106 protein-coding genes and 3 tRNA genes (2 of these 109 only partly in view) are annotated in these 114546 nt (G+C 71.0%); 33 read left to right on the forward strand and 76 right to left on the reverse strand.

Features of this window, described 5'->3' with window-relative positions; all coding sequences use genetic code 11:
* A protein-coding gene (locus tag D0T12_RS11855; protein WP_158581472.1) for an HAD family hydrolase crosses the window boundary here: on the reverse strand, positions 1-200 show its beginning. It extends 385 nt beyond the left edge of the window; only the first 200 of its 585 coding nucleotides appear in the window; it begins with the start codon at positions 198-200; the stop codon falls past the left edge of the window.
* Between the two features lie 94 nt (positions 201-294).
* On the reverse strand, positions 295-2430 hold the full coding sequence (locus D0T12_RS11860) for an MMPL family transporter (RefSeq protein WP_117399547.1): 2136 nt from the start codon (positions 2428-2430) through the stop codon (positions 295-297).
* A 419-nt stretch (positions 2431-2849) separates the two neighbouring features.
* Between D0T12_RS11860 and D0T12_RS11865 the strand changes: the two genes are divergently transcribed.
* Positions 2850-3080 carry a hypothetical protein gene (locus D0T12_RS11865; RefSeq protein WP_117399548.1) on the forward strand — a complete coding sequence of 77 codons (231 nt, stop codon included), beginning with the start codon at positions 2850-2852 and terminating at the stop codon, positions 3078-3080.
* On the opposite strand, the gene D0T12_RS11870 is transcribed toward D0T12_RS11865, so the two are convergent.
* The 3 genes from D0T12_RS11870 to D0T12_RS11880 are packed head-to-tail and all read right to left on the reverse strand — an operon-like array spanning position 3055 to position 4522.
* Positions 3055-3726: a response regulator gene (locus D0T12_RS11870; RefSeq protein WP_158581484.1), complete on the reverse strand. Its 672-nt coding sequence runs from the start codon at positions 3724-3726 to the stop codon at positions 3055-3057. The genes D0T12_RS11865 and D0T12_RS11870 overlap by 26 nt on opposite strands.
* A gap of 24 nt (positions 3727-3750) precedes the next feature.
* Entirely contained in the window at positions 3751-4050 is a 300-nt protein-coding gene (locus D0T12_RS11875; protein ID WP_117399550.1) for a Dabb family protein, read from the reverse strand.
* 16 nt (positions 4051-4066) lie between these two features.
* Positions 4067-4522 (reverse strand): flavodoxin family protein, encoded by a 456-nt coding sequence (locus tag D0T12_RS11880; RefSeq protein ID WP_117399776.1) that lies wholly within the window; start codon positions 4520-4522, stop codon positions 4067-4069.
* 199 nt (positions 4523-4721) lie between these two features.
* On the opposite strand from D0T12_RS11880, the gene nfi reads away from it, so the two are divergent.
* The gene (gene nfi / locus D0T12_RS11885; protein ID WP_117399551.1) at positions 4722-5402 is read left to right on the forward strand and encodes a deoxyribonuclease V; all 681 of its coding nucleotides are present in this window, start codon (positions 4722-4724) and stop codon (positions 5400-5402) included.
* An 82-nt stretch (positions 5403-5484) separates the two neighbouring features.
* Positions 5485-6081 (forward strand): TetR/AcrR family transcriptional regulator, encoded by a 597-nt coding sequence (locus tag D0T12_RS11890; protein WP_199487407.1) that lies wholly within the window; start codon positions 5485-5487, stop codon positions 6079-6081.
* Positions 6082-6748: 667 nt separating this feature from the next.
* On the opposite strand, the gene D0T12_RS34840 is transcribed toward D0T12_RS11890, so the two are convergent.
* Positions 6749-7315: a hypothetical protein gene (locus D0T12_RS34840; RefSeq protein ID WP_147339481.1), complete on the reverse strand. Its 567-nt coding sequence runs from the start codon at positions 7313-7315 to the stop codon at positions 6749-6751.
* A gap of 1085 nt (positions 7316-8400) precedes the next feature.
* On the opposite strand from D0T12_RS34840, the gene D0T12_RS35315 reads away from it, so the two are divergent.
* Positions 8401-8568, forward strand: a complete 168-nt coding sequence (locus tag D0T12_RS35315; RefSeq protein WP_158581473.1) for a hypothetical protein — start codon at positions 8401-8403, stop codon at positions 8566-8568.
* A gap of 89 nt (positions 8569-8657) precedes the next feature.
* Here D0T12_RS35315 and D0T12_RS36480 read toward each other — a convergent pair whose 3' ends face one another.
* Complete coding sequence (locus tag D0T12_RS36480) at positions 8658-8849, reverse strand: hypothetical protein (protein ID WP_233525984.1); 192 nt, start codon at positions 8847-8849, stop codon at positions 8658-8660.
* An 83-nt stretch (positions 8850-8932) separates the two neighbouring features.
* Here D0T12_RS36480 and D0T12_RS11895 point away from each other — a divergent pair, with 83 nt between their 5' ends.
* On the forward strand, positions 8933-9979 hold the full coding sequence (locus D0T12_RS11895) for an MFS transporter (RefSeq protein ID WP_233525985.1): 1047 nt from the start codon (positions 8933-8935) through the stop codon (positions 9977-9979).
* A 24-nt stretch (positions 9980-10003) separates the two neighbouring features.
* Here the strand turns inward: D0T12_RS11895 and D0T12_RS11900 are convergent, their stop codons facing one another.
* The gene (locus tag D0T12_RS11900) at positions 10004-11347 is read right to left on the reverse strand and encodes a sensor histidine kinase (RefSeq protein WP_117399552.1); all 1344 of its coding nucleotides are present in this window, start codon (positions 11345-11347) and stop codon (positions 10004-10006) included.
* A complete protein-coding gene (locus D0T12_RS11905) occupies positions 11344-12030 on the reverse strand; it encodes a response regulator transcription factor (protein WP_117399553.1) in 687 nt (228 codons plus the stop codon). Before D0T12_RS11905 ends, D0T12_RS11900 begins: the two co-directional genes overlap by 4 nt.
* A 39-nt stretch (positions 12031-12069) precedes the next feature.
* On the opposite strand from D0T12_RS11905, the gene D0T12_RS11910 reads away from it, so the two are divergent.
* Entirely contained in the window at positions 12070-12564 is a 495-nt protein-coding gene (locus tag D0T12_RS11910) for a hypothetical protein (RefSeq protein ID WP_147339482.1), read from the forward strand.
* Here the strand turns inward: D0T12_RS11910 and D0T12_RS11915 are convergent.
* Both D0T12_RS11915 and D0T12_RS11920 read right to left on the reverse strand, forming a co-directional pair.
* Complete coding sequence (locus tag D0T12_RS11915) at positions 12552-13226, reverse strand: PaaI family thioesterase (RefSeq protein ID WP_158581474.1); 675 nt, start codon at positions 13224-13226, stop codon at positions 12552-12554. The genes D0T12_RS11910 and D0T12_RS11915 overlap by 13 nt on opposite strands.
* A 108-nt stretch (positions 13227-13334) precedes the next feature.
* Positions 13335-14324, reverse strand: coding sequence for a hypothetical protein (locus D0T12_RS11920; protein ID WP_147339483.1), 990 nt, complete (start codon positions 14322-14324; stop codon positions 13335-13337).
* A 155-nt stretch (positions 14325-14479) separates the two neighbouring features.
* Between D0T12_RS11920 and D0T12_RS11925 the strand changes: the two genes are divergently transcribed.
* Entirely contained in the window at positions 14480-15124 is a 645-nt protein-coding gene (locus tag D0T12_RS11925) for a DUF4870 domain-containing protein (RefSeq protein ID WP_117399557.1), read from the forward strand.
* A gap of 3 nt (positions 15125-15127) precedes the next feature.
* Here the strand turns inward: D0T12_RS11925 and D0T12_RS11930 are convergent, their stop codons facing one another.
* Both D0T12_RS11930 and D0T12_RS11935 read right to left on the reverse strand, forming a co-directional pair.
* Positions 15128-15892 carry a protein phosphatase 2C domain-containing protein gene (locus tag D0T12_RS11930; protein ID WP_117399558.1) on the reverse strand — a complete coding sequence of 255 codons (765 nt, stop codon included), beginning with the start codon at positions 15890-15892 and terminating at the stop codon, positions 15128-15130.
* 138 nt (positions 15893-16030) lie between these two features.
* The gene (locus D0T12_RS11935) at positions 16031-16729 is read right to left on the reverse strand and encodes a cyclase family protein (RefSeq protein ID WP_117399559.1); all 699 of its coding nucleotides are present in this window, start codon (positions 16727-16729) and stop codon (positions 16031-16033) included.
* 43 nt (positions 16730-16772) lie between these two features.
* On the opposite strand from D0T12_RS11935, the gene D0T12_RS11940 reads away from it, so the two are divergent.
* Together D0T12_RS11940 and D0T12_RS11945 are read left to right on the forward strand one after the other, a co-directional pair.
* On the forward strand, positions 16773-17600 hold the full coding sequence (locus D0T12_RS11940) for a HipA family kinase (protein ID WP_117399560.1): 828 nt from the start codon (positions 16773-16775) through the stop codon (positions 17598-17600).
* The gene (locus D0T12_RS11945) at positions 17597-17998 is read left to right on the forward strand and encodes a DUF3037 domain-containing protein (protein ID WP_117399561.1); all 402 of its coding nucleotides are present in this window, start codon (positions 17597-17599) and stop codon (positions 17996-17998) included. Before D0T12_RS11940 ends, D0T12_RS11945 begins: the two co-directional genes overlap by 4 nt.
* Positions 17999-18043: 45 nt before the next feature.
* Here the strand turns inward: D0T12_RS11945 and D0T12_RS11950 are convergent, their stop codons facing one another.
* The 14 genes from D0T12_RS11950 to D0T12_RS12020 all read right to left on the reverse strand — a co-directional run bounded on the left by D0T12_RS11950 (position 18044) and on the right by D0T12_RS12020 (position 37862).
* Positions 18044-18916 carry a hypothetical protein gene (locus tag D0T12_RS11950; protein ID WP_121435317.1) on the reverse strand — a complete coding sequence of 291 codons (873 nt, stop codon included), beginning with the start codon at positions 18914-18916 and terminating at the stop codon, positions 18044-18046.
* A gap of 284 nt (positions 18917-19200) precedes the next feature.
* Positions 19201-20346, reverse strand: a complete 1146-nt coding sequence (locus tag D0T12_RS11955) for a helix-turn-helix domain-containing protein (RefSeq protein ID WP_117399563.1) — start codon at positions 20344-20346, stop codon at positions 19201-19203.
* A gap of 91 nt (positions 20347-20437) precedes the next feature.
* A complete protein-coding gene (locus tag D0T12_RS11960; protein WP_117399564.1) occupies positions 20438-21280 on the reverse strand; it encodes a GNAT family N-acetyltransferase in 843 nt (280 codons plus the stop codon).
* Between the two features lie 191 nt (positions 21281-21471).
* Positions 21472-23064, reverse strand: a complete 1593-nt coding sequence (locus D0T12_RS11965; protein ID WP_117399565.1) for an alpha/beta hydrolase — start codon at positions 23062-23064, stop codon at positions 21472-21474.
* 173 nt (positions 23065-23237) lie between these two features.
* Positions 23238-24839, reverse strand: a complete 1602-nt coding sequence (locus D0T12_RS11970; RefSeq protein WP_233525986.1) for an alpha/beta hydrolase — start codon at positions 24837-24839, stop codon at positions 23238-23240.
* Between the two features lie 258 nt (positions 24840-25097).
* Positions 25098-26759, reverse strand: a complete 1662-nt coding sequence (locus tag D0T12_RS11975; protein WP_158581475.1) for an alpha/beta hydrolase — start codon at positions 26757-26759, stop codon at positions 25098-25100.
* A 240-nt stretch (positions 26760-26999) separates the two neighbouring features.
* Positions 27000-28193 carry a flavodoxin-dependent (E)-4-hydroxy-3-methylbut-2-enyl-diphosphate synthase gene (gene ispG / locus D0T12_RS11980; RefSeq protein WP_407642066.1) on the reverse strand — a complete coding sequence of 398 codons (1194 nt, stop codon included), beginning with the start codon at positions 28191-28193 and terminating at the stop codon, positions 27000-27002.
* A gap of 115 nt (positions 28194-28308) precedes the next feature.
* A complete protein-coding gene (locus tag D0T12_RS11985) occupies positions 28309-29511 on the reverse strand; it encodes a M50 family metallopeptidase (RefSeq protein WP_117399568.1) in 1203 nt (400 codons plus the stop codon).
* Positions 29512-29569: 58 nt separating this feature from the next.
* Positions 29570-30808 (reverse strand): 1-deoxy-D-xylulose-5-phosphate reductoisomerase, encoded by a 1239-nt coding sequence (gene dxr, locus D0T12_RS11990; protein WP_233525987.1) that lies wholly within the window; start codon positions 30806-30808, stop codon positions 29570-29572.
* A 207-nt stretch (positions 30809-31015) separates the two neighbouring features.
* Positions 31016-32059, reverse strand: coding sequence for a sensor histidine kinase (locus D0T12_RS11995; RefSeq protein WP_117399569.1), 1044 nt, complete (start codon positions 32057-32059; stop codon positions 31016-31018).
* 681 nt (positions 32060-32740) lie between these two features.
* The gene (locus D0T12_RS12005; RefSeq protein WP_117399571.1) at positions 32741-33961 is read right to left on the reverse strand and encodes an ABC transporter substrate-binding protein; all 1221 of its coding nucleotides are present in this window, start codon (positions 33959-33961) and stop codon (positions 32741-32743) included.
* A gap of 513 nt (positions 33962-34474) precedes the next feature.
* Positions 34475-34840: a hypothetical protein gene (locus tag D0T12_RS12010; RefSeq protein ID WP_117399572.1), complete on the reverse strand. Its 366-nt coding sequence runs from the start codon at positions 34838-34840 to the stop codon at positions 34475-34477.
* A gap of 218 nt (positions 34841-35058) precedes the next feature.
* A complete protein-coding gene (locus tag D0T12_RS12015) occupies positions 35059-36558 on the reverse strand; it encodes a CoA-acylating methylmalonate-semialdehyde dehydrogenase (protein ID WP_117399573.1) in 1500 nt (499 codons plus the stop codon).
* Entirely contained in the window at positions 36555-37862 is a 1308-nt protein-coding gene (locus D0T12_RS12020) for an aspartate aminotransferase family protein (RefSeq protein ID WP_117399574.1), read from the reverse strand. The genes D0T12_RS12015 and D0T12_RS12020 overlap by 4 nt, the downstream gene beginning before the upstream one ends.
* Before the next feature lie 146 nt (positions 37863-38008).
* On the opposite strand from D0T12_RS12020, the gene D0T12_RS12025 reads away from it, so the two are divergent.
* The 3 genes from D0T12_RS12025 (at position 38009) to D0T12_RS12035 (ending at position 41730) form a co-directional block, all read left to right on the forward strand.
* On the forward strand, positions 38009-39625 hold the full coding sequence (locus tag D0T12_RS12025; RefSeq protein WP_117399780.1) for a PucR family transcriptional regulator: 1617 nt from the start codon (positions 38009-38011) through the stop codon (positions 39623-39625).
* A gap of 103 nt (positions 39626-39728) precedes the next feature.
* Entirely contained in the window at positions 39729-40397 is a 669-nt protein-coding gene (locus D0T12_RS12030; protein WP_233525988.1) for a Uma2 family endonuclease, read from the forward strand.
* A 202-nt stretch (positions 40398-40599) separates the two neighbouring features.
* Positions 40600-41730 carry a carboxylate-amine ligase gene (locus D0T12_RS12035; RefSeq protein WP_233525989.1) on the forward strand — a complete coding sequence of 377 codons (1131 nt, stop codon included), beginning with the start codon at positions 40600-40602 and terminating at the stop codon, positions 41728-41730.
* 70 nt (positions 41731-41800) lie between these two features.
* Here D0T12_RS12035 and D0T12_RS12040 read toward each other — a convergent pair whose 3' ends face one another.
* On the reverse strand, positions 41801-42298 hold the full coding sequence (locus tag D0T12_RS12040) for a helix-turn-helix transcriptional regulator (RefSeq protein ID WP_117399576.1): 498 nt from the start codon (positions 42296-42298) through the stop codon (positions 41801-41803).
* A gap of 220 nt (positions 42299-42518) precedes the next feature.
* Here D0T12_RS12040 and D0T12_RS12045 point away from each other — a divergent pair, with 220 nt between their 5' ends.
* From D0T12_RS12045 to D0T12_RS12080, 8 genes are all read left to right on the forward strand, one after another.
* A complete protein-coding gene (locus D0T12_RS12045) occupies positions 42519-43724 on the forward strand; it encodes a hypothetical protein (protein WP_117399577.1) in 1206 nt (401 codons plus the stop codon).
* A 416-nt stretch (positions 43725-44140) separates the two neighbouring features.
* Positions 44141-46156, forward strand: a complete 2016-nt coding sequence (locus D0T12_RS12050; RefSeq protein ID WP_456318664.1) for a tetratricopeptide repeat protein — start codon at positions 44141-44143, stop codon at positions 46154-46156.
* Positions 46153-47388 (forward strand): protein phosphatase 2C domain-containing protein, encoded by a 1236-nt coding sequence (locus D0T12_RS12055; RefSeq protein WP_117399579.1) that lies wholly within the window; start codon positions 46153-46155, stop codon positions 47386-47388. Before D0T12_RS12050 ends, D0T12_RS12055 begins: the two co-directional genes overlap by 4 nt.
* On the forward strand, positions 47385-48722 hold the full coding sequence (locus D0T12_RS12060; RefSeq protein ID WP_117399580.1) for a vWA domain-containing protein: 1338 nt from the start codon (positions 47385-47387) through the stop codon (positions 48720-48722). Before D0T12_RS12055 ends, D0T12_RS12060 begins: the two co-directional genes overlap by 4 nt.
* Positions 48723-48724: 2 nt before the next feature.
* Positions 48725-49540, forward strand: a complete 816-nt coding sequence (locus tag D0T12_RS12065) for an FHA domain-containing protein (protein ID WP_117399581.1) — start codon at positions 48725-48727, stop codon at positions 49538-49540.
* Complete coding sequence (locus D0T12_RS12070; RefSeq protein WP_233525990.1) at positions 49537-51057, forward strand: hypothetical protein; 1521 nt, start codon at positions 49537-49539, stop codon at positions 51055-51057. Before D0T12_RS12065 ends, D0T12_RS12070 begins: the two co-directional genes overlap by 4 nt.
* Positions 51054-51878, forward strand: a complete 825-nt coding sequence (locus D0T12_RS12075; protein ID WP_117399582.1) for a glutamate ABC transporter substrate-binding protein — start codon at positions 51054-51056, stop codon at positions 51876-51878. The genes D0T12_RS12070 and D0T12_RS12075 overlap by 4 nt, the downstream gene beginning before the upstream one ends.
* A gap of 173 nt (positions 51879-52051) precedes the next feature.
* Positions 52052-53212, forward strand: a complete 1161-nt coding sequence (locus D0T12_RS12080) for a hypothetical protein (RefSeq protein ID WP_117399583.1) — start codon at positions 52052-52054, stop codon at positions 53210-53212.
* Positions 53213-53721: 509 nt separating this feature from the next.
* Here the strand turns inward: D0T12_RS12080 and D0T12_RS12085 are convergent.
* Entirely contained in the window at positions 53722-54315 is a 594-nt protein-coding gene (locus tag D0T12_RS12085) for a hypothetical protein (RefSeq protein ID WP_233525991.1), read from the reverse strand.
* Positions 54316-54432: 117 nt separating this feature from the next.
* Between D0T12_RS12085 and D0T12_RS12090 the strand changes: the two genes are divergently transcribed.
* Positions 54433-54951 (forward strand): PH domain-containing protein, encoded by a 519-nt coding sequence (locus D0T12_RS12090; RefSeq protein ID WP_407642067.1) that lies wholly within the window; start codon positions 54433-54435, stop codon positions 54949-54951.
* Positions 54952-55526: 575 nt separating this feature from the next.
* Positions 55527-55784 (forward strand): type II toxin -antitoxin system TacA 1-like antitoxin, encoded by a 258-nt coding sequence (locus tag D0T12_RS12095; RefSeq protein ID WP_158581476.1) that lies wholly within the window; start codon positions 55527-55529, stop codon positions 55782-55784.
* Here the strand turns inward: D0T12_RS12095 and D0T12_RS12100 are convergent, their stop codons facing one another.
* From D0T12_RS12100 to rlmN, 4 genes are all read right to left on the reverse strand, one after another.
* Positions 55785-56186 carry an HIT family protein gene (locus tag D0T12_RS12100; protein ID WP_325050764.1) on the reverse strand — a complete coding sequence of 134 codons (402 nt, stop codon included), beginning with the start codon at positions 56184-56186 and terminating at the stop codon, positions 55785-55787.
* Positions 56187-56299: 113 nt separating this feature from the next.
* Complete coding sequence (locus D0T12_RS12105) at positions 56300-57127, reverse strand: YwqG family protein (protein ID WP_117399587.1); 828 nt, start codon at positions 57125-57127, stop codon at positions 56300-56302.
* A gap of 63 nt (positions 57128-57190) precedes the next feature.
* Positions 57191-57697, reverse strand: a complete 507-nt coding sequence (locus D0T12_RS12110; protein ID WP_147339484.1) for a DivIVA domain-containing protein — start codon at positions 57695-57697, stop codon at positions 57191-57193.
* 63 nt (positions 57698-57760) lie between these two features.
* The gene (rlmN, locus tag D0T12_RS12115; RefSeq protein ID WP_117399589.1) at positions 57761-58906 is read right to left on the reverse strand and encodes a 23S rRNA (adenine(2503)-C(2))-methyltransferase RlmN; all 1146 of its coding nucleotides are present in this window, start codon (positions 58904-58906) and stop codon (positions 57761-57763) included.
* Positions 58907-59113: 207 nt separating this feature from the next.
* Between rlmN and D0T12_RS12120 the strand changes: the two genes are divergently transcribed.
* Positions 59114-60166, forward strand: a complete 1053-nt coding sequence (locus D0T12_RS12120) for a suppressor of fused domain protein (protein WP_233525992.1) — start codon at positions 59114-59116, stop codon at positions 60164-60166.
* An 80-nt stretch (positions 60167-60246) separates the two neighbouring features.
* On the opposite strand, the gene D0T12_RS12125 is transcribed toward D0T12_RS12120, so the two are convergent.
* From D0T12_RS12125 to rpsB, 5 genes are all read right to left on the reverse strand, one after another.
* A complete protein-coding gene (locus D0T12_RS12125) occupies positions 60247-61392 on the reverse strand; it encodes a phosphatidate cytidylyltransferase (protein WP_233525993.1) in 1146 nt (381 codons plus the stop codon).
* Positions 61392-61949: a ribosome recycling factor gene (frr, locus tag D0T12_RS12130; RefSeq protein ID WP_117399591.1), complete on the reverse strand. Its 558-nt coding sequence runs from the start codon at positions 61947-61949 to the stop codon at positions 61392-61394. Before frr ends, D0T12_RS12125 begins: the two co-directional genes overlap by 1 nt.
* A 91-nt stretch (positions 61950-62040) precedes the next feature.
* Entirely contained in the window at positions 62041-62787 is a 747-nt protein-coding gene (gene pyrH, locus D0T12_RS12135; RefSeq protein WP_117399785.1) for a UMP kinase, read from the reverse strand.
* 207 nt (positions 62788-62994) lie between these two features.
* Positions 62995-63831 carry a translation elongation factor Ts gene (tsf, locus tag D0T12_RS12140; RefSeq protein ID WP_117399592.1) on the reverse strand — a complete coding sequence of 279 codons (837 nt, stop codon included), beginning with the start codon at positions 63829-63831 and terminating at the stop codon, positions 62995-62997.
* 84 nt (positions 63832-63915) lie between these two features.
* A complete protein-coding gene (rpsB, locus tag D0T12_RS12145) occupies positions 63916-64911 on the reverse strand; it encodes a 30S ribosomal protein S2 (protein WP_117399593.1) in 996 nt (331 codons plus the stop codon).
* Between the two features lie 387 nt (positions 64912-65298).
* On the opposite strand from rpsB, the gene D0T12_RS12150 reads away from it, so the two are divergent.
* Together D0T12_RS12150 and D0T12_RS36490 are read left to right on the forward strand one after the other, a co-directional pair.
* Positions 65299-66009, forward strand: coding sequence for a M23 family metallopeptidase (locus tag D0T12_RS12150; RefSeq protein ID WP_117399786.1), 711 nt, complete (start codon positions 65299-65301; stop codon positions 66007-66009).
* Between the two features lie 213 nt (positions 66010-66222).
* Complete coding sequence (locus D0T12_RS36490; RefSeq protein WP_233526013.1) at positions 66223-66369, forward strand: hypothetical protein; 147 nt, start codon at positions 66223-66225, stop codon at positions 66367-66369.
* 248 nt (positions 66370-66617) lie between these two features.
* Here the strand turns inward: D0T12_RS36490 and D0T12_RS12160 are convergent, their stop codons facing one another.
* Positions 66618-67532 (reverse strand): tyrosine recombinase XerC, encoded by a 915-nt coding sequence (locus tag D0T12_RS12160; protein ID WP_325050766.1) that lies wholly within the window; start codon positions 67530-67532, stop codon positions 66618-66620.
* A 155-nt stretch (positions 67533-67687) separates the two neighbouring features.
* Between D0T12_RS12160 and D0T12_RS12165 the strand changes: the two genes are divergently transcribed.
* Genes D0T12_RS12165 through dprA form a run of 3 tightly spaced genes read left to right on the forward strand, consistent with a single transcriptional unit; the run spans position 67688 to position 70751 of the window.
* Entirely contained in the window at positions 67688-68041 is a 354-nt protein-coding gene (locus D0T12_RS12165; protein WP_117399594.1) for a YraN family protein, read from the forward strand.
* On the forward strand, positions 68041-69594 hold the full coding sequence (locus D0T12_RS12170; protein WP_117399788.1) for a YifB family Mg chelatase-like AAA ATPase: 1554 nt from the start codon (positions 68041-68043) through the stop codon (positions 69592-69594). Before D0T12_RS12165 ends, D0T12_RS12170 begins: the two co-directional genes overlap by 1 nt.
* Complete coding sequence (dprA, locus tag D0T12_RS12175; protein ID WP_117399789.1) at positions 69591-70751, forward strand: DNA-processing protein DprA; 1161 nt, start codon at positions 69591-69593, stop codon at positions 70749-70751. The genes D0T12_RS12170 and dprA overlap by 4 nt, the downstream gene beginning before the upstream one ends.
* Before the next feature lie 177 nt (positions 70752-70928).
* Here the strand turns inward: dprA and D0T12_RS12180 are convergent, their stop codons facing one another.
* The 26 genes from D0T12_RS12180 to rsmD all read right to left on the reverse strand — a co-directional run bounded on the left by D0T12_RS12180 (position 70929) and on the right by rsmD (position 99601).
* Entirely contained in the window at positions 70929-71243 is a 315-nt protein-coding gene (locus D0T12_RS12180) for a DUF2469 domain-containing protein (protein ID WP_117399595.1), read from the reverse strand.
* Complete coding sequence (locus tag D0T12_RS12185; RefSeq protein ID WP_117399596.1) at positions 71240-71965, reverse strand: ribonuclease HII; 726 nt, start codon at positions 71963-71965, stop codon at positions 71240-71242. Before D0T12_RS12185 ends, D0T12_RS12180 begins: the two co-directional genes overlap by 4 nt.
* An 893-nt stretch (positions 71966-72858) precedes the next feature.
* Entirely contained in the window at positions 72859-73767 is a 909-nt protein-coding gene (gene lepB, locus D0T12_RS12190) for a signal peptidase I (RefSeq protein WP_117399597.1), read from the reverse strand.
* 174 nt (positions 73768-73941) lie between these two features.
* Positions 73942-74292: a 50S ribosomal protein L19 gene (gene rplS, locus D0T12_RS12195; protein WP_089312872.1), complete on the reverse strand. Its 351-nt coding sequence runs from the start codon at positions 74290-74292 to the stop codon at positions 73942-73944.
* Positions 74293-74410: 118 nt separating this feature from the next.
* Positions 74411-75199, reverse strand: a complete 789-nt coding sequence (gene trmD, locus D0T12_RS12200; protein WP_117399598.1) for a tRNA (guanosine(37)-N1)-methyltransferase TrmD — start codon at positions 75197-75199, stop codon at positions 74411-74413.
* Complete coding sequence (gene rimM, locus D0T12_RS12205) at positions 75196-75708, reverse strand: ribosome maturation factor RimM (protein WP_117399599.1); 513 nt, start codon at positions 75706-75708, stop codon at positions 75196-75198. The genes trmD and rimM overlap by 4 nt, the downstream gene beginning before the upstream one ends.
* 11 nt (positions 75709-75719) lie before the next feature.
* Complete coding sequence (locus D0T12_RS12210) at positions 75720-75962, reverse strand: RNA-binding protein (protein ID WP_117399600.1); 243 nt, start codon at positions 75960-75962, stop codon at positions 75720-75722.
* A gap of 1 nt (position 75963) precedes the next feature.
* On the reverse strand, positions 75964-76413 hold the full coding sequence (gene rpsP / locus D0T12_RS12215; RefSeq protein WP_117399601.1) for a 30S ribosomal protein S16: 450 nt from the start codon (positions 76411-76413) through the stop codon (positions 75964-75966).
* Between the two features lie 813 nt (positions 76414-77226).
* On the reverse strand, positions 77227-78804 hold the full coding sequence (ffh, locus tag D0T12_RS12220; RefSeq protein ID WP_117399602.1) for a signal recognition particle protein: 1578 nt from the start codon (positions 78802-78804) through the stop codon (positions 77227-77229).
* Positions 78805-78957: 153 nt separating this feature from the next.
* Positions 78958-81219, reverse strand: coding sequence for a [protein-PII] uridylyltransferase (locus D0T12_RS12225; protein WP_117399603.1), 2262 nt, complete (start codon positions 81217-81219; stop codon positions 78958-78960).
* A 9-nt stretch (positions 81220-81228) separates the two neighbouring features.
* Entirely contained in the window at positions 81229-81567 is a 339-nt protein-coding gene (locus D0T12_RS12230; RefSeq protein ID WP_117399604.1) for a P-II family nitrogen regulator, read from the reverse strand.
* A complete protein-coding gene (locus D0T12_RS12235) occupies positions 81564-82889 on the reverse strand; it encodes an ammonium transporter (RefSeq protein WP_117399605.1) in 1326 nt (441 codons plus the stop codon). The genes D0T12_RS12230 and D0T12_RS12235 overlap by 4 nt, the downstream gene beginning before the upstream one ends.
* A 149-nt stretch (positions 82890-83038) precedes the next feature.
* The gene (ftsY, locus tag D0T12_RS12240) at positions 83039-84187 is read right to left on the reverse strand and encodes a signal recognition particle-docking protein FtsY (protein ID WP_117399606.1); all 1149 of its coding nucleotides are present in this window, start codon (positions 84185-84187) and stop codon (positions 83039-83041) included.
* A 1073-nt stretch (positions 84188-85260) separates the two neighbouring features.
* Positions 85261-85926, reverse strand: coding sequence for a DivIVA domain-containing protein (locus tag D0T12_RS12245; protein WP_158581477.1), 666 nt, complete (start codon positions 85924-85926; stop codon positions 85261-85263).
* Between the two features lie 5 nt (positions 85927-85931).
* Positions 85932-87134, reverse strand: coding sequence for a globin domain-containing protein (locus D0T12_RS12250; RefSeq protein WP_117399608.1), 1203 nt, complete (start codon positions 87132-87134; stop codon positions 85932-85934).
* 6 nt (positions 87135-87140) lie between these two features.
* Complete coding sequence (locus D0T12_RS12255; RefSeq protein ID WP_158581478.1) at positions 87141-87548, reverse strand: globin domain-containing protein; 408 nt, start codon at positions 87546-87548, stop codon at positions 87141-87143.
* A gap of 836 nt (positions 87549-88384) precedes the next feature.
* Positions 88385-92041 carry a chromosome segregation protein SMC gene (gene smc, locus D0T12_RS12260; RefSeq protein ID WP_117399790.1) on the reverse strand — a complete coding sequence of 1219 codons (3657 nt, stop codon included), beginning with the start codon at positions 92039-92041 and terminating at the stop codon, positions 88385-88387.
* 1184 nt (positions 92042-93225) lie between these two features.
* Positions 93226-93423: a hypothetical protein gene (locus D0T12_RS12265; protein WP_067883924.1), complete on the reverse strand. Its 198-nt coding sequence runs from the start codon at positions 93421-93423 to the stop codon at positions 93226-93228.
* 179 nt (positions 93424-93602) lie between these two features.
* Positions 93603-93890 carry an acylphosphatase gene (locus D0T12_RS12270; RefSeq protein ID WP_117399610.1) on the reverse strand — a complete coding sequence of 96 codons (288 nt, stop codon included), beginning with the start codon at positions 93888-93890 and terminating at the stop codon, positions 93603-93605.
* 204 nt (positions 93891-94094) lie between these two features.
* Entirely contained in the window at positions 94095-94985 is an 891-nt protein-coding gene (gene mutM / locus D0T12_RS12275) for a bifunctional DNA-formamidopyrimidine glycosylase/DNA-(apurinic or apyrimidinic site) lyase (RefSeq protein ID WP_117399611.1), read from the reverse strand.
* The gene (gene rnc / locus D0T12_RS12280) at positions 94978-95724 is read right to left on the reverse strand and encodes a ribonuclease III (RefSeq protein WP_117399612.1); all 747 of its coding nucleotides are present in this window, start codon (positions 95722-95724) and stop codon (positions 94978-94980) included. The genes mutM and rnc overlap by 8 nt, the downstream gene beginning before the upstream one ends.
* A gap of 294 nt (positions 95725-96018) precedes the next feature.
* Positions 96019-96198 carry a 50S ribosomal protein L32 gene (gene rpmF / locus D0T12_RS12285; protein ID WP_117399613.1) on the reverse strand — a complete coding sequence of 60 codons (180 nt, stop codon included), beginning with the start codon at positions 96196-96198 and terminating at the stop codon, positions 96019-96021.
* Between the two features lies 1 nt (position 96199).
* A complete protein-coding gene (locus D0T12_RS12290; RefSeq protein ID WP_117399791.1) occupies positions 96200-96853 on the reverse strand; it encodes a YceD family protein in 654 nt (217 codons plus the stop codon).
* 120 nt (positions 96854-96973) lie between these two features.
* Entirely contained in the window at positions 96974-97453 is a 480-nt protein-coding gene (gene coaD, locus D0T12_RS12295) for a pantetheine-phosphate adenylyltransferase (RefSeq protein WP_117399614.1), read from the reverse strand.
* Between the two features lie 90 nt (positions 97454-97543).
* A complete protein-coding gene (locus D0T12_RS12300) occupies positions 97544-99001 on the reverse strand; it encodes a penicillin-binding transpeptidase domain-containing protein (protein ID WP_117399615.1) in 1458 nt (485 codons plus the stop codon).
* A gap of 30 nt (positions 99002-99031) precedes the next feature.
* Complete coding sequence (gene rsmD, locus D0T12_RS12305) at positions 99032-99601, reverse strand: 16S rRNA (guanine(966)-N(2))-methyltransferase RsmD (RefSeq protein WP_117399616.1); 570 nt, start codon at positions 99599-99601, stop codon at positions 99032-99034.
* A 205-nt stretch (positions 99602-99806) separates the two neighbouring features.
* On the opposite strand from rsmD, the gene D0T12_RS35895 reads away from it, so the two are divergent.
* Complete coding sequence (locus tag D0T12_RS35895; protein ID WP_117399617.1) at positions 99807-100490, forward strand: hypothetical protein; 684 nt, start codon at positions 99807-99809, stop codon at positions 100488-100490.
* Between the two features lie 230 nt (positions 100491-100720).
* On the opposite strand, the gene D0T12_RS12315 is transcribed toward D0T12_RS35895, so the two are convergent.
* Together D0T12_RS12315 and recG are read right to left on the reverse strand one after the other, a co-directional pair.
* Complete coding sequence (locus tag D0T12_RS12315; protein WP_117399618.1) at positions 100721-102511, reverse strand: serine/threonine-protein kinase; 1791 nt, start codon at positions 102509-102511, stop codon at positions 100721-100723.
* Positions 102512-102622: 111 nt separating this feature from the next.
* Complete coding sequence (recG, locus tag D0T12_RS12320) at positions 102623-104827, reverse strand: ATP-dependent DNA helicase RecG (RefSeq protein ID WP_117399619.1); 2205 nt, start codon at positions 104825-104827, stop codon at positions 102623-102625.
* Positions 104828-105053: 226 nt separating this feature from the next.
* On the opposite strand from recG, the gene rpmB reads away from it, so the two are divergent.
* Positions 105054-105248: a 50S ribosomal protein L28 gene (gene rpmB / locus D0T12_RS12325; RefSeq protein ID WP_117399620.1), complete on the forward strand. Its 195-nt coding sequence runs from the start codon at positions 105054-105056 to the stop codon at positions 105246-105248.
* 73 nt (positions 105249-105321) lie between these two features.
* Here rpmB and thiD read toward each other — a convergent pair whose 3' ends face one another.
* From thiD to D0T12_RS12340, 3 genes are all read right to left on the reverse strand, one after another.
* Positions 105322-106134 (reverse strand): bifunctional hydroxymethylpyrimidine kinase/phosphomethylpyrimidine kinase, encoded by an 813-nt coding sequence (thiD, locus tag D0T12_RS12330; protein WP_117399792.1) that lies wholly within the window; start codon positions 106132-106134, stop codon positions 105322-105324.
* Between the two features lie 37 nt (positions 106135-106171).
* Positions 106172-107086 (reverse strand): cellulose binding domain-containing protein, encoded by a 915-nt coding sequence (locus tag D0T12_RS12335; RefSeq protein ID WP_117399621.1) that lies wholly within the window; start codon positions 107084-107086, stop codon positions 106172-106174.
* Between the two features lie 100 nt (positions 107087-107186).
* The gene (locus D0T12_RS12340; protein ID WP_117399622.1) at positions 107187-108107 is read right to left on the reverse strand and encodes a thiamine-phosphate kinase; all 921 of its coding nucleotides are present in this window, start codon (positions 108105-108107) and stop codon (positions 107187-107189) included.
* Between the two features lie 130 nt (positions 108108-108237).
* Between D0T12_RS12340 and D0T12_RS12345 the strand changes: the two genes are divergently transcribed.
* Positions 108238-108471, forward strand: a complete 234-nt coding sequence (locus D0T12_RS12345; RefSeq protein WP_117399623.1) for an Lrp/AsnC family transcriptional regulator — start codon at positions 108238-108240, stop codon at positions 108469-108471.
* The gene (locus tag D0T12_RS12350) at positions 108458-108922 is read left to right on the forward strand and encodes a DUF3515 domain-containing protein (protein WP_233525994.1); all 465 of its coding nucleotides are present in this window, start codon (positions 108458-108460) and stop codon (positions 108920-108922) included. Before D0T12_RS12345 ends, D0T12_RS12350 begins: the two co-directional genes overlap by 14 nt.
* Before the next feature lie 52 nt (positions 108923-108974).
* On the opposite strand, the gene D0T12_RS12355 is transcribed toward D0T12_RS12350, so the two are convergent.
* From D0T12_RS12355 to D0T12_RS12370, 4 genes are all read right to left on the reverse strand, one after another.
* Positions 108975-109058, reverse strand: a tRNA-Tyr gene (locus D0T12_RS12355).
* A gap of 27 nt (positions 109059-109085) precedes the next feature.
* Positions 109086-109158: transfer RNA gene (locus tag D0T12_RS12360), tRNA-Leu, on the reverse strand.
* Between the two features lie 5 nt (positions 109159-109163).
* Positions 109164-109236: transfer RNA gene (locus D0T12_RS12365), tRNA-Leu, on the reverse strand.
* Between the two features lie 220 nt (positions 109237-109456).
* Complete coding sequence (locus D0T12_RS12370) at positions 109457-110821, reverse strand: protein kinase domain-containing protein (protein WP_117399625.1); 1365 nt, start codon at positions 110819-110821, stop codon at positions 109457-109459.
* Between the two features lie 244 nt (positions 110822-111065).
* On the opposite strand from D0T12_RS12370, the gene D0T12_RS12375 reads away from it, so the two are divergent.
* Positions 111066-112823: a beta-propeller domain-containing protein gene (locus D0T12_RS12375; RefSeq protein WP_199487409.1), complete on the forward strand. Its 1758-nt coding sequence runs from the start codon at positions 111066-111068 to the stop codon at positions 112821-112823.
* On the opposite strand, the gene D0T12_RS12380 is transcribed toward D0T12_RS12375, so the two are convergent.
* On the reverse strand, positions 112820-113941 hold the full coding sequence (locus tag D0T12_RS12380) for a D-alanine--D-alanine ligase family protein (RefSeq protein WP_117399627.1): 1122 nt from the start codon (positions 113939-113941) through the stop codon (positions 112820-112822). The two genes, D0T12_RS12375 and D0T12_RS12380, sit on opposite strands and share 4 nt — an antisense overlap.
* A gap of 64 nt (positions 113942-114005) precedes the next feature.
* A protein-coding gene (locus D0T12_RS12385) for an NAD(P)H-dependent glycerol-3-phosphate dehydrogenase (RefSeq protein ID WP_117399793.1) crosses the window boundary here: on the reverse strand, positions 114006-114546 show its 3' portion. Its footprint extends 449 nt past the window's final position; only the last 541 of its 990 coding nucleotides appear in the window; the start codon falls outside the window, past its right edge; the stop codon is at positions 114006-114008.

Genomic DNA, 114546 nt, shown 5'->3' on the forward strand with positions numbered 1-114546 from the left:
GCGGTGCCGAGGCGATCGGCCACGTTGGCCCAGTACTCGGGGCTTTCCTGGCCGGAGTCGTAGGCGGGGCGGCAGGACCAGTACGCGTCCCAGAACCGGGTGCCGGAGACACCGGCGGTCTCCTCGATTCTCCGTACGGCTTCGGGGGTCTGGCGGCGGGCGATGACTCCGAACAGGTCGAAAACGATCACATCGGACATGTCCCCGACCCTATGCGGGCGCGGAGCAACCTGACAGGAACGAACGGTCCCGTCGAACATCACCTCGGGTGACGTCCGACGGGATTGACGTTCGTCAAGCGCGCAGGCTTTCGCGGGTCGCCTCGGCGGTGGGAGTCCGGCGGGACGGCAGAATGCGTGCCAGGGGGCGCGGAAGCCACCAGTTCGCCTCGCCGAACAGTTCCATCAGCGCCGGGACGAGCACCAGCCGCACGATCGTCGCGTCGATCAGGATCGCGACGCCCATGCCGAGTCCCATCTGCTTCACGGCGACGTCCGCGCCGAGCAGCACCGACAGGAACACCATCACCATGATGGCCGCGGCGGCGGTGATGACACGGGCGGTGCGGGACAGGCCGAGCGCGACGGCCTCCCGCGTGGGCACCCCCGTCTCGTAGTTCTCCCGGATGCGGGACACGAGGAACACCTCGTAGTCCATCGAGAGCCCGAACAGGATCGGGAACATCATCAACGGCACCCAGGTCGTCACCGGCATGTCGGTGGGGAACCCGAGCAGGTTGCCCGCCCAGCCCCACTGGACCACCGCGGTCAGCACCCCGTACGCGGCGGCGATCGACAGCAGGTTCATCACCGCGGCCTGCAGCGCCACCGTCACCGACCGGACGAGCGCGACCAGCAACAGCAGCGACAGGCCGACGACGACGGCGATCAGCCATGGCAGGCGGGTGCTCACCTCGTCGGCGAAGTCGATCGAGGCCGCGTTCTGCCCGCCGACATAGGTCTGCGCGCCGGTGCCGTCCATGACGCGGGGAATGACGTCGTCCCGCAGTGTGTGGACGAGCTCCGGCGTCGCCTCGTCCTGCGCGCCGGTCGTCGGGAACGCGACGAGGATGGACGCGGCGCCGTCCCCGCTGGTGCGCGGAGGCTGGACGGCGGCGACCCCGGGTGTGTCGCGGACGGACGCGGCGAGTCGCCCCTGGTCCGCGCCGGTCCCGCCCTCGGTGACGAGGATCAGCGGCGCGGCCGTGCCGGGGCCGAACCCCTCCGCCATGATCTGGCTCGCGCGGTATCCGCTGTGGTCGTGCGGCTGGGTGCTGGAGTCGGGCAGGCTCAGCCGCATCGACAGCGCGGGCACGGCCAGTACCAGCAGGACGACGACCGCCGCCAGCCCCGCGACGATCGGGTGCGCCTGGACGACCCGCGCCCACCGTTCGGCGAGGGGACGACCGCGTGTCCGGCCGAACCCGGGAACGCGGAGCCGGTCGATGGAGCGTCCGGCGAAGCCGAGGAGCGCGGGCAGCAGCGTCACCGCGCCGAGCATGGTCATCAACACGGTGACGGCGGCCGCGACCGCGACGGCGTTGAGGAGGCTCTGCTGCATGACGAACAGGCCCATCAACGCGATGACCACGGTCGTACCGGCGAACAGCACGGCGCGTCCGGCGGTGGCGACGGCCGTGACGGTCGCCTCCTCTGGATCGTTCCCGTCGTGCAGTTCCTCACGGAAGCGGGTCACGATGAACAGCGCGTAGTCGATGCCGACGCCGAGCCCGATGAGCGCGGCGACGATCGGGCTGAACGACGGCGCGGGCAGCGGATGCCCGAGCAGCATGATCAGCGCGAGCCCGGATCCGATGCCGAACAGCGCGGTTAGGATGGGCAGCCCCATCGCCAGCACCGACCCGAACGCGACCAGGAGGATGACGATGGCGGCGAGCACGCCGATGGCCTCGGACGGCCCTCCCCCGGGTGTCTCGGCGGCGTCCACGGCCGTGCCGCCGAGTTGGATCTCCACGGGTCCGGTGTCGGAGCGGACGTCGTCCAACAGGGCGTTCACGTCCTCCTTGGACATGTCCTCGGACGGAACATCCAGGTTGCCGGTGGCGAACGCCGTCTTCCCGTCCGGTGAGATCTGCCCCGGTATCTCGTAGGGCGAGGACACCGACGCCACATGCGGCGTATCGGCGAACCGTTCGATCGTCCGCTCCACCCGGGGCCTGACCTCCGCGCTCCGGACGCCGGCGTCGGCCTGGACCGCCAGTGTGATCGAGTCACCGCTCTGGTCCGCGAAGTGCTCTTCCAGCAGGTCGGTGGCCTTCGCCGACCCCGAGTCCCCGCCGGAGAAGTCGTTCAGCGGCTCGGCGGCGAAACCGAAGCCGAGCACCATCACCGCGACCGTCCCGGCGATCCACGCCGCGACCGTCAGGCGCCGCCTCCGGTAACAAAACCGAGCAAGCAGGGGCAACCTCATGGGAACCACCTTCGTTGTATAAGTTGCCCCTGACGAGATGACGTCCGGGCACGGGAACGCGTCGGCGGTTCCAGCGTGGTCGGTGTACGGGGCTCGCACATCGAACGCACGGTGTCATCCGGCGAACCGGATACATCCGTTGGAGTACATCCGGCGCGGTATCCCACTGTGCGAGTCCCGTACCCCCCATAGTGTGCTTAGTCACTAATGCCGAGTAGGGGTGACGCCTTGGTCCGTGGGGACGCTGTTACTGGAACCGTCGATGAGCCGCGTGTGGTTCGTCGACAGAGTGGTGTTGGGCGGGGGCTGGAGGACGCTAGGCCGCGCGAAGCTCGTCCAGTGAACGGTGGCGGGTCAGGGCTGGAGCACGCCGCGCCGAGCGAAGCTCGACCGATCGGCGGCGGGCGGGGGATCAGGACATGACCACCCAGCGGGGCGCCGCCGGTCGTGACGAGCCCACACCCGCCGCCCTGCGGGCCGCCACCGCACGGGGCCTGCAGGAGCAGTTCCCCGGGGTGCGCGTCTGGTTCGGCGAGGCGACCGGGTCCTGGTGGGCCATGGTGCCGATGCGCACCGGCCCCCGACTGGTGGAGGCGCCGACGCCGCAGGAGCTCCGCGAGGAGCTCATGAGCCTGCGGAGCCGGGGATGACGAGCCCCGACTCGTAGGCGAGCATCACGACCTGCGCCCGGTCCCGCGCGCCGAGCTTGCCCATGGCGCGGCTGACGTGCGTCTTCACCGTGAGCGGGCTGAGCAGCAGCCGGTCCGCGATCTCATCGTTGGACAGGCCCCGTCCGACCAGCCGAACGACCTCACGTTCCCGCTCGGTCAGCGCGCCGAGCGTCACCGACGACCGGGCGGGTTCGGGCCGCCGTGAGACGAACCCCTCGATGACGGCCCGGGTGACGGCGGGCGCGAGCAGCGACTCGCCGCCCGCGACGACCCGCACGGCGCGCAGCAGATCGTCCGGCTCGATGTCCTTGACCAGGAACCCGGACGCACCGGCCCGCAACGCCAGGTAGACGTAGTCGTCGTCGGCGTAGGTCGTGAGCATCACGACCCGCACGTCCTTCAGATCAGGGTCGGACACGATCCGGCGGGTGGCGGCGAGCCCGTCGAGCTCGGGCATCCGCATGTCCATGAGGACGACGTCCGGACGCAGCACGCGGGCCAGTTCGATCGCCGTACCGCCGTGCGCGGCCTCCCCGACCACCTCGATGTCGTCGCCGTGGGCCAGCAGCGACCGGAAGCCGGCGCGGACCAACGACTGGTCGTCGGCGAGCAGGACGCGAATCACGCTCATTCCGCAAAGGTCACGACGTCACGTCTCGTACTGGATGGACGCGCGCTCGGCCGTGATCGGCGTGATGTACTTCTCGACCACCGCCCGGTGGGCGGGGTGGTCGCGATAGGCCAGGTAGGCTTCCCGGTCGGCGAAGTCCGCGACCACCGCGAAGTCGTAGGCGGCGGGGTTCACCCCGGCGTCGGAGCCGAGACTGTACTCCCGGATCTCCGGGATCACGGCGGGCAGCTCCCCCAGCCGCGCCGCGACCTCGTCCTGCTGGCCGGTCGTCGTCCCCTCGGCCCACTTGAACATCACCACGTGCCGGAAACCGTTCATGGCGGCACGCTACAGCTCAAACGACCCCGAGTTCCGCCGCCGTGACCGCGCCGAGTTCCCAACACGCCTCCAGATCGGATTTCGACGGCTCGCCCATGACGGTCACGGGCGGCTGGACGGCCTTCCACCTCAACCCCGTGGTGATGGACTCCAGGGCCCGCAGCGCGCCCGTCGCGTCGTTGTTGCCGTGCAGAAACGCCCCGAACGGGCGGCGGACGGTCGCGTCCAGGCACGGATAGTAGACCTGGTCGAAGAAATGCTTGAGCGCTCCGGAGAGGTAGCCGAGGTTGACGGGCGAGCCGAGAAGGTAGCCGTCGGCCTCCAGAACGTCCACGGCGGTGGCCGCCAGCGCCGGACGGGCCACCACCTCCACACCTTCGATCTCGTCGGTGGACGCACCCGCGCGCACCGCCTCAAGCATCGCCTGGACGGACGGCGACGGCGTGTGGTGAACGATCAGCAACCGCTTCATCACCCCGACCCTAACCCGCACACCTCTGACCGCGGCTCAAGACCCTGTTCACGCGACTCCGTAGCGGTCACCCCGCTCCCCACTCTCAGACTCGGCGAATTCGAATGCCGGCGTTCAATCCCTCAATGACCAAAGCCACCATCTGAGAATCGCCAATAAGAACCGACCTCAAATAAAGCGCACAGGTAGGGTGCGGCTCATGAAGGTGCGTGATCTGCACGAGTGGCCGTCCACCCCCGAGGAGGCCGAGGCGATTCAGGACCGGCTGCGACCACTTCTGCACCTGGACGTCCCCGGCCCGACGACACCACGAACCGTCGCGGGCCTGGACGTCTCCTACGCCGGCGACGGCACCGGCGCGCGCCTGGCCGCGGCAGTGGTCGTCCTGGACGCGACGACCCTTGAAGTGATCGAGGAATCAGTGGCCACAGGCACGGCGACATTCCCCTATCTCCCGGGCCTGTTCGCTTTCCGGGAGTTGCCCACCCTCCTAGCCGCACTCAACGACCTCACGACCACACCCGACCTACTCGTCTGCGACGGCTTCGGCGTGGCACACCCCCGCCGGTTCGGGCTGGCGTGCCACCTGGGCGTCCTCACCGACCTGCCGACCATCGGCGTGGGCAAGACGGCGTTCATCGGCACCCACACCGACCCCGGCCCCCGCCGCGGCGACACAAGCCCCCTCCTCGACGAGGACGAGACCATCGGCCGGGTACTCAGAACCCAGCACAATGTGAGACCAGTCTTCGTGTCCGTCGGCCATCGCACCGACCTCGACACCGCGTGCCGGAACGTCCTCGACCTGACGCCCCGCTACCGTCTCCCGGAAACGACGCGCAGGGCCGACCGCCTGTCCCGTGATGCGCTCGCCGGGTAGCGCGTCCTTCCCGAAGATGGCACCCTCGTCCAGAAGCAGACGGAGACACCCAGGTCATCCGCGACGCCGCTGGACGGTGCCCATGGACACCCGGCCGATGCGGGCCGACGCCCGCCGCAACTATGAACGCCTGATCACGACGGCCCGCACCGCCTTCATGGAGCACGGCACGGGCGCGTCCCTCGACGACATCGCCAAACGCGCGGGCGTCGGCTCGGGGACGCTGTACCGCCATTTCCCCACCCGGGACGCGCTGCTCCACGCCGTCCTCCGCGACCGGATCGAAGGCCTCCTCGCCCACGCGGACGAACTGCTGTCCGAGCCCGCACCGGACCCCGACACCGAGGCGCTCAACGCGCAGGCGGCGCTGGACCGCTGGCTGCGCACCTACCTGACCGGCGCCGACACCCCCCGCGGCACCTCCACAGTGATCATCGAGGCGATGTCGGCGGAGTGGGCCGACACCGGCCTCGGCGCGGCCACCGCCGCGATCTGCGACGCCCTCGGACGCCTTCTGAACCGCGCCCAGCGCGCGGGCGCCGTCCACACCGAGATAGACCCTTGCGACCTGCTCCGCCTGACCAACGCGATCGGCGCCGCCGCCGAACGCACCACCGACCCAGGCGCGTACGCCGACCGCATGCTCGCCCTACTCTTCGACGGCCTCCGCACCCGCTGAAAGGCTTCTGGCCCGCACGGCCCCAGAGCGGGGTGACGGGGCCGTGCGGGCCAGAAACATGTCTCAATCAGGAACCTCAGTCGGAACCTCTACCGACTTCGCTCTGCTCTCCGCCTGTGCACCTCCGGCGTGTCTCCGATGTGACACCCGTAACGCTAAGCCCCCACCACCCCCACCAGAACCCCCTTAACCCTCACTTAGGGAACCCCTGAGCCACCCTTATTCAGCGCCCGTCCGGAGCCATCCAAGGACGTCATGCGGAGGGCCGTTCACCTGGGAAAACAATGCAGGGTGCCCAGGGAACGTTCCGGCATAGTCGACCTGAGTGGGCTAACCGGACGTATGTTTGCTCCCGGCGCTGGCTCTCTCTATCCCAGCAGGGAGAAGGCTTACCCATGGCCACAGCTACCCGCACAGGCAACGCCTGGCACGTCGCACCCCTTGACCGGGGCGTCGCCATCACGGCTCATTAATCCCGAGCTTGTCACCCTTCGGATCGCGACCGCGCTCGTCATAGGACGGTAGCCGCTGGCTCATAACGTCCCGCATACGACGTCGTCCAACACAGCACTCTCGGCCCGATGGAGCCCCGCCAAAGGCATCGCGGCGCCCGTAGCCGCCGACGTAGCGCACGGCCGTGCCCCACGACCCCATGATCAGCGCATCGTTACTGCCGAGTTCTCTCAAGAACATCGTTCACTACAGCATCGGGCACTTTCGCAGTAACGGGCTTCACCTCAACTTGCCACACGAACGCACCCTTGACTCCTGAAGCGTAAAGACGATCCTCATATGTAATGTTTTTCAGAGTGGGAACCTCACGTGAGAGTTCTACTATATTGCCGACGTCGACAACGACTAATCTCCCGTACTCCTCACCCGAAGCGACACTGGACATCTCCACCCACGAGATCGCCACAAGTATCAGATTTCGACGAGCGTCACCGATCTGAATGTAGGCCCGGGCCAAGCCTTCACATGGATTGGACAGAAAGTATTCACGCAGTTCCCCCTCGGACTTTCCTGCACAGTCGGCGTTGAATTTGATCGATGACTTCACTTCGAACTTCCCCGCCTTCAAGGCCGTCTCCGCCTCTCTGAAGCCAGCCTGCGACATTTTCGAGAGCGCGCCCCCGACGGACTGGGCACTTGAACCTTTCCCGGCCCGTGCCCGGAAAGTCACCAGGCCTGCGAAGCCGACCACTACGGCGGCGATGGCAATGATGACAATCATCGCCACACCACCACTAGGACCTGGGGCGCCAGGCCGGCCATCTGGATTTCTTCTGCGATATCCCCTTACATAACGTCCATCGCGGATATGCGGTCGCACCCAGTGTGACATTCATGACCTTCCGAGGATCCACCGTCCAAGTGGAGACTGCGAATGACTCTCCGTCTCGTCTAACATGGCGTTGGAAGATCTGCCATGCCTTGAAACGTGCGAACGTCCTGACCTGTCCACAAGTGGCTACCTGCGATTGAGGCTCAGGAGCCGGAGCCCAGGGGGCCCGGGCAAAGGTGAAGGGTCCGCGCTGATCGGCGACACTTGCTGTCATTGCTCGCGCCGCTCTGACAAGGTACGCAAGATCTATAAAGCTCTAAGCGAGAGAACGGAGACACGGCTCGGTTCTTCCGGAGAGGCCCCGGCGGACCACATCCGCTCGAAGCTCTCCAGTTACGTGCTCGCCATTTCGCCGTCCTCGGACGTCCGCAGGTGCGGCACTGGCCGTGGGACACGGGCGACGCCGCAGGCGGGTGGAATGATCTTTTGATCTCGATCAGCCCGTGTGGATCGGGTTCTAGAGGACGACGTCACGCAATCAAACGTCGCCCTCAGCGACACACGTCTCGTACGGATCTTCGAGTAGGACGCTTACGCGCAAGCCGTCACGTGCCATGTCCGCGTAGGCCAGAATGCCGATCTCATTTCGCTCGACCTGGAAAGCCGGTGCCTTCATATGACTTCACTATGTACCTGCGTAATTACTTAGGGTAGTGTTGTGGTGTCGATCGGGACTCCTGGAGGTGGGTATGGGTGTGGGGCGGAAGGTTGGGGTCGGGGTTGTCGGTGCCCTGGTGGTCGGGGGTCTGGTGAGTGTGGGGGGTGCTGCTGGGGCGGTGGAGGCGGGGTCGGGGGTCGTGGTGCCGCGGGGTGAGGAGGGGGCTGGGCCCGGGGCCATTCTTGTGGGGGCCGTTGGGGCCGCGCGGGCGGAAGGGCGGGTGCACCGCAGCGTTCAGCGGGCTCGGTGGTGCGATGGGACGGTCGCGGTCTCGCTTCTGTCGGTTCGGGAAGGGCCGGGGCTGGGGTATCGGAAGGTGGGGAGCGGGCTTCAGCGGGGGAAGCGCGTCAGCACCGACTGGGGTGGCATCGTCCGCAACGACGGGTACCTGTGGGTGCCGCTTCGGGGCGGGAACTGGATCGCCGACTACAAGCTCGGTGACGGCAACGGGAAGTGGTACGTGAAGTACGCCGACTGCCGGTGATCCTGGGGGCCGCTGGTAGCTTCGGGCGGTGTGGGGATCTTCGCCGGTCGGCGTTCGCTGGGGCGGCGTTTTCGGTGGCTGTGGGCGGCCTATACCGTCAGTGCGTTCGGGACGTGGCTCGCGCTCGACGCGTTCTCGCTGATCGCGGTTCTGGTGTTGGACGCCGGGCCGGCGCAGGTGTCGGCCCTGGCGGCCGCGGGGTTGGCGGTGGGGGCGGTGGTCGCCGTGCCGCTGGGGCCCTGGGTGGAGTTCCGCCGCAAGCGGTCGGTGATGGTGGCCATGGACCTGGTCCGGTTCGTGGCGTTGATGAGCGTGCCCGTCGCGTTCGTCCTGGGGCGGCTCGGGTTCGTGCAGTTTGGTCGTCGTGTCGGTCGTGGTCGCGGCGGCCGGGATCGCGTTCAGGGCGGCGAGCGGGGCATATCTGAAGGCGCTCGTGCGGCCCGAGGACCTCGTGGTCGCGAATGGGCGGTTCGAGGCCTCGACGTGGACGACGACCATGCTCGGGCCGCCCCTCGGCGGGGCCGCCATCGGATTGTTCGGGCCGGTCACGACCGTGGTCGCGGACGCGGTCAGCCATCTGCTCTCGGCGGCGGGCGTCCGTGCCATTGGGGGGACGGAGCCGCGGCCCGAGCGTGGCGGTGCGCCGAGGTTTCGGGCCGGTGACCTGCTTGAGGGGTGGCGTTACGTGCTCGGCGAGCCGGTGCTGCGCTCGCTGTTCTGTAACACGGTCCTGGTCAAGGGTCTGATCATGGCGACGTCCCCGCTGCTCGTCGTGTTGATGATCGGGGAGCTCGGGGTCGCGCCGTGGCAGTACGGGCTGGTGTTCACGCTGCCGTGTCTCGGGGGGCTCGTCGGGTCGCGTCTGGCCGGGCCGCTTGTCGCGCGGTTCGGGAGGCACGGGGTCTTGCTCGTCGCCGGGACGTTGCGGGCGGGTTGGCTGGTCGGGCTCGCGTTCGTAGGGCCGGGCGTCGTCGGGCTACTGGTCGTGGTCGTCGTCGAGTTCGGCATGGTCACCTGTATGGGCGTGTTCACCCCGGTGTTCGCCACCTACCGGCTGACGCGGACCAGGGCGGACCGGGTCGCCCGGGTGCTGTCCGCGTGGTCGATCACCGACAACGCGGCCGTCGCGGTCATGACCGCTGTGTGGGGTCTGCTCGGCAGTGTCGTCGGCGCGCGTTCCGCGATCGCGGTGGCCGGTGTCCTCATGCTGGCCACCCCGCTTCTGCTCCCCCGCGGCGCCGATGCTGTACGAGCCGGGCACGGTGGGGACGTAGCCGCTCGCGAGGAGGCCGAGGACGGCGATCAGGACGGCGACGGCGAGGCCGACGACGCCGACGAGACCGGCGGCCAGGTATCGGCGCTTCATGGCGGTCACGGTAGGGCGGAGGCGGAGGGCGAGCGGGGTCGTTAAGGCGGAGTTGAGCGGGGGTTAGGGCTACGTGCGGGAGTGGCGGCGGCGGACGAGGCGGCGGGAGCGGCGGGCGGGCGGCAGCCACTTGGTGCGGAACCACATCTGGACCTGGGCGCCGCCGAGGACGCTGCGGTGGATGCGCAGGTAGCCGCCGGTGGACTCGGCGGCGCGGCGGGCGATGTCCAGGCCGAGGCCGGTGGACCCGCCGCTGCTGCTGCCCCGTTTCAGCGCGGCGTCCGGGTCGGCGATGCCCGGGCCGCCGTCGGCGACGAGGATGCCGGTGACGCCCTGCCCCTGATGGAGGGTGACGACGAAGCCGGTGCCCTCGGACGTGTGCCGGAAGATGTTGCCCAGCAGGGCGTCCACGGCCGCGGCGAGTTCGGTGCCGGGCAGCGGCAGCGGCGCCGGGCGTTCCGCGCCGATCAGTTCGCAGGAACGGCCCTCGTCCTCGGCGAGGACGGACCAGAACGCGACCCGGTCCCGCAGCACCTTGGACGCGTCGCAGCTGCCGCGCCCGGTGGGCCGCCGCACCGTCCGGATGATCTGGTCGACCTCGCGTTCGAGGCGGTCGACGGCCTCGCGGGTCTGCTCGACGACCGGGCCGTCGCCGAGCGCCTCGACGTTGAGGCGGAGCGCGGCGAGCGGGGTGCGCAGCCGGTGCGACAGGTCCGCGGCCATCTCCCGTTCCGCCGACAGGAGTTGGACGACATGGTCGGCCATCGCGTTGAACGCCAGCCCCGCCTCGACCAGCTCGGGCGGCCCGTCCGGTTCGATGCGGACCGACATCTCCCCGTCCCCGAACGCGGCGGCGGCCTCGGCGAGACGGCGGGTGGAGCGGATCATGCGGTTGCCGAGTCGGTCGGCTACGGCGACGGACCCGGCGACGAGGGCGGCGGCGACGGTCGTCATGACGAGCCACGCCTTCCACACGCCGCGGGACAGGTCCTCGTCGGGGAGGTACACCTCGACGACGGCGGTGCGGCCCGCGTCCAGCGACACCGGCTGGAGCAGCGCGTAGCCGCCGCCGACGCGGGCGGTGTGGGAGCGTCCGCGCCGTCCCGCCTCGGCGAGCTGCCCGGAACTGGCGCCGGTGTCGCTCCGGGGGTTCCGCGGGACGACCCCGCCGTCCGGCATGTGCACGGTCATCCGCCCGGCCGCGCCCGCCTGGGTGCTGGCGACGGCGCGTTCGAGGGCGGCGGGGTCCTCGGTCACGACGAGGACGGGCCCGAGCGCGCTGGCCTGGCGTTCGGCGGTGGTGAGGGCACGGTCCCTGGCGATCTCCCGGACGGTCAGTGCGAGCGGGATGAGGAACGCCAGCGCCACCATCGAGGTGACCGCCAGCGACACCAGGACCAGGGTCCGCCTCATGGTCGCGGGTCGGGTTCGGCCAGCCGGACGCCCACGCCCCGTACGGTGTGCAGGTAGCGGGGCGCGGCGGCGGTCTCGCCGAGCTTGCGGCGCAGCCACGACAGGTGCACGTCGATGGTCTGGTCGTCGCCGTAGGCTTGCCGCCACACCTCGGCGAGCAGCTCCCGGCGGGCGACGACCCGTCCCGGGCGGGCGGCGAGGTAGGCCAGCAGGTCGAACTCGCGGCGGGTCAGTTCGAGCGGTTCGCCGTCCAGGGTCGCCTGCCGCCTGTCGAGGTCGATGTGCAGGCCGCCGACGCTGAGCTCGGCGGTCGGGCCGGACCGCGCCGACCTGCGCAGCACGGCGGCGAGCCGGGCGCTGAGATGCTCGATGGAGAACGGTTTGATGAGGTAGTCGTCGGCCCCGGCGTTCAGTAACCGGACGATCTCGGGTTCGTCGTCGCGGGCGGTCGCGATGATGACGGGCACGTCGGACACGCCGCGCAGCATCTTCAGCACCTCCGCGCCGTCGAGGTCGGGCAGCCCGAGGTCGAGGACGACGACGTCGGGCGGCGCCTGGGTGACCTCGCGGAGCGCGTCCATAGCGGTGCCGACACTGCGCACGACATGCGACCGCGCGCTCAGCTCCCTGATCAGAGCGGTGCGGACGTTCGCGTCGTCCTCCACCACCAGAACACTCGCCATGGCGGAACCGTATGCCACCATGTGCCCATGCGTCGCGCGATGTCGTATGTTGCCCCGTGGGCGGCAGTGACGGCGCTCGCGGTCACGCTCTCGTGGCTGGGGGTGCGCGGCGTCGTGCGCGGCGCGGTCTCGGAGAGGTCGGCGCCGCCGCCGATCGCCGGTCCCATCATTCACTCCAGCCCGTCCGAGCCGCCGGGGCCGTCGTCGATCGGCTCGCCGACGTCCCGGCCGAGTTCGTCGGACGGCGCGGACGAGAAGCGGCGGTCGTCACCGGAACCGTCGGACCGGGACGACCCGACCCCGAAACCGCCCGACAACGTGCGCAGTTACGCCACCCGTGGCGGCCGCGCCGCCATGTCGGTCGAGAAGGACCGGGTGCGGCTGGTGTCGGCGACGCCCAACCCCGGTTACGAGACGCGTGTGACCCAGGCCGAGGGATGGCTCCGCGTCGACTTCCTGACAGGCGACCGGACGTCGTCGGTCGTCGCGTCGTGGTACGGGCGCGATCCGACGGTCAAGGTCTACGAGTACTGACCGGGGTCCTTCGCGTCGGCGGTGGGACGGTACGGCGAGGTGACGAACCGCTGCGGCGTCACGAAGATCGCGGTGGCCTCGACGGTCACCAGTCCGTCCGGTGCCGCGATCGTCCCCGACGCGTACACCTTGCGTCCCTCCACGCGGCACGCCTTGGCCTCGGCGAGCAGCGGCACGCCGAGCGGGGTGGGACGCGGATACCGCAGCTCCAGGGTCGCGGTCATGCCGGACGTCCCGGTCGCGGCCGCGGCCACGCCGAGCACCTGGTCGATAATCGCCGCGGTGACGCCGCCGTGCGCGTACGACGGCGGGCCCTCGTGGACGGCGCCGAGCGTGAACTCGCCGCGGACCAGGCCGTCCGGGGTGGTCTCCAGGTCGACGGGCGGCGCGAGCGGGTTGAGGTGCCCGGTCACCGGGTTGCCGAGCTGCCGGTCGATCGGGCGGCCCTCGCCGGACACGGTGTACGCGGCAAAGGGTGGATCGTTCCGACGCCGCGTCGCGAGCCGCGCCGTCAACGCCCGGACCTCGTCCGCCACGGCGGCGGCCTCGGCGGTGCCGACGCCGGTGAGGACGGCCGCGTCCGCCAGCTCACGGACACGGGCGGCGAGCCCCGCCAACGCCGCCGCCTCGTCCTCCTCCAGCAGATCCCGTTCCACCGTCACGCTCGCCAGCCTCCTTGCGGGACGTCCCCGCGTCTCCCCGATCAGCCGAACGTGACTCTAAGCCGGGAGCCGCAACGTCCCGGACACCGGGGTCGATTTCCGGCGCTCTCAGGAGCCGGTGATGTGCGAGGTCGGGTTGGGCCGGAGGCTGCCGATCACCTTCCTGATCACCTTGTCGGGCAGCGCCTCCGGAAAGCCCTGGGCGGCCACCACCACGAAGGTCGTCGTCAGGCCGGACGCCACCCCCGGCGCGGCCACCACGTGCACGACACCGGTCGGGGTCACGCACTTCCCCTTGGCCTTCACGACGATGTCGGCACGGACGTGCACCGCCCTGGCGCGCCCGACCCGCACGGTCCGCGGAGCGCTCACGGTGATCGCCGGGGCCGGTTGGCCCTTCTCGGTGTAGGCGTGCGTCGCCCACTTGTTCGCCGCGTGCTTCGCGACCTTCATGACATCGTCGTCGATGTACTGGTTGAACCCGGTGAGACCGCGGCTGAACTCGTCGTCGCCGTCCTTGCACACGTCGTCGAGGTACACGGTCCCGGCGCTCATCGCGGCCGGTTTCCCGCCGTCGATGCCCTCGTAGCCGTGCAGGACGCCCGACTGAAGGATGCGCCACGCCTTCGGGACGTCGTAGGTCAGCCCGTACTTGGCGCTGGAGACGGCGTCCCAGCCCTTCACCTTCGGCCGAACCGTGCTGGTCGGTTCCGGATCCGGCGCCTCCGGCGGGGGCACCGCCGACGTGCCGACCTCGTCGCCGTGGTCGTTCCGGCCGAGGTCCTCGGCCCGGTAGCCGTTCCAGGCGAGGAGGAGCAGCAGAGCGACGGCGACCAGGGCGAGGAACGCCCGGCGGGGCCGTCGCCGAACGACCAGCGGGGAACGGCCGCCGCGCGGAGCGGCGGTGGGGGCGCCTTCCCGGGTCGGGAGGTCCACGGGTGGGGGCGGCGGATCGCCGTCGGACGCGTCCCGATCCTGCCCTGGCAGCGGGTAAGGGTGCGGGTCGTTCTTGGGCGCGTCCCAGTCCTGCCCCGGCAGCGGATAGGGGTTCCGCCGTTCCTCGCCGTCCATGCCCCCTGAAGCGTCGTCGCCCTTCATGATCGTGACCGTAGCGCACGGCGGACGACGCCAAGATCGGTACCGCGTTCCGGTGGACGCGGAATCCTTCGCGGTTGGGAAGGCGCCTGATCCGGGTTCCGATAGATTCCTGCCGTACCTCCCAAGGACCCCCGTCTGTACCGAAGGAACGAGCCGTGACGGACCAGCCCCCGCCACCCGACGAGCCGCCCTCAGCCGGCCCGCCGCCACCGGTCGACACGCCACCGGTCGACACGCCGCCCGCCGAGTCAGCGCCGGGCTTTCTGCCTCCCGGCGACCCGGCGTACGACCGGCCGCCGCCGTACTCGAATCCCTACGGCGACATCCCGGGCACGCCCCCTCCCGGGGACGTGCCTCCCGGCCACGCGCCGCCCGGAAGCGGGCCCTACGACCCTCGCTGGGGATACGGGCCGCCGGGCGTCCCGTACGGCATGCCGCAGTCCCCACCGCAGGAGACGACCTGGGCGATCTTCTCCTATGTCGGGATCATCCTGATCGGCTTTCTGGCACCGCTGATCATCTACTTCGTGAAGCGGCACACCGAGCCGTTCACCCGCTACCACGCGGCGCAGGCGCTGAACTTCCAGCTCACCCTGCTGATCCACGCCCTCGTGGTGGCGGCCATCTGCGTGCCTCCGGCCATCGCGCTGGACACGCCCGCCTTCCTGGCGCTGTTCGCCCTCCCGTACCTGGAGCTGCTGATCGGCCAGTGGGTGTTCATCATCCTGGGGGCGGTGAAGGCGGGGAAGGGGCAGTACATCCGGTTCCCGACCTTCTTCTGCCTTCGGATGATCAAGTAGAGGTCAGGAGGGCGGGAAGGCGCAGACCGCCACGGTCGCGTCGTCATGCGCCTTCCCGCGCGGCCACCGGACGGCCCGGGGGTCGGTGCGCTCGACGTCCCGGGTCCGCTCGATCAGCGCGGCGGGCCCGGAGTCCACGGCGAGCGCGGTCAGCCCGGCCCAGTCGGTGGCGCCGAACAGGTCCACGAGCCGCGTCGCGCCGTCCGTCAGCAGCAGGACGTGCCGCAGCTCGTCCACCGGCACCGTGCCCGTGACCGCGGCGTCCGCCACCGCCGGGTCGGCCGCGGCGTAGTGGTGGCCTCCCGTGATCTCCTGAACCCCGGACCGGCCGTCGAGCAGCACGGTCGAGTCCGCCAGCACGAGATAGTCGACCAGCCCGCCCCGCAGCCGTAGGGCCAGGACGGTCGCGGCGGGCGTGGTCGGCACCCGCAGGTCGCAGGTCGCGCGATGCGCCGCGGCGACGTCGGCGATCGCGCCCGCGAGCCGCGCCACCAGCGGCCGCTCCCCCGGCGTGTGGACGCCCCCGGGCGGACCGACCGGCGGGCCGGCGGGGGGAACACCGGGCGGGTAGGTCCCGTCCAGCATCCGCGCCAGCAGCCGGGTGCCGAGCGACCGCGCGTACCAGGCCGTACCGTGCGCGCAGCCGAGGTCGGTGCCGAGCGGCAGCCCGCACCCGTCGAGCACCACCACGGCCCCGGCGGCCGCGGCGACGAAGTCTTCGTTCCCGCGCTCGGCGCTGCCCTGTTCCGTCGCCCACGAGACCCGCACCGCACCCGTCCCTCCGTCGCCCGACCACCAGTATGAGGGTGGACCGGCCGCGGCACTCCTGAACCGAACCCGACCTGCGACCCGCGGGTGCCGACCTACGCCGACCGACACGGCGGTTTCGCTCGGGCCGCGTCGCCGTCAGACCAGGACGGCCCGGTCGTCGACCCGGGCCACGGCGCGGACGGGCGCGCCGTCCGCGCCCGCGAGGGCGATCGGGAAGAGAGACACGTCGATCGCGCGGCCCGCGTTCTGCGCGTCGAGGACCCGGTCGAGGCCGGTGAGGTTCTCCCCGATCACCGCGCCCGCCTCGCAGAACACGCGATGCGCGTCCAGGGAGAACTCCTCGGAACCGGGTGGCGGGGTGCGGTCGACGCTCAGCGCGTCGACGGCGACCGTCCGGACACCGGCCGCGACGATCGCCTCGGCCGTCTCGGGCGCGGGATACGGGTGGGCGAGGTAGGCGTCGGTGCCCCAGTGCCGCGACCAGCCCGTCGCGATGAGCAGGACGACGCCCGGCGCGAGCCCGCGCGGCAGCAGCTCCGGGCCGATGGACGAGCGTGGCGGCAGCCCGCGGGCGTCCATCACCACGGCCGGTCCGGCGAAACGGGTCAGGGGCAGCTCGTCCAGGCGCGGCAGCGAGTCGTCGATGTGGAACGGGGCGTCCACGTGTGTGCCGGACTGGGAGCCCATGTGCAGGCGCAGGACGTTCACGCCGGAATCCGCCACCGTCAGCGCGGGGACGGCCTCCACCCGCGGGTCGCCCGGGTAGACGGGCATGCCCGTGACGATCGGGACCGACAGGTCGAGCAGCTCCGCTTCGGTGGTCTCGATGCCCATGAATTCGATTATCCCGGGGCGTCGTACCCGATAGCGTTGCGTTGTGTTGCCACACGTGACAGCCATCCGCTACGTGACGCCGCTGCGCGAGGGCGGGTCGTTGCCGGGCGTCGTCGAGGCCGACGACCTCGGTACCTATGTCATGAAATTTCACGGCGCGGGGCAGGGCCGCAAGGCGCTGATCGCCGAGGTGATCAGCGGTGAGCTGGCCCGCAGGCTCGGTTTCCGGGTGCCCGACCAGGTGCTCATCGACCTGGACCCGGCCATCGGACGCCACGAGCCCGACCCCGACGTGCAGGATCTGTTGAAGGCGAGCCCGGGGTGGAACCTCGGCATCGACTTCCTGCCCGGATCCCTCGGATTCGATCCGCTCGGCTGGCGGCCCGACCCCGGTTTCGCGTCCCGCGTGCTGTGGTTCGACGCGTTCACCGGCAATGTGGATCGCAGCTGGCGAAACCCGAACATGCTGGTGTGGCACGGCGACGTGTGGCTGATCGACCATGGCGCGAGCCTCATCTTCCACCACGCCTGGTCGAACGCGACCCGGCTGTTCTCCGGGCCGTACGACGTGGCCGACCATGTCCTCACCCCCTACGCGACCCGGCTGGAGGAGGCCGAGGCCGAACTCGCACCCAAGATCACGGAAGGGTTGTTGCGCGAGGTGACCGCCCTGGTGCCCGACCTCTGGCTGGAAGGCGAACCGGGGTTCGCCGGCCCCCAGGCCCTGCGGGACGCCTACGTCGACATCCTGCTGCCCCGCGCCGGGAAGCCGCGCGACTGGCTGCCCGACCCGAACGTCGGCGGCCGCGCGCCGGACACGACGGCACGGCGCGGCGGGAACCGTCCCGGCTGGCTCGGTGGCGCCTCATGAGCAACATCAGGACGGCCGCGGAGCCCACGGTCTTCGAGTACGCGGCGCTGCGGGTCGTCCCGCGCGTCGAACGCGGCGAGACCATGAACGTGGGGGTGGTGGTGTACTGCCGGGCGCGCGACTACCTGGGCTGCCGCACGCACCTGGACGAACAGCGCCTCATGGCCCTGGACCCGCTGCTGAACGTCGAGGGCGTCCGTAACGCGCTCAAGGGCGTGGAGGCCGTCTGCCGCGGTGGGGAACGCGCGGGCCAGGCCGCGCACGAGGCGCCGGGAACGCGGTTCCGCTGGTTGACGGCGCCGCGCAGCACGATCGTCCAGCCCGGCCCCGTGCACGCCGGTCTGACCGACGACCCGGAGGCCGAGCTGGACCGTCTCCTCGATCTGCTCGTCAAATGATGCCGACCTGAAAACGCATCCGGCTGACTGGAAAACGAAGAGAGGTCAATCCCATTCCCAGCGGATGCCGTGATATCCGGCGGCCATGCCGAACTCGATGAAATGAACGCTGTGGTAACTGGAGAGCCGCAGGTCCGCGGAGTCCTTCAGGGCGGTGTGGCCGTCCGGGCGCCACGTCCGATAGCAGCGGGCGGGCAGCGCGGACGGATGGAATCTGACCTCGATGAGGTATTCGTGTTGGGGGGCGCGGAATCCGCGTCCCTCCTCGTTGGCGGGTGGGCTGGCCTCGTCGAATCCGAAGCCGTATTCCAGCAGGTACGTCTCGCCGCGGCCGAGGGCCCGGTCGAACAGGAGCTCGGCGGCGATGAGACCGCTCGCCTCGTCCATCCGGACGCGCCCGAAGCGGCAGCCGCGGACGGTGCGGGAGGACGGCAGAACGCCCTGCGGATGGTGGTAGACCGCGATCCAGCGGTCGACGCCGCGCTGCTGAGCCTGGAACACGGCCCGGACCCGGACCTCGCTCAGCTCCCGCCGGCGCCCGATGATGTACTGGTCGTGCATGCTGAGCCCGGTGAGCTGGCGCTCGCCGCGATCGCCGATCTCGTCCAGCAGGTCGCGGACACCGGGCTCGGGACACAGCTCCTCCACCGGCAACCACGGTCCCGTGGCGCGCTCGGCGGTCGGCTTGAGAAGGGTCAGCAGCGAATGGCGCGGCAGTTCGAGGATGACCTCGAGACCGCGAACGGCGCGCATCGAGTCGGCGCGTTCGGGCCGAGTCCGACCGCGCTGCCAGTAACTCAGCGTGGACAGGCTGACGGCGATGCCCTGCTCGTCGAGGCGGCGCCGCAGGGAGTCGAGGCTGAGGCCCCGCGCCTGGATCGCCGCGTGCAAGGCGACATTGAATGGTCCGTACTGCAAGACCTGTAGAAGATCGTCTTCTGCGACACTCTGCACTTTTCGGCCTCCGGATCAGCTCCGGCCGGCCCCCGCACAACGGCCTTGACAACTGCAATTCCACTTTCAATGCTCACTGTAAGCCCCGTGTGGCACTATGCCAACAGGCAACTTTTGACGTCTCTCCCTTCCGTCTCGTCACTCCGGCTCCACCCGGCGGCTACTCCGGGTTCATGGAGTGTAGCCGCGGTCGACCCGCCGGTCTTGCGTTTCGCGGACGAGTTCAATGTGATTTCGATGCCAACAGATCAGTGCCACTCCCATTCGATGCCGACGATGCCGCGCCGGACGGCGCCGACCGCGAGGTTCGCGCTGCCGGACGTCCCGATCCACAGCTCGCCGAGCCGCTGCCGCGGCGACTGGGAGCTCTCGGCGGTGAAGCCGTAGCAGCGCGCGGGCAGCCGCTCGCCGTCGAACTGGATGATCGCGACGTAGTCGTGGACGGGATGGGAGAAGCGCCGGTCGTAGCTGTCGTGGGCGAGTTCGTCGATGGGACCGATCTCGTACTCGACGACGGCGGTGTCGCCCGCGGACAGGACCCGGTCGAAGACCAGCTCGAACGCCATCAGCCCGCCTTCGGCGCGGATGCGGCCGGGGCGGCAGTACCGCACGTCCGCGAGACCGGCCGTCCCGCCGCCGGACGCGGAGGCATGGTCGACCCCGGCCACGGCGCCGGTCACGGAGGCGAGGCCGGTCGCCACACCGGTCGCCGAACTGGTCGCCGAACTGGTCGCCGCGGCTGCACCGGTGACGGTCGCGCCGGACGCGTTGCCCACACCGGCGGTGGCGCCCGCCTCGGCGGCGCCGTCCGGCTCGTGGTCGCCGGGGACCAGGAGGTCGCCGGAGCCGCCCGGGTTCGCCGGGCCGCCGGTGTTGCCGGGCCGCTGGATCCCGCCCGTCTGGTGGACGCACACGACCCGGTCGATGTCGTCGCCCGCGGCGCGCAGGACGCTGCGCACCGACAGCGTCCACGAGCGGCGGGCCTCGTCGAGCCGGAACACGTCGTGGATGCTGAGCCGTTCGAGCCGGTGGTCGCCGGACCGGTCGAGCTGCCCGACGAGGTTCGTGTACCGCTCCGGGTCGGGCCACAGGTCCCGCACGGGACGACCGCGCTCCCCCGGCCCCGGCGCGCCGGCGGTCAGACCGCCGCGGACGGGTGTCGCGGTGGGCGCGGGATCGTCGAGCAGGTCGGTCAGCGTGCCCGGCGGAACCTGGAGGATCTCCTCCAGCGCGACGACGACCGTGCGGGAGCGCGGGCGGCTCCGACCCCGCTGCCAGTAGCTCAGCGTGGCCACGCTGACGGTGAGGCCGCGGCGCCCGAGCCGGTGCCGGATCCGTTCCAAGGTCAGCCCGCTGGCCTGGATGGCCTGCCGTAACGCCCCGGCGAATTCCACGGCCGGATGGTACCTGTCCTGGGAGCCGGATTCCTAGGTCGCGTCAGACCAGGCAGGCAATGACAAGGCTCGTTGGCCGAGCCGGACGATCTCAGAACAATATGGACATAAAGGAACCGGTTTCGAGGAATCCGACTCGCCGGTACACCGCCCGCGCACGCGTGTTGTAGTCGTTCACGTAGAGTGACACGGTCGGCGCGATGCCGCGCAGCGCCTCCCGCACCACGGCGGACATTCCGGCCACGGCCCGTCCCTGCCCGCGCAGATCGGGCGGCACCCAGACGCCCTGCACCTGGCAGGCCCCCGGCGTGACGGCGCCGACCTCCGCCTTGAACACGACCCGGCCGTCCTCGATGCGGGCGAACGCCCGGCCGTCGCGGATCAGTTCGGCGACGCGGGCGCGGTACAGCACCCCGCCGTCTCCGGCGTCCGGGGAGACGCCGACCTCCTCGGTGAACATGGCCACGCAGGCGGGGTAGACGACGTCGAACTCCTCCATCCGGACACGCCGGACGCCCGGGTCGGGCGGCACGTCCGGGACGGCGGAGGTGGCCATGACCGGCTGGGCGGCGCGGACGGCCCGCGGAGGCCCCCAGTACGGCGCGAGGACCTCCCACAGCTCCGAGACCGCGCCGACGGGCCCGACGATCGACGAGCAGCGCCGTCCCTGTGCCTGGGCCCGTTCGGCGAACGCGCGGACGGCCCCCGGCCCAGCCGCCACCGGGATGAGGTTGGCGCCGGAGTAGCACAGCGAGACGAGCCGACCGTCGCGCAGGTAACCCCACATCTGGGCACCGAGGCGGCGCGGGTCGAGCCCCGCCGCGTGCACGCGGGAGCTGACGAACACGTTGGACACCGGGTCGGCGTCCAGGATCGCGAGGGCCTCCGCCCGGTGCCGGTCGTCCAGCACGCGCACCGGGATCGAGCCCAGCATGCGCACCGCTACCCGCCTCCGCGCCGTTCCGCGGGGCGTGGGAGGTCGTCCCCCCACGGGGAACTCGACGGGGTTGGCCCCCGGTCGGCCCTCAGCACTGAAAGCACCACGTGGACCAGCCTATGCCGTCCGGGGCCCAGGCACCCCCACAGGCTCGGAGAACGCCTCCCGGGACCGGGCGAAGGCACCGTTCAGTGGTGGGCGGCGTGCTTCGCGTGAGCCGCCTGCTTGGCCGTGGCGGGCTCGGGCGCCGGTCCCGCGGCGCACTCGGCGTCCACTCCGGGCCGGTTCGCGGGCACCGTGCCTTCGCCGAAGTAGGCGGCGACGGCTCGGTCGACGCACCGGTCACCGGACAGCGCCACACCGTGGTTGTGCCCGTTCACCTGCACCAGCAGCCGGGACGTGGGGAACCTGCGGTGCGTCTCCACGGCGCCCCGGTACGGTGTCGCGGCGTCCCGGGACGCCTGCACGAGCAGGATCGGCGGCAGCGACGACACGCCCCGCACCCGCGGCACCGGGCCGCCCTTCACGGCCCAGAACGCGCACGGCGCGTTGTACCAGGTGTTGCCCCAGGTCTCGAAACGGTAGCCCTGGCGGTAGAGGCGCTCGCTGTCCGCGTGCCAGCGGCTCCAGTCGCGCGGCCAAGGCGCGTCGCGGCACTCGACGGCGCTGTAGACGGCGTAGTTGTTCTGGTCGAGCCGGGTCGGCGGCTGCCACGCCCTGCGCAGCGGACCCGGGTCGCGCCGGACGACGAACGCGGACAGGGCCCGGGCGTGGGCGTCCCACCGGTAGTCGGAGTAGCCGTCGGCGAGGAAGAGGTCGTCCAGCTCGGCCGGCCCGACCCTCCCGCCGATGGGCGCGGCCTTGAGCGCGGTCCGCGCCCTGGCGTACGCGGCGGCGACCTGCCGCCGGGACGTCCCGAGCCCGTAGACCTTGTGGTGGCGGGCGATCCAGGCGAAGTAGGCGCGGATGCGCTGCTCGAACGCGACGTTCTGGTCGAGGTTGTTCTCGTACCAGACGCCGCTCGGGCGGGGGACGCTGTCGAAAACCATGCGGCGGACCCGTCCGGGGAACATCGTCGCGTACACCGCGCCCAGGTAGCCGCCGTAGGAGTAGCCGAAGTAGTTGAGCCGGGTCTGGCCGAGGGCCTTGCGGATCTCCTCCATGTCACGGGCCCAGTCGGCGGTTCCCATGTGCGGCAGGACCGTCCGGTACTTCCTGGCGCAGTCGTCGGCGTACGCCTTGGCTCGGGCCGTCCAGGCCCGTTCCTCACGCGCGTTGGCGGGGATGGTGTCGGGACGGGCGCGTCCGGGGTTCTGGTAGCTCGTGTCGCAGATCAGCGAGGGCCTGCTGGCGCCGACGCCGCGCGGGTCGAACCCGATCCAGTCGTAGGCCGCGGCGACGTTAGCGGGCATCTTCCTGCGGAAGTAGCCGGCCAGGTCGCGTCCGTGCGCGCCGGGCCCGCCGCGGTTCAGCAGCACCACGCCCTGGGACCGGGGCGCGGTGTGCGGCGCGCGGGTCAGTGCGAGGGTGACGCGGCGCCCGCCGGGACGGGCGTAGTCGAGCGGGACCTGGAGGGACGCGCATTGCAGCCCCTTGAGGCGCGTCCCCTCGACCGGGTCGTCGGCGGGACACGGCTTCCAGTCGAGGCCCGCGGGCCGCGGGGCGGGTTCGGGGCGGGCCGTGGCCGCGGGCGCGCCCGTCGCCGCGGCTCCGACGATTCCGAGCGTGACCGCGGCGGCGGCCGTCCCAGCCGCGACCTTCTTTCCAGCGTCGTTCAGCACCCCGGATTTCTATCGGAGGGACGCGGCGACCTGCGTGAACACAGAGATCGCGCGATTCCCTGCCTGATTCGGACGTATCCCGATTTCCTGGTGAACGACGTGTGGCGTGCCCGCCGCTACGGGACGGGCACGCCACGGATGTCCTGTCGTGCGGTGTGTCGCGGTTCAGAAGGTTATGGGCGTCCGACCGGAAGGTCCTTGCCCGTGGGTGCTCCGGCGGCCTTAGCACGCATGCCCGTCGGGTTCGGGTCGTTCAGCTCGGGCACGGCCTTGCAGTAGGCGTCGGGGCCGCGGCGGCTCTCCGGCAGCGCACCGGTGTCGAGGTACGCGGCGACCTGGTCGTCCAGGCACGCGTTGCCGTTGAGGGTGTTGGAGTGCGTCTTGCCGCCGAGCTCGAACACCAGGCGCGAGGACCGGAAGACCTCGTGCATCTCCAGCCCGCCCTCGACCGGCGTCGCCGCGTCCTGCGTGGACTGGACGAGGAGCATCCCCGGCAGGTGCCTGCTGTCCTTCAGCCTGAACTCGGGGCCGCCCTCGAAGGGCCAGAACGCGATCGGCGCGTTGAACCAGACGTTGCTCCAGGTGTTGAACTGGTAGCCCTTCCGGTGGAGCCTCTCGGCGTCGCGGTGCCAGGTGCGCCAGTCGCGCGGCCACTCGGCGTCGGCGGCCTGGACGGCGTTGTACACGGCGAAGCCGTTGTCGTCGCCGCCCGGGTTGAGCCAGGCGAGCAGGCGCGCGGGGTCCTTGTCGTTGACCCACGACGACAGGGCCTGCGCGAACGGGATGTAGTAGCCGGTGTTGTACCCGGCGGACAGGACGATGTCGTCCAGCTCGGACGGGCCGATCCTGCCGCCGATCGGCGCCTTCTTCGCCGCCTCCCGGACCTTGTAGTACGCGTCCTTGACGGCCTTCTCGGTCTGGCCGAGGCGGAAGACCGAGTTCCACTCGGCGGTCCAGGCCCACCAGGCCTCGATGTTGCGCTGGAACGCCTTGTCCTGTTCGAGCTGGGCGTCGTACCAGACGGTCTTCGGGTTGACGTTGCCGTCCATCACCATCCGGTGCACGCGCTTGGGGAAGAGCGTGGCGTAGGTGGCGCCGAGGTACGTGCCGTAGGAGAAGCCGTACCAGCTGATCTTGTCCTGGCCGAGGGCGGCGCGGATCGCGTCGACGTCACGCGCGGCGTCGGTGGTGCGCAGGTGCGGCAGCAGCCAGCCGAACTTGTCCGCGCAGTCCTTCGCGTACTTCTTCGACTTGGCGATCCAGGCCTTCTCCTCCTTCCAGGAGGACGGGACGTAGTCCGGCCGGATCGGGTCGGAGTGGTGCGGGTCGCAGCTCAGCGCGGGCCGGCTGGAGCCGACGCCACGGGGGTCGAAGCCGATGATGTCGTACTTGGCGGCGACGTCGGCGTGCCCGGTGCCGCCGATCCAGCGGGCGAGCGCGGGCGCGTACGGCAGGCCGGAGCCGCCGGGTCCGCCCGGGTTCACGAACAGGACGCCCTGGTAGTTCTTCTCGTCGGTGTGCTTGAACCGCGACACCGCGATGGAGATCTTCCGGCCGCCCGGCCTGGCGTGGTCGAGCGGCACCTCGACCATCGCGCACTGCGCGGTGTTCATGGGGTCGTTCGGGCCGCTGACCTCGCATTCGCCCCAGTCGATGCCCGAGGCCGCGACGGCGGTGGCACCGGTCGCGCCGGTGCTCGCGCTCACGGAGACGGCGGCGCCGGTGCCGCCGACCGCCACGACCGCCGCGGTCGTGACGAGAAGGATCCTTTTCACCTGTCCCCCTCAGATCGGCGGCTCCGGATGCCCGGACGCGAAGGGACCGGCGGGGAGCGGCACCGATGCATAGCGGATGCGGATTGCGCGGCGATTCTGCCGTTAATGCCGGTTATTACGGCAGATCCCGGTCAAAGTGGATGCGGAATCGTGACAAGATCACCGAAACTTCGTGATGTTCACGAAGGCCCCGGGAAATCGTTCGCCCCGGGGCCTTCACGAGCGGGCCGCCGGCCGGGCACCGGCCGGGCCCTCGGGTCAGCGGATGACGTCCGCCTTCAGCCGCGCGGCCTCCAACGACCCGGGGCCGGTCAGCGACCTGGCGGACGCGCCCTCCGGCGGGGTCGGGTCACCGAGCTGCGGGACGTGGACCGTCCGCTCCTCCGGACGCTCTCCCCGCAGGAAGTAGGCGTCGAAGTAGGCGTCCACCTCGGCGGAGCCGCGGTGGACGATGCAGTGCGTGCGGTCACCGTCCTGGACGACGAGGCGCGAGCCCTTGAGCCTGCGCTGCATCTCCAGCGCGCCCTCGTACGGGGTGGCGGCGTCCTCGGTCGACTGGAAGATGAGGATGTTGCGCGGCAGGTCGCGGTTACGGCCGATGTCGACCGGTTCGCCCGCCTCGGCGGGCCAGGTCAGGCACGGCGCGTTGAACCAGGCGTTGGCCCAGGCGTAGAAGGGGTGCTTGCGGTCGATGCGCGAGTTGTCGCGGTGCCACTTGCGCCAGCTCTGCGGCCACTGGACGTCGGTGCACTCCACGGCCAGGTAGACGGCGTAGCCGTTGTCGTCGGAGTCACCGGTGGTCTGCGCGCCGAAGGTCTGCGCGAACGTGGCGGTGTCGCCCTTCTTGTAGGCGGCCAGTCCGGCGGCGTAGGCGTGCCAGAGGGCCTGGCTGCGCCGGTACCCGGCGTTGAGGATCACGTCGCCGAGTTCGTCCGGTCCGACGGCGACCGTCTGGCCGCTGTCCGGGTCGGTGTAGTAGACCGGCTTGTGCTTGAGCTTGTCGCGCAGGTCGTAGTAGAAGTCGCGGACCTCGCGCTGCTTCGTGCCCAAGTGGTAGACGGAGTCGTACTTGGCGATCCAGCCGAAGTAGTAGTCGATGTTCTTGTCGAACTGGATGTCCTGGTTGAGGTTGGCCTCGTACCAGACGTCCGACGGGCCGACGGCGCCGTCCAGGGCCATCTTGTCGACGTTCTCCGGGTACAGCGTGGCGTACGCCGAGCCGAGGTACGTGCCATAGGACGCGCCGTAGTAGTCGAGCTTGTCGTTGCCCAGGGCCCGCCGGATCGACTCCAGGTCGTGGACCGAGTCGATGGTCTTGATGTGGTCCAGCAGCCCGATCTTGTCGTTCTTGGCGCAGGCCTCGGCGTAGCCCTCGGCCTTCTCCCGCCAGACGCGCACGGACTTGTCGTCGCCCCTGCCGTAGTCGGGACGCGGCGCGTTGTTGTACTTCAGGTCGCAGGTGAGGGCCGGGACGCTCATGCCGACACCGCGCGGGTCGAACCCGATGACGTTGTACTCCTTGCGCATCGCCGGGGAGTTCTGCGCGAACACGCGCGGCCCGAACAGCGCGCCGCCGCCACCGGGACCACCCGGGTTGACGACGATGTCGCCCTTGGCCGGGCCCTTCCCGAGATGCGGCGTCCTGGTGAGCTGGAGCGTGATCTTCTTGCCACGGGGCTTGGCGTGGTCCAGCGGCACCGACAGCTCGGCGCACTGCACGATCTCGGAGACCGGGTAGATGACGTCGTAGAGATCGTGCACGGTCTTGACGAAGTCCGCGGGACAGTCGTGCCACTTGAGCGGGGCGGGGTTGAAGCCTCCGACCGTTCCGGCGGAGGGGCTCTCGGCCTGGGCGCTTGTGGCGCCCAGACCGCTGAGACCGAGGCCGGCCAGCGCGGCCACGACGACGATCCGTTTCACATTTCCCCCTAAGGTGCTGACTCCGGTCGAGTCAGACATATGGGTAATAGCGGGGAAATTGTGGCGTCGCGGAAAGTTGGCCGGACAGGGCGCGTTCACGAGTGATGCGCAATCGTGACAAGATCAACGGAACTTCGTGATCACGTCCGTCCGTTCCGGATCGAGTGTGTCACGCATGTGAAAGGGCCCCGGGTTCACACCCGGGACCCTTCGCGTGTTCGCGTCGGTGCCAGAAGACCGTCAGGAGACGACGACCTCGGCGCCGGGGCCGGACACCGAGCCGTCCTCACCGATCTCGATGCCCATCTCGTCGGCGATGCGCATGGCCTCCTCGATCAGGGTCTCCACGATCTGCGACTCGGGGACGGTCTTGACGACCTCGCCCTTGACGAAGATCTGGCCCTTGCCGTTGCCGGACGCGACGCCGAGGTCGGCCTCGCGCGCCTCGCCGGGACCGTTCACCACGCAGCCCATCACCGCCACGCGCAGCGGGACGGGGAAGTCCTTCAGCCCGGCCGTGACCTGCTCGGCCAGCGTGTACACGTCCACCTGCGCGCGCCCGCACGACGGGCACGACACGATCTCCAGGCCGCGCTGCCGCAGCCCCAGCGACTCCAGGATCGCGGTGCCGACCTTGACCTCCTCCACCGGAGGCGCCGACAGCGACACCCGGATCGTGTCGCCGATGCCCTCGGCGAGCAGCGCCCCGAACGCCACCGCGGACTTGATCGTGCCCTGGAACGCCGGGCCCGCCTCGGTGACGCCGAGATGCAGCGGGTAGTCGCAGGCGGCGGCCAGCCGCCGGTACGCGTCGATCATGACGACCGGGTCGTTGTGCTTGACCGAGATCTTGATGTCGCGGAAGTCGTGCTCCTCGAACAGCGAGCACTCCCACAGCGCCGACTCCACCAGCGCCTCGGAGGTGGCCTTCCCATGCTTCTCCAGCAGCCGCTTGTCCAGCGACCCGGCGTTCACGCCGATCCGGATGGGGACGCCCGCGTCCTTAGCCGCCCGGGCGATCTCGCCGACCCGGTCGTCGAACTTCTTGATGTTGCCCGGGTTGACCCGGACCGCCGCGCAGCCCGCGTCGATCGCCGCGAACACGTACTTGGGCTGGAAGTGGATGTCGGCGATGACGGGGATCGGCGACTTGCGGGCGATCGCGGGCAGCGCGTCGGCGTCGTCCTGCGAGGGCACCGCGACGCGGACGATCTGGCATCCGGACGCGGTCAGCTCCGCGATCTGCTGGAGCGTGGAGTTCACGTCGGCGGTGAGGGTCGTGGTCATGGACTGCACCGAGATCGGGGCGTCGCCGCCGACCGGAACGTTCCCGACCATGATCTGCCGGGACGCGCGGCGGGGAGTGCTCGGCCCCGGCGCGTCCCGTCCCGCGCCCTCGCCGCGGATGTTCGGCATTCCCAGTGAAACGCTCATCCCTCTCCTCTTGCTCGCAGCCCCATACAAAGCCTAAGCGCAGCGGACGGTTGCGATGACGGCGACCCTGCGGTCATCGTGTGACCATTCGGTCGCGTGATGTGAACAGTTCGTGTCACTCGGGTAGCTGAAGCGGGTTGAACACGTCGGCGAGGATCAACAACACCCCGAGGCCCACCAGCAGCAGGACCGCCAGATAGGTCAGGGGCAGCAGCCGGGTCAGGTCGACCGTGCCCGGGTCCGGCCGGCCCCGGATCCGGTTGACGCGTGCGCGGGCGCGCTCGTAGCCGACCACCGCGAGATGGCCCCCGTCCAGCGGCAGCAGCGGCAGGACGTTCATCGCCCCGAGGAAGATGTTCAGCGAGACGACCAGTGACAGGAACAGCGCGACCTTGTCGCGGGTGGAGCTGGTCGCGGAGGCGAAGATCTGGCCGGACACGTCCGTCGCGCCCACGACGCTGCCGACCTGCCCGCCGGGCGTGCTCTCCCGCTCCGGCGAGAACAGCCTCGGGATCGCCGACGGCAGGTCCACGACGACCTCGCCGATGCTCGCGAGGGTGCGGCCGACGGCGCGTCCGGCGAACACCGCGCCGTTCAGCGGGCCGGTGCGCTCGTAGCCGCCGCCGACGACCTTCGCGGACATGCCGACGAACGGCCGTCCGTCCACGTCCGCGAGCCGGATCGGCAGCGTCAGCGGCTCCGGCGCGCCGGGCCTGCGCACGACGACGTGGACGGTCTGGCCGGGCTCCGCCCTGTCGATGGCCCGGGTGAGGCCCGCCCAGTCGGAGACGGGTGTGCCGCCGAACGACACGACCTGGTCACCCACGCGCAGTCCGGCCGCGGCCGCCGGGGACCGCGGGCGGCCCTCCTCGCACTCGGCCCGCAGCCCGGCGGGCACGCACGGCGTGACCTCCTCGACCGTGCTGGTCACCCTGCCGGTCTGCGGCACGCCGACCGCCATCGCCATCACCATCAGCAGCAGGAACGCGAACACGAGGTTGGCGACGACGCCCGCCACGATCACGACGGCGCGGCGGCCCGCGGGCTGCCGGTAGAAGGCGCGCGGGCGGTCCGCCTCGTCGATCCTCTCCAGCGGCGTATATCCGACGATCTTGACGAAGCCGCCGAGCGGGATCGCCTTCACGCCGTACTCGGTCTCGCCCCGGCGCACGGACCACAGGGTCGGCCCGAACCCCACGAAGTACTGCGTGGCCTTCATCCCGAACCGTTTGGCGGTGAGCAGGTGCCCGCCCTCGTGGAGCATCACCGACAGCAGCAGCGCGACGACGAACGCCGCCGCGCCGAGAATGAAGGCCATCGGATCCCCTCGGGGCAGGCCCCGGGGAGGCGGCCCGGCGCTCGGGCCCCCGGGGACGTCAGTCGGTCCCGGTCAGTTCGGCGGTCAGCTCCCTCGCCTTCGTCCGCGCCCATCCGTCCGCCGCCAGGACGTCGTCCAGCGTCAGGGCCCCGGCGGTGTCCGGGCCGTGCACGTCCAGCACCCGCGCGATCGTGTCGACGATCCCGAGGAACGGCAGCCGCCCCGCGCGGAACGCGTCCACACATTCCTCGTTCGCGGCGTTGTAAACGGCCGGGAACGTCCCGCCCAGCTCACCGGCGCGGCGGGCCAGCGCCACCGCGGGGAACGCCTCGTCGTCGAGGGGGAACAGTTCCCAGGTGTGCGCCCGGGTCCAGTCGACGGCGGGCGCGGCGTCCGGGACGCGGTCCGGCCAGTCGATGCCGAGCGCGATCGGCAGCCGCATGTCGGGCGGGCTCGCCTGCGCCAGCGTGGAACCGTCGGTGAACTCGACCATCGAGTGGATCACCGACTGCGGATGCACCATGACGCCGATCCGGTCCATCGGGACGTCGAACAGCAGGTGCGCCTCGATGACCTCCAGGCCCTTGTTGACCAGGGTCGCGGAGTTGATCGTGATGACGGGGCCCATGTCCCACGTCGGATGGTTCATCGCCTGCTCGGGCGTGACATCGGCCAGTTCGGCGCGGCTCCGGCCGCGGAACGGGCCGCCGCTCGCGGTCAGCACGAGCCTGCGCACCTCGTCGGCGCGCCCGCCGCGCAGGCATTGGGCGAGCGCCGAGTGCTCGGAGTCGACCGGGACGATCTGCCCCGGACGCGCCCGCTCCTTCACGAGGGGGCCGCCGACGATGAGCGACTCCTTGTTGGCGAGCGCGAGCGTCCGCCCGGCGTCCAGCGCGGCCAGCGTGGAGGCGAGGCCGAGCGCGCCGGTCACCCCGTTCAGCACCACGTCGCACGGCCAAGCCGCGGTCTCCGCCACGGCGTCCGGACCGGCGACGATCTTGGGGAGGGGGAAGTCGCCGGAGGCGTAGCCGCGCCGCTTGGCCTCGGCGTAGAAGGCGAGCTGGAGTTCCTGCGCCGCGGACGCCTTGGCGACGGCGACGACGTCGGGCCGGAACTCCAGCGCCTGCTCGGCCAGCAGCCCGACCCGTCCGCCGCCCGCGGCGAGGCCGGCGACCCGGAACCTGCCGGGGTTGCGGCGGATGACGTCCAGCGCCTGGGTTCCGATAGAGCCGGTGGAGCCGAGCACCACCACCTCGCGGGTGGGCGCGCTTGAGATCGAACTTGAGGGAGACGACACCGCTCCATTGTCGCCCACGGGCCCGCCCTGCACCCGTGTCTAGGGCCTGTTTCGCCGTGCCCCCACCCCCCACGCGAACGCGTGACCCGCCCGGCGCAGCGACGCCGAAGGCGAGCGAAGCCGGGCGGATCGCGAAGCGATGCCGCGTTCGCCCAGGAACGGTCACGCAGCGAGCCGCCAGGCGAGCGAAGTGGGCCGTTCCTGCGATCAACACAGCGGGAGGCGGAGGACGAGGCGGGCGCCGTACGCGCCGTCGCCGACGTAGAGGCGGCCGCCGTGCGCGACCGCGATCTGCCGCGCGATGGCGAGGCCGAGGCCGCTGCCGCCGTCGGCGCGGCTGCGGGCGGTGTCGACCCGGGCGAACCGCTCGAAGATCCGTTCGCGGTCGGCCGGGGGGATGCCGGGGCCGTCGTCGCGGACCTCGACGACCGCCTCCCCCGGCTCGGCCCGCACCGCGACCTCGATCACGCCGGCGGCGTGCCGCTCGGCGTTGGCGAGCAGGTTGAGCAGGACGCGGCCGAGCCGCGGCGGGTTCGCCTCGACCAGCACCCCGGACTCGGCCTTGACGGTGGTCGGGACGGGCGGGGCGCGGCTTCCCGCCACGGTCTCCACCAGCGCGCCGAGGTCCAGCCGCTCGCGGTCGGCGAGGTCGCCGGAGTCGAGGCGGGCGAGGATGAGCAGGTCTTCCACGATGAGGTGGAGGCGGTCGACGTCCTTCATTGAGCTGCGGAGCGTCTCCATGGGGTCGCCGTCGTCCCGGGCGTCCAGGGCCAGCTCGATGCGCGCCCGCAGCGCGGTGATGGGGGTGCGCAGCTCGTGGGAGGCGTCGGCGATGAACGCGCGCCGGTGCATGGCCGCGCCCTCCAGCCTGCCGAGGAGGGTGTTGACGCGGTCGGCGAGCCGCTCTACGTCGTCGCCGGTGGAGGGTACCGGGACCCGGTGGCTCAGTTCGGCGTCGCCGATTTCGGCCAAATCGGCTTGGAGCTGTTTCACGGGCCGCAGCGCCCACCGCAGGGCCCGGCGGACCGCCCAGGCCATCAACCCGACGCCGGTGACGCCGAGCAGTGCCATGACGGTGGCGAGGGTCTCGGCGGGCCGGGCGTCGGCGAGCAGGGACAGCGCGACGGCCGCCACGGCCACCGCGACCACCAGCAGGGAGCCGGCCGCGCCGAGCGCGGCCGGCATCGCGTGCGCCCGCGCGGGGCGGGGCCGGCGCGGCCGGAGACGCGCCGCGGCGTTCCGGACCGACATGCCTCCTTTGTACGCAATATCCGTCCAATGAATGGCAAAGGGATTCGGAGGGCGGCCCTATTTCCCCGGTTCGCGCACGCACTCTCCGGCGACCGTCCGGCCGGTCCCGCGACCCCTCCCACCAGGGGGCCTAGCGCGGCCGTCCCCGGACGGCCCGGCGACACGTGAGGCTTTGCCACGCTTTTCACATGCGCCAAGGGTGACAACACCCTTCCCCGCCTATAAAGGAGTCACGTGACGTCGACTCCCGCCAGGGGGATGGGGACATGGGCCAGACGGACGAGCCGACTGTGGACCCGGGTGCGCTGAGCCCGGCTCAGCGCCTCGGGGACGCGTGCGTCGTCTGCCGCAAGAGGTGGCCCCGGCCGCGCGTTCGCGTCGGCCGCCTGCCGGACTCGACCGGGGTGTTCGCGTGCGACGACTGCGCACCCACTCCGCCGGTACCCCGCGCACGGCGGGGCTCTCGGGGGTCGCTCACGAACGCCGGACGGCCCGTCGGGGAGCGGCCGTCGGCGATGACGCCGGTGCCCTCGTCATGGACGGACGCCGCCGTCGTGGAGGTCTCTCCAGGAAAAGGGTGACCCGGGCGTTCGGGGGGAAGTCCGGGACCACCCGTGAGGCGCGTCCGGCTGGGGGCGGTCGGGCGCGCCGGAGAGCCCTCCCCCGCCGCTACACGTGCCGCTACGTGTTCATCTTCGTGGACTGGATCCACGTCCTCGTCCACTCGGCGTAGTCGGTGCAGTCCTTCTCGTCGGACTCCTTGGGCTCGACGCCGCAGGCCTTCGACGGCGCGTGCGCGAAGATGATCTCGTCGAGGTAGTCGCGGTCGCCGACATGGTAGGCGGCGCAGAAACCGGGCTTGAGGCGGTCGCCGGAGCAGGCCTGCGGGTTGGCGGGGGCCACCCCCGTCCACTCGGCCACCTGCTGCTGGACGTCCGGTGACGCCGTCCACTGCAACCACTGGTACATGCAGTTCGGGTGCTGCACCCGCGCCCCGATCATCCAGGCGTCCATCCAGCCGGTCACCCCCTCGGACGGGATGACGCCCTGCACGGGACGGGAGGCTCGGTTCAGGACGTCCACCTGGTACGGCCACCCCTGCCCCAGCACGGCCCGGCCGCCCGCGAACGCGCTGACGGCGTCGGCGGGCCTCTCCCAGTACTGGCCGACATGCGGGCGCTGCGCGGCCAGGACGCGCCCAGCCGCTTCGAGTTGCTTGGGGGTCAGCGAGTACGGGTCGCGGATCTTCAGCTTGCGCCGTTCGCGTTTGAGGTAGAGCGCGGCCTCGGCGATGGCGAGCGGGCTGTCCCGCATGACCAGTTTGCCGGAGTACCGGCGGGCCTCGTCGGGGTCGAACAGCGCGGCCCAGCTACCGGGCGCCTGGACGGACCTGGTGTCGTACATGAGGAGGTTGACCCCCCACACGTACGGGATGCCGTAGTGCTTGCCGTCGCGCCGGAGGAGCCCGCGCAGCTTCGGCTCCAGCTTCTTGTAGCCGTCCACGAGGTCGGGGTTGACGGGCGCCACCCGGTTCTCGGCGATGAGCCGCCCCGCGACCTCGGGGGGCGCGGCGACGCCGTCGTACCGGCGGTCGTCGTCGCGCATGAGCTCGGCCATCTCCTCGGGCGTCTTGACGACCTTCAGGCCGACCTCGCAGCCGGTGCGCTCCTGGAACGGGGTGACCCAGTCGACGCGCGGGTCGGTCCTGCCGCTCTCGACCACGCCGGGCAGCGTGAGGAGGTTCAACATGCCCTCGCCGGGGCCGAGGGTGCTCGCCACCTGGGCGAGGCCGACCGGTTCCTCCTCGTCGCCGCCCCGGACGCCGAGGCCCGCGGCGGTCAGCGCGAGGGCCGCCACCACGGCCGCGCCCACCTTCACCCGCATCGTGGCCTTCAGCCGCATCCCGCTCCCCGAGTTTCGCGCTCCGGACGCCCCGCGCCCGCGTGCGGGGACCCGTCGGCGAGCGTAGCGTCTCCGGCGCCGCGGGAGCGTCCGGGCTCGCCCGTGTGACTGCCCGGTACGGCGTAACGCGCCCGGTCGCACCGCCATTCCCGTCCGCCCCGGCGACCGCGCACGAGTTGTTCGCCGGTGTCGCGGCATTTCCCCTACGACCGCGAGGCGAAACGGCCGGAGATTACCAGGGATCGCGTCTGACGGCCGCGCCGTTCCATATCTTGCAGGTGAGAACAGACTGTCCTATTGGCACGCGATTGGGGTGAGAATTACACGACCGAGGATGTCGGCGAATTTCGGACGCGTTGTTAATGGAGAACCACCACGGCCCCCGGGGGACGGCGGGTGCTGGCGTCCGCGCCATACACGGAGGTTGCTGGAGAGGGATATGGCGCGGGCTGCCGCCCCTCCCGGGGGCCGCGGCGGTCACCGGCGGACGTGGCGAGGTTGGGGAACAGCGGATCACCTTGCAGTGCTGCCTGGCCACGCGATCGCCGGCACCCGACCGGACGGCGACGGTGTGACGCCTTCGAGAAGGAGGAGATTCGAAGGACGTCGCACGTCAGGCCGGGGGTCTTCGCGGGACGGCCCGTCGGACGGCCGGGGCCGGCCGCGCTCGGCGGAGGCTGATGAGGATGCGGCGAGCGTGACCACCTCGATCCGTGCGATGAGCCGCTGCGGCGTATCGGCCTCCAGGAAGTCGCCGAGGCCGCGGCCCCTCGGCGGCAGCGCCCACCAGTGGCCGGTGAACGGGCCGAACCAAATGGTCCAGCCCGGAAATCGCCTTCCGAGCGCGTCCGCCTCTGCGGCGTGGTCGAACCCGGTCATCGCGCGACTCTCCTGCACATCCCGCTCCACCGAACCCTGCGGCTCCGGACCTGGTGTTTTCTACGACGAACCCTGACATTTAATTCATCTCAATTAATTGAGACAGTCAGATTGTGTCGCCGGACCCAGGGGCCGTCAATGGATGTTGGCATTATTCGTCCACCGCCGCACGACGAAAATAAACGACGGGAACGGTGGAGCGGGTGCGACGGGCGGGGTCAGCCGCCGGTGGGGAAACCCAGGTTCACCCCACCGTGACTTGGATCGAGCCAACGGGACGTGACGGCCTTCGTCCGGGTGTAGAAGTGGACGCCCTCCATCCCGTGCGCGTGGGTGTCGCCGAACAGCGAGTCCTTCCAGCCGCCGAAGGAGTAGTAGGCCATCGGCACCGGGATCGGCACGTTGACGCCGACCATGCCGACCTCCACCTCGTTCTGGAAGCGGCGCGCCGCCCCGCCGTCGTTGGTGAAGATCGCGGTGCCGTTGCCGTACGGGTTGGCGGAGATCAGCTCCATGGCCTCCTCGTACGACCCGGACCGCACGATCGACAGCACCGGACCGAAGATCTCCTCCTTGTAGGCGTCCATCTCCGGGGCGACATGGTCGAGGACGGTCGGGCCGAGCCAGAACCCGTCCCCGGCGCCACCGAGGACCCGCGGATCGCGTCCGTCGATGGCGAGGGTGGCGCCCTGCGCGACACCGCTGTCCACGTAGGAGGCCACCTTGTCGCGGTGCGCCCGGGTCACCAGCGGCCCCATCTCCGACTCCGGGTCGTCGCCGGGGCCGACCTTGAGCCCCGCGACCCGCTCCTGGATCTTGGCCAGCAACTCGTCCCCGACCGGGTCGACGGCCACGACCACCGAGATCGCCATGCACCGCTCCCCCGCCGAGCCGAACCCCGCCGACACGGCCGCGTCGGCGGCGAGGTCGAGGTCGGCGTCCGGCAGGACGAGCATGTGGTTCTTCGCGCCGCCGAGGGCCTGGACGCGCTTCCCGTTCGCCGCCGCCGTCGCGTAGATGTACCGGGCGATCGGGGTGGAGCCGACGAAGCTGACGGCCTTGACGTCCGGATGGTGCAGCAGCCCGTCCACCGCCGCCTTGTCACCGTGGACGACGTTGAACACGCCGTCCGGCAGGCCCGCCTCCGCCCACAGCTCGGCGAGCCGCACCGACGCCGACGGGTCCTTCTCCGACGGCTTCAGGACGAACGTGTTCCCGCACGCGATGGCCACCGGGAACATCCACATCGGCACCATCGCCGGGAAGTTGAACGGCGTGATCCCGGCCGCCACGCCGAGCGGTTGCAGGATCGAGTAGGCGTCCACGCGCGTGGACACGTTCTCGGAGAACCCGCCCTTGAGCAGGTGCGGGATGCCGCAGGCGAACTCGACGACGTCCAGGCCGCGGGCCACCTCGCCCGCCGCGTCCGAGACGACCTTGCCGTGCTCGGACGAGATCAGCCGGGCCAGCTCGTCCCGGTGCTCGTGCACCAGCTCGCGGAACTTGAACAGGACCCTGGTGCGCTTGGAGAGCGAGGCGTCCCGCCAGCCGGGGAACGCGGCCTTCGCGGCCGCCACGGCGGCGTCCACCTCCGGCCCCTCGGCGAAATCGACCGTTCCAGACAGGCGCCCGGACGCGGGCTCGTAGATGTCGCCGCGGCGTGCGGCCTCCCCGTCGAACGGCTTCCCGCCGATCCAGTGCGTGACGTGCTTGCTCATGAGGCGGCTTCCTCGTTGACGGCTTCCAGGGACGCGATCAGGATGCCGAGGCCCTCGACGGCCTCGGCGTCGGTCAGGGTCATCGGCGGCGCCATGCGCACCACGTTGCCGTACAGGCCGCCCTTGCCGACGAGCAGTCCCCGCTCACGGGTCGCCTCCATCACGGCGGCCGCCAGCGGCGCGCTCGGCTCCCCGGTGCGCGGGTCGCCCAGCTCGACCGCGAACATGAGGCCCTTGCCCCGCACGTCCCGGACGATCGGAAGCCGCTCGCGCGCCGACGCCAGCCCCCCGATGATCGTCGCGCCCCGCCGGGCCGCGTTGGCCTGGAGGTCGTGGTCCAGGACGTAGTCCAGGGTCGCGTTCGCGGCGGCCATCGAGATCGGGTTGCCGCCGAACGTGGAGATCCCGACGGCGTGCAGGCCGTCCATCAGGTCGCCGCGCGCCACGACCCCGCCGACCGCGAACCCGTTCCCGAGGCCCTTGGCGAAGGTCATCATGTCCGGGGTGACGCCGTGGCCGCCGATGCCCCAGAAGCTCTGGCCGGTGCGTCCCCAGCCCGTCTGGACCTCGTCGGAGATGAACAGGACGCCGGACTCGTCCAGGACGCTCTTGTACGCCGCGAACAGGCCGTCCGGCGGCATCGTGAACCCGCCGACGCCCTGGATCGGCTCGGCGATCAGCGCGGCGACGTCCCCGCCGGTGGCGGTGGCGAGCACGTGCCGCAGGTCCTGCACGCACGCGTCGATGTACCGCTCGTCCGACATGCCGGCGAACTGCGGGAGGTGCCGGTCGGCGCCGTGCAGGAAATGGACGTCCAGCGGCGAGAACGACACGTTCGTCCACGCGCGGTTCCCGGTGACGCCCGTCGCGGCGAACGACCGGCCGTGGTAGCTCTGCCGCATCGCGAGGACCTGCTGGCTGCGTCGCGCGTACGCGGCCAGCAGCAGCGCCGTCTCGTTGGCCTCCGTCCCGGAGTTGGTGAAGAACACCTTCGCGTCCGGAATGCCGGACAGGCGGGCGATCTTCTCGGCCAGCTCGATCTGGCCGCGCAGCAGGTACGCGGTGGAGGTGTGCACGACCCCGGTGGCGAGCTGCCGTTCCACGGCCTCCCGCACCTCGGGCACGTCGTAGCCGAGCATGTTCGTGAGGATGCCCGTGAAGAAGTCGAGATAGCCCTTCCCCTCGGCGTCGGTCACACGGTTGCCCTTGCCGCCGACGATCTCGATGGGGTCCTGATAGTTGAGCGCCATCCAGGACGGCATGACCGCCCGGTGGCGTTTGAGCAGGTTCGCGTGTTCCGACATGTGTCAAGTCTCATGCCGTTCGGACGCCGCGGAAACCCGCAGAGTGTCACGACCGGGCGTCTCCCGTTAACGCTCTGCTCGCGCCCGACACCCTGTCACCAATTGATCATCAGCCTTGACATCCTGTCCGGATATCATCGCGGGTGATGCTGCCCACAGTCGACGACGTCCTCCGGCTCGACGCGGTACGCCGCGGTCAACCGCATGTCGTCGCTGGCGCGGACCGCACCGGCAACCGGGTCCGCTGGGTGCACGTCGCCGAGGTCACCGACATCGCCCACCTGCTGCACGGCGGCGAACTCGTCCTCACCACCGGGATCGCGCTGCCGGACGAGCCGGAGCGGCTGCGCGCCTACATCGCCGACCTCGCCGAGGTCGGGGTGAGCGGCCTGATGATCGAGCTGGGCCGCCGCTATCTCAGCGTCCTGCCGCCCGCCCTGATCGGCGCCGCCGAGGACCACGGCCTTCCCGTGATCGTCCTGGCCCACGAGCCCGCGTTCGTCGACATCACCGAGTCGGTGCACGCCCGGATCGTCCAGGACCAGTTCGCCGAGCTGCGCGCCTCGGAACGGCTCCACGAGATCTTCACCCAGCTGTCCGTGGAGGGCGCCTCCACCGACGAGGTCGTCCGGCAGGTCGGCTCGCTCGGCGGGCACCCGGTCGTCCTGGAGAACCTCGCCCACCAGGTCCTCGCCGCCGACGCGAGCGGCGCCGACCCGTCGGAGCTGCTGTCGGCGTGGGAGACCCGCTCCCGCGCCGTTCGTCCCGGCCGCCGCACCGGCTACGACGAGGCGTCCGGCTGGCTGGTCACCATGGTCGGCGCCCGCGGCGAGGACTGGGGCCGTCTCATCATCGACCTCGGCGCGCCGCCGTCGCCCCGCGAGACGGTACTGATCGAGCGGGCCGCCACCACCCTCGCCCTCGGCCGTCTCCTCGACCGGCACGCCGAGAGCGTCGAACGCCAGGCCCACGGGACGATCATCGCCCGCATCCTCGCGCACGCCTACTCCGACCCGCAGGAGGCCGCCGCCCGCGCCCGGGCCCTCGGCGTTCCCCTGTCCGGCCGCCGCCTCCTCGGCGTGGTCCTGCGACACCGCGGCCCCGGCACGTCCGCGCCGCCCGTCGGGGAGCTCTCCGTGCTCGCCGAGTCGGCCGCCGCAGCCTGCAAGGACGCCCGCCTCGCCGCCCTCGTCGGCGTCCTGGACGAGGGTGGCCCGCACGCCCGCGTCGGCGTGCTGGCATCCCTGCCCGCCCGCACCGACGTCGAGACGGCCCTCACCGACGTCGCCACCCGCATCCGCAAGCAGTGCGGCGACACCGTCATGGCCGCCGGCTCCGTCGTCGAGACGATCCGCGACGTCCGCCGCTCCTTCCTGGAGGCCGAACAGGTCGCCGACGTCGCCGCCCGCGGCTCCGGCGCCCGCCTCTTCTACCGCCTCCCCGACCTGCGCCTGCGCGGCCTCCTCCACCTCCTCCGCGACGACGCCCGCGTCCAGACCTTCGTCGAACGCGAACTCGGCCCGCTCCTGGAGTACGACGCCCAGCGCGGCAGCGACCTCACCCGCATCCTTGAGCTGTACCTGGAGTCCGGCCGCAACAAGGCCGTCGCGGCCCAACAGGCGCACCTGTCCCGCCCCGCCTTCTACGAACGCCTACGCCGCATCGAACGCGTCCTGGACGCCGACCTCGACGACGTCGAGTCCTGCGTCTCCTTCCACGTAGCCCTCCTGGCCCTCAGCTCCGTCCGCTGGGAACGCCCCTGAAACCCCTCACAATCCGTAACCTGGTCCCTACAGCAGGGAGCAGGTTGCTAGGCTCATCTGCATTGGGACGCGGAGTTCAGACCCGCTCGGCTGGGAGGACACCATGAGGGCATTGCCGGCGGACGACATGCCTGACCCCGAGCGGCCTTCCAGCCTCCGGCGAGCCGACGTCCACGGACGGAATGAAGATCACCGACGCGACGAGCCTCTGCCGCCTTGGATCATTCCTCCTGCGGAAGGCTTCAGGGCAGAAGATCTTGACCACCTTCCGCAATTGCCCTCTCACGCAGAGTTGATCGATGGCCGCATCGTCCTCGTGAGCCCCCAGTCCTTCTTCCACATGCTGACGGTCTCGCTGCTCGAAGGGGCTCTTCGCCTTCAGGTTCCTGAAGGGCTGCGCGTCAGCCGCGAGATGACGGTCACGCTGGCCGATCGGCAGCGACCGGAGCTGGACATCCTCGTCGTGGACGCCAAGGGCGTGACCGGGCGAGATCAGACCTCGTTCAAACCCGAGCACGTGGTTATCGCCGTCGAGGTCGTGTCGCAGGAGTCCGAGATACGAGACCGAGAGCGCAAACCCCAGCTGTACGCCGAGGCGGGCATCCCTCATTTCTGGCGTGTGGAGAACAGCGACGGCCGGCCCATGGTCTGTGTCTTCGAACTCGACGCTGGAACCAGGAAGTATGTGGCGACCGGGATCCACCATGATCGGCTGAAGCTCACGGTGCCGTTCGACATCGACATCGACCTGACCGAGATCGACCGGCTCTGACCCGGGTCTCGCGCACCGCGCGGCAACGGCATTCCGCTGATCCGGTGGCATGGACGCGTGCGCGGGCTCTCGCCCTCAGGCACACGGCATAAGTCAGCCGACCAAGCGCTCGGTCAGGGGCATGCAGGGTGAGCAGGGCGTTTCGGGCAGGATGTGGGTCGCGGGGGATGTAGGTCGGCGTGGTGCCGGGCAGAACCATCAGGTGGGACGTCGTCAAGGTCCGCGCACCTTCGGGGTGGAGGAGGAACTGCTCCTCGTCGCCCCCGAGACCGGTGCGCCGCAGGCGGTGTCGGGCTCGGTCATCCGGTACGCCCGCCGTCACGACGAACTGTTCCTCACCCGTGGGCGCCGCTCGAAGCCGCTGGAGCCCGAGTTGCAGCGCGAGCAACTGGAGACCGCCACCCCGGTGTGCACCTCGCTCACCGAGATCTCCGAGCATGTCAGGTCGGCGCGGCTCGCCGCGGCGCAGTCGGCGGCCGGGGTCGGCGTCTCCGTGGCGGCGCTCGCTACGTCGCCGGTCGCCGTCCGCCCGTCGCTGACCCCGTCGCACCGCTACCTGCGGATGGCGAACGCCTACGGGCCCACCGCCGACGAGCAGCTCACCTGCGGATGCCACGTCCATGTCGGCATCGAGTCGCCGGACGAGGGCGTCGCCGTCCTCGACCGGATCCGGCCGTGGCTTCCGCCGCTGCTGGCGCTGAGCGCGAACTCCCCGTTCTGGCAGGGCGCCGACACCGGCTACGACAGCTGGCGGCACCAGGTGTGGGGGCGCTGGCCGTCCAGCGGCCCGACCGAGCTGTTCGGCTCCGCCAAGGCGTACCGGGCGACGGTCGAGGCGCTGCTCGCCACCGGCGCGCTCATCGACGAGGGAATGATCTACTTCGACGCGCGGCTGTCCCGGCACTACCCGACCGTGGAGATCCGCGTCCCGGACGTGTGCCTGGACGCCGACGACGCCGTGCTGATGGCCGCGCTCGTCAGGGCCCTGGTCGACACCGCCGCGGGCGCCTGGCGCGACGGCGAACCGCCCGACCCGGTGCGCGCCGACCTGATGCGGCTGGCGATGTGGCGCGCCGGACGGTCGGGGCTGCGCAACGACCTCGTCCACCCGACCACCCTCCGCGCCGCGCCCGCGCACCAGGTCGTCGCCGCCCTCCTGGAGCACCTCTCCCCCGCCCTCGACCGGTCGGGCGATCTTGAAACGGTCACCCGGCTCCTGCACGGCGTCCTCGAACGCGGCAACGGCGCCCAGTTCCAGCGCGCCGTCTACAGCCGCGCCCACGACGTCACCTCCGTCGTCGCGACCGCCGTCACCCGAACCGTCACGGTGTGACCCGAGCCCGCCCAACGCGTCGTGGGCTCTTGGGGGAGGCCGCACGGCGCGTCGGGCTTGGGCTGGGGTGTCAGCGGTGGCGCTTCTGGAAGGGGAGGTAGCGGTCGGCGCGGCGGGGGCGGGCGAGGAGGCCGGTGGACTCCACGGCGAGGATGCGGTCGAAGCGGAAGGCGCGGACGCCGCGGCGCATGCGGCACCAGCCGACGAGGTACCAGTGGTCGCGGTGGACGAGGCAGGTGACGGGCTCGACCTCGCGGATGGTGACGTTGGCGCCGGCGTCGCCGTAGCAGAGCCGGACGACGCGGTGCTCGGTGATGGCGGCGGCGATCACGCGGGCCCGGTCGGAGGTGGCGGCGTCCAGGGGCGTGGTGAGGGTGGCGAGCGTGGTGGTGATCACATCGTCGTGGGGCGTGGCGTCGAGGAGGGTGTGCAGGGCGCGGCGCGCGGTGGTGGCCTGCGGGCCGGTGCCGAGGTGCGCGAGGGAGAGCGCGAGTGCGGCGATCTCCGCGGCGGAGAGTGCGGTGGGCGCGGGGTCCGTGGTCTGTGGGTGCGTCGCAACGTTCGCCATGGTTCGATTATATGTTCGAGTGCCGACATTCTGGAGGTGTGTGGACGCTCGGAACGAGTCACGTGACGCACGTCCGGGCCGCCGGGCCTGATCGCTTGAGAAGGCGACCTTCCATGCGGAAAACTTGAGCACCAAATCGGGCTCTAATCGGGCGAATCGGGGGCGAGCATGGGCCGATCGTGGACCGGCGTTGAGTGACGCGCGGCTGGACCGGCCCCCGATGAGCCGAGACGAGGCGGACCGCGCGCTGGCGCGGCTCAGGGAGGAGAGGGAACGCATCGGCGCGGCACTGCTCGAACTGGAGGCCCACCAGGGCTACCAGTTGCTGGACGGCGCGTCGCTGGACGGTGAGACGCGACGCGTCCAGTCCGAGGTGCGCGCGGGGGTGGCGTCGCTGTGGGCCCTGTTCGACGTGTACGGGCGCGCGCTCGACGCGGCGGAAAGCCTTCGGGCACGCCATGCCAAGCCGGGGCAGGCACAGCTCAATGAGCTGACCTGGCTGATCGCGGGCCCCTCGGTCGAACTGCCCGCCGAGGAGGTCCCGTTGCACCGGCGGACGCTGTTGTCCGTCCCGTCCGGCGAGAGGCTGACGCTCCGGGCCGTCGTCGAGCGGATGACGCCGATGTACGAGGCGGCCGCGCAGGCGATCGCCGCCCTGGACGCGGTGTGGTCGGCGCTGCTGTCCCGGCTCGCCGAGGTGGAGGCGGAGCGGCGCGCGGCGGAGGAACTGCTGGAGTCCCTCGGCGGCATCGAGCCGGAACTCGACCGGCTCCGGGACGATCTCGAAACCGTCGCCGTCGTCGTCCGCGCCGACCCGATGGCCCTGGCGCGCGACGGCCGTGCCGACACCGCCCGGCTCGACGAGATCCGGGCCGGGCTCGCGGAGGTCCGCCGCGGGTTGGAGGAGGCCGAGCGGCTCCGGGACGGGTTCGCCGACCGGATCCGCGGCGTCGCCGCCGTCCTGGAGCGGCTGCGCGGAACGGAGGCGGAGGCCCGCCGCGTCCGGGACGAGGCGCTCGCCAAGATCGCCAAGCCGACGCTGCCCGAGCTGCCCGAGGCGTCCGCCGCGCTGGCGGACCGGCTGGCCGCCGTGGGCCGTCCGGTGCGCGGCCACGGCTGGAACGACGTCTCGACCCGGATCTTCGACCTGGAGAAGACGGCGAACCAGGCACTGGAACGAGCACGGGAGGCCGTCGGCGTGATCAGCGGGCTGCTGGACCGGCGGGAGGAACTGCGCGGCCGGTTGGAGGGGTACCGCGTGAAGGCCGCGAGACTCGGCCACGCCGAGGACGCCGAGCTGGCCGGCATGTACGAGCGGGCCCGTGAGCTGCTGTGGACGTCCCCCTGCGATCTTCGGAAGGCGACCGTGACACTGTCCGGATACCAGCAGGCCATCAACGCCCGGGTGAAGGGAGCCGACCGATGAGCCAGTGCGCCGAGCCGGGCTGTACCGGAACGATCGACGGCGGGTACTGCGTCCTGTGCGGCGTGGCCGCCTCCTCGTCCCCCGCCCCGCCCGCGCCCGACGCGTGCGCGCAGCCGGGGTGCGCCGGGAAGATCTCGGACGGCTACTGCGACGTCTGCGGCAATCCCCCGGCGAGCGTCCCGAGCGTGCCCGCGCCCCGGCCGCCGGTGGCCGTCCCCGACGACTCCTGTCCCCTGCCCGGCTGCGCAGGGACGATCATGGACGGCTACTGCGACGTCTGCGGCGCGCCGCCCGCCCACACGACCCTCACGTCCAGGGCCGAGGCGTCGGTCCACTCGGGCTCGACGGGAACCGGCTCGTCCGTGCGGACGGGCAGCGCCCGCACCGGGTCGGCGCGCTCGTCCGGCCGCCGCGGGATGCTCGGCGCCGGGCTGGTCGAGGTGCCGCGCGTCCCGTACCGGGACCCGTCCACGGCGGTGATGAGCGATCCGCAGGTCGCCGAGGGCAAACGGTTCTGCAGCAACTGCGACCATCCGGTCGGGCGCGGACGCGGCGGGCAGCCGGGCCGCACCGAGGGCTTCTGCCCCAAGTGCGGCGCCCGGTTCTCCTTCACCCCGAAGCTCCGTCCGGGCGATCTCCTCGGCGGGCAGTACGACGTGCTCGGCTGTCTCGCGCACGGCGGCCTCGGCTGGATCTACCTGGCCAAGGACCGCAACGTCAGCGACCGGTGGGTGGTGCTCAAGGGCCTGCTGGACAGCGGCGACGCCGACGCCAGCGCCGCCGCGGCGGCCGAGCGGGCCTTCCTCGCCGAGGTCGAGCACCCCAACATCGTCAAGATCTACAACTTCGTCCAGCACGAGGGCGACGGCTACATCGTCATGGAGTACGTGGGCGGCCGGTCGCTGAAGGACATCCTGCTTCAGCAGCCGCAGCCCGCGGGCGAGAAGCATCTGCCGCTCGCGCAGGCCATCGCGTACGGGCTGGAAGTGCTGCGCGCGTTCGAGTACCTGCACGCGCAGGGGCTCGTCTACTGCGACTTCAAGCCGGACAACGTGATCCAGTCCGAGGAGCAGCTCCGGCTGATCGACCTCGGCGGCGTCCGGCGGTTGGACGATCCCAGCGGCGCCATCTACGGCACGGTCGGCTACCAGGCGCCCGAGATCGCCGACGCCGGGCCGTCGATCTCGTCCGACCTGTACACGGTCGGCCGGTCGCTGGCCGTGCTGAGCTTCCCGTTCCGCGGCTTCACCCGGACGTTCAGCACCTCGCTCCCGTCGCGCTCCGACGTGCCGGTGCTCCAGCGGTTCGAGTCGTTCGACCGCTTCCTGCGCAGGGCGACGCATCCCGACCCGGCGCGGCGGTTCCAGGACGCGGCGGAGATGGCGGAGCAGCTCACCGGCGTGCTGCGGGAGGTCCTGGCCGCCGAGGACGGAAGGCCGCGTCCCGCCCCCTCCGGGCTGTTCGGCCCCGAACGGTTCACGACGCGGATGGCGGGCGGCGAGTCGGACGCGTCGGCGCTGCCGCCCGTCCCGCCCGAGGTGGCCGCGGCGGCGCTGCCGGTGCCGCTGGCCGACGGGTCCGACCCGGCCGCCGCGTTCGTCTCCGGGTTGAGCGCGCTGGAGCCCGAGCAAGTCGTGGAGGCGGTGAAGAACGCGCCGGAGCGCACGCCCGAGGTCAGGTTGACGCTCGCCCGCGTGAAGATCGAGCTGGGCGCGGCGGACGAGGCCACGGAACTGCTGGACGAGCTGACCGCCGAACGTCCCGACGACTGGCGGGTCGACTGGTACCGCGCCGTCGGGCTCCTGGCGCGGGGGCGGACGGCCGAGGCCGAACCCTGGTTCGACCGGCTGTACGGGCTGTTGCCCGGCGAGGCCGCGCCCAAGCTGGCGCTCGCCTACTGCCGAGAACATACGGCGCCGCGGGACGCGGTCCGCCTGTACGACATGGTGTGGCGCACCGACCAGAGCTACATCAACGCGGCGTTCGGCCTCGCCCGCGTCCATCTGGCGGCGGGCGACCGCCGCGCGGCGGTCGCCGCGCTGGACTCGGTGCCGAAGATCTCCATCCAGTACCTGCCCGCGCAGGTGGCGGCGATCGCGACGGTGGTGCGGGGCCGCAACCCCGCGGAGCTGACGGCCGCGGAACTCGTCGGCGCTGGCGACCGTCTCACCGCCCTCGACCTGGACGCCGAGCGGCGCGACCGGCTCGCCGCCGAGGTGTTGGAGGCCGCACTCGACTGGCTCCTGGACGGGCCGGGCACGGCGGCCGGGACGCGAGGCGGCTCCGTCCTCGGCACGCCGTTCGCCGAGCCGAAGCTGCGCCGCCTGCTGGAGTCGACGTACCGGGAGCTGGCGCGACGCACCCGGGACCGGGAGGAGTGCCGGCGGCTCGTGGACTCCGCGAACGCCGTCCGTCCGAGGACGCTGCTGTGACCGGCGACCCGAACGGCGCGAAGGCGGCGGAGCTGGCCTGCCCCGCCTGCGGGGAGATCGTGTTCGCGGGCGAGGTGTTCTGCGAGGAGTGCGGGCACCGGCTCGCCGGGGCGCAGCCCCCGGAACCGCCCGCCGAACCGGCCCCCGTCGAGGTGCCGCCCGCCGGACCGGCCGGGCGTTCCTGCCCGGGATGCGGCGGGACGGTCATCGACGTGGACGGCTACTGCGGGTCCTGCGGGCTGCGCCAGCCCGCAGAACGCGACCACGTGGAGATGACGGTCACCGCCCGGCGGGGCGGGACGAACGGGACGCGGCCGGTGGTCGCGGCGGGCGCGAGCGACCGCGGACGGCGCTACAGCCGCAACGAGGACGCGCTCGCCATCGTCGCGCACACCGCCGGGGTCGCGGCCGTGGTGTCGGACGGCGTCGGCTCGTCGCAGCGTCCCGACGAGGCCTCCCGCGCGGCCGCCGAGACGGGCGCCGCCGAGCTGGTGGCGCGGCTGGACGCGGGCGAGGACCCGGAGGACGCCACCCGGCTGGCGGCGTTGAAGGCCGCCGCGGCCGTCGCGGCGCTGGGCACGTCCCCGGGGGACGCGCCGTCCTGCACGTACGTGTCGGCGGTGACGCGCGGCGCGGCGGTCACGGTCGGCTGGGTCGGCGACAGCCGCGCGTACTGGCTGTCCGCGGACGGCGCCGTCGAGTCCGCCGAGGAGATCGAGGACGTCGAGCTCGCCGAGGTGAGCACCGGCGACATGGCGGAGCTGGGCCCGTCCCGCCGCCTCACCGACGACGACTCGTGGGCCGCGTTCATGGTGGCCGAGGGGTCGCTGACCGAGGCCGAGGCCGAGGCGCACCCGAACGCGCACGTCATCACGGCCTGGCTGGGCGCGGACGCCGGGGAGGTCCGCCCGCACGTCGCCTCGTTCCGTCCGGCCGGGCCCGGCACGTTGCTGGTGTGCAGCGACGGCCTGTGGAACTACTTCCCGGAGGCCCGCGACCTCGCCGCGCTCCTGACCCCCGGCCTCGACGTCCCCGCCGACAGGTCCGACGCGTCCGCCGCGGCCGATCCGGCGGCCGATCCGCTCGGCGCCGCGCGGACGCTCGTCCGCCACGCCCTGGACGCGGGCGGCCGCGACAACATCACGGTCGCCGTCATCCCGCTTCCGTCCCCCGCCGCCCCGCAGAGCAGCATCCCCCAGAGCACGTCGCCGAGCACGGAGCAGCCCCGATGAGCGAGCAGCCACAGTTCACCGTCAAGATCGACCAGAACAAGTACCTGCCCGAGGGCGGCCGCGAGGTGCACGCCATCGTGTCCGTCGAGGCGACCGCGGCCGAGGGGGCCGCGCCCGTCTCGGCGTCCACCCGGGCGTCCGAGGTCATCATCATCGACACCTCGGGCTCGATGTCCTACCCCGACACGAAGCTGCGGGCGGCGATCGCGGCGGCGAAGGTCGCGATCGACACGCTGCGGGACGGCGTCGAGTTCGCGGTCGTGTCCGGGTCCAACGTCGCCAAGATGGTGTTCCCGGCCCGGCCCGGCCTCGTCGCCGCGACCCCGGAGACCCGGGAGCAGGCGAAGGTCGCGTTGAACAGGCTGAAGGCGTCCGGCGGCACCGCGATCGGGTCGTGGCTGCGTCTCGCCGACGAACTGTTCGACGACGTGCAGGGCGGCATCCGGCACGCGATCCTGCTGACGGACGGCAAGAACCAGCACGAGACGCCTGAGGAGCTCGAAGCCGTGTTGCTCCGCTGCGAGCGCCGGTTCGTGTGCGACTGCCGTGGCGTCGGCACCGACTGGGAGGTCGCCGAACTCCGCAAGATCGCGTCCGCGCTGCTCGGCACGGTGGACATCGTCGCCGACCCGGCCGGTCTCGTCGCCGACTTCCAGGCGATGACGGAGGCGGCGATGGGCAAGTCCGTCGCGGACGTCGCGCTGCGGGTGTGGACGCCGCAGACCGCGAACCTGAAGTTCGTCAAGCAGGTCCTCCCGTCGGTGGAGGATCTGACCGGCAGACGCGTCGAGTCGGCTCCGCAGGCGGGCGACTACCCGCTCGGCGCGTGGGGCGCCGAGGCCCGTGACTACCACATCTGCGTGGAGGTGTCGCCCGGCGAGGTCGGCAAGGAGCTGCGCGCCGCCTGGGTGAAGCTCGTCGTGCCCGGCGCGCCCGGCGAGGAGGCCCAGGTCCTCGCGACCGGCAACGTGCTGGCGCAGTGGACGGACGACGAGGCGCGCTCGACGAAGATCAACGCCCGGGTGGCGCACTACACGGGCCAGGCGGAGCTGGCCGCCGCCATCCAGGAGGGGTTGCAGGCCCGCAAGGACGGCGACATCGACACCGCGACCGCGCGGCTCGGCCGGGCCGTGGTGCTGGCGAACGAGGCCGGCAACGACGAGATCACCTCGATGCTGCGCCGGGTGGTGGACGTCGTCGACCTGGGGACCGGCACCGTCCGGTTGAAGCGCGAGGTCAACAAGGCCGACGAGATGGAGCTGGACACCCGGTCCAGCAAGACCGTCCGGACGCGCAAGGACGAGACCGTGACGACCCTCCGGGGCGAGGGCTGAACATGCCGACCTGCCCCAACGGACACTCCTCGCGGGCGTCCGACTACTGCGACGTCTGCGGCGAACGCATGGTCCCGTCCGCCCCCTCCTCCCCGACCGGCGAGGGCATGAGCGCGTCGGAGCCGCGGCCACCGTACTCGCCGCAGCCGCCCGTGACCGGCAAGGGCGGCGCGAGGCCGTGTCCCGACTGCGGAACGCCCGGCACCGACCGGTTCTGCGAGGCGTGCGGCTACGACTTCGCGACCGGCGGCGGCAGGCCCACGCCGCGGACGGCCCCGGCCAACCCGGCCCCGCCCGTCCCGCCGCCCCCTCCGGCGCCGCCCACGCCCTTCACGCCCACGCCCACGCCACCGTCGCCGCCGGAGTCGCAGGCTCAGCCCGCCTCCCCGGCGCCCGTGCCGTCGACCGTCTGGACGGCCGTCGTGACGGCCGACCGCGACTACTACAACTCGATCATCGCCGAAGAGGGCCCCGACTCGGCGTCCCTCACGTTCCCTCCGTACGCGCCCGAGCGGCGGATCACGCTCACCGGGCGGCAGGTGCGCATCGGACGGCGCGGCTCGTCGCAGCCGTCCCGGCCCGAGATCGACCTGCGCGAGCCGCCCGAGGACCCGGGCATCTCCCACGTCCACGCGGTCCTGCTGGCCAAGCCGGACGGCACCTGGACGCTCGTCGACCCCGGCTCCACCAACGGAACGTGCATGAACGGCTCGATGGAGCCGATCCCGAACAACGTGGAGGTCCCCGTCTCCGACGGCGACCGGATCCATGTGGGCGCGTGGACCACGATCACGCTCATCCGAGACGAGGCGACATGACGGCCGTTCCGCAGGTTCCCCCGGCGGGCCGGCCGGACCCCTCCGCACGGCGGCGGCCCACCTCGGTCGCGCGCCGGCGATCCTCCGGCCGGCTGTGGCGGGCGCCCGGACCGACCCCGACCGGCGTCGCGCGGCTGCTTCCCCGCACGGTCGCGGCCCGCGTCCGGACGTTGACGGCGGTCGCGGCCGTCCTGCTCGTGGCGCTGCTGGCCATCGCGTGGTGGGCGATCGCGAACGCCCGTGAAGGCGTCCGGGTGATCGGGCAGGACGCCGGCCCGCAGGTCGTCGCGACCGGCGACCTTTACTTCCAGCTCACCGACATGGACGCGCAACTCGCGAACGCGCTGCTGATCGGCGGCGCCGCGGGCGGCGGGCGCGACCAGGCCCTCGCCCGCTACGACGAGAACCGGCAGAAGGCGAGTGCCGCGCTGCTCAAGGCCGCCAAGCTCGCCGACGAGCGAACCGAGGACAACACCGCCCGCGACGTCCTCGACGCGCTGGGCCGCTACGAGCGTCTCGCCGGGCAGGCGCTGCTGCTCGACCAACAGTCCGACCATGCGTCCGGGCCGCCGTCGCAGCGGGTCATCGACCTCTACCGGCAGGCGACCGACCTGATGAAGCTGGACCTGCTGCCCAAGGCGTACAACCTCACGCTCGACAACGGCACCCTCGTCCGGCACACCTACGAGGACAAACGGTCGGCCGTCCTCACGGGCCGCACCTGGATCCTCGTCACGGGCGTGGCGCTGCTCGCCGTCCTCACCGGTCTCCAGGTCTTCCTGGCGAGACGCTTCCGCAGGCTGCTGAACGTGCCGCTGGCGGCGGCCACGCTCGGCACCCTCCTGCTCGTCGTCGCGGGCGCCGCGATGCTGTCCGGTCAGGCGAGCCACCTCCGCAAGGCCAAGCAGGAGGGCTTCGACTCGATGCTGGCGCTGTCCCGGACACGCACCATCAGCAACAGCGCCGCCGCCGACGAGACCCGGTTCCTGCTCGACCCCGGACGGGCCGACGCGTACGAACAGGTCTATCTGAGCAAGTCGCAGACCGTCCTGTATCTGAAGGCGGGGAACCTGGACGAGTACAACGCGGCTGTGCAGAAGGACCTGTCGTTCGTACCTGGCCGCGCGCCGTTCCTCGGGTTCCTGGGCACGGAGGCCAACAGGCCCACCGAGTCGGACGAACGACGCACGCAACTGGTGGACGCCCTGAACAAGGTGCTGAAGGACTACCAGAAGGTGCAGGCGAACGACCGTCAGATGCGGAACCTCGTCCACAGCGGGAAACGCGCCGAGGCCGTCGCCGCCCGCGGAACGTCCGCCGCCGACTTCACCGAGTACGACCGGTCGTTGCAGGTTCTGGCGGGCATCCACCAGAAGGCGTTCGACGAGGCGGTGAAGGACGGCGACGACGGTACGGGCGGCTGGTACACCGTGCTGCCGGTCGCGGGCGCCGTCATCGCCCTGCTCGTGCTCGTCGGCGTCCGTCCCCGCCTCGCCGAATACCGGTGGTCCAAGTGAACGGGCGCCGCGTCGCCGCGGCACTGCTCGCGGTGTTCGTCCTGGCGGCGGGCACCGCGTGCGGCATCGCGGACGCGGACGAGACCTCCGTCGCCACCAAGGACACCCTCGTCATCGGCGTCAACGCCGACCAGCCGGGCGTCGGCGAACGCACCGAGAGCGGCTCGTACGAGGGCTTCGACATCGACATCGCCCGGGAGATCGCCGAACGTCTCCGCGTCACCGACGTCACCTTCACTCCGGTCACGTCGGCGACGCGGGAGGAGATGATCCAGAACGGCGACGTCGACCTCGTCGTGGCCAGCTACTCGGTGACGCCCGAACGCAAGGTGAAGGTGTCGTTCGCGGGCCCCTACTACGTGGCGCACCAGGACATCCTCGTCCGCCGGTCCGACACCGCGATCCGGAGCATCCACGACCTGCAGGACCGGCGGCTCTGCCGGGTGCCGGGCTCGGTGTCGTTCCCCCGCGTCCACGACGAGCAGGGCGTCGCCGCGCGGCCCGTGGTCGCGAACGGCTACTCCGGCTGTCTCACCGGCCTGACCGCCGGGGCCATGGACGCCGTCTCCACCGACGACCTGATCCTCGCGGGCCTCGCGTCGAGGCACGGCCGCGACCTCAGGATCGTGAACGCCCCGTTCACCGACGAGCCGTACGGGGTCGGCATCCGGAAGTCCGACGTGAACGGCTGCGAGGCCGTCAACAAGGCGATCACGCGGATGTACCAGGACGGCACCGCCGCCCGGCTCCTGGCCAAATGGTTCGCCCCCGTCGGCCTCAAGGTCACCACGACCGTCCCGCAATTCGAAGGCTGTGTCTGAATTCCGTGACCGAGAGCACGGAAACGACTACGGAATGGCACGGTAAGGGTCGGTGACACCGGCCGGTCACTGAGATCAGTCGGTTACGTAAGTGTCAGTCGGCGCGCGTGATCGTAAGTTATGGTCGCGAACAAAACCCGTTCCGGTAAGTACCGTCACGCCCGAGGAGTGCAATGACGACGGTCATCCTGGTGGTGATGTGCGTCGTGGTGGGGGCGCTCGAACTCTACGCGGGCAAGCAGAGCCGGGACCAGGCGAACGCCTTCTCCCGGCGGATCGAGGAACTGAACGAGCAGGTCACCAAGCAGAACAACGTCCTCGTCACGGTGGGCGAACGGCTCAGCGCCGACCTCACCCGCGTCAAACAGGACGTGCTGCCCGCGCTCGACACCCGCCTACGGCAGAACACCGGGCAGGTCGAGGAGCTCGCGGACCTCGTCCACCAGGCCGACGACTTCCTGCGGAAGCAGGCCGACCGGATGCGCGACCTCGAACAGCAGCGGATCACCCTCACGGCCCTGCGCCGCAAACTGACCGAGGTGGAGACGTCCGTCCGCGCCGTCACCCGAACCGGCGCCGAGGCGATCGAGGGCAGGGTCGACCTGGCGCTCGGCCGCCTGGACGACCTCGAACGCGGCGGCACGGAGATCCTGGAACTCCAGCGCTCCCTCACCCGGACGCTGGAGGGCGTCGAGGACGTCGTCACCGAACTGCTCCAGTTCACCGAGGGCGAGCTGGACGACACCGTCACGGCCACCCTCACCGGCCGTCCCAACGGCCACGCCGTCACCGCCACAGGCCGCCTCTGGACACGCGACGACCAGCTCGACGACATCCTCGGCGAAATGTACGAGCGGTGCGTACGGGCCAGCAGACTGAACGTCCGATTCCGGACGGTGGAGGGCCAGGACGGCCCCGGCTCACCGGAACGCCGCCGCTACTTCCTCGGCGGGCAGGACACCGAGGACCTCGCGGGCGCCTTCCTCGCCCTGCTGATCTCCACCGGCGCGGACCTCCCGAAGAACGGCGCCCGCCGCGGCCTCACCCGCGTCGAACCCGGTGTCCCCCCGGGCGTCGAACCGAACCGGCCACCCGAGGACGAAGCCGCCCTCAAGGCCCTCCTGCGCACGCTGTCCGAAAGCTCCGGCGCCGTCGCGCAGATCGGCCCCCTCATGGCCGTCCGCACTCGCGACGAACTCCTGTGCGGCGTCCTGACCGCCGAACAGTCCCTGGAAAACGACGAGGTGTTCTGGGACCCGTCCGCCGCAGCCGTCCGCCTACGCCGACTCCCGTCCCACCAACTCTGGGACCTCACCCCCTGGGCAACCCCATAACCCCCACCACCGTCAACCTTCGAACCTCACCCACACAGCCACCCACACCCGCACGCTACGCCCCACCCCACCAATCCAACGGCGCCACTCACCCCGAGCCACCCCGCGTCCCCGCACAACGCACCCCACCCAGCCACCACCGGAACAACGAACCCTTCCAGTCCGCATCCACCGCAACCATCCGGCTACACCAACTACCGCCCATCACCTGTCGATCTCACCCCGCTGGACCACCCATAAGCCCGTACGGCGGCCCACCAAGCCCACCACAGAAGACGACAAACCGTCCAAGAACCCATCCGCCGCAAGCATCCGACTACGTCAACCACCGTCCCATCAAGGCCGGACCTCACCCACACGGCCATCCAGAACCGGCACGCTACGACCCACCAACCGCCATCGACGAACGACCAACGGTTCGAGGACACGGACACCCACCCCGGCTACCTGGACGAACTGTTCTAGGACCCGTCCATCCCAGCCGTTCGGCTATGGGAGCTACCGTCCCGTCACCTGTTGGATCTCACCCGCTCGGCCACCCCGTAGGCCCGCACGGTGCGTCCCGCCGAGCCGCCGAACCGGACGTACAGCGGGCACGTCACGGCCCGCGTCACCGGGTCGGCCTCCACGCACAGTCCGATCCCGGCCTCCCGGTCGAGGAACACCGCGTTCTCCACCGCCCGCGCTCCCCGTACCGCGTACGGGACGGAGTCGGCCTCGCCGGTGTCGAACAGCTCCTCGAACGTCAGCCTCCGCGCGAACCGCATCAGCGCGTGAGCGTCCACCACACGACTCCCGATCGCCGCCGCCGGGCCCGCGACGACCAGCCCGAAACTCGGGTTCTCCCGCCCCCGCACATAGATCTCCCGGTCGGGTTCCAGGCCCCGCCGCCGGTCGCGGAGCTGGATACCGAACCCGGTGGCCTCGTCCACGTACGCGGGGGGACCGAACCCGTCCGCGACACCGCCCCGGACCCGCACCGCACCCGCCGGCAGGTCCCACCCGGGCAGGTACACGCCGAGGCCCCGCAGCAGCAGCCGCCAGATGGGGCGCCTCGTGACGTCCACGACGAACTCGGTCCGCGACTCCCGAACGGCCTCCATACCGACCATCTTCAGCTGCGGTCCCCCCTCCGGCAAGGGCCTTACCGTGCGGCCTCATGCACCGGCGCACCGCGTCGGCTACCGTTGAACCACCCGGATCATGACGAGGACGCCGCAGTGAATCTGCAGGACATGATGGTGCAGCACGACACTTCGTCGCGCACCGTCGACAAGTACCTGATGTCCCACGAGGGACGGGTCATCGCCGTCCGGCGGCACCCCGCCGTCCTTCTCCTCCCCGTCTCGATCGTCGTCGCCGGACTCGTCGGCTGCGCCGCGGTCAGCGCGGTCGTCGGCCTCATCTGGATCTGGTGGCTCTGGCTGGTCGCGATCGCCTATCTGGTCTGGAAGGTCATCGCCTGGTCGGTGGAGTTCTTCCTCGTCACCGAGCACCGGGTGATGGTGATCAGCGGTGTCCTCAACCGTGACGTGGCGATGATGCCGCTCGCCAAGGTCACCGACATCGCCCTGAACCGCTCCATGACCGGACGCATCCTCGGGTACGGCGAGTTCGTGATGGAGTCCGCGGGCCAGAAGCAGGCGCTCCGCAACGTCGGCTTCATGCCGTACCCGGAGCAGCTCTACCTTGAGGTGTCGTCGGTCATTTTCGGCACCATCGACGAGTCCCCCGACTGAGGCGTGTCTGTAAAGCGCCTTCAGAGCGCTCGCATGACGGCTGACACCGCAGCTATGACGCGCGAACTCGACGTCGCTTCGAAGAACACCCCGCCGGCCCGCTTCCTCGCCGTCCACGTCCACCAGGCCGAGCGCCCCCGTGGCCCTCAGCGACGCGCAGGTGTTCGGCTGACCGACCCGGCGACGGGAAGCCGGTGTGAAGGGCCACTCCTCGGTGCGACGTCGGCCTTGCCGCGGCGCGAGCCGTAAGAGCCGCTCTGACAGCACTTTGCAACTCGCCCTGAGCCCGGCGGCCCTCCCCCATCGCAGCCGCGCCGTCTTCTCACCTATGGGATCGATGTCCACCCAGGGGCGACCACGAGTATGACGCCCTCTTCTGGGAATTTGTCACCCGAATCCACGCTGGCTCCTCGACCACCTCCATCAAAAACGTCGTCGACCTGAAATCGAGCGAACGACCTACTTCCGCGGTACGGACGACTCCTCCTGAAGATCGGAGATTCTCGTTCTCTCTGAGGATGTCTCAGTGAGACCTCGCGTCGTACTTTTAGATGCCGCAAGGAAGGAGACCGGCCATGTCTGAGTCGGTTCGCCAGGACCTTCCCACCACCGACGAGATCACCGTCCATCCCTCCGCGGAACAACTCCTCGTCATCCGCAGGGCCGCCGAGCTGATCGGCTGGACCGTCACCGACTTCGTCCTGTCCACCGTGCTCGACAGGGCCGAACGAGACCTGTACGAACACGCCGCCGCCCTGGAGGTGGACGTCGCGACTTCCACCGATACGAACCCGGTCATGCCTTACACGGCGCTCCTGATGGCCCTGCCATGATCACGTGAGCCCGGCCGCCAGACGTGCGGCGTAGTCCGCCGCTTCGCCATCGGACTCGTACTTCTGTCGAGGCCAGAAGAACCCGCGAAGCCCGTCCTTCCGATTACGCGGCACGACATGAACGTGCAGATGCGGGACGCTCTGACTCACCCGGTTGTTCATCGCCACGAACGATCCGGCCGCCTCGAGCACCGATTCCATGGCCGCCGCCAGCCGCTGGGCGTGGTCGAAGAACGGTCCGAGAAACTCACCGGGCAGGTCCGTGAGCGTCTCGTAGTGCACGCGCGGCACCAGCAACGTATGCCCCTTGAAGAGCGGCCGCACATCGAGAAACGCCACCACGTCCGGCGCGTCGATCACGAGGTGTGCGGCCCGTTCTCCCGCGACGACCTCACAGAACACGCACCCCTGACGAGTCCCAGCCATACCGAACACCCTCCCACCGGCGTCCCACCCACTTGAACCCCACCCATATCACTCATGTCACCCCTACTCGCCAGGTCGGGTCTGGCGGGTTAGGCGGCTTGGAGGGCCAGCCAGGATTGTTCTGGAGGGTCGTCTGGGCGTGCGCAGAAGTAGACGCGGCCGGGGTCGCCCCAGTACCAGCCGAGGCGATCGTCGGAGTCGAGTTGGAGGAGGAGGTGCCACTCCTCCACCGCCTGTTGCTCGTCCGGGGTCAGCGGCGGGGGGCCGAGGGATTCCAGGGGGCGGCCCGTCGACGCGTACAGGCAGTCGGGGCCGAGGGGACGCTGGACGAGGGCGGGCCAGCCGCCCAACTGGTGCGCGGGCGAGTCGTCCGGCCAGATGTGCTGTGACCAGACGGCGTGCAGTTGCTCGTAGACGGTCAGGAAGCCGCTGCGGGCGGCCTCCAGGCGCCGTATGGGCCTCTCCTGTGGTGAGGGCAGGGAGAGGAACGGGGCGGCGTACAGGCGGGTCCTGGGGTAGACGGACGCGCCGGGGGGCGGGTCGGCTCGGGTGAGGTCGCCGGTGAAGACGCGCCAGCCGTCCCGCTGCGCGGCCGCGTCGCCCCACGGCCGCGGTGTTTCGTCGGCGTAGTAGAACGCGGCCCTGCCGGACGTCGGCAGCCCGGGAATGTCGCCGAAGCGGGCGATGGCGGCGAAGTCGATCGCGCCGAGGAAGCCGAGGAGGCGCCCGTTCCATCGTGGCCAGGGCTCACCCGGCGGTAGCAGCGGGGCGCCGCCGAGGTGGACGGGCAGCTGCCCTTCGGCGCCCAGCCTCAGCGCGGGCCTCGTCAGGGGCATCAGGACTGCGGTGATCTCGGGTGGCAGGAAGAGCGTGAGGAGGGACCGGAGCCGCCGGTACTGGTTCTTGAGATGATCCATGCACGTAGCGTTACGTGCGCGGGGCCCCGCCCGCAGCGTCCCGCGAAATTGTGGATAACTTCGTCAGCGGCGTTCGAGGGCGCCCGCGAGCTGCAGCAGGAACCGGTCGACCTCCTGCTCGTCGTAGCCGGGCCCGAGCCTGACGACGCGGAACGTGCTGTCCCGCACGTCCCGTGCCGTGACCGGCGGGGCGGCGCCGCGCAGGCCGGCGATCACACGGTCCAGGAACGCGTCCACGTCACGGACGTCGTACCCGGGACGCAGGCCCGCGCCCGAGAAACGGGCGTTCTGGATCCAGTTGACGAGCCAGGCCGGGTGGGCGCGTGGACGCCCGAGCCGGTCGGCGAGCGGCGCCTTCGCTTCGAGTTCCATGATGCATTCGCGCACCAACCGGTCGACGGTGAGCGGTTCGTAGCCGCGCAGAACGATGCTGAACCGGGTCTTGCGCACCTCGTCGGCGGACATCGGCGGCCCGCCGTTCAGAGCCTGCGAGATCCGTCGCAGCAAGCCGTCCACCTGGTGTCTGTCATAGCCGCGCAAGACCACCGGCAGCCGCGGACTCTTTGTCACCGCGCACCTGCTCCTCAGCCGTGTCCCCTCGCCCGCCGGGCGCCGGGGAACGCCCGTGGAACGTCAGTTCTCGGTCGACGCGGCCAGTTGGCCACAGGCCCCGTCGATCTCCCTGCCCCGAGTGTCGCGCACCGTGACCGGAACCCCGTGGGCCTCCAGCCGCCGGACGAATTCGCGCTCGTCCTCGGGGCGTGAAGCGGTCCACCTGGAACCCGGCGTCGGGTTCAACGGGATCAGATTGACGTGTACGAGATGGCCGCGCAAGAGCTTGCCGAGAAGATCGGCCCGCCATGCCTGATCGTTGACGTCCTTGATGAGCGCGTACTCGATCGAGACCCGGCGACCGCTGCGGTCCGCGTAGGCCCACGCGGCGTCCAGGACCTCGGCGACCTTCCACCGGTTGTTGACGGGAACGAGCTCGTCGCGGAGCTCGTCGTCGGGCGCGTGCAGGGACAACGCGAGCCGCACGGACATGTCCTCCGCGGCGAGCTTCTCCATCGCCGGGACGAGCCCGACCGTCGAGACGGTGACCGCGCGCTGCGAGATGCCCAAACCTGCGGGCGCCGGGTCGGTGATACGTCGTACCGCGCCCACCACCGCCCTGTAGTTGGCCAGCGGCTCCCCCATGCCCATGAAGACGATGTTGGAGACGCGGCCGGGCCCGCCCGGAACACGCCCGCGGGCGAGTGCGCGTGCGCCCGCGGTGACCTGTTCGACTATCTCGGCGGTGGAAAGGTTACGGGTGAGCCCTGCCTGGCCCGTCGCGCAGAAGGGACAGTTCATACCGCACCCTGCCTGGGACGAGACACACATCGTGGCTCGGTCCGGGTACCGCATCAGCACTGATTCGAGCAGAACTCCGTCGAACGCCTTCCAGACGGTCTTCAGCGTCTTTCCGCCGTCACAGTCCAGTTCGCGGACGGGGGTGAGCAGCGAGGGCAGCAGCTCGGACACGAGCCGCTCGCGGACGGCGGCGGGGAGGTCCGTCATCTGGGCCGGGTCGTCGACGAGACGCGCGAAGTAGTGCCGGGACAGTTGGTCGGCCCGGAACGGCTTCTCACCCAGTTGGGCGACCGCGTCACGGCGTTCCGCGGAGGTGAGGTCGGCGAGATGCCTGGGCGGCTTACCGCGTCTCGGCGCCGCGAAGACGAGTTTCGCCGGGGTCTTACCGGGCGCGGGTCCGGTGACGGCGGGCTGGGTGGTAGACATGGTCCTTCCAGTGTCGCAAACGTGGGCCTGTGCATCGTCCGTCTGCGGACACGAGCCCTGACCTGAGGGACGACATTCCTGCACATGACCTTGTGTGCGACTAAGGTCTCGATCATGCCGGTATTGCGCAGGGGGGCCGCCTCGCCCCAGGGATCCACGGCAACGGTCGTCCACGCGGCGGCCAGTCCGTACGGCAGTCGGCGGCTCGTGATCGAGACCGACGGCGACGTCACCGCGGCCTACCTGAAGGACGCGCGGGACTCGGTGGTCGGCGCGGTGTGGGTCGCGAACCACCGCAAGGCACCCGCCGACTTCGACCAGCCCCGGCTGGACGCCGGTCGTGCGCCTCTCCTGCCCGAGTCCCATGTGCGTCATCCGGCGGGCCGCGAGGCCCTGGACCCGGCGAGCCTGGAGGTCGTCTGGTTCGAGGAGGGCGACGGTGTGGCCGTCCTCGACGCGGGTGACCTGCTGTTCGTGATCCCCGGCTGGTCCGACATGGGACGCGGCATCCCCGGATACGCCCGTGACGCGACGCGCCAGAGTCCCTTCGCGTTTCCGCTGGAAGAGGAGATCGAAGACTTCGGCCCGCGGATCGACCGGGCGCGTGAGCATTGGAAGATGTGCCGCGCGGACGGCTCGTGGGCGGAATTCCAGCAGTCGGTGCTCGGTCACCTGCTCCAAAGGCTTGGACCGGGCGGCCACTACTGGCACGACGTGGGACGGCAACTGGGAAGCGGCCGGACCGGTGTGGCCCCGACGGTCGGGGTCTCGGAGCGTCCCGCACGAGGCGGCCGTGAGTTCACCGTCCTGAGCACGGTCGGGATGTGCCGTCAACGAATGCCGACGGTCGAACTGTACGAGGACGACGTCACCCCGTACGGACGGATCGAGCTCGCTGTAGCGAGCACCCTGCCCAGTCAACGCGCGGGCAGCATCTTTCCGTGGCTCGCGCAGTACCCGTGGCGTTCGGTGACGTGGTTCGCGCCCGGAGACGTCGTCAAGTGGTACCACGAGGCCCGCACGTTCCCGCTGCGCAGCGGTGAGTCCGCCTGGGAGGGCGTGCTTCTCCTGGACGATCCGAGCCGTCTGGCGGGTCCCGAGTCCCCTGAGCTGACCGGCCTGACACTGAACGGCGACCCCGTCCGATGGCTGTGGCTGGTTCCCATCACCGGGGAAGAGCACCGTCTCGCCAAGAACGAGGGCTCGGACGCGCTCATCCGGCGCCTCGCCCAGCAGGGCCGCTCGTGGGTCGTCTCCTGAACGGTCAACGCCGCTGAACCGGCACGGCGCGTCCCACCGGCACGGCACGTCCCACCGGCACGGCGCGCCACGGCACGGCGCTAGCTCGGAACGAAGAGTTCCAGGAGAAGCCAGACGACGGGGGCCGTGACGACGAGGGAGTCGAGGCGGTCCATCACGCCACCGTGCCCGGGAAGGATCGTTCCCAGGTCCTTGATGCCGAGGTCGCGCTTGATCATCGATTCGACGAGGTCGCCGACGGTGGCGGTGACCACGGCGGCGAGACCGACCAGCACGCCCTGCCAGACAGTGCCGCCGTCCAGCCGCCACCAGACCAGCCAGCCGCCGACGAGCATGCACATGAGGGCGGAGCCGGTCACACCCTCCCAGGTCTTCTTCGGGCTGATGGTGGGCGCGAGCTTGTGCTTGCCTAGGAACGATCCGGCGAAGAAGCCACCGGTGTCGCTGGCCACGGTCGCGGCGATGAAGATGATGACGCGGTCGTCGCCGTCCTCGGGGCGCATCAGCAGTGCCACGATCCCGCCGACCAGGACCAGGTAGCCGACGACGAGCGCGCCGGCGGACACGTCCCGCACATAGCCGTCGGCTCCTTCGAGCATCCGCGTCGTCAGCAGGGCGAGCACAGTCAGTCCCACGGCGGCGACCGTGGCCGTGGGCCCCCACACGTAGGCGACGACCGGTGTACCGACCATGCCCGTCGCGACGGGGATGAACGGGACGTGCAGGTCGCGGCTCTTGAACGCCTCGGTCAGCTCCCGCATGCCGATGAAGAGGAACACGACCATCACGGCAAGAAAGATCTCTCTTACCGTGTAGACGGAGAGCAGCACCAGGGAGCCGAGACCCAGTCCCACTCCGATGGCGAGCGGAAGGTTGCGTCCCGTCCTGCCGGTGGGCTTGGCCCCGGACGTCCCACCGGACGAGCCCGCCGAGGGTTCGTTCGCGAAAGACGCGCCCGTGGAATCGCCGTTCGCGGAGGACGGCTCCGCGCGAGTGGCCCCGGCACGCGACGCGCCCCCGGAGGACTCGCTGTCGAGCGAGGAGCCCGCGGGGGACGCGTCGGAGGATGACAGATCTGGCGGCGGGGCGTGTGGGCGCGCGCCGGCGGGAGGTGTGGCGCCGGAGGAGGAGACGTCCTCGCTGGAGGTGTCCGGTGCGTGCCCGGCCATGTCGCTCTCCGGCTCATCCGGGGAGCGCGAGGTCTCCCCGGCGTCGTCGAGTTCCATCAAACTTCGAGCAGCTCTGCCTTCTTGTGCTCAAGCAACTCGTCGATCTGCGCCACGTAGCGGTGGGTGACGTCGTCGAGTTCCTTCTCGGCACGCCTGACCTCGTCCTCGCCCGCCTCGCCGTCCTTGGCGAGTTTGTCGAGGGTGTCCTTGGCCCGCCGACGGACGTTGCGGATGGAGACCCGGCTCTCCTCGGCCTTGTGGCCCGCGACCTTGATGAACTCCTTGCGGCGTTCCTCGGACAGTTCGGGGAACACGACACGGATGACGTTGCCGTCGTTGGTGGGGTTCACCCCGAGGTCGCTGTCGCGGATCGCCCGCTCCACAGCCTGCATGGACGACTTGTCGAAGACCTGGACGATGACCATCCGGGGCTCCGGCAGCGTGAACGACGCGAGCTGGTTGATCGGCGTCGGCGTACCGTAGTACTCGGCGGTGATCTTGTTGAACATCGCGGGGGTGACCCGGCCGGTGCGGATGGCCTGGAAGTCCTCCTTGGCGACCGCGACCGCCTTCTCCATTTTCTCCTCTGCCTCGAGGAGAGTCTCGTCGATCACTGTGACTCCCGTGTCATCTGGTCGGCCCTGGTCGTACGGTTCCGCGGCGCGTTCCGTGTGCGCGACACGCGCCGCGGTCGTGGGGCTGTGGTCAGCCCTCCTCCGGGCTGACCAGCGTGCCGATCTTCTCACCCCGGACCGCCCGGACGATGTTGCCCTGCCCCATGAGGTCGAACACCACGATGGGGAGCGCGTTGTCCATGCAGAGGCTGATGGCCGTGGCGTCCATGACCTTCAGTCCCCGCTGTAGAACTTCACCGTATTCCAAACGGTCGAACTTGACCGCGTCTGGATTCTTGCGCGGATCGGCGTCGTAGACACCGTCCACCTGCGTGGCCTTCAGTACGGCCTCGGCACCGATCTCCAGCGCGCGCTGGGCGGCGGTGGTGTCGGTCGAGAAGAACGGCTGGCCAAGACCTGCGCCGAAGATGACGACGCGGCCCTTCTCCAGGTGCCGGATGGCACGCCGTGGAATGTACGGTTCGGCCACCTGGCTCATGGTGATGGCCGTCTGGACGCGCGTGTCGAGGCCCAGTTTCTCCAGGAAGTCCTGGAGGGCCAGGCAGTTGATGACGGTGCCGATCATGCCCATGTAGTCGGCGCGTCCACGGTCCATTCCGCGTTCGGCCATGACCGCGCCGCGGAACATGTTGCCGCCACCGCAGACGACCGCCACCTGGACGCCGTCCCGTACGGCCTCGGCGATGGCCTCGGCCACATGCTGGACGATCTCGGGGTCGATGCCGAGCGGGTCACGTCCGGCGAAGGCCTCGCCCGACAGCTTCAGCAGGACCCGCTTCCAGCCGGCGCGGGGACCGTGCCGACCGTCCGCGCGCAGTTCCCGCCGCCCGGTCTCGGCGTCGCCGGCCGTCCCGCCCGTGGGCGCGCTCGCACCGGACGTCGGTTTCCCCTCGGACGAGCCCGGTTCCGTGCCGTCCCGATCAGACGACGAGGCCGCCGTCGCGCTAGTTGTCGTCTTGTCCGGCACGTCGGCGGCCTCCTCGTAGGTTCGCGTTCTGTCTGGGTACCCGTCTCCAGAGTGCCCCTAAGCCTGCCCGACCTTAAACCGGGCAAAGCGGACAACCTTCACGCCGGCCTCGTCCAGGACCTTCGAGATGATCTTCTTGGGGTCCTTGACGAACTCCTGCTCGAGCAGCACGAGGTCACGGAAGTAGGCGTTCACCCGGCCTTCCACGATCTTCGGGATCGCCTTCTCGGGCTTGCCCTCGTCGCGGGTGCGCTGCTCGGCGAGCGCCCGCTCCTTCTCGACCACCTCGGCGGGGATCTCCTCGCGGGTGAGGTACTGGGGGGCCATCGCCGCGATCTGCTGGGCGATGTCCTTGGCGACCTGCGGGTTCTCCGAGTCCAGCTCGACCAGCACGCCGGTGGTCGGCGGCAGGGACGGGTCGGACTTGTGCAGGTAGCTGGCCACGTAGGCACCCTGGAAGTGCGCGAAGCGGCGCAGTTCCAGCTTCTCGCCGATCTTGGCGCTGTTCTCCTCGATCAGGGCCTGGACGGTCTTGCCCGGCTCGATCTCGGCGCCCAGCAGCGCCGGGGCGTCGGCGGTGCCGCTGCTCCCGGCGAACTCGACGAGCCGGTTCGCCAGCTGGATGAACTGCTCGTTCTTGGCGACGAAGTCGGTCTCGCAATTGAGCTCCAGGAGGGCGCCGTCGCCGGAGTTCGCAAAGTACTCGGCGACCAGGCCGTTGGCGGCGGTGCGCTCGGCGCGCTTGCCGACGTCCTTGGCGCCCTTGAGGCGCAGCAGCTCGGTGGCCTTCTCGAAGTCGCCGTCCGCCTCGGTGAGGGCGTTCTTGACGGCCATCATGCCGGAGCCGGTCAGGTCACGTAGCCGCTTGACGTCAGCGGCGGTGAAGTTAGCCATCGCTCTCTTCGCTTCTCTCGTCGTTGGTCGTGGGAGCCGCGACGGTCCCGGCGGCGCCCCGAGGGCGCGGCCGGGACCTCGGGATCAAGCCTGCTCGGCCTCGGTGGGCTTCGGGGCCTCCTGGCCCTCGTCCGCCGCCTGCGGGCTCGCGGCGGACTCCGCCGGAGCCGCCTCGGCCTCCGCGGGGGCCTCAGCCGGGGCCTCAGCCGGGGCCTCAGCCGGTGCTTCCGCCGGCGCCTCAGCCTGTGCCTCCGCAGGTGCCTCGGCGGGTGCCTCGGCGGCGTTCTCGCTCGGCTTGAGCAGGTCGCGCTCCCATTCGGCCAGCGGCTCCTCCAAGCCCGCGGCCGCGGTGCCCTCGGCGGGCTTGCTGTCCCCGCCGGACGCGCCCGCGCGGGCGATGAGGCCGTCCGCGACGGAGTCGGCGACGACACGGGTCAGCAGGCTGACGCTGCGGATGGCGTCGTCGTTGCCCGGGACCGGGTAGTCGACCTCGTCGGGGTCGCAGTTCGTGTCCAGGATCGCCACGACCGGGATGCCGAGCTTCTTGGCCTCGTTGACCGCGATGTGCTCCTTCTTGGTGTCCACGATCCAGATGGCGCTCGGAACCTTCGCCATGTCGCGGATACCGCCGAGGGTGCGCTCCAGCTTGTCCTTCTCACGACGCAGGCCGAGAAGTTCCTTCTTGGTCATGCCGGAACCGGCCACATCGTCGTAGTTGATCTCCTCCAGCTCCTTGAGCCGGGTGAGCCGCTTGTGGACGGTGGAGAAGTTGGTGAGCATGCCGCCGAGCCAACGCTGGTTGACGTAGGGCATGCCGACCCTGGTGGCCTGCTCGGCGATGGACTCCTGAGCCTGCTTCTTGGTGCCGACGAACAGGATCGTCCCGCCGTGGGCGACCGTGGCCTTGACGAACTCGAAGGCCCGGTCGATGTAGGACAGGGACTGCTGCAGGTCGATGATGTAGATGCCGTTGCGCTCGGTGAGGATGAAGCGCTTCATCTTCGGGTTCCACCGGCGGGTCTGGTGACCGAAGTGGACGCCGCTCTCAAGGAGCTGCCGCATGGTGACGACGGGTGCCATTGCCCGTGCTCTCCTTCTCTGGCCCTTGCCGGGCCGCATTTGGTTGTCTGCCTACGCCCGGGTGTCGTCCCACCGTCGCCGTGGCGACGGACCGAGGGGCGGCGCCCCACCAGATGTGCGGTGGCATGCGGACGCGTGAAATCAGCCGCCGGGACACCCCTAGCGGCTGTGACCCGTTTCCGGGTCTGGTGGCCTCTCCGCTCACGGCGGCTTCTCGGCGGCCCTCCGAGGAAGAGATCGTCGACGGCCTGGCCTGGCCGGTACCCTCTCGGACACGGTCACAGATTATCAGGGCGCGGACGCGTCCGGGAATCACCGGCGGCGCCGGTTATCCACAGTTAGAGGACCTTCGGGCGGGTGGTTCGCGCCCGCGGCAGGCTGCCGTGCATGAGCCTGCTGACACTGCTCCTCACCTGCGTGATCGCCGTCGTGGCCCCCGGCCCGGTCACCCCGAGCCCGCCCCCGGAGGACTGGCGCTGGCCCCTCGGGCCTCCGCCTCCGCGGGTCGTCCGGGGCTTCAGCCCGCCCACGTTCCCGTGGGGTCCGGGCCATCGCGGCGTCGACCTCGCGGCCCGCCCGGGGCAGCCCGTGTACGCGGCCGGCCCGGGACGCGTCACCTTCGCCGACCGCCTGTCGGGACGCGGTGTGGTCGCCATCGGCCATGGTGTGCTGCGAACGACGTACCTGCCGGTCCGGGCCAGCGTCCGCGTGGGGCACCGCGTCACGTCCGGCAGCCGCATCGGCACGGTGGAGGACGGCCTGGCACACTGCCCGACAACGTGCCTGCACTGGGGCCTGCTGCAAGGGTCTCTCTACCTGAACCCGCTGAGCCTGGTGCAGCGCCAGTTGCGCCTGCTCCCCCATTGGGACCGCCCGTCGCCGTCCGAGAACCGTCCCCTCCCCCAACGCGACCCCGGCACCGCCCTGCGCGACGCGACAACCGCCACCGGCGGAGCCCTGACCGGCATGGCCCTCAGTTTCACCATGGCCTTCGTCTGGCGCCGCAGGCGCACCCGCGCTCTCCAGCACCGACGCCGACGCCCACCACCGGGCGTCATCGACCTGTCCCGAGAACGCCGCCTACGCCGCACCCCCTGACGCACCCTGCCTCAGGGCGGCAGACGGGCTCAGGGCCCAGGTCGCTGGCAACAACGCCAGCAGGCCCGCACCCAAACCCAGCCCCGCCCTGAGGCAACTCCCCTGCCGCCCACCGAACCCGGCTCCGCCATCACACCGCCTTGACGTATCACCTTCGAGCGCCTGCACATCGCGCGGGAACTGCACGACTCGCTGACGCACCACATCTCCATCATCAAGGTGCAGGCCGGGGTCGCCGTCCACCTGGCGCGCAAGCGGGCGAGGAGGTGCCGGAGGCGCTGCTGGCGATCCAGGAGGCCGGCCGGGAGGCTCGCCCCTCCGTCCACCCGAAGGGCTACTGATCAGACACGGGTTCCATGAAGTGCACCTACCAGCGGACACGCTCTGCCACTCGGCCATCCCTGCCCCCCGGAGGGCTGCAGGCCCCCGCCCACCGGCCCCGGCCTCCCCGCAGCACGCCGCCTCGACGTCTCATCACCCCACCACCGAGGGGCTACCGCCCGCGCACGCCGGACTGATCAGACCGGGCTCCACGAAGGGTGCGCCTACCAGTGGGCGCGCTGGCAGCTCAGCCACCAGGTAGCGCCTATTCCTCCACGGTCGGAGTGCTACTCGTCGGATCGGGTTCCGCGAGGGTGTGCTTGTCGGTGGACGTGCTTGAGTCGTTCGACCGAGACGTGGGTGTACAGCTGGGTCGTTTGCAGAGAGGCGTGGCCGAGGATCTCCTGGACGCTTCGTAGGTCGGCACCGCCTTCAAGCAGATGCGTTGCGGCGCTGTGGCGGAGGCCGTGCGGGCTCAGGTCGGGTACTTGGCCGACCTCGGCGATCCGGGCGTGGACGATGCGGCGTGCGCTGGTCGGGTGGAGGCGCCCCCCGCGGGCGCCGAGGAAGAGGGCCGGGCCGCTGCGGTCGGTCGCCAGTGCCGGACGCCCGGCCCGTAGCCAGTCCTGGACGGCGCGGGCCGCCGGTTCCCCCATGGGGACGGTTCGTTCACGTCCCCCCTTGCCGAGGACGCGGACCGTGCCGCGTTCCGTGTCCAGGTCGTCGATGTCGAGGCCGCACAGTTCACTGACCCGGACGCCCGTCGCGTAGCACGTCTCCAGCACCGCGAGGTCACGAAGCCCTAGTGGACCCTCCGCGTCCATCGTGTCGAGGAGACGTGCCGCCTCTTCCTGGGTGATCACGCCGGGCAGCTCGCGCCCTCGTTTGGGGGTGCCGAGCAGAAGCCCCGGATCGTCCTGGAGCACGCCTCGCCGGTGCAGGTGTCGGGTGAACGCACGAGCTGCCGCCGTGCGGCGGGCCAGGGTGGCGCGGGAGCGGCCGAGTGCGTGCTGACGGGCGAGCCAGGCCCTCAGCAGCGAGACCTCCAACGCCGCGGGGTCCGTGACTCCGAGGTCGGAGGCGTAGCCGGTGAGGTCGTTCAGATCACCGAGGTAGGCCCGCAGGGTGTGCGGTGAGACGCCGCGTTCGGCGCGCAGGTGGCGCCCGAACTCGGCGACGGCGTCCTCCATCGCGTTGGCCACAGCGTCACGGTGCGTCAAGCGCCCCGCCGAAGCAAGCACCGGATGCCGGTTTGCACGGAATCGCCGCGAACGCTCTCCGAAGTTATCCACAGAGCGCCATTTCTCGACGACGCAGTGTCACGGCGCGGCATCGTCAGGAAACGGAGGTGAGGCCCGTGAACGCCCATATCAGCCTTGGCCGGCGCGGTGAGGACGCCGCCGCCGACTACCTGGTCGGTCTCGGCTGGACGATTCTCGACCGCAACTGGCGCTGCCGCGAGGGCGAACTCGACATCGTCGCCCACGACGGCCGAAGGCACGTCGTCTGCGAGGTCAAGACCCGTGGTTCGAACCGCTTCGGCGACCCCCTGGAGGCGATCACCGCTGCCAAGGCGGCCCGGTTACGGCGGCTGGCCTGGCGGTGGGCGGCCGCGCACGGCGTCAGCGGAACGCTCGTGCGGGTGGACGTCCTCGGCCTGATCTCGGACGGCGAAGGTTTCTTGGTCGATCATCTGCCGGAGGTGTGCTGATGACGCTCGCGAGGACACGCTCGGTCTCCCTGGTGGGAGTGGACGGATGGGTCGTCGATGTGGAGGCCGCCATCACCAGCGGCGTCCCCGGCCTGCATCTGGTCGGCCTTCCGGACACGGCGCTCAGCGAGGCCCGCGACCGGGTCCGCGCCGCGATCTTCAATTCTGGGGAGGACTATCCCAACCGCCATGTTACGGTCTCGCTGTGCCCGGCGAGCATGCCGAAGAAGGGGTCGACCTTCGACTTGAGCATCGCCGTGGCCTTGCTCGCGGCGGCGGAAGCCGTCCCGCCACAGGCCTGCGCGGACCTCGTCCTGATCGGCGAGCTAGGCCTGGACGGCCGCGTGCGCCCCATCCAAGGAGTCCTGCCCGCCGTGCTGGCCGCGGCGAACCAAGGCTGCCAGACGGTCGTCGTTCCACGTGCGAACGCCGCCGAGGCGGAACTCGTCCCTGGAATGAAGGTCGTGTCCGCCGCCACACTGCGCGGCCTCCTGTGCCTCCTGCGCGACGAACCACCGCCCGTCGAGGACGACGAGGACGACGGTCCCCGCTCCCCCGCCGACGGGTTCGCCCTCCGACAACAGGACTTCTCACCCGACCTCGACCTGGCCGACGTCCGCGGGCAGGCGGAGGCCCGCAGGGCATTGGAGATCAGCGCAGCGGGAGGGCATCATCTCTTCTTCGCGGGCCCTCCCGGCTGCGGGAAGACGATGCTCGCGGAGCGGCTGCCGACGCTGATGCCCCCGCTGGAGCCCGACACGGCGCTGGAGGTCACGGCGATCCACTCCGTCGCGGGAACCCTCCGGCCGGGGCAGCCGCTCATCACGCAACCGCCCTTCTACGCACCTCACCACACCGCCTCCCGCGCCTCGATGGTCGGTGGCGGCTCCGGCCGCGTCCTCCAACCAGGCGCCGTGTCCCTCGCCCACCGGGGCATCCTCTTCCTGGACGAGGCCCCGGAGTTCGCTGTGGGAACGCTCGACGCCCTCCGCCAGCCGCTCGAAGAGGGCGAGGTGAGAATCACCCGCATCGAGGGCATGGCGCGCTTTCCCGCCCGTTTCACGCTCGTGCTGGCGGCGAACCCGTGCCCGTGCGCCGCGGCCAAACAGATCGACTGTTCCTGTGCTCCGGGCACACGCCGCAAGTACACGTCCCGCCTGTCCGGTCCGCTCCTCGACCGCATCGACCTCAAACTCGAACTGGCACCGGCCAGTCGCGCCGAACTCCGCTTCGATCTGGAGTTCGCCGAATCCAGCCAGGTGGTGGCCGAACGCGTCCAGCTCGCCAGGGAACGGACGCTCAGACGCCTGACCGGCACCGCGTGGCGTTCCAACGCCGAGATTCCCGGGCCGGAACTGCGCCGCCGCTTCACTCCGCCGTCCGACGCGATGGTGAGCGCCGATGAGGCGCTCCAACGAGGAGCGCTGAGCGCCCGCGGCCTCGACCGCGTCCTGCGCGTCGCATGGACGATCGCAGACCTGACGGGCCACGACGAACCCGACGCCGACGACGTCGGCGGCGCCCTCACCCTGTGGTCGGCGGGGCGCCAATGAACGACGAACGCACCGCCCGCGCCACGCTCACCGCGGTCGCCGAACCCGGTGACGTCTTCCTCAACCGGATCATCGACCACTCCGGCCCGGAACAGGCTCTCGATGCGATACGGACCGGTCGGCCGCCCGACGGCCTGTCCGCCGCCCCGAAGGAGATCCAACGTCTCGAACAGTGGCGGATCCGCCTGATCGCCGCCGAACCCGACCAGGACATGGCCGTCTGCGCCCGGTTCCGTGGACGCCTCGTCTGCCCGGGAGACCCCGAGTGGCCGTCGACGCTCGACGACCTCGGCAGCGGACGCCCCTACGCGCTCTGGCTAAGAGGACCCCTCGACCTGAGGTACAGCTGCCTGCGTTCGGTTGCCCTCGTCGGTTCCCGCGCCGCCTCCCCCTACGGCCTGCGTACCGCGAGCGACTTCGCCTTCGAACTGGCCGACGACGGCTGGACGGTGATCTCCGGCGGCGCCCTGGGCATCGACGCGGCGGCGCACCGGGGCGCCCTCGCCGCCGAGGGGCCCACCGTCGGTGTCCTCGCCAACGGCGTCGACGTCCCCTATCCGGCGTCCAACGAGGGTCTTTTCGCGGAAATGGCCCACCGGTGCGTCCTGGTGAGCGAATCCCCGCCGGGCACGCACCCACACCGCCTCCGGTTCCTCGTCCGCAACCGGGTGATCGCCGCACTTTCCCGCGGCACGGTCGTCGTGGAAGCGGAGGCCCGCAGCGGCGCCCTCAACACCGCGGGTTGGGCGTCGAAACTCGGCCGCGTGGTCATGGCCGTGCCCGGTCCGATCAGCAGCCGGTCCTCGGTGGGGTGTCACCGGCTGCTGCGCGAGGACGGCGCCGTCCTCATCACCCGCGTCGAGGAGATCGTCGAGGCGGTGGGACGACTCGGCGCCGACCTCGCCCCACCGCCGCACAGGCCCGTCCTCCCCCGCGACCGCCTGGAACCGGTGACACGATCCGTCCTGGAGGCCTTCCCGGCCCGCGGCGCGGCGGGCCCCGCGCAACTCGCCGTCAAGGCGGGCGTCGACCTGACAACGATCAACGCCAAGCTGGGCCTCCTCGCCGCCGCCGGCTTCGTCGAACGCACGTCCTCAGGCTGGCGCCTCACCAGGGCGGCCAAGTCCCCCACAGGCCCCGCCGACGACAGCCCCTAGAGGTCCAGCCTGCCGCGTTTCACCTGAGTGACCGGGGAGGCGCGGTGCCTGGACCAGCGGAGGCGCGTTCGCAGCCCACTCGCCCGATTCCCACTCAACGGACTCGCTACAGCGCAAAGAAATGAGGACGCCCTGATACTCACGTCCAGCAGGAGCAGGTCTGCGCCCAGAGGCGTCTTACTGGTTCGAAGGGAGCTCGAATTCGCTCTTGGCGAGTTCCTCGACGTTGACGTCCTTGAACGTGACTACGCGCACGTTCTTGACGAAGCGGGCAGGACGGTACATGTCCCACACCCAGGCGTCCTGCATCGTCACCTCGAAGAACACCTCGCCGTTGTCGACGCTGCGCACCTGAAGGTCGACCGAGTTGGTGAGATAGAACCGGCGCTCGGTCTCGACGACGTAGGTGAAGAGCCCGAGGACATCGCGGTACTCGCGATAGAGCTGCAGTTCCATCTCGGTCTCGTACTTTTCGAGATCCTCGGCGCTCACGCTCGTGCCCCTTCCGTGCGGCCCTCGCCGGGGACCTCCCCTTCGGTCCCCTCCACCAAGGCCACCTCTCCATTGTTACGCAAGGCACGCCCCACGTTGACGTAGGAGAACCGATGTTCCGGACAGGGACCGTACGCGGCGAGCGCCTTGCCGTGCGCACGGGTGACATACCCCTTGTGAAGGTCGAATCCGTACTCGGGGTACCGCTCGTGGAGGGCCACCATGATCCGATCCCGGGTGACCTTCGCGACGATGGACGCCGCCGCCACGCACGCCGCCGCCTGGTCGCCTTTGATCATCGCGAGTGCGGGGACGTCCAGCCCCGGCACCCGAAACCCGTCGCTGAGCACATAGGCGGGCCGCTTGCCCAGGCGGGCGAGTGCCCGCCGCATTCCGGTGATGTTGCACCGATGCAGACCGATCCGATCGATGTCATGGCAGGGGATGACGACCGCGCTCCAGGCGTACGCGCGCTCGATGATCTCCGCGTACAGCGCCTCGCGGCGCGCCGGGGTCAGCAGCTTGGAGTCGGTCAGGCCGTCGATCTTGCCGCGTCCGCCCTGGAGGATCACCGCCGCGACGACCAGCGGCCCCGCGCACGCCCCCCGCCCGGCCTCGTCGACCCCGGCGACCGGGCTGAGCCCCGCGTGTGCCAGGGCGCGCTCATAGGCGTGCAGTCCGGCGTCACGGCGCGGCGTGAAGCGAAGTGGACGACCCCTCATGCTCCGCAGCGTACGTCGCCACGCCCATCCACCGCTCCCCGAACGCGACCGTTCCCACCATGTCCCTGATCACCCCCGGAGCGAACACGTCACGACCAGGCCACTCCGCACCCACCCCACCCGGCACCATGCCCGTGCTGCCCTCCTCGACCACGCGACAAGCGTTGGTAGGACACCGAGATGTGGCTGGTCGGCACACAGCACGACGTGACCCTGCAGGGGGGAGACCACGGGCGGCGGGCTGGCACGAGAGGGCCGTTCGCAGGATGGTTGGGGGGTATTCCGCCCACCGTCCCATGCGCACGACGCACGTCGGCGGGGTTCGACCACAGGCGACCTGCGTCCACGTGCCAAGCCGGAGGTCTCCAACGCGCGCCACCCAGGACGCGGAATGCCGTACAGGGCACCACCCGCACTGACCAGGAAGGCCGGGCGGCGAGGGCGTGCGGCCGGGACAGCGCCTGGTTGGGGGCTGGGTGGCGGGGTGAGCTCGCTACGCGGTCGGGGGTTGGTGGTCGGGTGCGATTCGCTGGCGAGCCCGCCTGGCTGGTGGGGGTTGTTGGGGACGCTCAGGCACCTGCCCCAGTGCCGTCCGAGCGCTCGCCCGATGGTTAACGCTGCGGGTAGTCCGTCAGCGAGGTCGACGTGGTGCACAGGAAGGGCCCCTCACACTCGGTTCCCTTCGTCGGATAGGTCGACCCTGCGCGGCTGAGGCGCTCTGGGACACGGTGTCGGCGCCGCCGAGGCCCGCCGCCGGGTTCCGGACCCCGTCCCGTTACTGCGGCGACACCGCCCGCGTCCCGGACGTGAAGAGTAACGCCATAGGAGGCCGCCACCATCGGCGCCGTCCTCTTCGATGCCCTCCGCCACGGCATCCTCGTCGATGGCGGGGGTCACGCTTTGAGGCGGCGGCGTCTCAGGATGTAGGCGAGGGGAAGCGTGCCGAGGGCGCCCAGGGCGAAGGGGGTGGCGGGGAGGGCGGCGGCGGCCGGTTTCTTCAAAGCGGACTGTTTGAAGGTCTTGGGGATCGGGAGGGTGTCGATGCGGTCCAGGGGCCAGACGACGACGAAGGCGCGGCCGATGACGCGGTCGACCGGGATGGTGCCGCCGCCCGGGTCGCCGCGGTGGGAGCGAGAGTCGTGGGAGAGTTCACGGTGATCGCCCATGACCCACAGTTGGCCCGGTTTGACCGTGACGTCGAAGGGGTCGTTGGACGGCTTGTTCCGCTCGTGCGTGATCGGGTCGGTGTAGAGGTAGGAGCCCTCGTCGAGGGGGACGCCGTTGACCGTGACACGGCCTTGGGCGTCGCAGCACTTGACGTGGTCGCCGGGGATGCCGATGACGCGTTTGATGTAGTCCTTCTCGTTGGGCGCGACACCGAAGGCGGTGCCCACGGCGCGCAGGGCCTTGGAGAGGGGGTTGCCGGGCTCGTTGACCTGGATCTCCGGGTCCCAGGAGTCGAGGCCGTTGAAGACGATCACGTCACCGCGGGCGATGTCGCGCGTGTGGTAAACGATCTTGTTGACGAGGACGCGATCACCGACCTGGAGGGTGTTCTCCATGGAGCCGGAAGGGATGTAGAAGGCCTGGACCGCGAACGTCTTGATGATCAGGGCGAGGACCACGGCGACGACGATGAGAATGGGCAGCTCTTTCCAGAAAGAGCCCTGTTTCTTCTTCTCGTTCTTGCCGTCGTCGGAGTCGTCGGCCGTCTCGTCGGTCGAGTCCACAGGCTCCTTTTCTTCGGGCACCGCGCCCTCGGCCTCGGATCGCACGTCTCTCCGATCGTCCTCGTCAGTCATCAGAGCGAAAGCCTAGCGGCGCCGGGGTCGCCGGAGACCGCCCGTGGGCGTGTCGCCGGGGACCAAGCCGACCATCTCCGCCCGAAACGGGCAACGCCCCGGTCACCGTTAAGGGTTCCCGGGGCGATGGCGTTCATCGGCTCAGATGCGCCTTTTGTTCTCGGCGGCGAAGGCTCAGTGGTCGCGCTTCTCCTTGATGCGCGCGGCCTTGCCCCGCAGATTGCGCAGGTAGTAGAGCTTGGCGCGGCGGACGTCACCGCGGGTGACGACTTCGATCTTGTCGATCGAGGGGCTGTTGATCGGAAACGTCCGCTCGACGCCGACGCTGTAGCTGACCTTCCGGACGGTGAAGGTCTCGCGGGCGCCGCCGCCCTGACGCCGGATCACCACTCCCTGGAAGACCTGGATACGGCTCCGGTTGCCTTCGGTGACACGCACGTGCACTTTCAGCGTGTCGCCCGGACGGAAGTCCGGGACGTCGGCGCGCATCGCGGCCTTTTCGATCTCCTGGATCAGGGTGTGCATCGCAGCGGTTCCTCATGGTCGAACGCGGGCGTCGAGAGGCCCCGGAGTGTCTGCCGTGGGGGCGTCGCGCCGCGGGAAGTGGTCGTGGGGTGCCGTGCGGTCTGGACGCACGGACGCTTTAGTCTGCCATATCTTCGCCGTCAACCGGAAAACCGGCCTCGCGCAGGACAGTCCGGTCCCGCTCGTCGAGGTCCTCCGGGGCGAGGCGTCCGAGCAGGTCGGGACGGTACCGCGCGGTGCGGCGAAGCGCCTCGTCGCGCCGCCAGCGGGCGATCGCGCCATGATGACCGGACAGGAGGATGTCCGGAACAGGTCGTTCGCGCCAGACCGGAGGCTTGGTGTAGACGGGGCCCTCCAGGAACGTCTCCATGGCGCCGGGCGCGAAGGAGTCGTCGGTGACCGACGCGGCGTTGCCGAGGACTCCGGGAAGCAGCCGACCGATCGCCTCGATCATGACGAGGGCGGCGACCTCTCCTCCGGCGAGGACGAAGTCGCCGAGGCTGACCTCGTCCACGGGCATCCGCGTGCGCGCGTCCTCGACGACGCGGTAGTCGATGCCCTCGTACCGTCCGCATGCCACGACCAGCCACGGCTCGGCCGCGTACGACGCCGCGAGGGCCTGCGTGAACGGCCGTCCGCTGGGCGTGGGGATGATCAGCCGCGGCGGGTCGGAGCGGTGCGGGGGGACGATCGCGTCCAGCGCCTCGCCCCACGGTTCCGGTTTCATGACCATGCCGGGGCCGCCGCCGTACGGGGTGTCGTCGACGGTGCGGTGCCGGTCGTGGGTCCAGTCGCGCAGGTCGTGGACGTGGACGTCCAGGAGCCCGGTTCGCCGCGCCTTGCCGAGAAGGGAGATGTCGAGGGCGGCGAAGTACTCGGGGAAGATCGTGACGAGGTCGATTCTCATGATTCGTCGAGCAGGCCGGGGGGCGGGTCGATGACGAGCCGCCCCCCGGGGACGTCCACCTCGGGGACGAGCGCGGTCACGAAGGGGACCAGCGTCTCCCCTCGGGGCCCGTCCACGACCAGGAGGTCCTGACCGTGGTGAAGGACGTCGGCGACACGGCCGACGTCGGCGCCGTCGGCGGTGACGACGGCGAGCCCGATCAGTTCACGGTCGTGGAAGTCGTCCGGGTCGGCGGACGGGGAGATCTCCCCGGGGTCGACGACGAGCCAGACGCCGCGGAGCTCCTCGGCGGCGGTCCGGTCGCCGACCCCGGCGAAACGCACGAGCAGGCGTCCCGAGTGCCAGCGGGTTCGCTCGACGGTGAGGGGGCCGGCGGCCGCGGGGTCGGTGGCGATCTCCGTGCCCGCGGCGAACCGGGTGTCCGGTTCGTCCGTGCGGACATCGATGGTGATCTCACCGCGAATTCCGTGCGGCCGTCCGATCCGTCCCACCACGAGCGGTTCGCTCATCGGGACGCCACTCAGCGGGCCTCGTTGACGTCGAGGAGGTCAACGCGCACGTAGCGACCACCGGAAAGGGCGCTGATCACCGTGCGAAGGGCCTTGGCGGTGCGTCCGCTGCGGCCGATGACCTTGCCGAGGTCCTCGGGGTGCACCCGCACCTCGAGGACCCGGCCGCCCCTGATCCGGCGGGCGCGGACCCGGACGTCGTCCGGGTTCTCCACGATCCCGCGGACCAGGTGCTCGAGCGCTTCTTCGAGCACGTCAGCCCTCGCTCTTAGCTTCGGTCGTCTCGGGGGCCTTCGCCTCGGACTTCTTCGGCTCGGCCTTCTTCTTGCGGGTCGTCGCGGCGCCGGCGGACTCGTCGTCGCCGAGCGATTCCTTCACGGCGGCCTCGAACGCGGCCTTCTTGTCGGGCTTGGGCTCGGCGACCTTGAGCGTGCCCTCGGCGCCCGGCTCGCCCTTGAACTTCTGCCAGTCGCCGGTGATCTTCAGCAGGTTGCGAACGGGATCGGTCGGCTGCGCGCCCTTGCCGAGCCAGTACTGCGCCCGCTCTGAGTCGATCTTGATGAGCGAGGGCTCCTGCTTGGGCTGGTAGATCCCGATCTCTTCGATGGCGCGCCCGTCACGCTTGGTGCGGGCGTCGGCGACGACGATCCGGTACTGCGGGTTCCGGATCTTCCCCAGACGCTTGAGTTTGATCTTGACTGCCACGGGTGTGGTGTACTCCAGACTTCATTACGGGTGGACGGGCCCGCGCCAGGTGGGGAACACCGGCTCACGGCCGTCCGAGGACTCCGGTCGCCCAGGACGTGAGAGGGCGCCTGGCGAATCCGGGGTTTCCAGCCTGTCATTCTGCCAGACGATTCCTGGAAACGCGCAATCGCGCGCTGCCGTGTTGCCGTCCGCGACCGCCACACTCGCACGAAACGAGGGGGACGGCGAGGGGATCCGTCGCTAATTGTCGCACCGTGATGCGGTGATTGCCCTCTCTGTTCATTGAGGCGGATGCCGAAGTCCGCCCAGCGACCGGATCCGCCATGCGCGTTTTGCGCGGGCCGGCTTCGGGCGGACGCCAGGCACGCCCGAAGGCGCGACGCCATGTGCGGCTCGCGCGGGTAACCGCGGGCGGACGCGGGGCGTTCCCGATGGCGCGGCGCCGGTGCCGACCACCGGCGAGGCGACTCGGCGCAGACGCGCTAGGTAGGCCGAGAAGCGCAGCTCCCTACGTGAACTTGTGCGGAGCGGCTTCGAGCGGACGCCGGGCGGGCCCGAAGGCGCGGGGGCACGTGTGAGTTGTGCCGGTGACTTCGGGCGGGCGCGGGGCGGGCCCGAAGGCGCGGGGGCACGTGCGGGTTGTGCCGGTGACTTCGGGCGGGCGCGGCGGGGGTGCCGAAGGCGCATGTTGGGGCGTGGCTGCCGGTCGGGGCACGGGGCGGGCGTGGTTGGGGGCGTGGCGGTGAGTGTGTCCCGGGTGCTTGGAGGGGGTGGGCCGCCGCGGCGTGGATCGGCCGCGGCGGGGCCCTGCTACTTCTTTTTGCGGTTCTGGAGGTTGTTCAGGTCGGGCATCTGGAAGCCGGGGGGGAGTTTGCCGAGGCCAGGCGGGAGGCCTCCGGGGGCGCCGCCGAGGCCGGGTGGGAGGCCCTGGGGTGCTGCGTCGACCGCGGGCTGCTGCTCCTGGGTTCCCTTGCCGGCGGCGGCGCGCTTGCGCGGGTCGCCGCTGCGCTGCTTGCCCTTCTTGTTCTTGGCGGCCTTCGCGGCCTTGGCCTTCTTGCGTCCGCCGGGCATGCCGGGCAGGCCCATCCCGCCCGCCATCTGCCGCATCATCTTCTGCGCGTCGAAGAACCGGGTGACGAGGCTGTTGACCTCGCCCACGCTCACGCCGGAACCCGCGGCGATACGGGCCCGTCGCGAACCGTTGATGATCTTGGGCTGGGCGCGTTCCTGCGGGGTCATCGAGCGGATGATCGCGGCGATCCGGTCGAGGTCCCGGTCGTCGATCTGGTTGACCTGCTCCCTGACCTGTCCCATTCCGGGCATCATGCCGAGCAGGTTGCCGATCGGGCCGAGCTTGCGGATCATCATCATCTGCTCGAGGAAGTCCTCAAGGGTGAAGTCCTCGCCCGAGGCGAACTTGCTGGACATCTTCTCGGCCTGCTCGGCGTCGAACGCCTGCTCGGCCTGCTCGATCAGGGTGAGGATGTCACCCATGTCGAGGATGCGGCCCGCCATGCGGTCCGGGTGGAAGACGCTGAAGTCCTCGAGCTTCTCGCCCGTCGACGCGAACATGATCGGACGGCCGGTGATGTGCCGGACCGACAGGGCGGCGCCACCGCGTGCGTCACCGTCGAGCTTGGTGAGGACGACGCCGTCGAAGCCGACGCCGTCCATGAACGCCTGCGCGGTGTTGACCGCGTCCTGGCCGACCATCGCGTCGACGACGAACAGCACGTCGTCGGGCTGGACGGCGTCGCGGATGTCGATGGCCTGCTGCATCATCTCGGCGTCGATGCCGAGACGACCGGCGGTGTCGATCACGACGACGTCGTGCTGGGCGTGCCTGGCCTGGTCGATGGACCGGCGCGCCACGTCCACCGGGTCGCCGACGCCGCTGCCCGGCTCGGGCGCGAACACCGGCACCCCGGCCCGCTCGCCGACGACCTGCAACTGCTGGACGGCGTTGGGACGTTGCAGGTCGGCCGCGACGAGCATCGGCGCGTGGCCCTCCTGCTTCAGCCAGCGGGCCAGTTTCCCCGCGAGGGTCGTCTTACCGGCACCCTGCAGACCCGCGAGCATGATCACGGTCGGTGGGGTCTTGGCCAGCCTGATCCGGCGGGTCTCGCCGCCGAGGATGTTGATGAGCTCCTCGTTGACGATCTTGACGACCTGTTGCGCCGGGTTCAGCGCCTGCGAGACCTCCGCGCCGCGCGCCCGTTCCCTGATCTGCGCGATGAAGTCCTTGACGACGGGCAGCGCGACGTCGGCTTCGAGCAGGGCGATCCGGATCTCCCGGGCCGTGGCGTTGATGTCGGCCTCGGAGAGCCGGCCCTTGCTGCGCAGCGACGAGAAGACCGTCGTCAACCGGTCGGAGAGCGTCTCGAACACGTGTCTGGACCGTCCTTGGAAAGCTTCTGGGATCGCCTATCAGCGTATCGGGTCGTCGGGCGAGCCCCACCCCCTCTGATCGGACCGCTGCACGACGAGCGCTCCTCCGTCCGGGAACGGCCGCGGCGAGCTGGGCCGTTCTTGCCGATGTGGTCAGCGGAGGGCGGACAGGACGCGGGTGCGGACGGTCGAGAGCGCGGCGGGATCGTCCAGGGGACGGCCTCGTGCGTCGACCACGTAGAAGACGTCCACGGCCTCGGCGCCCAGTGTGTCGACTCGGGCGGCGAGGACGTGCAGGCCACAGGACCCGAGAGCCTGCCCGATGCGCCAGAGCAGGCCCGGCCGGTCGTGTGCGCGCACTTCGACGACGGTCGCGGTGCGGGACGCGTCGTCCACGATCATCACGCGTGGAGGCGGCGCCGCCGGGCCGGGACGCGTGCGCCGAGACCGGGCACGCCGGTCGAGGCGGTCGGCGACGTCGAGCCGGTCCGCGAGCATGCGCCGCAGGTCGGCCTCCAGTCCGGCCGGATCCGGCGGCGTCCCGTAGTCGGGCACGGCCGTGAAGTCGAGGACGGCGGTGCCGCCGCCCGGGGTGGTGGAGACGGTGCGGGCGGTCTTCACGTCCAGGCGGTGGAGGGCGAGGACGCCGGCGGCGCGCCAGAGGAGCCCGGGCCGGTCGGGGGCGGAGATGGTGATGCGGGAGCCGGTGACGCGGACGGCGGCGCCGTCGTGGCGGGCGAGGCCGGTGTGCTCGGGGGCGACGGCGGGGGCGGGCGGCGGTGTGCCGCCGGAGAGGGCGGCGGCCGCGCGACGGGCGAGGTCGGCGACGAGGCCGGCCTTCCAGGGGCCCCATGCGGCGGGGCCGGTGGCGTGGCCGTCGGCGACGGCGAGCGCGGCGAGGAGATCGAGGGTCTCGCGTTCGCGGCCAGGCACCTCCGAGACCGCGGCGACGACGGTTCGCACGGTGACCGGGTCGTGGATGTCGCGGCGGGTGGCGGTCTCGGGGAGGAGCAGGTGGTGGCGGACGAGCGTTTCCAGCACGCGGACGTCGTCCCCGGGAAACCCCAGGCGAGTACCGATGTCGCGGGTGATGGCGGCGCCCGCGGCGCTGTGGTCGCCGGGACGGCCCTTGCCGATGTCGTGCAGGAGGGCGCCGACGAGGAGGAGGTCGGGGCGGGCGACCTCGCGGGTGAGGGCGGCGGCGCCGGCGGCGGTCTCCACGAGGTGGCGGTCGACGGTGAAACGGTGGACGGGGTTGCGCTGGGGACGGTTGCGGACGCGTTCCCAGCCGGGCAGCAGCCGGACGATCAGTCCGGCCTGGTCGAGGGCCTCCCAGACCCCGATGGCCGCGGGGCCGGCGCCGAGCAGGGACACGAGGGCGTCGCGGGCGGCGGCGGGCCACGGTGTCCCCGGCAGGGTCGCGTGGTCCGCGAGGCGGGCGACGGTGGCGGGGGCCAGCGGCAGGCCCGCCTGGGCGGCGGCGGCGGCGACGCGGGGCACGATCGCCGGGTCGTCGAGGTCGGCGCCGCGGGCGAGGACGACCTCGCCGTCGTGTTCGACGGCGCCGTCCCCGACGGGACGCCGCTCGACGCCCTTCCGGGTTCTGGTCAGGCGCTTCACCTGGTGCCAGGTGTGGGCGGACGCGTAGGCGATCGTCCGGGCGGCCTCCGCGGTCGCGCGTTGCAGGACGTCGGGGTCGCGGAGCCCGAGGGCGTGGGCGACCGCGTCCTGTTCCTGGAGGACGAGCCGGTCGCTGGAACGTCCTGTGACCTGGTGCAACGCGTGCCGGATGTCGAGGAGCAGGTCATGGGCGGCCCGCACCGCGTTCCCCGGCCCGGACGTGGTCCAGGACGCGGCGACGGCCCGCATGACCTGGACGTCCCGCAGCCCACCGCGCGCCTCCTTCAGGTCGGGTTCCAGGAGGAAGGCCAGCTCACCATGAGTCTCCCAACGCTGCCGGCACAGGTCCGCCAGCTCGGCGAGCCGGGTGGGGGCGTCGGCGCGCCAGTCGGTGAGGACGGCGGCGCGCAGCTCGTCGGCGAGGGCGCGCTCGCCCGCGACCAGGCGCGCCGACAGCAGTCCGAGGGCGGCCTTCAGGTCGCGGCGGGCGACCATCCGGGCCTCGGGGACGGTGCGGACCGAGTGGTCGAGCCGCAGCCCCGAATCCCACACCGGGTACCAGATCCGGTCGGCGACGTCGGCGACGCCCGCGTGGCCTCGGTGTACCAGGACGAGGTCGAGGTCGCCGCCGGGCGTCAGTTCGCGCCGGGCGTGGCCGCCGACCGCGAGGAGCGCGACGTCCGCCGATCCCGGGCCGGACGCCAGCAGGGACCCCAGCCACCGGTCCAGTTCGTCCGCCCGGGCGGCCCGCGCCGCGGCGAGGGCGGCGCGGGCCGTGTCAACGTGCGTCGGCATCGACGGTGCCTAGAGGGCTTCCGGGCCGGTCTCGCCGGTGCGGACCCGGACGACCGTGTCGACCGGCACCGCCCACACCTTCCCGTCGCCGATCTTGTCGGTGCGGGCCGCCTTGACGATCACGTCGATGATGTCGTCGGCGTCCTCCGCCTCGACCAGGACCTCGACCCGGAGCTTGGGCACCAGGTCGACCTGGTACTCGGCGCCCCGGTAGACCTCGGTGTGCCCCTTCTGGCGTCCGTAGCCGCTGGCCTCGCTGACGGTCATCCCCCGGACCCCGAACGCCTCCAGGGCCTCCTTGACCTCGTCCAGCTTGAACGGCTTGATCACCGCCGTGATCAGTTTCATGACCGCGCCTCCACCTTCGTCGCCGGGGCGGGCACCGCCGCGGTCGCCCCGGAGCCGATCCCGGCGCGGATGGCGCCGAAGTCGTAGGCCGTCTCGGCGTGCGCCGTGCTGTCGATACCGGCGGCCTCGTCGTCCGCGTCGATCCGGAAACCCATCACCAGATCGATGACCTTGGCGATCAGGTAGGTGACGGTGAAGGAGTAGGCGAGGGTCGCGAGGATCGCCACCGCCTGCTTGCCCAGCAGCGCGAACCCGCCGCCCGTGAGCAGCCCGTCCGCGCCCGCGTCGTTCACGGACGTGGTCGCCAGGACTCCGATGAGGAGCGCGCCGACGATGCCGCCGACCATGTGGACGCCGACGACGTCCAACGAGTCGTCGTAGCCGAGCCTGTACTTCAGGCCGACCGCGAACGCGCACACCGCGCCCGCGACGAGCCCCAGGCCGATGGCGCCGAGCGGCGTGACGAACGCGCAGGCCGGGGTGACGGCGACGAGCCCCGCGACGATGCCGGACGCGATGCCGAGCGTGGTGGACGACCCGTCCCGCAGCTTCTCCACCACGATCCAGGCGAACGCGGCGGCGCAGGTCGCCGCGAGCGTGTTCACGAACGCGACGGCCGCGGTGGCGCCGGACGACAGCGCCGACCCGGCGTTGAACCCGAACCAGCCGAACCACAGCAGCCCCGCCCCCAGCAGGACGAACGGGAGGTTGTGCGGCCGCATCGGCTCCTTCGGCCAGCCCTTGCGCCTTCCGAGGACGAGGACCAGCGCGAGCGCCGCGGCACCCGCGTTGATGTGGACGACCGTGCCGCCCGCGAAGTCGAGCGCGCCGAGGTCGAAGAGCCAGCCGGCGTCGTCGCCGTCCGACCACCACACCCAGTGCGCGACCGGGACGTACACGAGCGTCATCCACACGAGCGCGAACAGGACCCAGGCGCCGAACTTGGCGCGGTCCGCGATCGCCCCGCTGATCAGTGCGACGGTGATGATGGCGAACGTCGCCTGGAACGCGACGAAGACCAGCTGCGGGACACCCGTGCCGTCGCCGGTCGTCGCGGCGTCCTCCAGGCCGACCAGCCCCCAGTCGCCGAACCCGCCGATGAACGAACTGAGCCCGCCGCCGTCGCCGAACGTGAGCGAGTAGCCGTACACGACCCACGCCATCCCGACGACGGCGATGCTGACGAAGCTCATCATCATCATGTTGAGCACGCTCTTCGCCCGGCTCATCCCTCCATAGAAGAAGGCGAGCCCGGGCGTCATCAGCAGGACGAGCGCGGTGCTCGTCAGCATCCAGGCGGTACTACCGCTATCGATCTTCATCTCCGAGAGAGTCCCTCCTCGACAGGGGAACGTGACTGCTCAGAGACTCGGACGCGGCGGTTTCGGCTGGCGGCCTCCTATGTTTCCGCGGCGTGAAACCAGACCCGGATGTGTTTCACCGGTGTTTCTTCACCGCATCGGCCCATATTTCAGTCTCCCAGGATGGCGTCCACGAAGGCCTCCGGCTCGAACGGGGCGAGATCGTCCGGCCCCTCCCCCAGCCCGACCAGCTTCACCGGAACACCGAGCTCACGCTGCACCTGGACGACGATGCCGCCCTTCGCGGTGCCGTCCAGCTTGGTCAGCACCACACCCGTGATGTTGACGACCTCGGCGAACACGCGGGCCTGCTGCATCCCGTTCTGCCCGGTGGTCGCGTCCAGGACCAGCAGGACCTCGTCGACCGTGGCCTGCTTCTCCACGACCCGCTTGACCTTGCCCAGCTCGTCCATCAGCCCGGTCTTGGTGTGCAGCCGCCCCGCCGTGTCGACGATCACCACGTTGACCTTGGTGTCGATGCCCTGCTTGACCGCGTCGAACGCGACACTGGCCGGATCGGCGCCCTCGTCCTTCCGGACGACCCGCGCCCCCACCCGGCTCCCCCACGTCTCCAGCTGATCGGCCGCGGCGGCACGGAACGTGTCGGCCGCGCCGAGAAGCACGGTCTTGCCGTCCCCGACGAGCACACGGCCGAGCTTCCCGCAGGTCGTGGTCTTCCCTGTCCCGTTGACGCCGACGACCATCATCACCGCGGGACGGTCACCCGCCGTCTCCGTCCGCAACGACCGGTCGAGATCCGGCCCGATCTGCTTGAGCAGCTCCTCCTTCAGCAGCCCGCGGACCTCGTCCGGAGTGCGCGTCCCGAGCACCTGAACCCGCGTCCGCAGATCATCGGTCACCTGACGCGCCACCGCGGTGCCCATGTCGGCGCTGATCAGCGTGTCCTCGATCTCCTCCCAGGCGTCCTCGTCGAGCGTGTCCCGCGACAGCAGCCCGAGCAGCGTCTTCCCGAAGGTGTTCTGGGAACGCGCCAGCCGCGCCCGCAGCCGGACCAGCCGACCCGCCCCCGGCGGCGGCTTCTCGATCTCGACGGTCGGCCGCTGCGGCGGCACCTCCACCGGCGGCGCCCGCTCCACGGTCGGCGCCCCCGCCTCATCGACGGCGGTCGCGCCCCCCGCCCGCTCCGGCGGCCCCTCGACAGGCGGCCGCGGCCGTCCACGCCGGGGCCGCACCAACAGCACACCGCCGATGACCACCGCGACGACGACCAGCGCGGCAATGATGATCACATATTCCATAGCGCCCCCAGTTTCCCAGATGGTGTTCATTGCAGCACACGTCATTCATGGCAGTGCACTCCTCCTTCGGGCCTGGGGGCCCTCCATCGTCGTGCACCGCGTGCGATCGCTGGCATCGCTCCGACTCGCCTAGCGGCTCGCTGCGCGATCAGGTTCTCGCTTCGCTCGATCCTGCCTTCGGACGCGATCGCAGGGGTCTAGGTCGTTGCGGGGTTGCGGAGGCGGGCTGAGGTCGTTGCGTCCGGACGCGCGGTCTCACTACCGCGCGCCCCTACCGGGCGCCTCCCTCACCCACGATTACCCAACAACCACACACCACACCCGCCTACGGGGCGACACAAGCGCCCACCGCACCCCAACCGTCGCGAACACGGCCTGAAACTCACGAGACCCTACCCCGCAGCGAGCCGACGGCCGGACATCTACGCGCACCCGACGACGCCCTTAATCGTCGGCGACCGCGTCCATAGGTGCCGACCCAAGTTCGCGGGGACGTGACGGCGCAGCGAGCCGAGTCGAAGCCAGTGGTCAAGCGGCGACCCGCCACCGGCTGAGGTGACGCCCCCAACTCCGCGAAGGTGCGGAAGGCAAGCTCTTCCGACGACAACGTGATCGTGCGGTGAGCGGGAACAACTCCAGCGGCCAGGCACATGTGCCGGTACCAGCGGACGCGACGACACCAGCCCACGCCCCAACAGACCAGCCAGCACGGCTCCGCCCGCAGATACAGGCCTCAAGTCCGCGAGACCTAATCGCGCAACAATCCGCAGCACAAATCGGCCATCGGGCCGACGCCCACCGACTACCCCCACCACGCGAAACCTGAACGCACAGCGAGCCGCAGCAACGTCAGCGATCGAACGCACGTGCCGCGACCAACGGACGCGACGGGCCCAGCCCGCCCCCCGACCCCGCAACAACACCAACCATTGCGATCGCGTCCGAAGGCAGGTTCGAGCTCGCGAGAACCTGATCGCGCAGCGAGCCGCCAGGCGAGACGGAGCGATGCCAGCGATCGCACGTATTTCTCGACGATGGAGGGCCTCCAGGCCCGAAGGAGGAGAGAAATACAATCAACGCGGCAGAGAGGCGCGTTCGGAGGCTTCCCATTCGTCGACGTTGCGGAGGAGTGCTTCTAGGTAGGAGCGGAGGTGGGTGCGGTAGACGTCGCTGTAGGTGCGCAGGTAGGCGACTTCGCGCTCCAGCTCCAGGGTGTGCCGTTCGGTGTCCGGTAGGCCGCCCTGGTGGGGGACGGGGCGTGCGGTCTGTTCGGTGGCGCGGACGGCCGTGTCGGCGACGGCGGCGGCCTTGCGGTGGGCGTCCTCCAGGATGTGTTCGGCGCGTCCTTTGGCGTCGGACAGGATCGCTTCGCGGTGCAGGCGGGCCTCGTGGGAGAGTTCGCGGGTGTAGCGCTCGGCGTCGGCGACGTACATGTCGGCGGTCTGTTGGGCCTGCGACAGGATCCGGACGGCTTGGAAGTGGGCGTCTTCGGGTGCCATGACGTTGGACGCGCCTTTGGCGCCTTGGGAGCGCAGCCGGTTGACCTCGTCGGCGAGGGCGGCTCGTTCGCTGAGGAGTTGGACGAACTCCCGTTCGACGTAGGTCAGGAAGTTGCGGACCTGTTCCTCGTCGAACCCGCGGCGGCCGAGGGCGGCCCTGGCGAACGCGACCGACTGGAGTTCGCCGGGCGTGAGCCGCCGGGTTCCCTCGGAGGCGGCGGGAAGGTCAGGAGAGTTCATCGCGCTCACCTCTGGGCATCTGCGAAGGTTTCCAACCGGATGTGCTCGCGCGGCACACCGAGCTGCACGAGCTGCTCGACCGTGTGCCCGACCATAGCCGACGGCCCGCATACATAGGCGTCGTGATCGTTCCAAGGGCCGTGTCTGGCCACGACGTCGGACAGATTGCCGTATTCGACGTCGCCGTCGGTCCGCGGCACCGGCTCGAACCAGCTGCCCGGGCGCCGTACGGAGCCGGGTCCCGCCTGGAGGAGGGCGGAGAAGCCGTGTCCGCCGACTTCCTCGGACACGGCGGGGACGACCGTGAACCACTCGAACTCGCTGGCGAGTTTGCTGAGGGATTCGAGGTCGTACAGCCCGTCGCGGGTGCGGGCGCCGAAGAACAGGTGGACGCGGGGCGGGGAGGGCCGACCGGCGATCTGTTCCAGGATGGCCTTGAGCGGGGCGAGTCCGGTGCTGCCCGCGACGAGGAGGACGTCCCGCTGGGAGGTCTCGTCGAGGGTGAGCGTGCCGACGGGGGCTCCCATCCTGATGCGGTCACCGGTTTCGGTGGTGCGTACCAAAACGGGGCTGACCGGGCCACCGTCCACGAGTCGGACGTGGAAGTCGATGGTGTGGTCGGGGCGCGGCGCGTTCGCCATCGAGTAGTACCGCCAGAGACGCGGGCGGGCCATCGTTTCGACGGCGACGGACTGGCCGGGCTGGTAGGGCAGCGGCCGGTCCGGTTGGACGCGCAGGACGGTGATGTCGAATCGGCGCCGTTCGACCGCGATGACCTGGCCGTCCCACCAGGCGGGGCGGGTGAGGGCGTCCTCGTCGGCCGCTTCGAGCATGACCTTCGCGACGAGGGTGTAGGCGGCCGTCCAGTCGCCTTCGATGTCATCGTTCCAGGCCGGGCCGGAGAAGTGCCGGAGGGTGGCGATGAGGCTTGCTCCGACGTGCGGGTAGTGCTCGGCGATGATCCCGAACCTGCGGTGGTCGCGGCCCAACTGCTGGAGGAACGGGACGAGTGTGCCGAGGTCGTCGACCCGGGCAACGATCTGGCCGAGCGCGCGCAGCAGCTTGTCGCGCTGGATGCTCATCCCGATCGGGAACATGTCGCGCAGGTGGGGGTTGCGCACGAACAGATCGGAATAGAAGAACAGCGCGACCGCGTCGCCCTGCTCGGCGACGTGCGCGAAGTTGTCCTTGAGGCGCTGTACGTCCACGTCGGCTCAGGAGACGAGTTCCGCGGCGGCCCCGTTCATGACACTGGCGACGAGGCCGTAGGCCGCCCGCCAGTCACGTTCGAGGTCCTCGTTCCATTCGGTGCCGCTGAAGTAGGCCAGGGTCGCGACGAGGCTGGCTCCAACGGGGACGTAGTGCTCGCCGAGTACTCCGAAGCGGTGGTGCCGCCTTCCGAGGTCCTCCAGGTACGGGATGAGCGTGTCGGGATCGTCGACGGACGACACGATCTTGGAGAGCGCCCCGAGCAGGACCTCGTGCTGCCTGCTCATCCCCGCGGGGAACATCGACCTCAGCCCCGGCTCGGTCGCGAAAAGGTCGGCGTAGAAATATTCAGCGACGTCCACGCCGTTCGCGGCCACCAAGGTAAAATTCTCTTTAAGTTTTCGCGCGTCCATGGGCACCACCTTCCAGGGGATCTCCGTATCGGGCGGGGCGCCGGGAAGGGGAGCCGGAGATCCACGGTGCATATGCGTAGTGGATGGGTGCGGAAGGCACAAGCCCGTCAGCGTCGCCGGTCCGTCACGTTCAGTCGATGAACAACCCGGCTACCGGCACAAATGCCACCGACGCCAAACCGTTATAGGACATAAAAATCAGGCCGGCGCACCTCGAATACGGAACGCCGTTCGATGTACCGATCCAACAAAGAGTGATAGACATTACAACTTTCTAAAATCGACACGTGAGGTAGTGGACGACCGCTAGGCGCACCCCCCCAACCGTCGCGATCGCTCCCGAGGGCCCCGCCGGGACTTGAGCCCGAGCGAAGCGCTACCGACGCCCGCACCGCGCTTCACGCCAACGAAGACCCGCCAGCCCAAGGCAGGAAGCACCACCCCCCTCCGTGCACTCCAACCTCAGCCCACCTCCGCACCCCCCAACAACCTGGGCCCCTGCGATCGCGTCCGAAGGCAGGTTCAAGCGAAGCGAGAACCTGATCGCGCAGCGAGCCGCCAGGCGAGCCAAAGCGATGCAGCGATCGCCCGTGGTGTCACGACGATGGGGGCCCTTCAGGGGCGATGGGGGGCATTGACGCGTCCCCACGGCCCTCAGCCCGCCTCCGTAACCCCGCGACAACCTGGGCCCCTGCGATCGCGTCCGAAGGCAGGTTCAAGCGAAGCGAGAACCTGATCGCGCAGCGAGCCGCCAGGCGAGCCAAAGCGATGCAGCGATCGCCCGTGGTGTCACGACGATGGAGGGCCGCCAGGCCCGAAGGAGGAGTGAACTGCAATCAAGCACGCAGCCGTTGGCTGACTACCTGGGTGACGCCGTCGCCGCGCATGCTGACGCCGTAGAGGGCGTCGGCGCCTTCCATGGTGCGCTTCTGGTGGGTGATCACGATGAGCTGGGACGATTCGCGCAGTTCCTCGAAGACGGTGATGAGCCGTTGGGTGTTGGTGTCGTCCAGGGCGGCCTCGACCTCGTCCAGGACGTAGAACGGCGACGGGCGGGCCTTGAAGACGGCAACGAGGAACGCGATCGCGACGAGGGAGCGTTCACCGCCCGACAGGAGCGACAGCCGTTTGACCTTCTTGCCGGGTGGGCGGGCGGCGACGTCGACGCCGGTGGTGAGCATGTCGCCGGGTTCGGTGAGTGAGAGGCTTCCCTCGCCGCCGGGGAAGAGGCGGGCGAAAATGCGTTCGAATTCGCGGGCGGTGTCCTCGTAGGCGGCGGCGAAGACCTGCTGAACTCGGTCGTCCACCTCTTTGACGAGGCCGAGGAGTTCCCGCTGGGTCTTCTTCAGGTCTTCGAGCTGTGAGGTGAGGAAGGCGTGCCGTTCTTCCAGTGCCGCAAACTCCTCCAGTGCCAGCGGATTGACTTTGCCGAGCTGGTTGAGCTGCCGTTCCGCCACTTTCGCGCGCTTTTCTTGAACGGCTCGGTCGTAGGGGACGGGCTGCGCGTCCTCCCCATTGTCGGCGTCGGGCGGGACGGGCTGGTCGGGCCCGTATTCCGACACCAGGGACTCGACTTCCAGGCCGAACTCGTCCAGGGCCCGCTGTTCCAGCTGTTCCAGGCGAAGCCGCTGCTCGGCGCGGGCGACCTCGTTGCCGTGGACGACGTTGACGAGCCGTTCGAGGGTGGCGGACAGTTCCCGCACCTGTGTCCGGACGACCTTCAGTTCCGCTTCGCGGGCGGCCTTGGCCTGTTCGGCGGCCTCGCGTCGCCGCACGGCCGCGTCCAGGGAGTGGTCGATGCGTGCCAGGGCCGTCCTGGCGCCCCTGAGGACGGCGTCGGCGACCCGGGCCTGTTCTTCGCGGCGGGCGCGGCGCCGTGCGGCGCGGGCCCGTTCCTCGCGTTCCCGTCGCGCGCCGCGTTCGAGCGCGTCGGCGCGGCCCGCGATGGCCTGGACGCGTTCCTCCGCGGTGCGGACCGTCAGCCGCGCCTCCATCTCGACGGCCCGCAGTTCCTGGCAGCGGGCGTTCAACTCGTCGCGGGCCTCGGTGTCGTGCCCGGCCTCGTCGGCGACCTCCGCGGCCTCCTCCGCCTCGGCGAGCCGCATCGCGAGTTCCTCGGCCGCCTCCGTGTCGCGCTCCACGGACTCGTTGGCCGCGTCCAGCGCCTTCGTCAGCCGTTCCGCTTCGCCGCGGGCGGCGCGGACGTCGGCCTCCAGACGCGCGGCACGCTTCGCCTCCTGCGCGGCCTGCGCCTCGAACTCGCGCAGGCGAGCGCGGACGCGGTCCAACTCCGCCTGGGCCTGGTTAACGCTCGACTGCGCTTCGGAGGCCGCGGCTTCGGCCGCCTCGACCGCTGCCTGCGCGGACTGCTCGCGCTCCAGGCGGGCCGTGAGGTCCTCGGCGGCCGCGCCCGCCGCCGTCTCGGCGGCCGCGAGGTCCTCGGTGGCCTCGTCGAGGGTCGCGCGCATCCGCAGGAGACTCTGACCGCCGTCGGCCCCGCCTCCCTGCGCCCAGTGCGCGCCGACGAGTTCCCCGTCGCGGGTGACGGCCCGTAGCGACGGCCGGCCCCGCACAATCGCGGCGGCGGACGGAACGTCGTCGACCACGGCCACATCGCGCAGTAGATGCTCCACGGCCGGACGCAACGTATCCGGCACATGCACCGCGTCGACCGCGTAGTCGACGCCCGGGACGCGGTCCCACGACACGGTCGCCCCGCCGCCGACGAGCAGCCCCGCACGTCCCGCGTCACGGGAACGCAGCAGGGTCAGCGCCGCCTCGGCCGTGTCGAGCGAACCCACGGCGATCGCCTCCGCGGCGTTGCCGAGGGCCGCGGCGACCGCGGTCTCGTATCCGGGACGGACGTTCAGCATCGACGCGACCGTCCCGACAACGCCGTCGAGCGAACCGTCGGACCCCGCCGCCAGCAGGGCCTCCCCGCCATCCGCGGCGCTGGCCAACGTCAGGTTGAGCGCCTCGATCCGCGCCTGCAACGCCGTGACCCGCTTCTGCGCCGCCTGATCGGCCGAACGGGCCGACGCCACCGCCGACCGGGCCTCCTTCAACGCGCGGCGCGGACCGTCCACCGCGGCGCGCGCCGCCTCCGCCGCGTCCTTCGCCACGGCGAGCGCCTCCTGGACCGTCTCATGCTCCGCCGCGAGCACCGGATCCTCCACGACCTCCGCATCGAACGCCTCGAACTCCGCCCGAGCCGACTCCGCCCGCTGCGCGGCCTCCTCCCGCGCGTCGGCGAGCCGCCCGATCTCCGACCGTCCCGCCTGCGCCTTGCTCCGCAACGCCTCCACCCGCCCGCGCAGCCGCGCCAACTCCTCACGGCGATCCGCCGCGGCCCGCGCCGCCGCCTGCAACCGGCGCTCCTCCGCCGCCAGCGCGTCCTCCGCCCCCGACCGCTCCTCGACGGCCCTGGACAGCCCGTCCTGTGCCTCCTCCAACGCCGCCCGCAGCATCTCCTCCTGCTCGCGGACCTCCGCGGCCTCACGCTCCATGTCCTCCGGATCGCGGCCCCGCCGCTCCTCCGCCCGCGCCTCACTCGCGTTCCGATGCCGCTCCGCCGCGAGATCCGCGACACCGCGCAGCCGCTCCTTCAACGCCGACAACCGGAACCACGTGTCCTGAACCTGCGCGAGCCTCGGCGCCTGCTCGGCCTCCTCCGCCTCCAACAGGCCCTCGCGCCCCTGCGCCTCCGCCAGCGCCCGCTCCGTCTCCGCGCGCCGCTCCCGCACCGCCGCCTCGTCCGCGGCCTCCTGCTCCAACCTCGTCCGCAACGTGACCAGATCGTCCGCCAACAACCGCAGCCGCGCGTCCCGCAGATCGGCCTGAATCACGGCCGCCTTCCGCGCGATCTCCGCCTGCCTCCCCAGCGGCTTCAACTGGCGCCGCAGCTCACCGGTCAGATCCTGCACCCGCGTCAGGTTCCCCTGCATCGCGTCCAGCTTCCGGAGCGCCTTCTCCTTCCGCTTCCGATGCTTGAGAACACCCGCCGCCTCCTCGATCACCGCGCGGCGCCCCTCCGGCCCCGAATGCAGGACGCGATCCAACTGCCCCTGCCCGATGATCACGTGCATCTCGCGGCCGATGCCCGAATCCGACAACAACTCCTGAATGTCCAACAGCCGACACGAATCCCCGTTGATCGCGTACTCGCTGGACCCCGACCGGAACATCAACCGGCTGATCGTGACCTCGGTGTAGTCGATCGGCAGCGCCCCGTCCGAATTGTCGATCGTCAACACGACCTCGGCGCGGCCCAACGGCGCCCGACTCGCCGTCCCGGCGAAGATGACATCCTCCATCTTGCCGCCACGCAACGACTTCGCGCCCTGCTCCCCCATCACCCAGGCCAACGCGTCCACCACGTTCGACTTGCCCGACCCGTTCGGCCCCACCACCGCCGTGATCCCCGGCTCGAACTTCAACGTCGTCGACGACGCGAAGGACTTGAAGCCGCGCAACGTCAGATTCTTCAGATACACGCGCTCCCCGTCCCCCTCCACGACCGGCCGACAACATCCGTCGGAACGATACTGTGTTTATTGCAGATCACTCCTCCTTCGGGCCTGGCGGCCCTCCATCGTCGTGAACTGCGGTGCGATCGCTGGCATCGCTCCGGCTCGCCTAGCGGCTCGCTGCGCGATCAGGTTCTCGCTTCGCTTGAACCTGCCTTCGGACGCGATCGCAGTGGCCCAGGTTGTCGCGGGGTTGCGGAGGCGGGGCTGAGGGCCGTGGGGACGTGTCAGAGCACTCCTTCATCGGCCCTGCCGGGCCCCCAGCGTCATGCACCGCGGGCGATCACTGGCATCCGCTTCGGCTCGCCTTGCGGCTCGCTGCGCGATCAGGTTCTCGCTTCGCTCGCACCTGCCTTCGGACGCGATCGCAGTGGCCCAGGCTGTCGCGGGGTTACGGAGGCGGGCTGAGGGCCATGGGGACGCGTCAGAGCACTCCTCCATCCGTCCTGCCGGGCCCCAGCGTCGTGAACTGCGGTGCGATCACTGGCATCCGCTCCGACTCGCCTTGCGGCTCGCTGCGCGATCAGGTTCTCGCTTCGCTTGAACCTGCCTTCGGACGCGATCGCAGTGGCCCAGGTTGTCGCGGGATTACGGAGGCGGGCTGAGGGCCGTGGGGACGTGTCAGAGCACTCCCCCTTCGGCCCTGACCGGCCTTTGACGTCGGGCACCACGGGCGATCACTGGCATCCGCTTCGGGCGCGATCGCAGGGGTCGAGGTTGTTGCGGGGTTGCGGAGGTGCGCTCCGGGCTCGACCTGGTGGGTCTTACGTCGAGGAGTGCGGTGCGATCGTTGGCGTCGCTTCGTTGGAGTTGCCATTGGGGGCGATCGCGGGTTTGGCGTTCGGGGGATTGGCAGGGGGCGAAGCCGGTGGGGGGACGCGCCAAAACTTGGGGAGGTTTGACCTAATTTTTGCGGTGTGGGTTGCGGGGTTGGGGAAATGGCGGATGTCCCCGGTTGGGGTATTTCGTGGGGGCGTGACGATTTGGTCGGGTCACGCGCAGGCGACCGCGGCGCCGGGGCTACGGAGACCGTGGCTGCGGCGAGAGGATCGCCTGCGTCGTGACGGGGGCCAGGGGGTCGTTCCCCTGGGGGAATGCGTTAGGGACGCCAGATGGCGGCGTCCCTGTCCACTCTGAGAATGAGGCGCCGATCAGGTCAGCGCCGGTTCACGGTCCTTCACCGCGAGCGACATCACATCGTCGTCTGCCGCCGTCGCCAGCGCGTCGTTCTCCGCCTGGAGCCGTACGAGCTCGGCTTCCAGATCACGTACGCGCTGCTGAAGGCGCCGCATCTCCGCGACCATCCGGGGGTCGGGACCGCCGACGTGGCCGAGTAGAGCCTTCGCCATGACTAAGGGTCCTCCACGCTGAGTAACCAGCAGGGATCGCGCACGAGAAACCGCTGAAGTTCGGTGCGCGTATCGTCTAGAGTCGCACCGGCCGGTGTCCTGGTCAAGCCGCACATCACAGGCCGGTAACAACCTTCCAGCTCTAGTTTAGCAGGTGTAAACCAGGACTCCCTACCCCATCAGCGTTCCTGGAAACCGTCGGCCTCGCCGCGGGGTTCGCTCCAGCGTTCGACGACGCCCGTGACCGTGCCGGGACGGGGTGGCCCGGCGGCGTCGCCGTTCAGGAGGGCGAGGAGTCGGTGGCACTTGTCCCGGGGCCCCTCGGCGACGACCTCGACGCGTCCGTCGGCCAGGTTGGTGGCGCTGCCGGCGAGCCCGAGCTCCAGGGCGCGGGCCCGTACCCACCAGCGAAAACCGACGCCCTGGACATGGCCGCGCACCCAGACCGTCAGCCGTACCGTATCCATCTCTCCCCAATCCGGTCATCGGCGCTCCAGGGCCCGTTTCGACGTGACCTCAGCCCGCGCCGAACGCGTTACCCGCCCGGTGCAGCGAAGCCGAAGGCGAGCGGAGCCGGGCGGATCGCGAAGCGATGTCGCGTTCGCCCCAGGAACGGTCACGCAGCGAGCCGCCAGGCGAGCGAAGTGGGCCGTTCCTGCAATAAATACAGCCTAGTAGCGTGCCCGGCGGGGGCGTGGCTGGCATACGGGGCAACTGTAGGACGAACGGTTCATGAACTCGTCGCGGCGGATGGGTGTGCCGCAGCGGCGGCATGGTTCGTCCCGGCGGCCGTAGGCGTCGAGGGAGCGTTCGAAGTAGCCGCTCTCGCCGTTCACGTTGACGTAGAGGCTGTCGAAGCTCGTGCCGCCGACCGCGAGGGCGGCGGACATGACCTCGCGTGCGGCCTCCAGGACGCGTGCCGCCTCCGCCCGTGTCAGCGTCTCGGTCGGACGGGCCCAGTGCAGCCGGGCCCGCCACAGCGCCTCGTCGGCGTAGATGTTGCCGACGCCGCTGATCAGTGACTGGTCGAGCAGGGCCCGTTTGATCCCGGTCCGGCGGCGGCGGAGGGCGCGGAAGAACGCCTCCGCGTCGAAGGCGTCCTCCAGCGGGTCGGCGGCGATGTGCAGGATCGGTTCCGGGACGAGCCCGCCGTCGACCTTGTCCGGTGCCAGGTCGGTGACCATGAGGTGGCCGAAGGTCCGCTGGTCGACGAAGCGCAGGTCGAAGCCGCCGTCGGCGAAGACGATCCGGACCCGGAGGTGCTTCTCGGGGGCCCGGTCGGGCTCGCCGACGAGCAGTTGCCCGCTCATGCCGAGGTGGGTGAGGAGTGCCTCCTCCGGCGGTCCGCCGCCGGAGGAGGCCAGGGGCAGCCACAGGTACTTGCCGCGGCGGCGCGGGGCGAGGACGGTGCGGCCGGCGAGGCGGCCGGCGAAGTCGGCGGGGCCGGCCTCGTGGCGGCGCACCGCTCTCGGGTGCAGGACCTCGGCGGAGGCGATGGGGCGGTTCGTGGTGAAGCGGTCCAGGCCGCGGCGGACGACCTCGACCTCGGGCAGCTCAGGCACCGGCCTGGGCCGCCTCGCCGGCCTCGCGCTGGACGACGATCGCCCGGATCGCGGTCCAGGCGGCCTCCGCGGCGTGCTGCTCGGCCTCCTTCTTGCTGCGGCCCTCACCGGACCCGTACGTGCGGCCGCCGACCCGCACGGAGGCGCGGAACGTCTTCTGGTGGTCTGGGCCGCTCTCGGCGACGTGGTACTCGGGGACGCCGAGCTCCTCCACCGCCGTCAACTCCTGGAGCGAGGTCTTCCAGTCCAGCCCCGCGCCGAGGCCCGCCGAACGGGCGATCAGCGCGTCGAAGAGCCGGTGCACCAGCGCGGACGCCTCGTCCAGCCCGCGGTCGAGGTACACGGCGCCGATCAGCGCCTCCAGCGTGTCGGCGAGGATGGAGGCCTTGTCGCGGCCTCCGGTGCCCTCCTCGCCGCGGCCGAGCCGGATGTGGGCGCCGACGCCGAGGCCGCGGGCGACCCCGGCGAGGGCCCTCATGTTGACGACGGCGGCGCGCAGCTTGGCGAGCTGCCCTTCGGGCAGGTCGGGGTGGCCGCGGAACAGGGTGTCGGTGACGACCAGGCCCAGCACCGAGTCGCCGAGGAACTCCAGGCGCTCGTTGGTGGGCAGGCCGCCGTTCTCGTAGGCGTACGAACGGTGCGTCAACGCCCGTTCGAGCAGTTCGTCGCTCACTTCGACGCCGAGGGCGTCGGTCAGTTCGGTGCGATCCGGAGCGGGATCGCTCTTCTTGCCGCTCACGGGCCCTCCTCGCAGGCCGTGCACCGCCCATGGGGACGGTCGCGTCGATGGCGCGCGGCCGGGCGGCCGGATCGGCGAGGACGCACGGCGGGGAGGGGTCCGCGAAGACGAGGTGCGCGCCGGTAGGCAAATCCCGGCGTGCACCACGGCTCCGGGCGCAGTGAACGAGGTTCAGTCTCCGCGCCGGTCACCACGCCGACATCGTCGCGCCGGGGTGGTCGGGTGCCTGTCCTGCCGCATCGGGGGGCGGTAGCGCGCCTACGCGCGTATCCGCCCCCCAGGATGCGAGAAGTCTCAGGACGCCGGTTCGATGACCTGCCTCCGGTTGTAGGTGCCGCAGGTCGCGCACGCGGTGTGCGGCAGCTTGGGGTCGCGGCACGTCGGGCACTCGACCAGGTTGGGCGCCGCGGTCTTCCACTGCGCACGCCGGTGCCGCGTGTTGCTGCGCGACTTCTTCCGCTTCGGGACGGCCACGTCAGCCCTCCTGCTTTCGTTCTCGTCGGTCGAATGGTCGACGGGAGCCTGTGTCGCTCCCGTCCCCCCGGTTCGGGGGAGCCGGCGCCGTGTCGCCGCCGAGGCCCCGCAGCGCCGTCCACCGGGGGTCGACGGCGTCGTCGTGGTGGTGGCCGGGTTCGGCGTCCGCCAGCCGCGCACCGCAGTCCGGGCACAGGCCCGGACAGTCGTCCCGGCACAGCGGGGACAGCGGCAGCGCGAGCACCACCGCGTCCCGCAGGACGGGTTCGAGGTCGATCAGGTCGCCCTCGAGGCGGAGCTCGTCGTCGTCGGCGTTCCCGCCGGAACGGGTGTCGTCGTAGACGAAGAGCTCCTGGAACTCCGCCTCGAAGGTCGAGGCGATCGGGTCGAGGCAGCGGGCGCACTCCCCCCGGAGGGGGACGGTCGCCGTGCCGGTGACGAGCACCCCTTCGAGGACCGCTTCGAGCCGGAGGTCCAGCTCGATCGCGGCGCCCTCGGGGACGCCCACCATCTCGACGCCGAAGTTCTCGGGTGCCGGCACGGACAGGCGCTCCTCCCGCGACGACCCGGGTTGCCTGCCCAGGGCTCGGGAGTCGAGCACGAGAGGGGCGGTCGGGTCGAGGCGGGTCAGCGGATTCCTGCTTTCGTGAGGCATGAGAACGACGGCCACGGTGATGGCCGATGTCTCAGGGTACCGAAGACCTGGCCGTCGCCCCAACTCGCGGGCCCGCCACCAGGGCCGGTCGCCGGTGCGTGGTCCCGTCCTCGCGGGGCGTCAGTCCCCCGTGAGCCGTTCGACGAGCCGGTCGTGGACGATGTCGGGGACGAGGCCGGAGATGTCCCCGCCGAACTTCACGACCTCCTTCATCAGGCTCGACGACAGGAACGCGTACTCGGGGTTCGTCGCCATGAACAGGGTCTCCACCCCGGCGATGCGGTGGTTCATCTGGGCCATCTGCAACTCGTACTCGTAGTCGCTGACGGCCCGGAGCCCCCGGACGATCACCGGGATGCCCTGGTTGCGGCAGTAGTCGACGGTGAGGCCGTAGAACGTGTCGACCGTGACGTTGCCGTACTCCTTGGTGACCTCGGTGATCATGTCGGCGCGCTCGTCGACGGTGAACAGGCTCTTCTTGCTCTTGTTGATCAGCACGGCGACGACCACCTCGTCGTAGAGGCGGGAGGCGCGGCTGATGATGTCGAGATGACCGTTGGTGACGGGGTCGAACGATCCCGGACAGACGACACGGCGCACGGCGCGAACCCCCTCGGTCCCGTTTTTCCGGCCTGCGGCGCGAAAGTACCAAATCGCGTTCGGAGTCGGTTCAGCCGGGTCCGGAGGTCACTACCCTCCGTTTCCCAGCGCGTCGATGATCCTCGCGGCGATCGGGCCGGACTCGATGCCGTATCCGGGCGCCTCGGTCATCACCGCGACCGCGTATCTCGGGTCGTCGCGGGGGCCGACGCCGATGAACCAGCGGTCGTTGTAGGCGGCGCCCTCGACGTCGGCGGTTCCGGTCTTGCCGCCGAGGATGGACGTTCCCCGCAGTGACCTGCCGGTGCCCCGGTCGACGACGGCCTTCATCATGTCCAGCATCTGGTCGGCCTGGTCGCCGGTCAGTGGCTTCGACAGCCGTCGCGGGGAGATGTCGTCCACCGTCCTCCCCCTCGGGGAGCGGAGCCTGTCGACGAGATGCGGTCTCATGACCACGCCGTCGTTGAGGACGGCGGCGGCGACCATGGCCATCTGGAGCGGCGAGGCGACCGTGCTGCCCTGCCCGATGGAGCCGAGCGCGCTGAGCGACGGCTGGTCGGTCTCGGGGAAGCCACTGGCGGTGCCGCGCACCCCGTCGGCGTACTCGATCCGGTCACCGAACCCGAACCGCGCGGCCTCCTCGTGGACGGCGCCGTTGCCAGGTTCCTCCCCGCCCATGTAGGCGAACGTGGTGTTGCACGACTGGGCGAACGCCTCGATGAGCGGGATGCTGCTCAGGTCGCACGATCCGCCGATGTCGCCCGCGTCGTTGTTGATGGCCTGTCCGGCGCCCGGTGGCCGGTAGCTGCGGCCGGCCCTGACGGGGGTGTCCGCGCTCGCCCCGGCCTTCAGGGCGGCCGCGGCGACGACGGCCTTGAACGTGGAGCCGGGCGGGAACAGCTCGTTCGTCGCCTTGTTGAGCAGGGGTTTCAACGGCTGGTCGTTGAGGCGTTCGAACGCCGCCTGCGCCCTCTCGCGGTCGAGGGTGGAGACGTCGTCGGGATCGTAGGACGGCGTGGACGCCATCACCAGGATCGCGCCGGTGTCGGCGTCGAGCGCGACGGCGGCCGCGCGACGGGCGCCCGCGCTCCGCAGCGCGTCGTAGGCGACGCGCTGCGCCCCGACGTCGACGGTGGCCTCGACGGTGCCGCCCGGGACGGGCCTGCCGATGAGCTTGTCGACGAGGTTGGACGTGGCGAGCCGGTCGTCGGTCCCGTCGAGGAAGTGGTTCTCGGCCTCCTCAAGTCCGGTCTGGGAGAACACGGAGAAGTAGCCGGTGACGGGCGCGAACGCCGGGCCGTCCTTGTAGCGGCGGCGGTAACGCTCGTCGTCGATCTTCTCCGACCAGGCGAGACGTTCGCCGTCCGCCACGATGGGACCCCGTTCGATCTTGAAACGGTCGTCGAGCCGGCGGGCGTTGTTCGGGTCGTCCCGCAGGTTCTGGGCCTCGAACCCCTGGACGTAGGTGATGTTCGCCATGAGCGCGATCAGCAGCACGAGGGTGAGGAGCCAAGCACGCCCAACGGCACGGTCGATGCCGGGCCTCATGCGATGGCATCTACCCGGATGCCGGTGCTCTCAACGGCCGGTGGCGCGCCCGTACCAGAACACTGCCTCCCCGTAACGCCGGTCGCGTTCGGGTTCGTAGCCGTCGGGCCAGCGCAGCGCCGGGCCGCGGGCGGCGCGTTCCACGACGACCAGCGCGTCCGGGGCCGTCCAGGCGTGGTCGCGCAGGTCCTCCAGGAGGGTGGTGACGGACGCGTCGTCCAGCGCGTACGGCGGGTCGGCGAAGACCAGGTCATAAGGGCCGTCCGGCGGCGGTTGGCGGACGACGCGCTCGACCTTGCCCGCGCACGGGACTGCGCCGGGCAGCCCGAGGTCCTCGGCGTTCTTCCGGACGACCCGGATCGCACGCGGATGCGACTCGACGAGCAGCGCGTGCGCGGCGCCGCGTGACAGCGCTTCCAGGCCGACCGCGCCGGATCCGGCGTACAGGTCGGCGACGCGCAGCCCGTCCAGCGGGCCGAGCAGCGCCAGGACCGTGGCGAACAGGCCTTCCCGGGCGCGGTCGCTGGTCGGTCTGGTGTCCCGTCCCGGTGGGACGGCCAGCCGCCGTCCTCCCGCGCTGCCCGCGATGACCCTGGTCATCCCCCCAGTATCGCGGCAGCGCGGCGCGGCGGGTCCGGGCGCACGACACGCCCCAAGAGTGCACAACCTGACCAGGGGTGTCTTGTGAAACAAGACCTAAATGATCCGATACCGGTTCACAGTCGACTACTGGACGTGCCAACGTGATCGCAGGTTGCAGCCGATCCCCTCAGGAGCATCAGTGCATCACGGTAGGAGATTGGCGGTGACGGCCGGCGCCACGGTTCTCGGCATCGCCGCCATGAGCGGCGTTTCGCACGCCGAGACCTCCCGGCCCTCCGCCAAGAAGTCGCCGCGGACGGAAAGGCCCGCGTCCCTGCTCGACCTCGACCTAAGCCCCACGGCGAGTTACGACAAGCCGACCAGAACGGCGACCGTGAACCTTGATGTCGGGCTGCGCGTCGGCTCCCGGGACGACGGGGTGAACGTCCGGCTGCGCACGGGTGTGAGCGCCTCGCCGGGCGGTGGCGGGCTCGTCCGCGCGAAGGCCAAGGTCGGAGCCTCGGTGAACCCCGGCGGTACCGCGCCGCCGTCGGTGGACGTGGCGGCGAACGCGTGCGTCGGTGGTTGCGCGGCCCCGACGCCCCCCACACCGCCGACTCCCCCGATTCCGCCGACGCCCCCCACTCCGCCGGTTCCGCCTCCGCCGCCGGCACCGCCCGGTCCGGTGCCGCCGAACGCCCAGCCACCGGCGTCGCCGCTGCTGCCGCGGCTTCCGTCCGCGCCGATGGGACCGGGCGCGACGGCGGTCGGCGAGTTCACGCCGCCGAGGGGCCTACCGTTCACCGGAACGGACGCGCTACCGCTGCTCGCGCTCGGCATCACCGCCCTGGCCGCAGGCAGCGCCGCCGTCGCCGCGACCCGCAGACGCGACACCCGCGAATCCTGAACCGCCCGTGGAAGGGGCGCCCCCCGACCGGGGCACCCCTTCCGAGCGGAGACACCTACAACAGCCCCCTCAACGACGCGCCACCGCCGGTCACACTCGACACCACCGCCTTCGCCGCGGGCAGCGCCGCCGTCGCCGCGACCCGCAGACGCAACACCCGCGAGTGGTGAACCGCCCGTGGAAGGGGGCCTTGCCGACCGGGGCGCCATTGAAAGCGCCTGGACGGTTTCCTAGAGGTTCTCGGAGGCCGCGATGGTCCAGCGGCCGTCCGAGCGTCGCAGGTGCAGTCGGTGGACGGTGACGCGGTTCTGGTCGGTGCAGCCGCCCTTACAGGCGCCGAGCGTCACCAGCGCCGTCACGCGGTCCGGCCGCCCGGCCGGGCGCAGGCCGATCTCCACGGGGGTTCCGGACGCGACGGACGGGGCGCGCGTCACGGCGTCCAGCGCCTCGTGTGCCTGCGGGCCGGGCCAGGTCGCGCCCGTCAGGTCGGCGCGGGGTGAGGCCGCCTTCAGCGAGTACAGGCTGTCGAGCAGCCAGGTGCCGCCCTGCCTGACCATGGTCGCCCGCATCGGGTTCTGAAGGCGGGTCGGGTCGGCGTCCGCCGCGCGGACCGTTCGCTTGACGTACGACGTGACGACGACCCGGCCGGACGAGGCCGCCACCACGGCCGAGTCGACGATCTCCGTGGTGACCGAGCCCTTCTTGGCCTTCACCTCTTCGCGGTACTCGCGGGTGGCGAGCTGCCGGTCGTACTCGGCCCCGTAGCGGGGCGTCGCCACGCGGTGCGCGGCCTGTACGTTCTCGTCGAGCGTCACGTGGTCGAAGCTCAGGACCGTCCGGACCGCCTGCGCTGCGGGTTCCACGACCGCCGCCGCCACGGCGGGCGGCGCGGCCGAGGCGATGTCCGCCTCCGCGGACTTCTCCGGCGAGCCGTGCGACAGGAGTGCCCACGCCGCGCCGCCCACGCCGAGCACGAGCAGGGCCGCCGCGGCGGCCGCGACGACGGCGGGCCCGCGGCGGCGCGGCGGGACGGTCGGCGGCGGGCGTCCGGGGCCGAACCCGTCGGAATCCGTCCGGGGCGGGTGATCGACCCTTCCCACGGTCGGCGGCGCGGGCGACGGCGTCCTCGGGTCGCCCGCGAACCGGGCGCCTGTGCTCAGCGTCCGCTCCTCGCCACCGAAGCCGCCCGCCTCGGCCACGTGGACGTTCGCGGCGCCGCCGCCGAGGAGGTCCAGCAGCACCCGCTGCGCCTCCGGGCGCCTCGCCGGGTCCTTGGCCAGGCACGACGCGACCACGCCGCGCAGCGTCTCCGGCAGCGCCGACAGGTCGGGCTCGTAGTTCAGGATCCGGTGGAACACGGCGGAGATCGTGTCGTTGCCGAACGGGTGCCGTCCCGTCGCCGCGAACAGCATCGTCGCCGCCCACGTGAACAGGTCCACGCCCGTGCCGAGCTCGGTGTCGTTGACCTGCTCGGGCGCCATGTACGACGGCGTCCCCATCACGCCGCTGCCCCTCGCCGCCGACGTGCCGACGACACGGGCGATGCCGAAGTCGATGACGCGCGGCCCGTCCGGCCCCATCAGCACGTTGGACGGTTTGAAGTCGCGGTGCAGGATCCCCGCGCGGTGGATCGCCGCCAGCGCCGTCACGGTCCCGATCGCGAGCCGGTCGAGGTCGGTGCCGGTCCGCGGGCCCTTCGCGTTCACCAGGCCGCTCAGCGACGGCCCCGGCACGTACTCGCTGACGACGTAGGGTCGGTCACCGGAGACGTCGGCGTCCAGGACCTGCGCGGTGCAGAACCCCGCCACCCGGCCGATCATGCTCATCTCCCGCTCGAACCGCGCCCGCCACTCCGGGTCACGGCTGAACCGGTCGCGCAGCAGCTTCACCGCCGCCTGCCCGCCGTCGTCCCGGCGCCCCAGATAGACGACGCTCTGCCCGCCCTCACCGAGCCGGCCGACCAACTCGTACCGCCCGAGCCGCGCCGGGTCGCCGGGCAGCAGGGGGCCAACGGCCGTCATGGGAGCTCCTCCGTCGCGTACGAGATCCGCCACGGAACCTGTACCCGCCCGCGCCCCGCACGGTCACTTACTTTGGTGTCGGGAGTTGTAGGGAGTTGTCGGCTCGTCCGCTCAGGTCTTCTCCAGGAAGTCGGCGCGGTCCTCGTCCAGGAGCGAGGCGAGGACGGTGGCGAGGCCGGGATGTTCGGACAGGTCGGGGTCGGCCTCGACGAGGGCCGTGGCCTCCTCGCGGGCGTCGCGGATCACGTCCTCGTCCCGTTGCAGGGTGAGCAGCCGGAGGCTGGACGTGCGGCCCGCCTGCGCGGCGCCGAGGACGTCGCCCTCGCGGCGCTGCTCCAGGTCGAGGCGCGACAGCCGGAACCCGTCGGTGGTGGACGCGACCGCGTCGAGGCGCTCGCGGGCCTTGCTGCCCGGTTCGGCGTCGGTGACCAGGAGGCACAGGCCCTGGAGGGAGCCGCGCCCGACGCGTCCGCGCAGCTGGTGGAGCTGGGAGACGCCGAACCGGTCCGCGTCCATGATCACCATGACGGTGGCGTTGGGCACGTCAACGCCGACCTCGATGACCGTGGTGGCGAGCAGGACGTCCAGCTCCCGGCCGGTGAAGCGGCGCATGACCGCGTCCTTCTCGTCGGGGTGCAGCTTGCCGTGCAGCACGCCGATGCGCAGCCCGGCGAGCAGCTCCTCCAGCTTCGGGAGCACCTCCATGATCCCCAGCGGGGAGCGGCGCCCCTCCCCCGCCTGGGGATCGTCGGACGCGATGGCGTCGCCCTCGTCGCCCTCCTGCTCGCCGATGCGCGGGCAGACGATGTAGATCTGGCGTCCCTTCGCCGCCTCCTCCTTGATGCGCTCCCATGTCCGGGCGAGGAACGCGGGCTTCTCGGGCGGCACCACATGGGTCTGGATCTGCGAGCGGCCCGCCGGGAGCTGCCCGAGCACGGACGTCTCCAGGTCGCCGAACACCGTCATCGCCACCGTGCGCGGGATCGGCGTCGCGGTCATGACCAGGACGTGCGGGCGCCCGCCGGCGGTCTTCTCGCGCAGCGCGTCCCGCTGCTCGACGCCGAACCGGTGCTGCTCGTCCACGACGACGAGGCCGAGGTCGGCGAACTGGACGCTCTCCTGGAGGAGCGCGTGGGTGCCGACGACGATCCCGGCGGCGCCGGACGCCGCGTCCAGCAGCGCCTCCTTGCGCGCCTTCGCCCCCTGCGACCCGGTGAGCAGCGCCACCCGGGTCGCGTTCTCGGCGCCGCCGATCTGCCCGGCCTGGGCGAGGTCGCCGAGCATTCCGGTGATCGACCGGTGGTGCTGCTGGGCGAGGACCTCGGTGGGCGCCAGCAGGGCCGCCTGGCCCCCGCCGTCCACCACCTGCAACATCGCCCGCAGCGCGACGACCGTCTTCCCGGCGCCGACGTCGCCCTGGAGGAGGCGGTGCATGGGGTGTTCGAGGGCGAGGTCGGCGGCGATCTCGTCGCCGACCTGCCGCTGGCCCTCGGTGAGCTCGAACGGCAGGCGCGCGTCGAACTCCGCCTGGACGCCGCCGAAGGACGGTGGGCGCGGCGTGGCCGGGAGCGCGGCGGCGGCGCGGCGGCGCTGCGCCAGGGCGACCTGGATCACGAACGCCTCGTCCCACTTCAGGCGCTTGCGCGCACGGCCCAGCTCGTCCCAGCCGCGCGGTCGGTGGATGCCCTCGTACGCCGCGCGCAGGCCGATCAGGTCACGGCGGCGCAGCAGTTCCTCGGGCATCGGGTCGGCGGGCAGGCTCAGCTGGTCGAGGACGGTGCCGACCGACGTGCCGATCGTCTCGATCGGCAGGGCCTTGGTCGACGGATAGATCGGGATGATCTCGTCGGCCCACTCCTGCGCGGCCTGCTCGGCGGCGCCCTTCTCGTGGACGACCTTGTACTGCGGGTGGGCGAGCTGCCGGACCGCCCTGCCGCTCCGCGGCCGATAGGTGCTGATCTTCCCGGCGAACAGGCCGCGGGTGCCGGGCGCCAGTTCCTTCTCCGGACGGTAGGAGCCCTTGCGCCCGAAGAAGCTGAGCTGGAGCAGCCCGGTCCCGTCGGTGACGGTGATCTCCAGGACGTAGCCGGGGTTGCGGGTGAGGGTGCGGCCCTGGACCTTCACGACCTCCGCCATGACGGTGACGTGCTCGCCGTCCTCCAGGCTGCTGAGCTGCGTCAACTCGCCGCGGTGCGCGTAGCGGCGCGGGTAGTGGTGCAGGAGGTCGCCGACGGTGTGCAGGTCGAGGCCCTTCTCCAGGACCTTGGCCGTCTTGTCGCCGAGGACCTTGCGCAACGGCTCGTCGAGGTTCGCCACGCTGTCTTTTCTAGCCGATGGGCCCGACGGGCATCACGTGATGCCGTCGAGCCGCGCCCGGTCGCCCGTCCGGCGGGCTGATTCGCCTCCTCGGCGGGCTGTCGGCTACTCTGATCCGTGCGCCTCGTCCGAGGTGTTCGTCAGTGAGCACCCATGATGCCCGTCCCGCCCGCGGCGGTGTCCGGGTGGCGCTCCGGTCAGAGTTTCGACACCACTTGGAGTTTCCGTGGCTTCCGTCTGCGACGTCTGCGGCAAGGGACCCGGTTTCGGCATGCGCGTCTCCCACTCGCACCGCCGCACCCCGCGCCGCTGGAACCCCAACATCCAGCGGGTGCGCGCCGTCGTGAACGGCAGCACCAAGCGGATCAACGCCTGCACCTCCTGCATCAAGGCCGGGAAGGTCGCCAAGCCGACCGTCTGAACGCGCCTGGATCGCACCGGCTCATCGGGACGCCCGATGGGCCGGTTTCGGTGTGCGCGGGATCGATGCCGGGTCAGGCGCGGTGGCGCCAGCCGTGGTCGACCGGGCCGATCCCCGCGCCGAGCGGGAAGCCCGCCGCGATCGCGCCCGTCACGTACTCCTTCGCCTTCGCCACCGCCGCCGGGACGTCCTCACCGAGCGCCAGATGCGACGCGATCGCGGACGCGAGCGTGCATCCGGTGCCGTGGGTGTGCCGGTTGTCGTGCCGGGGCGCGGTGAACCGGTACTCGCGCTCCCCGTCGAACAGCAGGTCGGCGGGCTCGCCCGGCAGGTGCCCGCCCTTGATCAGCACCCATGCGGGGCCGAGCGCCCGGACGGCCTCCGCCGCCTCGCGCAGCCCCGTCTCGTCCACGACCTTGACGCCGGTGAGCAGCTCCACCTCGTACAGGTTGGGCGTCGCGACGGTCGCGACGGGCAGCAGCGCCGAGCGGACGGCGTGGACGGCGTCGGGCGCGAGCAGCGCGTCGCCGTGCTTGGACACCCCGACCGGGTCGACGACGGCGGGCGCGTCGCAGGCGGCGAGGGCCTCGGCGACGGTCTCGACGAGGACCGTGGACGCGAGCATCCCCGTCTTGACCGCGTGGACGCCGATGTCGGACAGGACGGAGTCGAGCTGGGCGCGCACCGCCTCCGCCGGCAGCTCCCAGTAGCCCTGGACGCCGAGGGAGTTCTGCGCGGTGACGGCGGCGACGACGCTCATCCCGTGGACGCCGAGCGCGAGCATGGTCTTCAGGTCGGCCTGGATGCCGGCGCCGCCACCGGAGTCGGAACCCGCGACGGTGAGCACGAGCGGCGGGGTCCGGGGCGTGGACGGGGAGGGCGTCATGCCGTCCACTGTAAAGGTTCGCGGAACCGCGACGATCTCAGACCATCACGCAGGGCTGGCCGTTGAGGATGCAGGTGGCGGGCCTGCTCGCGGTGCCCCGCGCGGCGAACACGATCCGCACCTTCGCGCCGGGGGCGATCGCGGTACGGCCCCGAATGTGGGCGATCTTGCCCTTCCTGACGACGGTGGCTCCCTTGACGGCGGTGACGGACGCGCCGGAGATCCTGAACGCCAGCGCCCATCTCGTGATGGGCCGCGCGCCCTTGTTGGCGATCGTGGCGGTCGCCTTGAAGCCGTCCGGGGACTTGGACGCGACCTTGAACGCGATGATGAGGCCGTCGGATCGGCCCTCGCCGCCGCGGCTGGCGCGCTCGCCCTCGTTCCGCTGGGAGACCGGGTTGTCACGGGGGCTGTTCTGGGTGCTCTCGCTCGGCGCGCCGCCCGCGAAGTTGAGGGCGATCTGCTGCGTGCTCAGCGCGTAGGCCACGATCCCGACCGCGATGACGAGCGCGACGATCGGCAGCAGCGGGACGGGCAGCATCGAAAGGAACTTGAACGGCCCCTTCGAGCCGGACTTCTTACGGGGACCGTCCTCGGGACCGGGCGGCTCCGGCGACCAGAGGTCCGGTGAGCCGAACGGGTCGTCGGGCGCGAACGGGTCGTCGGGCGCGAAGGCGGGATAGGAGCCGGGAGCGCCTGGGTAGTCGCCGGGATAGTCCCCGGGGAGGGGATCGAACAGATGCTGGTCCGGTGGCCCGTGCGTCCATTCCGCGTCGGGAGGCGGACCTGTCGACGCCCGGTCGTGCGGGGACACGTAGACGCGGTCGTCGGTCGGTCCGGAGAAATCGTCGAAGGTGGGGTCCGGGAGAGCGTCGTAGAACGACCCGTAGGTCGCGCCGCGATCCGGTACGGGTCCGTCGTCCGGTCGTTCGCGCCTGGTGTGTCGTCCCATCCCATTCCTCTTCGATCACAGGATGTATACCAAACCCGTACCAACCATGCCTACAAGACTCGTCAACTGGTCGGGGTGAGGAGGTTGAGCGAATACCGCCTCACGTCGGGAAATGGTCCCAGGCGCCGGTCGGTGGCTCGCGTCCGTCCACGACCACGCCCGCCCCTTCGGCCACGGTCCCGATGACGGTCCAGGACGGGGGCGGAACGGTGTCCGGGGGGAACGTCGCGGCGAACGCGTGGTCCTCCCCTCCGGTGAGGGCGTGCCGCAACCCGTCCGGTCCGAGGATCTCCGGGACGGGCACGCGGGAGGACTCGACCTCGATGCGGACGCCGCTCGCGTCCGCGATGTGTCCGAGGTCCTGGACGAGCCCGTCGCTCACGTCCAGCAGCGCGGTGGCGCCGTGCGAACGGGCCTCCTCCCCCGCCCGGTACGGCGGTTCGGGACGGCGATGCGCCGCGATCAGCTCGGCGGGCCCGGCGCGGCCCCCGGTGAGCAGCGCCAGCCCGGCGGCGGCGTGGCCGAGCCGTCCGCGGACCGCGACGACGTCGCCGGGACGCGCCCCGGACCGGGTGAGCGGAGCCGCGCCGCCGAGGTCGCCGAGCGCGGTGACCGCGAGCGTGACGGCGGGCGCGGCGACGACGTCGCCGCCCGCGACGGACGCGCCCGCCGCGCGGCACTCGTCCGCGAGGCCGTCGTAGAGCCGTTCGGCCCAGTCCGAGTCGGTGCCGGGCGGGGCCGCGAAGCCCACCAGGAGGGCCGTGGGGCGGGCGCCCATCGCGACGACGTCGGCGAGGTTCTGCGCGGCGGCCTTGCGCCCGATGTCGTAGGGGCCCGACCAGTCGAGGCGGAAATGGCGGCCCTCCACGAGCAGGTCGGTGGTGGCCACGACGCGTCCGTCCGGGGCGGCGATCACGGCGGCGTCGTCGCCGGGGCCGAGCCGCACGTCCGGTCCCGGTGCGAGCCGCCGCGTCAGCCGGGCGATCAGCGCGAACTCGCCCAGTTCGCCGATCGTTCCCATCCGCCCCCCGCGTTTAGATCGTTCCGTATGCGACTGATCGCGGCACGTGCACCCCCCGGACACCCGTGGCGGCGCGTAACACGATACGGTGAACCGTCCGACGGTTGATTCTCCGCCCGGGGAGGACGTGATGGTGCAGGCCTACATCCTCATCCAGACCGAAGTCGGCAAGGCCGCCGAGGTGGCAAGCCATATCTCCGGCATCACGGGCGTCACTCTGGCGGAGGACGTCACCGGCCCCTACGACGTGATCGTCCGAGCGGAGGCGCGCAATGTCGACGAGCTCGGCAAGCTCGTCGTCGCCCAGATCCAGACGGTCGATGGCATCACCCGGACCCTCACCTGCCCGATTGTTCACATCTAAGCGGTTCGTCGCGGTCCTCGCCGCGGGACTCGTCCCGCTGCTCGCCGGGTGCGGCGACGGCGCCGTCCAGGTGCCCGTCCCGAAGCCGGACGCGGCCGTGCGGCGCCTGTGCCAGGGGCTGCGGCTCCCCGAGAAGGTGCACGGACAGCAGCGCCGCGACACCACGCCGGAGACGCCCCTCACCGCCGCCTGGGGATCGCCCCCGATCGCGCTGCGCTGCGGCGTCCCCCGTCCCCCGTCGCTGAGGCCGATGTCCGACCTGGTGGAGATCAACGGGGTCAACTGGTTCGGCCATCCCGCCGACCGGCCGGTCACCTTCGTCGCCGTGTCGCGGCAGGCCTATGTCGAGGTGACGGTGCCGCCCAAGTACAACCCGGCCGGGGACGTGTTGATCGAACTCGGCCCGCTGATCCAGGCGACGATCCCCCCGAAACCCGAAGGCCAGATCTGATCGCGGTCACGGCGGCGGGTCATGGCGGCGGGTCGCGACGCGCGGTGTTCGGTGGGGCGGGTGGGATTCGAACCCACTCAGTCGGCGACACCTGGGTTACAGCCAGGCTCGACTCTCCGAACGTCGACGCCGCCCCTCGAACGGCGGCCTCCCGGCCGCGTCGTACCTCCGGAGGGATTCGAACCCCCAGCGCACAGCACCTCATGCTGCCGTCTCTGCCGTTGGACTACGGAGGCGTGCGTACGGCTCCCGGGATTCGAACCCGGAACATCCACTTCCTGAAAGTGGCCTCTCTGCCATTGGAGTAGAGCCGCATGACATCTCGCGAGGGCGGCGTCACTCGCGGCGGCTCGGCCGGAGAATCGTCAGGAGACGGGATACCGGCCGGGGCGGGCGTGCGACGCCGAGGGCAGTCGTAGGCGGTACTGCTCCAAAGCCATGGCCGGTCCTCCTCTCGGAAGCCTCGTGTCTCGGACGGGCTGACGTCCTCTACGGTGCCACCGTCGCCGAACCCGCCGCAACGCGTTTTCCGCGTCAGGGTTGGTCCGGCAGGGCGGAGCCGAACGCGACGAGCGCCCAGAACGCGACCATGACCCAGCCGAGCGCGATCCCCGTCACCGCGAGGCCCAGCCCGCGCTCCCCGGAACGCCGCAGCCGCGCCCACGCCATATGCCCGGCGATGATCGCCGGAATGGACGGCAGCCCGCAGGTGAGAAGCCCGACCGCGCCCATCGAGACCGCGTAGATCGCGAGGCTGTTGACCGGTCGCTTGGCGGGGGCCTGCGGCGCCTGGTACTGGTGCGGCGTGTACCCCGTGGGCTGCTGGTACGCGGCGCCGCGTGCGGCGACCGCGTCGGCGTAGCGCTTCCACGTCTCCGCCTCGGCCGTGCGCCCCTGGCCGTGCAGCAGCATGGCGAGGTTGCGCATGGCGGCGGGGTCACCGGCCTGGGCGGCCTGCCGGTACTGCCGTTCGACCAGCGCCTCCGCCTCCCCCATGGCGAGCGCGGGCGGCGGCGTGGCCGACTGTGCCGGGGACCGCGTGGCCCGCTGCGCCGTAGGTTGTGCCGGGCGTTGTGTCGGAGGTTGTGTCGGGGCCTCCCGGACGCCGCTGGAGATGAGCCCGTCCAGCAGCGCCTGGGCGGACGGGCGCCGCGCCGGGTCCTTGGCGAGCGCCGCGCGGACGGCGTCGAGGAGCGAGCCGTCCAGGCCGCTGAGGTCCGGTTCCTCGCTGATGATCTGGTGGATGATCGCGGGAATCGAGTCGCCGTCGAAGCACCGCCCGCCGCGTGCGGCGAACGCCACGGTCGCGCCCCAGGCGAACACGTCGGACGCGGGGGTGGCGCCCCGGCCGTCGAGTTGCTCGGGGGCCATGAACGCCGGTGTGCCGATGATGCCGCCGGTCGCGGTGAGGCGCGTCCCGTCCAGAGAGCGGGCGATGCCGAAGTCGATGACCCGCGGGCCGAACGTGGACAGCAGCACGTTGGCGGGTTTCAGATCGCGGTGCACGACCCCGGCGTCGTGGATCGCGGTCAGCGCGGTGGCGATCCCGACCGCGACGGCCTCCAGGTCGGCGCCGCGCAACGGGCCGTCCTTGGCGACCGCCGCGTCGAGGCTCGGGCCGTTCACGAACTCGGTGACGAGGTAGGGCGGGTCGGCGGCGGGCCCCGCGTCCAGGACGGGCGCGGTACAGAACGGCCGGACCCGCTGCGCCGCCGCGACCTCCGCCTCGAACCGTGCGCGGTACTGCCGGTCGGCGGCGAACTCGCGCCTGATCACCTTGATGGCGACCTTGCGCCCTGACGCGTCCAGCCCGGCGTACACCGTGCCCATCCCGCCTTCGCCGAGCCGATCCACGACCCGGTAGGGGCCGATGCGCTCCGGCAGGTCACCATGCGCCAAGGGATGTTCTCCTCAGAGTGGGGTTTTCAGCCACCAAGCGTGGCATATTCGGCCAGTCCCGGCACGGAAGAACCACCTCGGACGAGTCCGCGTCACCGCGGAACCGGATGGATCGTCCGGGCGTCCAAAGTCCATGCGTGGTCGTGTTCTTGCCTCGGTCGGGACGATGGTGTTGCTGGCCGGGGGGTGTGGCGGTCCGTCGGGCGACGGTGACCCGCCACGGCCCGCGCCGCCGATGCGGCTCGTGTCCTACGACAGTTGCGGCGCTCTTCTGGACGGTCTGCGCCGGGCGACGGCGGAGAAGGTCGGCCCCTACGGGCTGGACGACGGCCCCATGATGCCGGGGTCGCCGGAGAGCGGCATGGCCAAACGGGGGCCGCACGCCGCCGCGCAGGCCCCCGACGCGCCGCCCGCGCACTCCAGGACCAACGCGCACGAGGCGGACGCGGACGAGCCCGATCTCGTCAAGACCGACGGCCGCAGGATCGTGGCGCTCACCGACGGCGGACTCCGTGTCATCGACCCGGCCACGCGCAAGGTCGTGCACAGGCTGAAGCTGCCCGGCCATCACGGCACCGGACAGATGCTGCTCAGCGGTGACCGTGTGCTGGTGCTGCACGAGGGGTCGTCGATGATCTCCTACCCCCGCCCGGTGCCGCCGAGCCGGGACGGCCTCCTGCCCAAGCCCGTCTCGTCCATGACACGGCTGACGCTGGTCGACCTGTCCGCCGCGCCCGAGGTCGTCGGGACCATGACGACCGAGGCGGGCTATCTCGACGCCCGGCAGAGCGGCGCCACCGTCCGGGTCGTGATGCGGAACCGGCCGAAGATCGAATTCCCGGGGCATCGTCGGGCGGGCGAGCAGGAGGCCGTCGCGGCGAACCGGGCGGCCGCGTTGAAAGCGCCCCTCGACGCCTGGCTTCCGAAGTTCAGGGTGGAGGCCGGCGGCGCCGCGAAGACGTACGCGCCGCCGTGCGACCAGGTGAGCCGCCCGGCCTCGTACACGGGCTCGACGATGCTGAGCGTGCTGACGTTCGACCTGTCGCAAGGGCTCGGCGACCCGCAGGCGATCGCCGTCGCGGCCGACGGGTCGACCGTCTACGGCAACGGGAAGAGCCTTTACGTCACCGGCACTCCCCCGCATCCGCTCACGCGGAGCAAGGCCCCTGCGCAGGGTACGGACGTGTACAAGTTCGACGTCGGCCGCCAGGGAAGGCCCCGCTACGTGGCGGCGGGTTCGGTGAAGGGCGACCTGCTCAACCAGTACTCCATGTCGGAGCATGCCGGGAATCTGCGTCTGGCCACGACGGTCGGCCGGTTCGATCCCGGACGCGGGCGGTCGGAGAGTTCGGTGCACGTCCTCGCGCAGGACGGCGACCGGCTCACCGAGATCGGCCGCGTCGACGGCCTCGGCAAGGGCGAGCGGATCTATTCCGTGCGGTTCATCGGGGCCACCGCGTACGTGGTGACGTTCCGGCAGGTCGACCCCCTCTACGTGCTCGACCTCAACGACCCCCGCCGTCCGCGCCTCACAGGCGAACTGAAGATCACGGGCTACTCGGCGTATCTGCACCCCACGGCCGACGGCAAGCTCCTCGGCATCGGACAGGACGCCGACACCACCGGCCGGACGCGCGGCCTTCAGGTCTCGCTGTTCGACGTCTCCGGTGCCCAGCCCCGCAGGGTCGCCTCCTACCAACTGGAGGGGGCGTCGTCGCAGGCGGAGTTCGAGGCGCACGCGTTCCTGTACTGGCCGCGGTCGGGTCTGACGGTGATCCCGGTGACGCGTCCCGACGGCGGGATGAGCGAGGCGCTCGCCCTCAAGGTCTCCGGGACGTCCATCACCAAGGCCGGAACCATCAGGCATCCCAGCGGGACCTACGGCGGCGGCGTGCGGCGCTCACTCGTCGTCGGCGACACCCTCTGGACGTTCTCCATGGACGGCGCCCGAGCCACCGACGCCGCCACGCTGGCGAACACGGCGTGGCTGCCGTTCGGTTAGCGCAGGCCGGTGGAGCGCCGCAGCGCGGTCTGGATGAGCCGGTCGACGAGCGCCGGGTAGTCGAGCCCGGTCGCCGCCCACATCTGCGGGAACGCCGACGCCGGAGTGAACCCCGGCATCGTGTTGATCTCGTTGAGGATCCAGCGTCCGTCCGGGGTGAGGAAGAAGTCGACGCGGGCGAGGCCCTCGCAGTCGAGCGCGTCGAACGCCTGGACGGCGATGCGGCGGATCTCCTCGATCGCGGCGGGCGGCAGATCCGGCGGGATCGCCATGCTGGTGGTGCCGTCGAGGTACTTGGTCTCGAAGTCGTAGAAGTCGTGGCCGCCCGCCATCAGCACCTCGGCGGGCAGGCTCGCCTCGGCGGGACCGTCGTCCACGCCCTGGAGCACCCCGCACTCGATCTCGCGGCCCTCGACGGCGGCCTCCACGATGACCTTCGGGTCGTGCTCCCTGGCCTGCTCCACGGCGGCGTCCAGGTCGGTCTCGTCGGTGACGCGGCTGATGCCCATGCTCGACCCGGCGCGGGCCGGCTTGACGAACACGGCGCGGCCGGACGCCAGGCCCAGCTCCTTGATCTCGTCGATCTTGCGCTTGCGTTCGCGCCGCCACTCCCGGTCCCCGACCACGACATAGGGGCCGACGGGCAGGCCGCGCGCCTGCCACAAGAGCTTCATGAACTCCTTGTCCATGCCGACCGCGCTGGCCAGCACCCCGGCCCCGACATACCGGACGCCCGCGAGGTCGAGCAGCCCCTGGAGGGTGCCGTCCTCGCCGTACGGTCCGTGCAGCAGCGGCAGCACCACGTCGACGTCGCCGAGCCGCTCGGGGACCGTGCCCTGCTCGACGACCAGCAGACCGCGGCTGTCGGGGTCGAACGGCAGCGCGAGGACGCCGCCGGAGCCGGTGACCTCCGGCAGGCGGCCGTCCTCGATGACGAGCCGCAGATCGGCGGGCGGCAGCACCCAGCGGCCGTCGCGGGCGATGCCGATCGGCACGACCTCGTACCGGTCCCGGTCGATGGCGGCCATCACGGCCCCCGCGGTGACGCAGGAGATCGCGTGCTCGGAGCTGCGTCCGCCGAAGACCACCGCCACGCGGATCTTTGATGCCTGGGACATGAGGCCCGACCCTACCGTCGATCAGCCCGGGTCGGCCACGAACGACCGGGCACGATGATCATGTTCATACCCCGTACCGCTCGGGCTTCGGGGAACGGGAGATCAGCGAGATGGCCGCCTCCTTGAGGGGCATGCCGTGGTGCAGGACGGCGGCGACCGCCTCGGTGATCGGCATTTCGACGTTGTGCTTGCGGGCCAGTTCCAGCACCGCCTCGGACGACTTGACGCCCTCGGCGGTCTGCCTGGTGACGGCGATGACCTCCTCCAGCGTCATGCCGCGGCCGAGGTTCTCGCCGAACGTCCGGTTGCGCGACAGCGGCGACATGCACGTCCCGACGAGGTCGCCCATCCCGGCGAGCCCGGCGAAGGTGTGCTCGTCGGCGCCGAGCGCGGCGCCGAGCCGGGCGATCTCGGCGAGCCCGCGGGTCATCAGCAGCGCCTGGGTGCTGGCGCCGAACCCGAGCCCGACGGCCATGCCGACGCACAGCGCGACGATGTTCTTCACCGCGCCGCCGAGCTCGCAGCCGACGACGTCGGTGGACGTGTAGACGCGGAAGTACGGCGTCATCGTCGCGGCCTGGAGGCGCCGCGCGGCGTTCTCGTCC

Source organism: Actinomadura spongiicola (genome assembly GCF_003432485.1).
Taxonomy (GTDB): Bacteria; Actinomycetota; Actinomycetes; order Streptosporangiales; family Streptosporangiaceae; genus Spirillospora; species Spirillospora spongiicola.

Excerpts from the sequence above, each read along its gene's own strand:
- lepB (WP_117399597.1), bottom strand. The coding sequence starts at position 73,767 with ATGACTGACGAGGACGATCGGAGAGACGTGCGATCCGAGGCCGAGGGC.
- D0T12_RS12050 (WP_456318664.1), top strand. The coding sequence starts at position 44,141 with ATGCTCGGCGCCGGGCTGGTCGAGGTGCCGCGCGTCCCGTACCGGGAC.
- rplS (WP_089312872.1), bottom strand. The coding sequence starts at position 74,292 with ATGCACACCCTGATCCAGGAGATCGAAAAGGCCGCGATGCGCGCCGAC.
- D0T12_RS12065 (WP_117399581.1), top strand. The coding sequence starts at position 48,725 with ATGCCGACCTGCCCCAACGGACACTCCTCGCGGGCGTCCGACTACTGC.
- D0T12_RS12005 (WP_117399571.1), bottom strand. The coding sequence starts at position 33,961 with ATGCGGCTGAAGGCCACGATGCGGGTGAAGGTGGGCGCGGCCGTGGTG.
- D0T12_RS11900 (WP_117399552.1), bottom strand. The coding sequence starts at position 11,347 with ATGAGGCGGACCCTGGTCCTGGTGTCGCTGGCGGTCACCTCGATGGTG.
- D0T12_RS12125 (WP_233525993.1), bottom strand. The coding sequence starts at position 61,392 with ATGGAACTCGACGACGCCGGGGAGACCTCGCGCTCCCCGGATGAGCCG.
- D0T12_RS12225 (WP_117399603.1), bottom strand. The coding sequence starts at position 81,219 with ATGCCGACGCACGTTGACACGGCCCGCGCCGCCCTCGCCGCGGCGCGG.
- D0T12_RS12255 (WP_158581478.1), bottom strand. The coding sequence starts at position 87,548 with ATGGACGCGCGAAAACTTAAAGAGAATTTTACCTTGGTGGCCGCGAAC.
- D0T12_RS12060 (WP_117399580.1), top strand. The coding sequence starts at position 47,385 with ATGAGCGAGCAGCCACAGTTCACCGTCAAGATCGACCAGAACAAGTAC.
- D0T12_RS11865 (WP_117399548.1), top strand. The coding sequence starts at position 2,850 with ATGACCACCCAGCGGGGCGCCGCCGGTCGTGACGAGCCCACACCCGCC.
- D0T12_RS12380 (WP_117399627.1), bottom strand. The coding sequence starts at position 113,941 with ATGTCCCAGGCATCAAAGATCCGCGTGGCGGTGGTCTTCGGCGGACGC.
- D0T12_RS11880 (WP_117399776.1), bottom strand. The coding sequence starts at position 4,522 with ATGAAGCGGTTGCTGATCGTTCACCACACGCCGTCGCCGTCCGTCCAG.
- tsf (WP_117399592.1), bottom strand. The coding sequence starts at position 63,831 with ATGGCTAACTTCACCGCCGCTGACGTCAAGCGGCTACGTGACCTGACC.
- D0T12_RS12030 (WP_233525988.1), top strand. The coding sequence starts at position 39,729 with ATGAGGGCATTGCCGGCGGACGACATGCCTGACCCCGAGCGGCCTTCC.
- D0T12_RS12245 (WP_158581477.1), bottom strand. The coding sequence starts at position 85,926 with ATGAACTCTCCTGACCTTCCCGCCGCCTCCGAGGGAACCCGGCGGCTC.
- rlmN (WP_117399589.1), bottom strand. The coding sequence starts at position 58,906 with ATGTCTACCACCCAGCCCGCCGTCACCGGACCCGCGCCCGGTAAGACC.
- rpsB (WP_117399593.1), bottom strand. The coding sequence starts at position 64,911 with ATGGCACCCGTCGTCACCATGCGGCAGCTCCTTGAGAGCGGCGTCCAC.
- D0T12_RS11945 (WP_117399561.1), top strand. The coding sequence starts at position 17,597 with ATGAGCAACATCAGGACGGCCGCGGAGCCCACGGTCTTCGAGTACGCG.
- rsmD (WP_117399616.1), bottom strand. The coding sequence starts at position 99,601 with ATGACCAGGGTCATCGCGGGCAGCGCGGGAGGACGGCGGCTGGCCGTC.
- D0T12_RS12265 (WP_067883924.1), bottom strand. The coding sequence starts at position 93,423 with ATGGCGAAGGCTCTACTCGGCCACGTCGGCGGTCCCGACCCCCGGATG.
- D0T12_RS11985 (WP_117399568.1), bottom strand. The coding sequence starts at position 29,511 with ATGGCCTTCATTCTCGGCGCGGCGGCGTTCGTCGTCGCGCTGCTGCTG.
- D0T12_RS12080 (WP_117399583.1), top strand. The coding sequence starts at position 52,052 with ATGACGACGGTCATCCTGGTGGTGATGTGCGTCGTGGTGGGGGCGCTC.
- D0T12_RS12340 (WP_117399622.1), bottom strand. The coding sequence starts at position 108,107 with ATGGGAACGATCGGCGAACTGGGCGAGTTCGCGCTGATCGCCCGGCTG.
- D0T12_RS11875 (WP_117399550.1), bottom strand. The coding sequence starts at position 4,050 with ATGAACGGTTTCCGGCACGTGGTGATGTTCAAGTGGGCCGAGGGGACG.
- D0T12_RS12020 (WP_117399574.1), bottom strand. The coding sequence starts at position 37,862 with ATGTCGGAACACGCGAACCTGCTCAAACGCCACCGGGCGGTCATGCCG.
- D0T12_RS12300 (WP_117399615.1), bottom strand. The coding sequence starts at position 99,001 with ATGAGGCCCGGCATCGACCGTGCCGTTGGGCGTGCTTGGCTCCTCACC.
- D0T12_RS12290 (WP_117399791.1), bottom strand. The coding sequence starts at position 96,853 with ATGCCTCACGAAAGCAGGAATCCGCTGACCCGCCTCGACCCGACCGCC.
- D0T12_RS12070 (WP_233525990.1), top strand. The coding sequence starts at position 49,537 with ATGACGGCCGTTCCGCAGGTTCCCCCGGCGGGCCGGCCGGACCCCTCC.
- D0T12_RS11935 (WP_117399559.1), bottom strand. The coding sequence starts at position 16,729 with ATGGGCATCGAGACCACCGAAGCGGAGCTGCTCGACCTGTCGGTCCCG.
- D0T12_RS34840 (WP_147339481.1), bottom strand. The coding sequence starts at position 7,315 with ATGATTGTCATCATTGCCATCGCCGCCGTAGTGGTCGGCTTCGCAGGC.
- D0T12_RS11905 (WP_117399553.1), bottom strand. The coding sequence starts at position 12,030 with ATGGCGAGTGTTCTGGTGGTGGAGGACGACGCGAACGTCCGCACCGCT.
- D0T12_RS12270 (WP_117399610.1), bottom strand. The coding sequence starts at position 93,890 with ATGGATACGGTACGGCTGACGGTCTGGGTGCGCGGCCATGTCCAGGGC.
- D0T12_RS11995 (WP_117399569.1), bottom strand. The coding sequence starts at position 32,059 with ATGTCGGTCCGGAACGCCGCGGCGCGTCTCCGGCCGCGCCGGCCCCGC.
- D0T12_RS11920 (WP_147339483.1), bottom strand. The coding sequence starts at position 14,324 with ATGAAGGGCGACGACGCTTCAGGGGGCATGGACGGCGAGGAACGGCGG.
- D0T12_RS11910 (WP_147339482.1), top strand. The coding sequence starts at position 12,070 with ATGTCGTATGTTGCCCCGTGGGCGGCAGTGACGGCGCTCGCGGTCACG.
- D0T12_RS36480 (WP_233525984.1), bottom strand. The coding sequence starts at position 8,849 with ATGGCCACCATCACCGACCGCTTGCGGCGGAACTCCACCCAGGGCCCC.
- D0T12_RS12335 (WP_117399621.1), bottom strand. The coding sequence starts at position 107,086 with ATGGGACGACACACCAGGCGCGAACGACCGGACGACGGACCCGTACCG.
- D0T12_RS12345 (WP_117399623.1), top strand. The coding sequence starts at position 108,238 with ATGGTGCAGGCCTACATCCTCATCCAGACCGAAGTCGGCAAGGCCGCC.
- D0T12_RS11890 (WP_199487407.1), top strand. The coding sequence starts at position 5,485 with ATGGACACCCGGCCGATGCGGGCCGACGCCCGCCGCAACTATGAACGC.
- D0T12_RS12045 (WP_117399577.1), top strand. The coding sequence starts at position 42,519 with ATGAGCCGAGACGAGGCGGACCGCGCGCTGGCGCGGCTCAGGGAGGAG.
- D0T12_RS11860 (WP_117399547.1), bottom strand. The coding sequence starts at position 2,430 with ATGAGGTTGCCCCTGCTTGCTCGGTTTTGTTACCGGAGGCGGCGCCTG.
- rimM (WP_117399599.1), bottom strand. The coding sequence starts at position 75,708 with ATGAGCGAACCGCTCGTGGTGGGACGGATCGGACGGCCGCACGGAATT.
- D0T12_RS12095 (WP_158581476.1), top strand. The coding sequence starts at position 55,527 with ATGTCTGAGTCGGTTCGCCAGGACCTTCCCACCACCGACGAGATCACC.
- D0T12_RS12085 (WP_233525991.1), bottom strand. The coding sequence starts at position 54,315 with ATGGAGGCCGTTCGGGAGTCGCGGACCGAGTTCGTCGTGGACGTCACG.
- nfi (WP_117399551.1), top strand. The coding sequence starts at position 4,722 with ATGAAGGTGCGTGATCTGCACGAGTGGCCGTCCACCCCCGAGGAGGCC.
- D0T12_RS12105 (WP_117399587.1), bottom strand. The coding sequence starts at position 57,127 with ATGGATCATCTCAAGAACCAGTACCGGCGGCTCCGGTCCCTCCTCACG.
- D0T12_RS12010 (WP_117399572.1), bottom strand. The coding sequence starts at position 34,840 with ATGACCGGGTTCGACCACGCCGCAGAGGCGGACGCGCTCGGAAGGCGA.
- D0T12_RS12185 (WP_117399596.1), bottom strand. The coding sequence starts at position 71,965 with ATGAGGGGTCGTCCACTTCGCTTCACGCCGCGCCGTGACGCCGGACTG.
- D0T12_RS12150 (WP_117399786.1), top strand. The coding sequence starts at position 65,299 with ATGAGCCTGCTGACACTGCTCCTCACCTGCGTGATCGCCGTCGTGGCC.
- D0T12_RS12025 (WP_117399780.1), top strand. The coding sequence starts at position 38,009 with ATGCTGCCCACAGTCGACGACGTCCTCCGGCTCGACGCGGTACGCCGC.
- D0T12_RS12040 (WP_117399576.1), bottom strand. The coding sequence starts at position 42,298 with ATGGCGAACGTTGCGACGCACCCACAGACCACGGACCCCGCGCCCACC.
- D0T12_RS12315 (WP_117399618.1), bottom strand. The coding sequence starts at position 102,511 with ATGACGGCCGTTGGCCCCCTGCTGCCCGGCGACCCGGCGCGGCTCGGG.
- ispG (WP_407642066.1), bottom strand. The coding sequence starts at position 28,193 with ATGAGCGTTTCACTGGGAATGCCGAACATCCGCGGCGAGGGCGCGGGA.
- D0T12_RS12230 (WP_117399604.1), bottom strand. The coding sequence starts at position 81,567 with ATGAAACTGATCACGGCGGTGATCAAGCCGTTCAAGCTGGACGAGGTC.
- D0T12_RS12170 (WP_117399788.1), top strand. The coding sequence starts at position 68,041 with ATGACGCTCGCGAGGACACGCTCGGTCTCCCTGGTGGGAGTGGACGGA.
- trmD (WP_117399598.1), bottom strand. The coding sequence starts at position 75,199 with ATGAGAATCGACCTCGTCACGATCTTCCCCGAGTACTTCGCCGCCCTC.
- D0T12_RS12235 (WP_117399605.1), bottom strand. The coding sequence starts at position 82,889 with ATGAAGATCGATAGCGGTAGTACCGCCTGGATGCTGACGAGCACCGCG.
- ftsY (WP_117399606.1), bottom strand. The coding sequence starts at position 84,187 with ATGGAATATGTGATCATCATTGCCGCGCTGGTCGTCGTCGCGGTGGTC.
- dprA (WP_117399789.1), top strand. The coding sequence starts at position 69,591 with ATGAACGACGAACGCACCGCCCGCGCCACGCTCACCGCGGTCGCCGAA.
- D0T12_RS11960 (WP_117399564.1), bottom strand. The coding sequence starts at position 21,280 with ATGCTGGGCTCGATCCCGGTGCGCGTGCTGGACGACCGGCACCGGGCG.
- D0T12_RS12015 (WP_117399573.1), bottom strand. The coding sequence starts at position 36,558 with ATGAGCAAGCACGTCACGCACTGGATCGGCGGGAAGCCGTTCGACGGG.
- thiD (WP_117399792.1), bottom strand. The coding sequence starts at position 106,134 with ATGACGCCCTCCCCGTCCACGCCCCGGACCCCGCCGCTCGTGCTCACC.